The organism is Paenibacillus sp. FSL R10-2736, assembly GCF_038000245.1.
Classification (GTDB): Bacteria; Bacillota; Bacilli; order Paenibacillales; family Paenibacillaceae; genus Paenibacillus_AQ; species Paenibacillus_AQ phytohabitans.
In genome coordinates this window covers 2,537,547-2,652,889 of the sequence record NZ_JBBOBN010000001.1, presented here as the reverse complement: position 1 = coordinate 2,652,889, position 115,343 = coordinate 2,537,547, and the positions used below count along the sequence as shown (strand labels likewise).

Here is a 115,343-nt window from a genome sequence, read left to right as displayed (position 1 = left end):
AATCCTTCTTGGTCATATCATAGAAGGAGCAGTACCGGTCCCCCTGCACCCCGTAAGATTCTATCTTACACACTTCCAGCTCTTCTCCCGCAAAGGATTTCACCGGATAGCGGTTAATCGCCGTAATTTCACCAACTGTAATGGACACTAATTCCGCACCTCTTCTGTCTATAATGTAATGTTCCATCCATTCCCCGAATCTTCAATTATCCTTCTGCTCTTATCCGACAATGCCTTCTGCAGTAAGGTTTCATTGTAGCCCTGATCCTTGAACACACGGAGTATGGCTTCTGCCCGGTCCATCCTGTTTCTCCGGATATTCGACTCCAGCTGAATCTCCAGCGGGACTACAGGAACGGTATATCCGGCAAAAGGCAGCAGCTTAGCATAGCTCCAGATCGCCTGCCCGCCTTCCCAGATTCCCGCCCCATCTTCGGAGTCAGGAATGCCCGCTGAATCAGAAATATGTACTGCTTCCACATCAAAACCTTCAATGATCCATTTCCCTTTGGTCCAGGTGAACCCTGAAGCAAACGACTGCGTGAACAACGGTTCCTCGATTGACGATAACCAGCCCGGTTGTTCCCAGGACAAGAGAGGTTTAACCTTTAAGCTAAAGGGTTCAAGGACAGAAGCGATAACCGCCGCATCCCCTGCGTTCTGTGCATACAGATCGAGATCCCCCGGAGTCATCTCCGCTCCTTGCAGTACCGAAGCGACTGAGCCTACGATGATCCATTTGCAGTCTGCGCCTGATTTGGCGTAACGCTCACATACCGCTTTTAACGCTTCACTATAACTCATAGATGCCTCCTGCAATATAAACAGTATAGACCATACACTTTACCGTTTCGGCAAACACCTGTCCAGTTCCTTCCACTGCACAAAGTTTCGCAAAATAGCCCCACAAAGTGGGGCCTTGGCTTCGGGTGATGACTTATAGTGATTCCCGGATCACACGCTTGTAATACAGTACGGAGAGCAGTCCGAAGATCGAATACAGCACAGTGTAAACCGCCATTACCACGAACATCGGAGTAAGCATTTCGGTGCCGAAGAAGAACCAGCCGGACTTCACCGCGAAGTAGCTGTGGCACAGGCCGATGACCAGCGGAATGCCGAAATTGAACAGCTGCTTGAACTGGATACCGCGCAGCAGGTCTCCCTGAGTGAAGCCCAGCTTGCGCAGAATCGTGTATCCGCCCTTCTCCTCCTCGCCTTCATCCATCTGCTTGAAATAGAGAATACAGCCGGAGGTAATAAGGAAGGTCAAGCCCAGGAAACCGACGATAAACATAATGAGCCCCATATTCGTACGCTGGTTCAATTCAAATTCATATTGGGCGAAGCTTGGTGCTGCCGGACGCTGGTCCACATAGATTTGATATGCTGCTTCTCTCTGCGTGCGGTCAAGCAGTTCAATACCGTAATAGTTATCCGCTTCTTTCTTCATCTGCAGCTTCGGGTCCAGCGATTTAGCCAATTCCTGATACACAGTTTCATCGACTACAAACACACCGGCGCCGCCGCTATAATAGTAGGGAAGGATCGCATCCGCAGATAAGCTGATTAACTGCTGCTTAATGCTGCCGTTAGCAGTTATTAGCCCGACTTCTCCGGGATCAAGGCCCATGAATTTGTCCAGCGTGCTGTCATAACCCATAATCCGGACTTCCCCGGGTAATACGTCGATACCTTCCACACTGCTGTCGCTGACAACAGAGGTGCTAAGGATGCGGTCATCGGGATTGTCGAAATTATTTTTGCTCATGATATGCTGTGCGTCCACTTCGATCTGAAGCAGGTGCATTTCAATCTCTGTGTACTTAATGTGCTGCTCATCCAGGGCCTGGACAAACCGCTCCTTCACGGCCGCTCTGGCGAAGCCGAAATCATCCGGGGAGCTCTGCTTGGCTGTGGCCTCCGCCGAATAGTACGAAATATAGCTGAGGGACAGCAAACCGATGGCAAGCGCAGAGACCGTTGTGATGATTGTCAGCAGCAGCGAATTCGACTTCATCCGGAACATAATGGACGAGAGCGACAAGACCTCGTTGATGGATAAGTAGCCTTTTTTGCTATTGCGGATCGTATTAAATATGAAGCTGACTGAGCCCTTATAGAACAGATAAGTGCCGGCAATCACCAGAGCGAGGATGACAATCATAGCGGCCATCAGACCAGTCATAGTGATAAATTTGCCGCTGAACAGCTGTGTGGATACATAATAACCGCCAGTAATGAATCCGATGCCGAGCAGTCCGAGAATAATCTCCCACACCGGCATTTTACGGATACGCTGCTGGGTGGTGGATGTCGCCTTGAAGAGGGACAGGATGCTTTGCGCTTTAATGAAGGTGTAGTTCATGATCATAATCAGCACGTACACGGCAGCAAAGACCAGAATCGTCCGCACAAGCGCCTCCGGAGAGAAGCGGAGCTTCGCCTGGGCTTCTACGGCAAGAATTTTGTACAGGATCATCAGAATCAGCCGTGACATCACAAAGCCCGCACCCATGCCTAGAATCATAGACCCGAAATACAGAATCAGGTTCTCCGCACTCAGCAGCCGGAAGATCTTCCCCTTCGTCAGCCCGATCAGCTGGAACAGCCCGATCTCCTTGCTGCGCCGCTTGATGAAGATCGTATTGGCATACAGCAGGAAGATCGCGACAATGGCAATCAGCAGTATGGAGGAAGCGCCAATGGCTGCACCGCCTTTGATTGAACCGCTGACGGCATCCATAGCCGGATCGAATTGCAGCGTCACGAATGAGAAATAGAGGGCAACACTGAACACAAGAGCGAAGACATACAGATAATAGTTTTTGATATTCTTCTTCAAATTACGGAAGATAATATAGTTCAGACTCATTGCGCAGCACCGCCAAGCACGCCCTGGGTATTGATAATATCGTTGAAGAAGGACTGCCGTGATTCATCGCCTTTGTTCAGCTGCGTGTAGATTTGCCCGTCGCGGATGAATACTACCCGGCTGCAATAGCTCGCGGCAACGGCATCATGGGTGACCATGACAATAGTAGCCTGGCGTTTCAGGTTCATATCGGCGAGCTTGTTCAGCAGATCGGAAGCCGACTTGGAATCCAGAGCCCCTGTAGGCTCATCAGCAAAAATAATACTCGGATCATGCACAAACGCCCGCGCCGCCGAGGTACGCTGCTTCTGCCCGCCCGAGATTTCGGCCGGATATTTGTCCTTCAGCTCATATATTCCCAGTTCGCCCGCCACTTGCTCGAACTTCTGGTGAGCCTCCTTCTTCGGGATCCCGGTGATTGAGAGCGGCAGCAGCACATTTTCTTTAACAGTCAGCGTATCCAGCAGATTATAATCCTGAAAAATAAATCCGAGATGTTGCTTGCGGAATTCCGCCAGCTGTTTCTCCTTCATTCCCGTGAATTCCTTGCCCTCTATTTCAATGGTCCCCTGGCTCACCCGGTCGATGGAGGACAGGACATTCAGCAGAGTCGTTTTACCGGAACCGGAAGGACCCATGATTCCCACGAACTCCCCTTTATTCACCTGAAGATCGATCCCCTTCAAGACCTCCTGCTTGTTAAATTTATTGCCATAGGTTTTATAGATTTTGTTAGCCTGCATAATAACCATTATTCACCCACTCCTTTTCTATAGATCTATCATAAGCGGGCTGATATACATTATCCTGCGCTTCGCCGAACAAAGTGAAGAAGCATGTGACATTATTGTCACACGCCTGTAATTCTCTGAAAGTCGTTCTCCCGGGGAAAGGTAAGCGTAAATATACTCCCTTCTCCGGGTACAGATGCCGCATGAATGCTGATCAGCAGCGGCTCTGCCACCTGCCGGGTCAGATAGAGTCCCATTCCGGTGGCTGCACCATCCTGGCGCCCGCGCGATGACGTGAAGCCTTTGTCATAGATCCGCGGCAGATCCCTAGGGTCAATCCCCTGCCCGCTGTCTTCTATGGTAAGCACGGTATGGCCGTCCTTTTCACCACTCCTGATGAGGATATCGGAGACTTCGCTGTATTTCACAGCATTCGTGAGCAGCTGTCTGAGCATGAAGGCCAGCCATTTGCCGTCAGTCAGCACCTCTTCCACCTCAAGTTCCACATCAAAACCGATTCCCTTGGAGATACACCATGACTTCAGCGCCCGGATTTCCTTATTAAGAACCGGCTCCAGACTGATATTCTCTATGAACAGATCATTGCGCATAAAAGGAATCCGTTTCTGATGAAGCTGCTGGTCAAGCAGATGATGAATCCGCAGCCATTCGTACATGAGCTGTCTTTGCAGGGTTTCATCCGGCAGCCGCTCTATCATTAGCTGCATGGCAGTGAGCGGCGTCTTAACCTCATGAATCCAGGACAGCAGGTCATCCTTCTCAGACTCCAGCAGCTGGTAATTGACGGAGGATTCCCGCTTGTACCTGTCGGTCTGGGCGATAACCGCCTCATGGACGATCCGCTCCAGCGGACTGCCGGGCTCAATCACAGCATGAAGGTCATAGATCTGATCCCAGGCTTCCAGGCTCCTGTAGAATCTGGTTTCTTTGGAATATCTCAGGAATACGAACGCGAGACATAGCAGCACATTCAGCAGCACAATGTACAGTACCGGCAGCAACGGGATAGCAGCATCAACATAGGCCACGAATATAATAATGAGCTGCAGGACGGCAAGCAGCAGCAGCCAGCTCCGCTTCTCGGTTATGTATTTCCTTATCATTCTGCCGCCTCTTCGGTCGCCATATACCCCTGCCCGACCTTGGTCTCAATGAAAGAATCCAGTCCCAGCGGTTCAAGCTTTTTGCGCAGCCGGTTTACATTTACGGTCAGGGTATTGTCACTCACGAAATGCTCATTGTCCCATAAGCTCTTAATCATCTCTTCACGGTCAACGATGCTGTCCTTGCGCTCCACTAATATTTTGAGAATCAGCATCTCATTCTTCGTCAGCAGAGCTGCCCCCTGATTGTTAGTGACCGTATTCTTCACGAATTCAATCGCTGCCCCGCGCCAGGTCTTCAGCTCTGTACGTTCGGTGCTATAATTGTAGACCCGGCGGAGCGTGGCCTGAATTTTGGCAATCAGCACTTCGAAGTGAAACGGCTTCTGGATGAAGTCATCCGCTCCCAGCTGCATGGACATGACCATATCACTCGGATGATCGCGGGAGGAGAGGAAGATAATCGGCACATTGGAGTGAGCCCGCAGAATCCGGCACCAGTGGAATCCGTCGAACTGCGGCAGCTGAATATCAATCACCACCAGATCCGGCTTCACCTCCGTAAATTCCTGCAGAACCTTGCCGAAATTCGTGATCCCGTATACCTCATACGACCACTGGGACAGTCTTTCCTTGATCTCCCCGAACAGGGTGATGTCGTCTTCAATAAGCATGATTTTGAACAAAATGAACGCTCCTTCTGCAGATATTTCGTTATTCAAAGATCATTCTGACAACCCGGTGTGGAGCAATGCTGTTAATTACTGCGGTATCGCTCGAAATCATTGACTTCCAAATATCCTCAAACGTCAGATTGCTGTCATCCGTCAGCACAATAAACCTGCTGTCCTTCAGCGGGTTTCCCACCTGACCGGTAAGGCTCAACAAATGGGCGAAGGGCTCTTGCTTCTGAGACTCTGCGGTATTATCAAACAAATAATACTTCTTATCCTGAACGAACAGATCACAATAAAAAGGGCTCTCCGTTTCATCATCAAAAAAATTGGCAATGCGAATCCCGTTGTTACTGCCTTGAACTGCCGAATTCATAAACTTATCCCATACTTCCTGGCCTTCAGCCAGCTCACTGTTATGCAGTACTACATACCCAGCCGCAGCTGCCTCTTCCATTGTATAATCCCCGGGCAGTCCGGTGAAGCCTGTATAGAAACCTCTCATGTCCAGCGTCAGGGCAACTGTATGACCGGCAGCTTCACCTGCGGTATTATTTGTAATATCATCTGTTGCTTTACCCGTTGTATTCCCCGCTGCAGTAACCGCAGTAATATCAGCAGTCACACCAGCAGCATTATTAACGGTATTCCCCTCATTCTTGCAGCCTGCCAGCACACCCGCAGCACATATGACCACCAGTACACCTGTCATCATCTTAAGCCTCTTCATCCCCATTACTCCCCGCCGGAAATTGTAATTATTGGATAATTATACTTCACATTGATGAATTGACAAAGGCTTGGGCAAGTCTTAGAATACTAAATATATCTTGATTATCAAGATAATTGAATTCGAAGATATTTTTCGGACCGGGAGGGCTCATGAATGGCATCACTAATCTTATACGCTACCAAATCTGGAGCTTCAGAGCAATGCGCGTTCCTGCTGGCAGAATATATTCCCGGGAGCACGTTATGCAATCTGGAGTCAGAGAAGCCGGACATTGAGAAGTATGACCACATCATTCTGGGCGCGGGTGTACGCGACGGCAAGCTCTACAAGCCAGTCCGGGATTTCATCAAAAAAAACAAACCCGCCCTGCTGGACAAGCAGATGGGCTACTATATCTGCAATGAGAAGCCCAAGAAAACCGAAGAGATTATCACGGATAATATTCCTGAGGATCTAAGGCAGGCCTCTCTCTGTATTGAGTCTTTTGGCGGATATAAAGCCTATGCCGCTCCCGCAAAGGATGCGGATCAGCTCAAAGGAATTTTCGTGGAGAGAATCCGCACTTTTTCAGAACATTTCAAATAACCCGCTATGTCCCTCACTCATACTGTCTGCCGCTCAATCATGTTCAAATGAATCTCTTCATGGGCCCGGCCTCCGTCCACCGCCTGCAGGAAAGCCCTCCGGCCGATCTCCACCAGCGGAATCTCGAAGGTCGTGATATGCATCATCCGGGCGATCGGCTGATTGTCGAACCCTACAATGGCAAGCTGTCCCGGAACCTCAATCCCATTCTCCCGGCAAAAGGCCAGAATTCCCGCCGCCACCTGATCACTGGTAACCAGCAGTGCAGTTGGAGGGTCGTCCATCTTCAGAATCCGCTGCATAATCCATTCCCCGTCTTCCAACTGCACACAATCATAGAACATATAGTCATGGTTATAGGCTTCATTCCGGTTCATATAGAAGTCCCGGTAAGCTGCCTCCCTTAAATTGCTGTTGGGACTGGACTGCCTGGCCAGGCAATAGCCGATTTTGTGATGGCCTTTGCTCCGCAGATAGGTAAGCGCACGGGTGAAGCTCTGATAATGATCCATAAATATAGAAGAAACCTGATGTCCCCTGCCGTCCTCCAGGACAATAATAGGGCCGTACTGCGTATACTCCTCCACCGTCTCCCAGCTGCACGTCCGCGAACAGATAATCAGCGCATCAATCTGCTTCAGCTTCAGCATCATCAGTGCATCCAGCTCCCGCTCCGCTTCATAGTTGGACTGAATCAGCACCAGCTTGTAATTATCCTTGATAGCCTCATCCGCTATTCCTTCAACAACCATCCCGAAATACGGCCGCGTGATATAGGGAACGACCACCCCAATCAGATTCGTCCTTCCCCTGCTTAGATGTACTGCATTTATATTACGTTCATAATCGGCCGTCTCCATGGCCCGCAGAACGGCTTCCCGCTTCTCCGTGCTTACATAAGGATGACCGTTAAGAACCCGGGATACGGTTGTAACCGAGACACCGGCCAGCTTCGCAATATCTTTGATATTCGCCATAAATTCCACCTTCCCATGCTTGCTGCATACAGCCTGTACTTCTCTTAATCTTACCTCAAACCGCCGGAATGCGTTACATTCAGACCACAAATAAAGCATTTGACATGGAAGGCGTTTCATAGATTACAGTGGTTCTGTAATAGGGCGGAATCAGGGCTAAGTATTGTAAAAGAGGTGAGTAGAAGATGTACAACGAGGATACCGGGGCTGATCCAAAGAATCACCACCGGGACTTATGGGATACGTATGAGGCTCTGGCCGGATTCATGGGTGCTCAGCTGATTGAACACCCTTTTCCGCAGACTATGGGGTCTCTTGTTTCGCTTGAGCTGATGACCAAATTCCATACGTCATTGCTGGCAGAACGCCTGCTGCTGAATTCAGGCTTCTGCCATGAGGCTTATTGTATACTGCGCCTGATGCTTGAATACACGATTACCTTAAAATTCATTCTGCTCCTGCCTGAAGAAAGGGCCATGCGCTATTTGGATGACAACTCCGCAGCTTCCCGGCCGTTTGATTTCGACATTCCGCTGATGGCAGACGAAACCCATATGCAGGAGTGGCTACGAATCATTGAACACCCTCTTTCCGGCTGCTCCAGCCCGCTTGAAGCTGGAGATCTGCTGGCGAAATCCTGTGAGCTGACATCCCTTATGCTGGAAACCTGCCGGAATAAAGAAGATGAAAAAATAGATTGTTGATGTTCACATTCCCCTTCGTATGTCCGTACAAGAAGGGTAGTCAGCTTTGAACAGTCTCTTTCATCCATCTGGCGACCAGAGCGGCCAATTTCGCCCGCTTGAGCTCCAAATCCGTATTATCCGTAATCTTCACAACGGCCCTATCCCCCGTGATCCACTCCAGCAGTCCGGAAGTATCCGTGAACAAGGGTTCCGTGGCAGCTGCTTCCTTCACTTTCACACCGGTATGGAAGATCAGCCGGAAGCAGCCTTTCCCCTGCAAGTTCATGGTTACACGGTCTTGTCGGTTGAAGCAAAAACTCGGCGCATTCCACTTTATCTGCTCCGTGATGTCATCAGCTGCACTCAGGATTATCTTCCGTACTTCTTCAATCTCATCTTTAAGCGGATGCTCCAGCTCCTTCAGAAATAGGGCTACCTGTTCCGGTCCGGTCAGTTTCACAGTCTTGCTGCGACCAGCTGCGGGTTCTTTAGAGCTTGAGGCCATGGTTAGGCTCACCCTTTCATTATGGTTATCCTGAAACCATTCGCTTCACACCCTATAATTCCTTTATAGAACTCACCCTGCAAATATAGCAAAAAGCAGCGCCTCCCGCTAACAGGAGCTGCGCTGCTTGTATCATTCCCCCGCTGGCCAGCTACTACTGATTGTCTCTGCGCAGCCTTAAGGCAGGATCGTCGGTCTAATCACAAGCTCATTCACACTGGTATTCTCAGGTTCATTAATCGCATATACGATCGCTCTGGCAATACTGTAAGGAGATATTGCCATGCTGTTCATCTGGCCTGCCATCGCCCGGATTTCCGGACTGCTGATCGTGTGGGTCAGCTCTGTATCCGTCATCCCCGGCGAGATAATGGTCGAACGGATATGGGAGGCGGCTGATTCTTCCTGGCGCAGCCCTTCAGAGATGGCCCGGACAGCATATTTGGTGGCGCTGTATACCGCTGATGACGGACTCACGCTATAACCTGCTACCGAGGACAGGTTGATGATATGCCCCGACTGCTGCTCCCTCATAACCGGCAGAACGGCAGCGATGCCATACAGCACGCCTTTGATATTGACATCGATCATCTGATCCCATTCATGTACCTTCAGCTCCTGCAGCATGGATGCGGGCATTACCCCGGCGTTATTCACCAGTACATCAATACGTCCGAATTGCTGCAGGGCGAATCTTGCCAGCTTCTCCATCTCCTCCGCAGAAGTTACATCGGTCTGCAGATACACGGCATCACCGCCTTCCTGCACAATTTCACTGACAATGGTCTGCAGGCGCTCTGTTCTTCTGGCTGCCAAGACGAGCTTTGCGCCTGTTTGAGCTAGCAGCCGGGCTGCAGCTTCGCCTATACCGCTTGAAGCTCCCGTAATAATGATGACTTTGGATTGTTTATTTTCCACTTGTGACCTCTCCTTTATTCAACTTGTGTTGATTATCTGACTGGTGTTGATTATTATTATATAGAGAAGAGATGGTAATTCAATCGCTAATGTAAGCGGAAATGTCCTATATGCAACAAGTGCAGGCTATGTGTTCATTAACTGAAGGAGGTTCATCATCATGGGTACAGGAATCAAGACAGACAGACGGATTCTGAGAACAAGAGAAGCGATTAACAGAGCTTTTCTGGAGCTTTTTGGGGAGAAGGAGCTGGAACAAATCACGATCAACGATATCGCGGAACGGGCGAATGTGAACAGGGGAACGGTCTATCTGCATTACACCGACAAATATGATCTGCTCAACAGATGCATCGAGGATCACCTGGGCACAATGTTCTTGTCCTGTAATATGACGGGCTCTCCGGACGGCGATGCTGGTCTGATCAGCGAAATGAAGCCGATATTCCAGTATTTCGAACAGAATTTCCTCTTCTTCTCTGCGATGCTTGCCAATCCGCGGACCACTATATTCCGCGAACGTCTGCTGGAGATTGTCTCGGCGAATGTAATTCATAAGCTGGAGATGGAGAAGTCTGTTCCTGAAGGAATGGATAAACAGCTCATTGCCCATTTCATGGCCTCGGCCTTCGTGGGCACTGTCGAGTGGTGGATTCAGAACCGGATGCCGCATGCTCCGGAAGAGATGGCGCAGCAGGTTCGGAGCTTGTTTGAGGGTAATACCATGTATAGGGGGCATCAATAATCCCGCACCTCTTCCACTTGGGAAAGATGCGGGATTCGCAGCCGGGGACCAGGGCCTCCGGGTTAATCAATATGTACGCTGAATTAGACTAACTTATTCAGTTCAGTCAATAATGCCTGTTTCAGTTCTGCCAGCCTTTCCTCACTTGGTTTGCAGCTGTCTGCGTACATCGTTTCTCTGGGTGTCCACCAGACGGGATGTGCCGGATTCGGTTCCGTTAGCTGTCTCGGGAAAATATGCCAGTGCATATGCGAATCGCCGTTTCCCAGCAGCTCATAATTTAATTTGTGCGGCTTGAATGCCTTATACACCGCTTCTGCTGCGATGCTCATTTCGACCAGAAATTTCTGTTTGTAGCCGCTGTCCAGTTCATGCAGTTCGCGTTTATGTTCCTTACCCAGAAATAAAGTGTAGCCTTCGAAATATTGATGGTCTCCAAGCACCACATACCCTGTCTCGAGCTCGGCTACAAAGTACTTATTTGTGCCTTCTTTGATCATATTAATGCGGCTGCAAATCAAACATTCTTCCATATTGTGAAACCTCCCATAAGATAAGTAACAGTCCATTATCACCACTTATATAAGCTGAACTTAAAATGATGGCCAGCCGATAGACACCCCTCTTCCTGAGCAGGGTTTCGTCCATGCAACCAGTCAGATTCTTAAGTGGACCCTATATAGCAATAATTATTTATAAAATATCCCTAAATAATAACATTACAGATGTCGATAATATTAAAGCAATATAAATTCCTTAGAAAGGAAAATAAATATATTATTGAGATTTTAATACATAGGTCAAATATCATATAGTGAGTAGGAGGAATTATTTAGTATGAATATTACAAAAAAAGTATTTATCTCTTCCATTTTGGCTACCGGATTGTTATGCGGGGCTGTAGGGGTTTACGCTGCAGACGGGGTTTCGTTAGTACAAGCTTACCTTAATAGTACTATTAAGTTTACTGTGAATGGCGTTTCGTGGACTCCTAAAGATGCTAGTGGAAATAAACTCTCCCCTCTAGTATACAATGGTTCAACCTACCTTCCCGCCAAGGCAGTCGGTGAAGCAATGAATGCATCCGTTCTTTGGAATGCCGGTACTAAAACCGTTGCCATTACAACTACAGGAAGTGCCAGCGCCGGAGAACCTTATAATGATTCATCATCAGCTACGACTACACCAGTCACCAACGTACCAGTAACAACTGCTCCAGCAGCTACCGCCCCTGCCTCTCAGTCAAGCAGCCTTCCAAGTGGACTGCTCACCCTGCCTTATAATCATGATCTCACTGCAGTAGGCGAAAATAACAAATCGGTAGCATTAGCTTTTATCCAAGCTTACGGAAATGCCTTAACTTCCGGATCCAACTCAAGCTATAATGCTTTAATCGATAAATATGTGATTGACGATTTAAATGACTACGACATGGGCTACAAAAAAACATCGAAGGACAATGCAGCTAAATCGATTTCCGGGGTAGTAAAATTGAATGATAGTGGAGTTATTACGAAATATGCGGGTATTTTAAAAAGTGCCACACTTAGTGATGTAAAATTAGACACAACCTGGTCTGAAAAATATTCAACCTCTACTACATTGTGCTACAAAGTAGAATTACCCGGCTTCTTCATATCTTCATTCAGTGTCTTTTTTGAATTTGATATGGATAAAGAAACGAACACTTATTATCTTGTAGCAGTCAATATCTAAACTTCCAAATGAATAGAAGGTGTGCGGGTCCATGATGGCTTGCACACCTTTTTTGGATATACCCAAAAGAAATAGATGCTTCTCAAAAGTTTGGAAGGATGCCGCACCAAATGAATGTCTAAATAGCTCGCTCTTATTCGCTGACAACGATGAACTGGCGTTTCTTCCATTCGAAATCCGGCTCCGCCTGGAACCCGGAGAGGCTGATTTGCCGGTTAAGCTCCTTGCGGGGCAGCTCCCCGAATCGTCCGCCATCATCTGCAAAGCAGGAATACAGCTCGAATTGCTCCCCAGGAAGCAGGTTATCCCGCAGATAACGGAATAGCTCCGCCACGCATTTCCTGCCTGTTACAGCAGCACCGGGATAGGGCTCAGCCACTTCCGGAAACATTTGGAAGCTTCCCCCCTCAGGATTCACCTGATAGACCAGAGGCTTCTTGAACAGATGCGACGAATCCTCCTGTGTCAGCGGTCCGTAAACATACAGACCGGCAGCATCCTCCGCCGTCTCAAAGACCTCAATCATTTTCCCTTCCAGAGTACCGCTCTCCCTCATACCCTTCACTGGAAATTTGTCCAGGGCAGCAGGATCATTCTGCATCAAGTAATCCTTGAGCTTCATCATGGTCCCCCGCTGTCCGAAGGAGCCGGTAGGAAGCTCACGGTCAGCGGCAATATAATAAAATAAAGTCATCCGTGTTCTCCCCCTCTTTAACGCAAGCCGCCAAGTTTGCTCTGACTAATATACCGGAGTTCCGGACTACAATGCCTCTCGCGCGGGCAGCTGCAATAATGTACTATAGCCATTTCCCTGCCGGGTGTATATTCATGTGACTACTTCACCTGGAGGTCATCATGAATATCGTTTCTTTTATCATCTATTGTATTGTGGTAACCTTCACACCCGGCCCTACCAATATTGTGATTCTATCTTCCGTGCAGCATCACGGGGCCAGAAAAACAATGGGATACGTCGGCGGAGCCACTCTGGCGTTTGGACTGCTGCTTGCCGCCTCCGCCCTGCTGAACCGCATGCTTGCAGACATCATCCCGCATATTCTCGGCGTCATGCAGATCATCGGCAGCCTGTACATGCTCTACCTGGCTTACCAGGTCTACACTATGGGCCGTACCGAGGAGAATCCCCGGCAATCCTCCGGATTTGTCTCCGGTCTGGTGACGCAATTCGCCAATCCGAAGGTGCTGCTGTTCACGCTGACCGTTATCCCGGGTTACGTTATGCCTTATTATAGTTCACCCGCAGCAGCCTTCATCTTCGTTATGGTAATTACTGTAATAGGTTTTCTCGCATTCACTACCTGGGTCGTATTCGGCTCCATATTCAAGAGCTTTCTGCAGCGGCATCAGCGGGTGATGAATAGTATCATGGCACTTTTTCTAGTATACTCTGCTGTAATGGTATCCGGAATTTTATAGAGGACGGTGATTAAGGTGGAACAATTCAATTATAGAAAGTCTGCAGAGATTCTCGCCTTATCGGCCAGCATGACGGATTTCACTTACAAAAAGCATTGTCACGAAGAATATGCCCTGGGCGTAACACTGCGCGGAATCCAGCAATACCATCTGGCCGGCAGCCTGCACTCCTCCCATCCGGGCGGTGTCATGTTGTTTAACCCCGAACAGTATCACGACGGCAATTCCTATGATAGAGAAGGTATTGATTATGTCATGCTCTATATCAAGCCGGCCATGTTTGCAGAGATTCTGGGCAAGCAGGAACTGCGGTTCACCTCGCCTATCGTCTATGACAAGGAGCTGGCGCAATCCATCTGTTCCTTGAATCAAGCGGTCCAGAATGGCGCTGACAGCGCACTTTGCAGTGAACTGCTGCTTCAGCTGGCCCATCTGGCCGCCCACACCGAAATCGAAGCCGCCATGCGGACCGATAGTGCCTTTGTTCAGCAGGCCAAGGAAATGATGTACTACAGCCTCGGCCAAGTGCTTAAGCTTGATCACATCTCACAGGAGTTAGGCCTGTCCAAATACCAGTTCATCCGCGAGTTCAAATCACATACAGGCATCTCCCCTTACCAATTCTTCCTGAACTGCAAGGTTGAGCATGCGAGACAATCGATCGAAAAGACCAAAGATGTCTATTTCGCAGTAGCGGAATGCGGCTTCACAGACCTGACTCACCTGAACCGGCATTTCAAAAGTGTCTTCGGCCTTACAGCCTATGAATACATGTCCCAGCTGGCTTAATCCATATTCTTCTGCGCCCGCATAGCACTGTACCCTTGTCCACTTCTTATGTTACGGAATCCGCTCTGTTACTCTGCCGCCAGCACCTTCTCAAGCTGCTCCAGCACCATCGGCCACGCCTGCTCATGCTGGTCCCTGGACTCCTCATCCGGGAAACCGGCATGCGTCAAGCGAAGCAGGGTATCAGTACCCCGAGTCTCTAATTCAACCCGTACCACGGTTTCCGCCCCCTTCGTCCCTCCTGCACCGGTAACCCAGGTCATTTCCACCAGGCGGTCCTGCTCCAGACTCAGGAATCGCCCGTAATGCGGATAACGCTGGCCTTCATGACGTGCCTCGAAGAAGAACGGAGTATTCACGCTTCCCTCCATGGACACCGTTCCCGGCGCTGCAAACCAGCGGTCAAACTGCTTTGTCCAAGCCTTGTACAGGTCTTCTGGTGAGGCTGACAACAGGCGTTCCACACTCAGGTTATACGGCCTGGATGAAAGATCAGGTGCATTTACGGCCATAGCCATTGTAATCATCCCTCCCTATTCGATGTCTAGTTCTACAAAACGGTTTGTTAAGGCATTCAAATAATACAGTTTATTATCCACGATGTGGATATATAAAGTCTTGTCATCACCCAGCTTCTCACTGGTATAATCGGTTAGATTGAGCCGGTACAGCTTCTTGCTGTACTCTGAGTAATTGCTGAAGTACAGATAGTTTCCGCTCAGATTAATCTCTTTGCCATTCAGACCGGAAATTCGGGTTAATCCGGTTCCATCCAAGTTCATAGTATATAAATTCTCTTTGAAATTGAAGTACATAATATCGTCTTTCATCACTATATTAGTGATGTATCCGCCATCCAGCAGCTTCTTTTTGTGGCTGCCGTTCAGATCCATAACAAACAGCTTACTGAAGTCAATCGTATAGTAGATCTTTCCGCCATACACCGCCAGGCTGGATACCCCGTACTGTTCAAGCACCGTTCTGGAGCTGCCGTCGGTCTTCATCCGGTAGAGCGGCTTGTTCATCGAAGAGTTTCCCTGCGTGAAGTAGATCCAATCATCAGCAACCGTCACCAGGTTCTTCCCGATGGCAAAATCTCTAAGCATCGTCCGGTCCGAGCCGTCCGTATTCATGCTGAACAGCTTGTTGTTGTCGCCCGTATAATACAGCTTTCCGTCTACAAGATTAATATAAGCCGCATATTCGTCATCGCTGAGCTTCTGAAGTTCAGTACCCTCCTTCTTCTGTTTATAGAGCCTCCCCGAGTCTTGCGGATTATTGAAATATACCCATTCATTGTCTGTAGCGTACAAGCCCCCATTGTTCAGATTGCCCACCGAATTCCCGGTTATACCAGGACCTGCGGGTTGTACGGATTCTTCCTGCTTGATTGCTACCTGCCCGTTGGCATAGGTGACCGTTGCATCAAAAACCTCAGAAAGCACCCGGAGCGGCACCAGCATTCTTCCATTCACCAGTCTCGGAGCCGCGGCCAGCGTGAACGGCTGCTGATTCTTATAGGCTGCGGTCGAGCCCGCCGTTAGACTCAGCGTAATGGTTCCTTTGGAGATTATGATTGCTTTATTATTCCCCGGAACAATCATCCCGCCCAGCTCATCCGCCACGAAGCGGAGGGGAACATACACCGTACCCTGATCATTCACTGGCTGCACATCAAAATTCACCAGCTTCCCATTGACTGTAACCGTAACCCCCGGCTGATCCGCCGGAGCTGCGAAGCCTGTCCCCGCCCCCGTTAAACTCAGCAGCAGAGGGGCAATAACGAACCATTTTCTCAATGAACACACCTCTTTGAACTCAATTTCTGAACAAACAACTCTTATGTATTCTACACCCTTCTTCTTCATTCTTCCATAATATCAAAGGATCACCATCCCGAAGGTCAGCTTCCGCACACAATCTTCACTTTACAATTTCTTGTATATGGTTTATTTTAACATTAAGTATTCACTGAATGTTGTTGTATATTAGCCAATATTCAGTATTCAAATTAATTAACTGGAGGACATGATGAACCATTCTTTGCAGGAGACATTACTGAAGAATATCCGCTTTGCTTACAACGAAGCAGTCGAGCTTGTGATTTCCATGGGAATGCTTGCTTGTGAGGACCAGATCTCAGATTTGGCAGATGATTATAAAATCGAAGCAGATGAGCTGCTTGGAGCCTATCTTGATGATGCGCGCAAGCGGTTATCACCATTCTTTACCCGTGAGCTGCTGTTTTTTTTCCGTTATGACTTGCTTCATAATGCACTTGATTTCCCGTTGTATGAATCCATCTTCACTCATCGGGAAGTGCTAACTGCCGAGGCGTTGATTAACCGGCTGGATAACAGCCCTGCGGAGCATATCGTTGCAGAGATGGTCTACGGCGTCTACAACGATAACCTGGAAGCGCTACTCCAGGGCAACGACTGGGAGCTGGTCAAGAAGGATCTGAAGAAGCTCTCTGAACTGGTGACTGCAACAAAACCGCAGCCCGAGGTTGCTGAAGCCCATGCGCCGCTGCTTGAATGTCTCGCTAATCCGCAAGAGACCAAGCTGCGCTACCTGCAGCTATTGCGTCAATTCAATCAGGATGTCTTCATTCACTGGAAAGACCGGATCCGTGAGCTTTCTGAGCAGGCTTCCCGCAGGTATGAGGCTCAATTCCGCAGCAACCCTGAGGTTTTCATTCGTGAAATCCACAATAATGAACCTTCGCTGTTTGACTTCCCCGTCACCTTCCATGTCAGCTTTGTTTTCCAGGTGGCAAATGGCTTTTACAATTTCCACACCGATGCCGGGCAGGTCGGCTGGGTCATCTTCGGCATTAATAATGAACGGGTGCACGGACCCGCCGCTGACCGGGAGAAAACCGAACTGTTTCTCAAAGCCTTATCGGATAAGCGGCGGCTGGACTTCCTGCTGTTACTCAAGCAGCGTCCGCATTACGGCCAAGAGATTGCTGCAGCGCTAGGCATTACACCGGCTGCTGTGAAGTATCATTCCAACTTCCTGTTCTTTCTGGATCTGCTCGATGTCGAGCGGGTGGATCACCGGCTGTATTACGTGCTTAGAACCGATACTTTGCGCAATCTGCTGGCCTTGATGGCTAAAGTTATGCTGGACAAAGATCAATTCATGAGTTGATAACTGGAGGGGTCCACTTGAACAGGATCACGAATACCGCGGCAACGCCGCTGGATGAACCGCCCGCCGCTGCCCGGAGTACATTTATACGTTTGCTGCAGCTAGGCAAACCTTATACAGGCTGGTATATCATTCTGTGTGTTCTGGCAGCGGTCAGCTCACTCACAACTGTAGGTTTGGCTGAGTCCCTGCGGCGGATTATCAATGCGGCCACCTACCACAACACCACCGGTCTGACAGCCGGAATGACCTTTGCTGCTGTCATCGTAGTTACGGATGCCGGAGTCCACTTTCTGAATACATATCTCTCAGGTCTGCTTGAGATCAAATCTACCTCGAAACTCCAGATGTCCATGCTGACAAGAATGCTGAATGTCCGGATGAAGGATCTGGACCGTTATCATTCCGCCGATCTAATCAGCCGGATGAATGACTCGGCTCCAGCCGCACAGCAGGGAATAAACCGGAAGACGATTGAACTGATCAGCAATCTGCTGCAAATCATCTTTCTGCTCACTTATCTGCTGTCTCTGCAATTTGCTCTGACACTGGGGACAGTCATCATCTGTGCACTGGTTCCGCTGGTTATGCTCCCCTTCACCTCACGGCTCTGCACCATGAATGAGCAGCGCCAGAGCATTGAGAGCGCTCAACAGGCATTCGTTCAGGATTCGATACAGGGCGCTGAGGTGGTGCGCGCCTTCTCCCTTGCTCCCCGTCTACTCGGGCAATTCACGAGCAGAGTCCGGCAATTTAACGCAGTCCACCTGCCGGTCTCTCGGGTAGAGGCTGTAGGTTACAATATGCCTGTGGCTGTTATCCTGGGCGGATTACTGTATGTACTCTCCTATGGCGGCTATCTTGTAATTGGAGGGCGGATTGATGTAGGCGCCGTTGCTGCTTTTCTCATTTGCTTTGAACAAATTTCGAATCCGGTATCGCGGCTTGCCAACCTGTGGACTGAACTGCAGGCTTCGCTGGCACAGGGGAAGCGTTTATTTGAAATCATGGATTTAACCGAAGAAGGCATAAGCCCTGCTAATTCGGGTACCGCAGGGCATCTGGCTGAAGCATGGGATACCGTTAATCTGCCCGTTGCCGGACAGCAGCCGCTCATATTCAACAATGTCAGCTTCGGGTACGGACAAACGAAGGTATTAACTGAAACTCAGCTGCGGATCGAGCCAGGTAAGGTTACCGCTTTCGCCGGAGCCAGCGGGAGCGGCAAGAGCACGATTCTTCAGCTAATGCTTGCAGCTTATGTACCTGACGGAGGAAGCATTTATCACGGCAGCACGCCCCTACATACGATTCCTCCGCGCAGCTGGCGCAGCCGTATCGCCTATGTATCCCAGGAGCCTTATCTGTTCTCCGGAACTCTATACGAGAATATTGCCTGGGGACGGCCGGAAGCCTCCCGAGAAGAGGTGCTAGCTGCCGCACAGAATGCAGGTATCCACGAGTTCATTATGCGAATGCCGCAGGAATACAATACTCTCATCGGTGAGCGAGGGCTTACCTTATCTGGAGGTGAACGCCAGCGTCTATCGATTGCTCGCGCCTTCGTCCGTGAACCGGGGCTGCTGCTGCTTGATGAACCTACCGCTGCCCTTGACAGCCATAATGAAGAGATTGTCCAGCAGGCATTGAAGGCCCTGATGACGAACCGGACAACGGTTGTAGTCGCCCACCGGCTCTCAACTATTAAGTACGCTGATCATATCTACTTCATGGAGGCCGGAGCAATTGTTGAACAAGGGACCCATATAGAGCTGATGGCGCTGCAAGGTAAATATCACGCAATGGCCCAGGCGGGCATTCAGACAGAGGCTGCTGCCGGAGGAGGACTGCAAAATGAATACTAAATCATCTTCACCCGGCCGAATCCGGCTCCGGGAAGCCCTCCAGCGGCTGCTTCCTTATGTTAAGCCATACCGGCTCGGCTTTCTGGCAGCTATAGTGCTGCTAATGGCCAGGCTTGCACTGGATGTCGGGTTTGCTACGATTCAGCAGGTTTTCATTGATACGATCAACAGCACGAACATGCAGTCACTGACACGGATAACCTTAATTTGTTCACTGGCCTGCTTCCTGATTATTCTCTGTCTTATGCTGCAGCATTACTTCCGCTTCACCGTGCACAGCCGGATGGCCTGGGATTTCCGGGCGAAGCTGTTTGACGCCAGCCACCGGCTGCCTTACCGCCAGCTGGAAGCCATGCACTCCGGGGATCTGACCTCCCGGAATACCAAGGATGCCGGAGCGGCCATGGGGATGATTAGCAGTCTGGTCTACGATCTGGGGTATAATCTTCTGCTCTGCCTGGTTGCATTTCTGTATTTGGCCAGTATGGATGTCTGGCTTGCACTCCTTGCACTTGGAACGGGCCCCGTTGTCTTTCTGTCCGGCCGTTTCTTTGACCGCAGACTGCGTAAGCTGTTCACGGAAATCTATGCCCAGGAAGCCTTGCTGCGGGGAATCCTGCAGGAGACCCTCCAGGGGATGAAGGTTATCCGTTCGTTTTCACTGGAGAATACGCTGCTGGGCAGGTATGCAGCTGAACGCGAGCAGTTGAACCGGCTGCAGAAGCAAAAAACTCTGTTAAACGCACTGCTCTGGCATTCTTCAGCCTTCATCAACAATGCAGTAATGATCAGCTGTGCGGTACTAATTGCCCGGTCAGCGCTCCGTGGGGAGACTTCGGCAGGGGAAGTGCTTGCCTTCATCATCCTGATGGGACGTGTTCAGTGGCCATTCGTCCACATGTCGCAGACTTGGGGCGGGGTACAGGAATCACTAGGGGCGGCTGACCGTGTATTTGAGATTCTTGATGCTCCCCGGGAAGGGGCAGCATCTAGCGATGAACAGGATTCTGCTACCGTATCTGCAGCGGTAGCCGCCGCTGAAGCAACCGCCTTGGCGGAAGCTGCTGCACTAAGCATACAGGGGCTGCACTACAGCTTCGCGGGACCCCAGTCCAGGGAGGGAAGCTGTCTGAGCGGGATCCATCTGGAGCTGAAGCATGGCGAGACGGTTGCTGTTGTCGGCCCCAGCGGTTCGGGCAAGACGACACTTGTACGGTTGTGCTGCGGACTCTATGAACCGGAGGCCGGCAGTATTACCGTGTGCGGTTATGGTGTGCATGATCACCTGGAGGCGGCGCGCCGGAGGATCTCCTATGTGCCGCAGAATCCTTACCTGTTCTCCGGCAGCATCCGGGATAATATCGCGTTCAGCGATGAACATGCCAGCGATGAAGAAATCCGGGAAGCTGCCCGCCTGGCAGGTGCAGATGAATTTATTATGCGGATGCCTGAGGGATACGACACGCTGATCGGTGAACACGGCTCTACTTTATCGGGCGGTCAACGGCAGCGCCTCGCCATCGCCAGAGCTTTTCTGCGTAATGCCCCGCTCCTGCTGCTGGATGAAGCTACTTCAGCACTCGACAACGAGTCCGAACGGCTGGTTCAGCAATCGCTTGACCTATTGATGAAAGACCGGACCACCCTCGTGATTGCCCACAGGCTCTCAACGGTAAGGGAGGCTTCGCGGATCATTGTTCTGGATCATGGGAGAATTGTTGAAGAAGGCACACATGATGCGCTCATTGAACAGGATGGGCTCTATGCGGAGCTGTATCATTTACAGTTTAGAACAGCACCGGTTGAAGAATTGGAATCCGCATCCTATGCGAAATCCCTTACTTCAGTATTACCGGCATAACATCAGTTCTCCCGGGAAAACAAATCACAATTACAGACGAAGACCCCGAAAGTCCGTGTCATCACGGCTGCCGGAGTCTTCGTCTCTTTTCAGACTCAAATAAAAATGTCGTAAATTAACGGCTTGATCACGGAGGAATGCTGTATTGTGTACAACAATTTGCGATTAGGGCTGATATCACAAGGGAATTGTTGTATTTCGTGCAACACTTCCATCATTGAAGGTTGTGCGAAGCCCCTGCACTTTTATTTTGAAGCACCAAGCGGAATCGCCCCGCTGTCTCTGGCGTCTGTTATGATTTTGGAAGCGGCCACTTCCCCGTCCTCATCAAACCCTTCAATCTCAAACGGGACACCCGCCGTAACCGGCTGAAAAGCGAACCAAATCGTCCGGTCTGATCCGACTTTAATCAGCTTCGCTTCGGATGTATCCGTTCCTGCCTCCTTCTGCTCGACAGTAATATGCTGAATGGACGGGTTCAGAACATCTCCGATCACCATGGGAAATGGAGTCGAAATATGCTCCAGTTCAGGAAAACACATATAATTTATTGCAGAGCTCTCCGGACCTCCGCCCATTCCATAGCCGCCTCCCCATACCCACTTCCATCCGAGCCAGGTTTTGCGGACATACTCTACTTGAAGATTACTGCTGCCTTGCTGCCCCGCCCGGGTAAGAAATACCAGCTCCCCTCTGGCTGCAGGCTCCTGATGAATTACAGTCATCGTGTCAGAGGCGCGGAACAGCCGGACAGCTTCTTCCGGACTTTTGCCAAGTGGAATCTGGAGGGTCTGGTCCATTCCGAGTGAGCGGGACATCCGCTGGTCAGACCACCCGCCTGGTCTTTCATACATATACAAAAGTAAATAGAGTACGGCTACGGAAGCTAGAATCACTCCGGCAGCCATTCCCAATCTCCGGCTATTCTTCATGAATAATTGCATCCCCTGTCTCATGTGTTTGCGCTTACAATACCTTCCATAATACTATAGAATATTTCAGCGCAGAATACAAAAAAGCCCGTAGAGCAAGCCCCAAAGGGCCTGTCTACAGGCTGTTTGCAATCCATTCTAATATTGTAACTGCTATATTAGGTTCGAATTATTTAACTTCATTTGCTCCGGTTACTTTGCCTTCGATCACAGCAGTAGCCTTCACATCTTCACTTGCATAGTACAGGTTACCGTCGATAGTAGCATCTTTGTACAGGTTGAATCCGTTAGCTTCTACATATACGTCGCCTTTGATTGTACCGCCTTGAACGCGGAAGTTCTCGCTCTGTACAGTTACTTTAGGTGCTGTAAGTGTGTAGGTAGCTGTAACCTTGTGGTCAGCATCCTGTGCATACAGGGCAAGCTTACGGTAGATCGCTGCAGATGCATCGCCTTTGTCATGGAATTCACCGGCTACAACAACATCTTTGTCAACGGTCAGGTCGTTCAGGATGGCTACAATCCAGTTGCCGCTTTCGCTTACAGCAGCAGTGAAGGCATCTGCCTGGTTAACGATGGAAGCTGTTGTTACTGCATCAGTCTGCTCTGTGGCTGGAGCTGTTGTTGCTGCTGTACCTGCATTATTAGCTGCGTTATTATTATTCGATCCACAACCCGACAACAATGCTGCTGATACCCCTGCTACTACTAGAACTTTGAATAATTTCATTTTTAATTCCCCCTGTTTCTTTTAATTAACTTTATTATATATTAAAATTTTATGATAACAACGTGATAGTTTTCACAATATTGTGTCTTTTTTCACAAACAAGCATTATGATTGTTTCACATCTTGCAAAATGCAGGCATTTCATGCTTATTTGTCTAAATTTGTTCGCAAACCTTCTGCGGCTCCAACGGCTGATCCTTTCAATTCTAAAGCCTCCCACTCCTCTCTAAGCAGCCCCATTCGAATAGAATCGTAGAACTGCCCATCGTAGTAACGGCATTTCCGGAGTCTTGCTTCCATCGTCATGCCTAATTTCACCCCGGTTCTGATCATCCGCTCATTCCCGGACCATGTGGTATAGCCTACACGGACCAGCGGATACGCATTGAACAGATGACCGATCCACAGTCTGAGAGCTTTAGTCCCGTAACCACTGCTCCAATATGCCGGATCATAGATGATAATACCCATTTCCAGCCAAAGGGATGGCTCATGCTCCCAATAGTAACTGACGTCGCCTATAACCCCGCCCTCTACTTCTATTACCCAATTATTTCCGCATCCAACAATCTCCGCTCTGTTCCCATAATACTCTTCCCACGGAATCCGCTTGTGTTCGTAGTAAGGTGCATCCCATTTCTTCCACTCCGGTGCTTCCTCTTTGTGTGAGAGCTCCCACAGTCTGAATAGATCCCCTTCAGCTATCGGCCGAATCTGCAATTCATTATCCTGATACATAGATTTCCTCCGTTGCCGCTAATATTTTACATACTGATATTATATTAACTGAACTGCTGAAGCTGTTGCTGGTAGTGAACATTTATAATTAAGGAATACTGAATGTAACGGCTGCTGTAAACTTTTCACGGAGCTTAGCGTTGTATAGGGGAAGGGGGCAGGTCATGGCCAAAGAAACCATTCATCACTTTCTGCAGCAAGCCGGAACTTTGCTATACCGGTATTTGAGGAAACGCGGACTCGCCCGCGAGGATGCTGAAGATATCGTTCAGGACACCTGTTATAAATACTTAATCTATCAGGATGGTATCGGCCCGAAACAAGTCATGGGCTGGATGTTCCGTGTCGCCACCAATCAGTTCTATGATCTCAAGCGAAAAGACAAACGCCATCCGGCGGTCGATGTTGACGATATCCAGCTTCTTTCTTTAACCCATCTGCCGGAGATCCAGCTGCTGAGGCGGGAAACCGCACAGAATATCCGCGACACGCTGTCTATGCTCTCTGAGCAGCATCAGGAGCTGCTGATTCTCAAATATGAGCTGAACCTTACTTATAAGGAGCTCTCGTCCCTGTACGGTATGAATGAGAACACGCTCAAGACTCATGTTACACGCGCCAAAAACCAATTCATCAAACATTATGGGGAGGATTATTAAATGGAACAGAATCATGAGCAGGACCCGTTTATTTTCGGAGGGAAAGGGACTCAGCAGATGATCAAAAAAGCCAGACTCCGCTCCACCCTGAAGACCATTGGCATCATTGTTATCGTAACCCCGGTTATTCTCGCCGTTATCTGGTATGGCCTCTACCACTTGAGACTGAATCAGGGAGACAAGGTACAATCTGAGATTCTCTGGAAAAATGAGATCAGTGCACCTAATGTGCACATCAGCAACCAGTCGGTGAAATTAGACAGCTTTGGCGGCGAAACTTACAATCAGACTTACAAATGGCTGGGCAATAAACCTTATATCTGGCAGCCCATCGAGGAATCCTATAATCTGCTGGGCCACTCTACCGGCAGGTATGGCGCATTCGGAGCGATTTCTCTCCCGGAACAGCTGAGCGCAGCGTCCACACACCGTTACAACTCTGCCACCGGGGACCGGGAAATGATCTTTTATCATCCGGAGATTGATTATGATTCCTATGAGGACAGCATCAGCCAGCTGAAGCAGCTGGGAGACGATACACTTGTGGAGATGGCGTTATCTTTTGACCAGGCCTATACGCTGGATAAGACGCAGATGCTTCTGCCTGCCGGGATGAAGCCTGTCTGGTTATGGACGGATGCATATACTCCCTCTTATAAAAAATACCTGAAGGAAACGCGCCAGACCATCGCAGCTGATTCGATGATCATCTACGGATTTCATGGAGAGCAGTTTGCCCCCTACGGCGGTGTAAACTCCTTCATTAATAGTGTCGAACAGCTGCGGAAGCACGGCAAAAACTTCACCTGGGAAGCAGATCAGGTTCATCAGAGCCTGGCCGGGGATAATGATATTCTGGAACCGGATGATATCACAATCATTGGTGTAGTCGTAACCGGCACCGCTAAACAGCTGGAAGCTCTGCAGAATCAGGCTTATATCAAAGCCTCTACCTTCGGAGTGGTCTCTGATTCCATTACACTTCCTAATTAAGCTGTCATTCTAAGGTAGCTTCCCAGCCGGACGGTTGAATTGGACTTCTTCACTACAGCTTGAGATAATTAAGCCAATCTATCCAAAGATTACTGCAAATCCATAAAGCAAGGAAGCCAGCAGTATGGGCAGCATGATATAAGACTGCCCGGATGACATAACGAAAGGACACAACTATGAACCTGTCAGCACTTTCCGACTCCCTAAAGCCGCTGAATCTGCGGAGCTGTCTGATCCAGCAGCAGGGCCGTCTGATCTTTGAACATTATAGAGATCAGCGCACTTCTTCCGAGATTGCCAAGATCAACTCCTGCACCAAAAGCATACTCTCCGCGCTGGTCTGCATCGCGATGGATCAAGGCCAGCTTTCCGGTCCTTCGGCTCCTATCAGCGAATTCTTCCCGCAGCTCAGCCGTGACGCTGATACACGCAAGCAGCAAATTACAATCGGACAGCTGTTAACCATGTCGGCCGGCTTTCGCTGGACCGAATTCGGCGGAGCGAATTCCTTCCCCAAGATGACCCGTTCCTCCCATTGGGTGAACTATGTACTGGAGCAGCCGCTCGCGGATGAACCGGGAACCCGGATGGAGTATAACTCGGGGATCTCGCAACTGCTGTCGTCTATTGTGGTGCAGGCTTCAGGAATGAGCACAGCAAGATTCGCCGAGCAATATCTCTTCGGACCTCTCGGAATTACGGAGTATGAGTGGGAGACAGATCCCCAAGGCATCCATACGGGCGGCTACGGGCTGAAGCTGAGGCCCGCCGACCTGCTGAAATTCGGACAGCTCTATCTGCAGCAGGGAGTATGGGAGAATTCGCAGATTATATCCGGCGAACGGGTCGCATGTTCGGTTCAGCCGGCTCTGCCGGCTGAACCGCCCCGCCATGGCGGATACGGCTGGCACTGGTGGACAGATTCAATAACGGGTGATACCAGAACCGGGGGGTCTGCTGCTGTGGATTATTATTATTATGCACGCGGGTACGCCGGGCAATATGTATATGTACTGCCGGAGCTTAAGACGGTGGTCGTGCTGACCCGGGACAACATGCGGGGCCGTAACAACCCTCCGCCTGATGCATTCGGCGAGTATATCGCACCTCTGCTTGTTAATCCAGGCGGACTTTAGAAGCCTGCATATAAGCCGCCTCTCCGGTGAAACCAAGCAGCTTCCCGCCTTCTTCACGTACGCTGAAGAAATCCCGGCTTGCCTGCGGTGCCTGCCGGAAGTCGGCTTCTACGCGTTCCCGCTCCAGTTGCGTAAGACCGGCCCGTTCACACCAGGAGGCAAAATCAAACGGTTTGGCCAAGCATATTAACGCTTCCAGACGGAAGCCGGAATGCTCCAGCCTCTGAATCCATTCCGATTTGGGCAGGGCACGGACATGACTGGGATCTCTCAGCTTCTCCACCTCATTATAGAATCTGCCCAGCACTTCGTCCTCCGGCACAACATTATCGATCAGCTGGAGTCTTCCGCCCGTCTTCAGCACCCGGTAAGCTTCGGAGATAAAAGCCTGAACCACCGGGAAGTGGTGGACCTGCTTAGCTTTATTTAACTCTATTCCTTAATTTATGGGCAGCATAACACAAGAGCGGGCACAGGAGGTTAAAGAAGAATACGTTCAGATACCAGACTTCATTAAGCTCGGTAATCACGGAAGGATTATCCCAGACATTCATCGCCAGCGGAATACTGGCCAGGGCCAGTGGTATCAGGAGTCCGGTATGTTGCTTAAGCCCGAATAACTCCGCACAGCCGTGAGCAGCGATATAGAAGGTAAGTATCAGGCGGTAAAAGATAACGATGAACCAGATCACCGTAACCACGGTTTCACTCCGCTCATAGAATCCGCCGATGGTGACCGTTTTGGCCGCAAACTGGCTTACATAAGGCATATTTGGAGGAAGACTTTCTCCGAGCACCATGATAATGAGTGCCGTAAGTAATACTAAGGTGATGCCGGTAATCCACGTGCTGTGGATCAGTGCCTTTTTATAGGCTTGTTTATTCTTCATCAATGGGACCAGGAACAGACTTAACGCAACCTCACTGTTGGGATAAGCCATGAAATTTATTGTACCTTCAACAACAGGATGAACACCCTTCTCAAAAACAGGCAGAAAGTTGCTCCAGTCCGCCCCATATATAAGTGAGAGCAGCAGCATTACCAGCAGTACCAAAGCAATGGGAAAGGTAATCTCCGTGGATCTGCACACCGCGTTAAACCCTTTGTACAGGCAGTACACCAGTGCGAACAGGATCAGCGCGTAAATCGCTGATGGCGGCGTTTCTATAAACAGATCATTGCTGGTAAAGTCACCTAAACTGCGGAGCGTCAAAATAAAGATCAGAAAAGGCACAAAAAACAGGTATAACGCCAGCATGGTTTTTCCTGCTGTTTTACCCAAAGTACGTACTAAGTATTGCCCCATGGTGTCGCCGTTCATTTGACTGTATATGGCTACAAATAACGGGATGATCAGCATTTGAAACAGCATGCCGAGCAGGATGGGAGCCCAGGCGTCTTTTCCCGACAAACCGATCATCATCGAGGGAAGCCCGAGAAGCGCACTCCCCCAATAATGCAGCGCTAACAGCATAGTCAACTGGCGGGAGCTCATCTGCTCTTCCCCTCCTCTTTACAGTCAGATTCCCTGGGTCAGCCAGTTCCGAATAACCGGTTCACTTGCCCAAGCAAGCTAATGAACGGCCTTAGTAAATCCGGGATGATCCAGTTCTCCGCTAACATAATACCTAATCCGAGTGCGATAGCATACAGGCTGTAGACAATCACTTTATCCCGGACATTTGCCCGCTTCCCCCGGAACCGGCGGATCTGCCATGCCCACAGCAGCACATTAGCTGAGATCAGAAAAATACTCATGGCTCCTCTTCCTTCAATGGAGGATTCACGATTCTTCCTCTGCCCTTAATGGTATAATCCATAACCACCTTCACATCCATCTTGCTGAATTCCTCATTCCACTGATTATGCTTGCTGGCCCAATACGCGGGATACTTCTTATGAAACTTAGTGCCGAAGCCGAAAATATCCACACCAAAATCGCTCTGCACTTTGCGGATACCGCCGGCAATCAGTTCCTGTGTGCGTTTCGCAGCCTGTGTCTTCATCATGTCCAGTACTTCACGGCTGTTCAAATCGAGACTGCATTCCACCTCTGCAATATTGGCTTCAATCGTTATCTTTACCGTGGCAGAGGGTTGTCCATTATGAAGCTCAGGGATAATCCTGGATTTAGCCTGCAGGACCTCCATCACAAAAGTCCCCGCTTTATCCGGACAATCTACCTTGCCCACCGTGGATTTTACTTTTCCGGTCACATAGTTATAGGCTTTGCTGTCACTCTCATTCAGCCAGCCGAGCAGCACATCATCCTTCATCACCCCGATGCCCCGGTACTCGAATTTCAGCGGACTGTTGATAGATTCCACATTTTCTTTGGTTTTGCCCTTTTCCAGGTTGCCTACCAGATGAAGACCGGTTAACACCGCCTCCTGCCCGTCCAGATCAAACCACTTCATCAGGTCAAGCAGACGCACTGCGGAGGTGGGTGCCCAATTCTTCTGGGAACCGTTCAGAGAATCATACAGATCCCTGGCCGGGAGACGTTCAAGAGGAGTCATAATAGACAAGGCATCGTAGGCACTGCCGTCCCGGACGATGGCAACATCAAAGTCCGGCCGTACTTCATGATCCCTGAACAGGAAATCGAGCGGTTTACGGATGCCGTCTTTAGCCATAGCTTCATCGAGTAAAAGCATGCTTAAATGCGATAAATAAATTTTACGCGGCAGCTTGGTCGTTAATTTGCGTAAAGCCTCCATAATCGTAGCTGCTTCAGTATCAACCACAAGGGCTGGAGGACCTCCGCTGCCTCCGCTGCTGGCAGCGGCCAGACTGGGTGCGACAATCTGCACTGTCACCCGGTACCCCTTGTCCGTCCGGTCAATGCCAAGACCGATGGCTACAGCCAAATCCCCCAGTTCCTTGCGGCTCCAGCAGCCGGACAGCGCCGTTACCATCACGGCCAGCGCACAGATCAGCATTACCGGTCTTCTCATCATTAGACTCCATCCTTGCTGCGTTTATTCCGCGGGCTTGACCAGTAGGGGCTGCGAAAGACGCCATCTGCCTGTTCTTTTCTCAGATAAGGGGCATAGGGGCGCATATAAGGGATTCCCACAGACTGCAGGCTGCATAAATGCACGACAAGAATGAGGAATCCGACGGTTATCCCGTAAATGCCGAAGGAAGCAGACGCACCCATAAACAGGAAACGGATCATCCGGATGGAAATAGACATATTGTAGGCGGGAATGACAAAGCTTGATATCCCGGTAATCGCAACTACAATAACCATCCCTGCCGAGACAATGCCGGCATCCACCGCAGCCTGTCCTACGATCAGCGTCCCCACAATGGATACAGCCTGGCCGATGTTGCGGGGCATGCGGATTCCCGCTTCCCGTATAATTTCGAAAGTGATCTCCATCAGAGTTGCTTCAACAAAGGCCGGAAACGGTACCCCCTCGCGCTGAAACATGATACTCAGCAGCAGCCGTGTGGGCAGCAGATCCTGATGGAAGGTTGTGATGGCGATGTATAGACCGGGAGCAAAAACACTGATGATTACAGCGGCAAGGCGCAGGACCCGAACCAGACTGGAAAATAGATAAGGCTGATAGCTGTCCTCCGCAGACTGGATAAAATCTATAAACAAGGAAGGAACAATCATTGCAAACGGGGTTCCGTCAACTATAATAGCTACTCTTCCTTCAGCCAGCCCTGCGGTAATGCTGTCCGGCCTTTCCGTGTTAAGAATGGTAGGAAATACGGTGTATTTGTTTCCCTGCAGATATTCCTCGATATATTCGCCTTCGAGTACCATTTTCAGTCCGATCTCATCGAACATCTCCGCTATTCTATCCAGGACCGGCTCATCTGCCAGACCTTCTATGTACAATATGGAGACATCGGTTTGAGTGACTTGCCCCACGGAGCGGGTAACAATTCTAAGCCGCTCATCCTTCATTTTTCTGCGGATCATGGTAATATTGGTCCGGAGGTCATCCGTGAAAGCCTCCTGCGGTCCCCGGATTACGGTCTCTGTTTTGGTTTCTCCGATGCTTCGTTTCTCATATCCCTGAATGGCAAGAGCGAGCGCTTCATCATAACCGTCAATAAGCATCAGCAGGCAACCGGACAAAATATCTTTAACCGCACCTGTCAAATCCCCGGTGGTTCTAACCTGCCCTGCGGTCAGGATCTGATCGCTGAAGTACCGGGGCAGGCTGTATCCCTCCGGGACGGGCGGAGCTGACTGAATGGCCGGAATAATCGATTCCTGCAGCACTTGACTGTTCACCATACCATCCAGAAATATTAATTGAATTACACATTCCCTCTCCAGGCTGCTCCAGTCCAGACGAATGGACCGCACGCTGACATCTGAGCTGGCGCCTAATCTATGGCAGATCAGTTCCGTATTGATGAAGGCCTCAAGGCTGAGACGCTGGAGGTGGGGGTCATGCGGCTTACGGGACTCCTGATCATGGAATTTCATGCTGATGTCTCCCTGCTGCTGATATCTCTTCCTTATGGAGTCTAGTGTTGCCTAACAGGGTTTATTTCTAAACAAAAAACTCCATTTCAGCCGCACTGGCGAAATGGAGTAGCTTATGTATATACGCATAAATCCCCGCTGCCTGATTACTTGAGGCACGGGGATTTATGTGTTTATTCCTGTATTCAATTCAATCATTTCCTCCTGCTAACAAAGCCATATCCCTGACATGGTGATTGTTCAAATTTCATGTTACCGTGTTGCCCGTTCGCTCCTCTTCGGAGTGTTGCTCCATGTCCTGCATATGGGGTGGATTCCCGCGTACACGATTTCACGAAAAACGTTTTCACGGACGTTTTCCCTGCTGTGAAGAATCGTTTTAGTACGCTTCGCTAACCTTTTTCAACGGAATCACGCTCTTTCTTCCGCAAGATTACTCTTGCTTGAATGAATAGCTTTGGTTCATCTTCAAAGATTTGCTCTTGGGTTCCCGCATACCCACGATCTGCCAGAAGATGTTATCATCCACCTTCCTCATCAGCAGCCGATTCCGGCACGCTTCGCTAACGCTAGTACATCGGGATTCTCTCCTTTCCTTCATTCATTGCTAAATTTAGGAATGAGGCAATCACCTGTAGTTACCACCTGTGGATTGTTGCTGTGGCTCCTTTGGTGATGTCTACATTATAACCCAGAAACAATAAAATTTAAAACTTCAAAAACCTGCATATCCCGGCATAATCCCTGAAATTCCCTGCTATTTATAAGCAGAATGCCCATGCCTAACGATTACTCTTTTTAGGGATAATTTGCTCCTGCTTGCTGATTTCATGTCATGTATGCGTTATCATTGCAGGTTGTTTAATGATTCCTGGGACCACAAAGAAAGCCGGAAAGCCGCACTGCTGCCTGCTTACCGGCCTACTTTTACATGGACAGACTGTGATTGTTCTTCCTGCGGTTCAACACAATCAGCAAATAGATGCCAAATATCAGATAGAGAATATTCAGAATGGACACCAGCAGAAGCTCATGCTCCACATTCTCATTGCTGACCATCGCCAGTGCATCATAGATGAAATGGAAGCCGATCAGCGGAATAATATTGTTGCCTGCCTCAATCAGCAGCGCGAGGACGAAGCCCAGCAGCAGCGCATTGGCTACCTGGAGAAGTGTGCTTATGATATCTTTTCCGCCAAGCGCGTTGGCCATATGTAGAACACCAAAGAATACAGACGAGAAAACAATATAAAAGACAGGCCCCTTATGCTTCAGCTTATCTCTGATAATTCCTCTGAAAATTGATTCCTCCGTGTATCCCACCAGCAACGTCATGATCACGATACTGATCACCTCAGCTGCAGTCAGCTCCACATTGATTCCACTCATAAGCGGCTGGGCCACTGCAAGAAGCAGCATGGGGATGTAGAACAGCACAGGCCTGGCCTGCTTGGCCTCAAGCTTGCGGAAGCCGAAGCTTACCAGCGAGGAATCCTTTCTTTTCATATATACCGTAACGATAATAGCCATAACCAGGAAGGCGCAGGCCTGGGCATTCCTGACCCCCATATCCCCGAACTCCTGAATGCTAGCTACTGCGGATGCTACGGATACGAGCAGGGTCAGGACAACCCCAAGCATCAGCGAGAATATAACCGGATGTCCTTTTGCAGCGGTGTTCTTCATTTGTTAGCTCCTTTATGTAGTTGGTTTCATCATTGCCATTCAAGGACAATAATGGATTTATTGTAAACGATCGCTTGGAAATATACTACAGTTTTCACTGCGGTTACCACCCCTTCCATTCAGGAGCACAGAGACAGATTCATCCGCTGACTTGCCGTCCTCTACAACAATCTATCTTTAATCTGCAGAACAACTTCATCCAGTCCGATCTCACTTGTATCCACTGAATGTGAAGGCATTCCTGCATAAGTGCTTATCCGTTCCAGACTCCGATTGATCTGCTCCTCCGTTCTATGATCTTCCTGCATCCGCTGCCTGAGTGCTGATTCCGAACAGGTCAGTGTAATTACCTGATGTTCAAATTCCAGATCTGACAGCCTAGCGAGCAAACGGTCAATCATCTCTTTACGGTGAAGAACCCAACTGAAGATTACGTAATCGAACGACGTATTCGTTAAGAAGCTGTGCAGCAAGTAGTTAATGTTATTCTCAACCATAATGATATTCTCGTCATTCACAGTCCAAGGCTGCATCATCCAGCACCAGTCCCCATCCAACCATACGGAGCGGTCCAGCGACTTGAATAGCTGTTTACATACTGAACTCTTGCCAACGCCCATTGTACCGTTTACGATGATGAGCTTTTTCATTACAATCTCTCCCTCCTTAAAATAACCGTATTGTCATATCCTACATTGTAATAGCTAATGCAATATATCACATCACTTTACCTAATATTCCAGTGGGAAATACGGCTGACGCATGCTATAATCTCTGAGTCCTATAGTGAGAATTGAACATAAGTATGGGGGTTGCAGGAGGTTTCGCTCAACATGAACAGTCCTATTAAAATTTTTAAAGTGACCGTACAGCTGGAGAAGGATGAATACGATGTCGAGGCCAGTCATTGGAGACTGCTGACGGAAACGAACCGCTACTATGAGATCAAACCCGAAAGCGGCCCTGTAAAGCGGATTTACAAAGAGAAATTGAATACGGTAGTGGATGATACCAAATCCTATACAGATGGATATCTGGCTTGTTCGGCATTCTGTATCGAAGACCGTATTCATGATATGCATATCGAAATGCTGCACAAGCTGCGGATGAAGGTCAATGCTTATATGGATGAGCTGCAGCTGAACCAGCAGGCCATCGAGCTGCAGATCAAGAGCCCCAAGGCTGTTCCGCACAAGAAGTAACCCTATTTCTGCTGGCGGCACGCAAAAAACCGGAAGAATCGCAGTGTGCTGCGGATCTTCCGGTTTTTTGTGTATCTGATTCAATTACAGCAATCCGGCGTTCTTCACGGCATGTTCCCAGCTCGGAAAATAATGCAGCGCACTGCGCATTAACTCCGGATCCTGCTGCTTAACCTGCTTCTTGTTTACGGTACCTCCACCAGACTGAAGCTGCTTGATCCGACTGATTACTTCATCTGAAGCCAGCGTAATATCCAACTCTCCACCCCTTTCTGGTACGTCTTTCCATATTTTTCACAACTCCTGCGTGTTCTATACAAAACCTGCAGCAATGAAATTAATGGCTGACCAGATAGGAGGCATCCAGAATCAGTGCAACCCGCCCGTTCCCCAGAATTGTTGCCCCGGAGAGATGGTTCATCGTCCCCAAATACGCACCCAGCGACTTAATGACCACCTCCTGATTACCAATGATCTCATCAACGGCAAAGGCGGCGATCCGGTCCACAGACCGGACAATCACCAGCGGGATAGTCTTGGAGCTGCGCTCGGTCCGCGGGTAATGCAGCTTGTCTCTAAGCCAGGAGAGCGGCACAATCCGCCCGTGGTTAATAATCGCCTGTTCGCCTTGAACGATCTGAATGTCTTCGGGGGAGATCCGCACTATTTCCGCTACATTATACATAGGAAGGATCAGCACCCGGCCGGATACATTCACCAGCAGCCCCTTAATGATGGCGAGTGTAAGCGGCAGACGGATAATGAACACAGTCCCTTGGCCTGGTACCGTTTCAATATCAATGATACCGTTAAGCCGTCCAATCTGGCTGCGTACGATATCCATCCCCACCCCCCGGCCCGATACCTCACTTACTTCAGCAGCCGTTGAGAAGCCGGGCTCAAAGATCAGGTGGATGGCTTCTTGAGCGGTTAAGAACCCGGCCTGTTCTTCAGTGATGATGCCTTTGCTAAGTGCAGAAGCTTTGATTCTGGCAGCATCTATGCCCTGCCCGTCGTCCTCCAGGCGGATAACCACCTGATTCTCCTCGTGGAAGGAGGTGAGCGTAATCATACCCTTGGGAGATTTCCCGCGCTCTGCCCGGACCTCCGGGCTTTCAATCCCGTGATCGGTGCTGTTGCGGATCAAATGGATCAACGGATCACTCAGCTCTTCGATAATCATCCGGTCGAGCTCGGTCTCGCCGCCCTGGATCACGAGTTCAATCTCCTTCCCCAGCTTGTGGGCGAGATCCCGCACCAGGCGCGGAAAACGGTTGAACAATTGATCCATCGGCAGCATCCGGGTCTTCATTACACCTTCCTGCAGCTCTTTAATAATAGTCCCCATGTGATCCGACACTCCGCCTATACCCGGCAATACCTTAGCCGGATCATTCCGCTGGCCGGCTGCGCTCAGATCGGCCAGGGAGGTCTGCTCGATCAGCAGCTCGCCTACCAGATTCATCAGATGATCCAGGCGTTCCACGCTGACCCGGACTGTCGGCTGGGCGCTGTTCCCCCGTTGTTCCTTGTTCGGAGATGACGGCGGCCCCGCCAGTAACGGTTCAACCGCCGCCGCTGCGCCAGTAACCGTTGCCGGACCGGGCACAAAGGGAGTGATGACAATACCCTGGACATCTGAATCACCTGCTAGCTGTTCTGATATCTGCTGAATTTCTTTGCCGGCAGCGGCCACTACAGCAAACCGTATATAACGCGAGTCTTCATCTGCTCCGGCGGCCGCAGCTGCCGGCAGCGCGACAGCAATGACCTTTCCGCATACATCTTCCATACGCTGCAGCAGCATATAATACCGTGCCGCCTTCATCAGGCACTCCTCTTTGAGTGTTACCGCGAGGGACAGCAGCGAGTACCCGGCAGCCACGGCTTCTTCGGCCAGGAGCATCTCCGCCGGACTTAAGACGGGCAACCGGACCGGCAGTGGTTCAGCCGGCTGATTAATCAATGCCTTGATCTCCGCAACGACGGCGCTGCAGTCGGCGTAATCCCCGCCGCTGATATATTGGGTGCGCAGCAGCTTCATGGCGTCCAGCGCCCGGAAGAGCGTATCAATCAGCTTTCCGGTAATCTCCGGTTTCTTCTCCCGGACCCATTCAAGGGCATATTCAACCTCATGCGTCAGATCGCTCATTTCACGGAAGCCCATGGTTGAGGCTGAGCCCTTGATCGTATGGGCTGCGCGGAATATCGTCTGGACCAGCTCAGGTGCCGGTGCATGCTCCAGCGTGAGCAGGGATTGGTCGATCCGCTCCAATTGCTCATTCAGCTCTTCTATGAAAATATCGCGGTAGGCAGACAATTCCATCATCATTACTTGTTCCCCTTCCTAACCGCCCAATATTTCCTCGAGCTTGAGAATGCCAATCAGCTGATCATCCCGTTGCCCAATCCCGTGGAAGACCGCTTCGCGGCTGCGGTTATGCCCGCCTGCCGGAGGGTGTATCTCAGCATACGTAGTCACTTTATTGACCTTATCCACAATGAGTCCCACGAATTCCTCCCGGTAGTTGACCACAATAATCCTTGTATTCCGGGTGTACGGCTCATCCGCCATCCCCAGCAAATTGCGCAGGCTCATTACACAGACCACTTTACCGCGCAGATTGACCACACCCTTCACTTCATTCCGGGTGAACGGGATGTCTGTAATGCTGAGCATTTTGATAATTTCATGAATTTCTTCGATACGGATTGCACAGGTTTCGGCTCCTACAGCAAGCTCGATATACTGTTCCTTCTGTAAGGATGACATGGCTTCACCTTCAGTCTGTAGAATTAATGAGTCTTGAACGCGGCAGCGGACTGGGCTAAATCCTCGGATAACAGGGCCAGCGCCTGGCAGGTAGCTGCCGTTTCCTCTGAAGCCGCTGCGGATTCCTCGCTGGAGGCGGCAATGGACTGGACCGAGCTCATCACTTCGGCTGCCTGGGCGGATTCCTCTTCACAGGCGGCAGCAATTTCATTCACTTTGAGTGAAGACGTATTAACCATACTGATAATCTGTTCAAAGGCCTGGCTGGTCATCGAAGACTGCTCAACGCTTTCCGCTACTGCCCGGACGCTTTGCTTCGTATTCTCCTGCATGGCCTTGATGATCTTCGTGATTTCCTTCGTGGCATCACTGCTGCGCTCGGCAAGCTTGCGGACCTCATCCGCCACCACTGCGAAGCCGCGGCCCTGCTCTCCGGCGCGAGCAGCTTCAATCGCCGCATTCAAGGCCAGCAGATTGGTCTGCTCGGCAATATCATCAATTACTTCGATGATATCTCCGATTTTGCCGGAATCCTCTTCGAGCTGTTTCATCTGGTGATTGACAGTCTGCATTCCCTGCAGCGAGGTCTCAACCACATATCCGCCTTCCCGGGCCGTGCGCACCGTCTCATTCGACAGCTCCGCCGCTTCCTCTGCACTGGAGGCTACGGAATCAATAGCCAGCGACAGCTCCTTGAACAATTCGGTAATGTTCGTTGCCGCTGCAGACTGGTTCGTGCTGGTGCCAGCGATTTCCTGGGTACTTGCCGAGATTTGCTCGGAAGACGCAGCCACACTCTGTGAATTCATAACAATCCCGTTGATCAGATCCTTCAGGTTATGAACCATCCGGTTCAGGGCAGCAGCCAGCTGGCCTACTTCATCCTTGGTGGAAATATCAGATTGCTGGGTCAGATCACCGTTCGCCACCTCTGAGGCCAGCCGCAGCATCTGCATAAGCGGTTTGGAGATGGATCTGGCGATCAGGTAACCTATAAGAATGCTGATGATAACAGCAGCCGAGACAACTGAGATGGTGAGCACCAGCGAGGAGGAATATGCTGATTGGGAGTGGCGGTTCGCTTCCTCGGCCAGCTCCACGTTAAATTCGATCAGACCATCCAGGTTCGCAAGCACTTTCTCTCCCTGCGCAGTCAATTGGGTGGTCAGGAATGTATTAAATTGAGCCGGATCATCCAGTTCAGCCAGAACAAGCGCTTCCTCAAACAGCTTCAGATAAAGCTCATACTCTTTGTCAAAATCGTTCAGCAGCTCTTTCTCCGTGCCGGTCGTGGCCAGCGGACGGTAATTGTCCACCTTCTGGATCAGATCCTGCCGGGTGGATGCAATCTTGTCCTGATAACCGGCAATTTGGGTTGCATCCGTGGTGTTGCTCATATCGCGCATATATACCCGGATGACCTGATAATTGATTTTGGCAGCAGACAGATCTCTGACCGAAATCAGATTGTTGTTATACATGGCCTTCATATTCTGATTACTGCTGCTCAGCGAGAAAATGGAATACACCCCGAGTCCCGCCAGAATTAATGAGACCACCATAAAAGCTGAGATAATTTTTGTTGCTGTCTTCATGTTTCCGAACCATTTCATGTGATTTCCCCCTGTGGTTAACTTCTTAGTGTCCATCCTGCCGTAATCCTGTTGTATTCTCCCATAACACTCTCCCATCAGCCGGACACATCAGCTATATTTCGACATTTTTCGTTAAATAGTTAATATAATTATTTTGCATTAATAATTTTTTAATTATTTTCCTGTAATGCGCTTCCACATTGTCTATATGTAACGGTTATCCAGCCGGCTGCGTTAGACATATTCAGCTTGACAGAACATCTAAAAAAGTTATAAATAAACATAATTAGCAAATGGTACAACCCTACATATACACAACGAAAAGAGGACTGCTCATTGACAACAAAAGTACCTTTGGCTGAGAAAATGGTGTTCTCCGGCGGCCTGCTGGGCCAGAATATGCTGTACAGCTTCATGTCGATGTATATTCTGTTCTTCTACACGGATCTGCTGGGCATTCCGGCGACTACCGCCAGTGTCATACTGGTAGCAGCGAGCATCTTCGATGCTTGCCTTGATCCGCTGATGGGCATGATTACCGACAAAACACGCTCCAGGTGGGGCAAATTCAGGCCTTATCTGCTGTTCGCCCCCTTCCTGATTGCACTGGCAACCATCGTCTGCTTCTGGGACTTCGGCGGCTCCTCTACGACAACGCTGGTGATCGCCACCGTATCGTATCTGCTCTGGGGTATGCTGTATACCGTCTGTGATACGCCGCTTTGGGCCTTGTCGTCCGTCATCTCTACAGATCCGGGTGAACGGACATTGTTCGTCACTTTAGGCAAAATCGGCGGGACCCTCGGTGCGGTCGTGATCACAGTCGGCGGCATCCAGCTGCTGCTGGCCTTCGGCGGTGAACGGAGCACGCAAGCCTATCTGTATTCTGCAATTATTATAGGAATCATTGCTGCGTTATCTATTTTGCTGACGGGAATTCTTACCAGGGAAAGGGTCGCCCCTTCACCCGTGAAGATCTCGTTCCGGCAAAATCTGCAAACGGTGTATAAAAACAAACCGCTGCTCACCCTGCTTGCCTCGCTGCTGATTATCAACCTGGTCAACGGCATCCGGCAGAGCATTCAGCTGTATTATGTGGTCTATGTCTGGGGAGATGCCGGTTATGCAACCCAGGTCGGGATTAGCCTTGTTGTAGGCATGCTGCTGGGAATGACGGCTACGCCGCCGCTTTTGCGCCGCTTCTCCAAGAAGAAGGTATTCATCCTATCCTGCATTCTGGGGAGCTTGTCCTGCATCCTGCCTTACCTTCTCGGTGACCACAATGTTATGACCACTCTGGTGTTCTTCGCGGTCAGCTTCTTCTTCTCGGGCATGACAACCATTGTGAGCACGTCCATGCTGCTGGATACCATTGATTATTCGGAGTGGAAGCTGGGCTTCCGGGGCGAGGGGATTGTGTTCTCCACGAACACCTTTGTCACTAAATTCAGCGGGGCATTGTCACGGCTCATTATCGGTGCAAGTCTGGGCCTGCTCAGCTACGTTGAGAATCAGCCGTCGACTCCAAGGCTCCAGCAGGGGCTCAGCTTCGTGATGTTTCTCCTGCCTGCCCTCTGTTTCCTGGCCGCAATCCTGCCGATTCTGTTCTACAATATCAGTGATAAGCAGCGGCTGCAGACTCTGAGTGATTTGGAGAATACCCGGTCCGTATAGAAGGGAACTCAAGCATTTATCTGATATAAGGAGTGATCATGAACATGGATATATCCACAATGGCAGCACTGATGTCCCCTCCCGATCTGACAGGCTGCCGCAGAATATTATGCGTACAGCCGCACCCGGATGATAATGAGGTGGGTATCGGCGGGACAATCGCCTCTTTGGCGGAGCGGGGCTGCGAGATTCATTATTTGACCGTGACGAACGGGGATCTTGGTGCGGTGGACGAGCATATGTCTTCTGCCGAGATTGCAGCCGTCCGCGCACGTGAGCTGGAAGCCGCAGGGCGGTCGCTGGGTGCCACAGTGTTCCACCAGCTGGCCCACGGCGACGGCACCCTGGAGCATATTCCGGCGCTGGCAGAAGAGATTGCCGGGATCATCCGCACCGTGCAGCCGGATGTTATCCTCTGTCCTGATCCGTGGCTGAGCTATGAGGCACATTATGATCATATCGTTACTGGCAGAGCCGCAGCCCAGGCCTTCCTGTCGTCCGGACTTCCGCTGTATCCCCGAGGGACAAGCACCCGCCCCTGGCAGCCGAAGGCCATTGGTTTCTATTTCACCTCGGAGCCTAATACGGTGATCGACATTACAGACCACTTCGAGCGGAAGTTCGCGGCCTTAGCCCTGCACAGCAGCCAATTCAGTGAAGAGACTCTGGCGATGTACCGGATCTATTTCCGTGAAAAAGGCCGCCAGCTCGCTGAAGGCAAAGACTTCGAGCTTGGTGAAGGCCTGAAGGTGCTGTCCCCGCTGCATCTGCATTGCTTCGTGGATGCCCGGCTGATCTAAAGTGTATTAACATATAGAAGAGCAGCACTTCTCACCTAAACGGGAGATTTGCTGCTCTTCTTTACGTGGAATCTATGAACTTTAGGCTTGTTCTAGGATCTCATTCCTTCTCCAAGGCGAATCTCAGCAGACGGCTCAGCGCCGCAGGCAGTACGCTGACATGGCTCTCACCGGCGAATTCATTAAGACTCGTCTGCAGGCCATGCTCTGCCAGAGATGCCAGCCGTCCGGGAAGCTTCCCGGCATCCTCGACCATATGCTCCAGCTCGTCGGCACCGACCGTAATGAGCAGCTTACGCTGCAGAGCCTTAGCAGGATATGCTGCCAAGAACTGCTCCAGTTCAGCCAGCAGGGCATAATCATTCCACCATACTGAAGGACTGCCAGCCGTATAACGGGTTACCAGCTCCGGACGCGTGAACAGTGCGTGCAGTACAAGTAAACCGCCGAGGGAGTGGCCGAACAGCGCCTGACGCTTTGTGTCTACCCGGAACAGGCTGGCGATCATCGGCATAATCTCCAGCTGCAGCAGATCGAGGAATTCGTCTGCCCCGCCGCTCTCCGGCCATTGGCTGCCATCCGGCCGCTTGGGCAGCTGCTGCTCCTCAGCCGGCATGGTGAAATCATAGCAGCGGCGCTTCATATCGAAGGGCTCACCGGAAGGATAGCCGATCCCCACCACTACTACCGGATCATAACCATGCGGTTTGCGGGTCTGCAGACGTGCAGATTCGGCCAGAGTATGGAATACGGCATGGCCGTCCAGTGCGTAGATGACCGGATACCCCTCCGGCGGGGCTTCTCCAATTGGATGCGAGATCAGAATCCGGTACTCCCGGCGTCTTGCCCCGGCATAAATGACATGTTCCTCACAGCCAAGATGCGGGTAGCTCCGTTCATTCGTTATAGTCATGGCGCGAGGATCTCCAGAACATCGTCAATGACATTGCTGTAGGCAACGATACCGCCGCCCAGCCAGTAACGGTCGTCCACATCATAGACCTTGCCGGCCTGGACGGCAGGGATGCTTTTCCAGAGTGCACTCTCTGTGAGCTCCTTATAAAAGGTTTCTCCGGTATTAGCTGTATCGTTAGCCAGGAAGATATAATCGGCATCGATCTGCGGCAAAACCTCAAGCGATAACTCCACACTGTTCTCTGTAGCAACAAGATCGCTCTTGGTAATTCCCAGCTCTTCCGCCAGTACAAACCCGCCGTAAACACCGCCCATCAGGAACATCCCCCGCGAATTGAACCGGATAATCAACGCCTTTTTGTCTTGGATATGCGGAGCCAGGGTTGTCTTGGCCTCCTCTACCTTTTTGAGGTAATCTGCAAGGCCTTTAGCCGCTTCCTCCTGCTTGCCGAGGAGATCACCCAGTATCGTTACGGAGCTGTCCAGGTCACCTGCCGCCTGCTGGAAGACATAGGTCGGGGCAATTTTGGAGTATTGCTCATAGACACCATTCTCCGCATAGTAGGAGTTATGCAGCACAATGAGATCAGGCTGCATCGCCATCACAACCTCAGGTGAGGGCAAGCCGCTGGTGAAATCAACAAGCGGAACACCGGCAAGCTGATCCTGAAGATACTGCTGTCCCTGGCCTTTATTGGACCACTGTCCCACCGGCTTGACGCCGAGCACTACCAGAGAGTCTTCCATATATGGAGCAAATACTTTCGTTGGAGCAGCGTTTAATGTAACCACATGTCCCAGTTCGTCCTGAACCACTAGCGGATAGCCGGTTGCCTCTGCAGCTTCAGCCACTGCCGGCTCCACTTCAGGAGACGTTGACGGTGTCGCTTCTGCGGCGTTTGTCTGAGCGGCTCCATTCCCGGCCCCTCTGTCAGCCGCCGAATTGTTGCCGCAGCCCGCCAGCAGCATAGTCACGAAGATTAGCGCTAACAGGGCCGGGATTCCTGACTTCTTTCTCTTGGCTGAATTGACCTTATGATCTTGCATGTTTTATCTCCCCCTAGTGATAATCATTCTCATTACTAGGGATTATAGAGGATAAACAGAAGGGTAACCATGGACTGTATCCTGTTCCGGGCTTGGACTATTTCCTGTAAACATCAGAACAGCCTCCTCCAGCATCCGGTCCAGCGCTACCGCCGAATATTCAAACCAGGGATCTGACGGCAACAGGTCCAGTTTACCTGACTGTACTGCCGGCAGATTACGCCAGCTCTCACTGTGCTGCAGGGACAGCCAATGGCGCCTTGTGGCAAAATCAGGACAGATGATCAGCATTAACCGCTGCGGATTCAGCAATCTGACTTCCGCAAGCGAAATCGGCTCATTATACAGCGTACCGGAGCCGGTATATGCCGGCTTCAAGACAAGTTCGCCATAGATCACATCACGGATTCCCCTGTTGCAGTAAGCATGCAATTGATCTTCGTATAGGCGGAGCACCATACAGCTCTCTTCACCCGCGGCGGCGGCCACCTGCTCTCTGGCATGGCGGGCTTTGTGTTCAAACCGCTGCAGCCACTGGCTGCACTGCTGTTCCCTGCCCAGAAAAGCAGCGATCTCCCGGAGCTGGACATCCCAGCGGTCCTGTTCGCGGGGGATGAAGAGGTTCTGGCTATTGCGCAGCAGATGCTCCTCCCATGCTGAATCCCAGGCATCGTGGCCGATAATTGCCTCCGTCCGGGCATTGATCAGCTTAGCCCGCTCAAGCTCCTGGTCCATCAGGTCTACCCTAAGATGTGTTTCAATCCGGTCGTAATACTTGTTGAAATAATAGGAAGTCCATTTGGAATCCAGCGGAGCGGCCACCGGGATAATATCCAGGGCCAGCAGTTGCCCGACCGCAGCTGCAGAGCAGGCGGCAACCCTCCGTTTATGTTGACGGATGAACGACGAAGGAGGGACTCCGGTTTCCTTTTTGAATTTGCGGCTGAAATAGAATTCATCGCTGTAGCCGACTTTATGAGCGATCTCACGGAGCAGATAATCCGATTCCTGCAAGTATTGCTTGGCCCGGCTGATTCTCAGCTCTGTCAGATAGTCCAGCGTGCTCTGTCCGAACGTTTTTTTGAACAATTCGCCAAAATACTTCGGCTTCAGTCCGGCCATACCTGCAAGCTTATCAATGGACAGCGGTTCATGATAATGCTCCGCTATGTATTCCCGGACGGCCGCCAGGTTAAACCGCCCGCCTTCCGGATGAAGACTACCCTCCAGCAGCTGTTCCCACTCCATACGTACTCCTCCGTTCTTATATTTCTTATATAGTGTCATATTGTTATGCAGACCGCAGCAAATGCGGCCGGCTGCAGAATATCAGCTATACAGCGATAATGATAATCATTATCTGTTAAAAACTCAATAAAAAAGAACGCCAACGGGCACTCTTCTCTGGATTGATGTTAAAAATCAATAAAGTTCTAGACTGAAAAATAAAGTGTTAGATTCACAAGGCTTCATTAAACTAACTGGCAGTTTAGCGTAACTAAAATCCTATTCGATTTGTATTTTATAGTGTTATTTTTGTATAATATACTAAACGTAAGGGGGTTATTTCTTGGATGCTATTCACATCAGGATAGGACACAACTTGCAACGTGTGAGAAAGCAAAGGCAGTTAAGCTTGGATAAAGTGGCAAATTTAACTGGGGTTAGCAAAGGTATGCTACATCAAATCGAGCGAGGGGACACACAGCCAACAGTGACCACCGTTTGGAAAATTGCAACGGGACTTAATATTTCTTTTTCATCCCTAATTAAAGACGACAAATCTACAATATCAATCGTTAATCGAAAAGAAGTACCAGATATAACGGAGGATAACGGTAATTGTCTAGTCTATTTATTATTTCCATTCCATCCGCAAACTCAAATAGAAATTTTCACGATTGTATTAAAGCCTAAAGGGAATTATGTTTCCACACCCCACAATGAGGGTGTCCAAGAGTACATTACTGTTGTTACAGGGGAATTTAAAATCATGATTAGGGATGATGAGTATACCCTTCCTACAGGAGGCGCTATACGGTTTGCAGGAAACGTTACACACAAATATATAAATGACACGGATGAAGATGTCATCCTACAAGTTGTCATGCATTATCCTGAATCGTAAAACTGGTATGTAATTCATGATGTGATAAGGAAGTGCTGATATGGTTGAAAAAGTATTTTGGACAACCCCATACTTAACAAAACTAGATACTCACATAGCCAGTGTAAATGGCAATGACATTACAGTGGAACGAACCATCTTTTATGCTTTCTCTGGTGGACAAGAAAGTGATACAGGATTGATTGGTGGATATTCCGTACATCAAGCAAAGAAAGATGGTCATGAAATCATTTATACAGTTGAAGAAGGGCATGATTTAAAAGTTGGTGATCAAGTGACGATGACCATAGATTGGGATCGTCGTTACAGACTTATGAGACTACATTTTGCTGCGGAGGTTGTATTAGAATTAGCTTACAAACATTTGAAAAGTATAGAGAAGACAGGCGCTCATATCGCTCAAGATAAAGCCCGAATAGATTTCGTATGGCACGAGAACATTTCAAAATCATTTTCTTTGATCGAGAAAGAATCTCGTGAGATCATTGTGGCAAACCTCGACATCATTAGTGATTTCAGTGACGAAGGAAATGGAAGAAGATATTGGGAAGTTAAAGGTTTTTCAAAGGTTCCCTGCGGTGGAACTCACTTGAAGAAAACAGGCGAAGTTGGAGAAATTAAGTTGAAGCGTAACAATATTGGGCGAGGGAAAGAAAGAATCGAAATCTATGTAAGTGAATAAAAGCTAATTATTTCTTATTTAACGGGAAACGCTAGGCAGATTAAAACGAACAATTCATTTTCGAAAGCAGGTGAATAACTTGACAGTGCCACCATTGCTGGATGGAGCAAATGTTTTGATTTATACAGCAAACGAGCATTGCAATAATTACGGATATGTTTTGTTCGAACATGATAACAAAAAAGTGGGTATCACTGCTTTCGCAGTAGCTAAATATGACGGTGACATAGGGTACTGTTTATTTTCTTGCGACTTGGATTGGAATGTTATTGGTGGCACTCTGCACGATTCACTACAGGAAGCTAAAGAATGCGCAAAAAATTCAAGCGATATACCGGTAAATTGGATACCAATAGGCATTCATCATTACGAAATCTTAGTCGAACGTTTTAAGAATAAAGAATACGGCATTGAAGAATTACAGAGCAGATTAAACACCGCTTTAATGCCTGATCCTCCAATAACTGAAATTTCGAATAGACTCTTAGACTTGGAGAATGATTTAGAGAGTATCCTTTATACCCAGTCAGATTCAGAACAATATCGATTAGCGGTTAACGTTTTGGATGCCTTCATTGATTTTTTACGGAGAGGTCATTAAACTAACGGGTAACGTTAGCTCAATAACAACCAGAAGGCAGCCGATCAACATGCTCAGCTGCCTTTGTTCAACGAATGGGCAGTTTGACTCTGGTCTAGTAACAATAAACCACACCTGCATTGAAATAGTCATACCGTGGTTCTAGTAAATTCGCTAATATAATGCCAAGATTATGGTGCACCTATAAAATGGGAAATCAGTGGAGATGAAATTTATGATTAGAGTTGCAAAACTGGAGGATAGGAAAGATATATCCAAACTTTTGACGCAATTAGGCTACCCGGATACCGAATTTTTTATTAAAGAGAACATGGAAAGACTTCTAGCTGACCCCAACGAAGAATTAATGGTATATGAAAATGAAGGACGTGTTATTGCCTGTATTTCCATTCATTATATCCCTCAGTTGGGAATTAGAGGTGATATCGCTTCTATTAGTTACCTTGTTGTAGACTCCTCAATAAGAAGTAAAGGAATTGGAAAGGAATTAGAGGAATTTGCCTCTGCCTCTGCCAGAAAAAGGGGATGTGACCGTATCCAAGTTCATTGTCATTCCAGAAGAATAGATGCTCATAAATTTTATGAGAGACAAGGCTTTAAGGAGGCTCCTAAGTACTTTTCAAAAATGTTAAACAAATGACGGACTAAACTCTCACTAGCCTTTATTGAAACGAAAGCAAGCATATTAATATTTAACTAACGGGAAATGTTTATTTAACAACAACAGCGGCAGTCTAAGACTTTATTTATCAAGTCTTAAACTGCCGCTGCTTCTTTTGATTGATCGGTTTAAAACTTAAACAATTAATATGTTATTCTGCTGAATCTGTTATTCACTCGGCCAACCGGTAATAGGGGATGTACAGCGATGGCTTGAAGCCCAGCTTCTGAGCCAGTCTGTAAGAACCCTCATTCTCCCGGCGGCAGCCCCATACCGGCTCCAGCCCTTGCTCCAGGCAGTAATCAATCAGCGCAGAACATACGGAGAAGGCAAAATGCTTCCCCCGGTGGCCCGCTGCCGATTCAATCCCAATCTCCAGCTGATCCGCTGTACGGTACGCCGAGAACGCACTCGAGGCGCTTTCCCCCTCCCAGAGCAGGGTGTATCCTATGCCTGTACTTAGGAAATGCTCTGCATCTCTCCAGAAATAGCGCGGAATCACAGCACCTGATTGCCCGTCAAACAGCCCGGCAGTCATCTGAATAATTACTGCATCCTGCCGGAACCATTGCTCCTTCGCACTGTGGTAGACTTCCGGATCAAAGGTGAAATTCACTCTGGTATGGGTGTACATCCTCCGTGTATCAGCCGATTCAGGACCTGCCTCAACCACATTTAGCAGTGCGTTATGCTCAGTAATCATAGACTCAATCAACGGAGACCAGCCTCCTGCCGGATCCCCCTGCAGCCATTCCGGAGACTGCCTGTCCCCTATCTTGTTGGTAATATAATCATATAAGCTCCGGTTAAACGCCTCATTGCCTGAATCCCCATAGACCAGTGACATTCCATAATCATGGGCCACATAAAAGGTACGGGGGTTCTGCACATTATCCACATAAACAGTGCCGGTAGTCTGTCCCTTGAGCACTGCTTCGGCAAACAAGGTGTTGATCTTCACTTGACTTAACAGCGGCAGAGCCAGGGCATAGTCCCGGCTATCCAGCTTCAGCATCATTTTCTCCTCTTTTCTCAGGATTGATTATATGTATTGTACAGCCAGCGGAAATTCCACTCAAAAATATGGGAGCCCTCCCATGTATCGAATGGTGCCGGAATTCCCTTGGCGAGCCAGAAATCCGCGTTCTCCCCGCTCCGGGCAGCCACTGCGGCATAGGCCTGGATCTCTTGAAGATAACTTAACATTTCAGCGGTGCTCTCACGTCCGGCAACCCCTCCATGACCAGGAATCAGCCGGGTGAAGTCCATCTCGCGGCCAATCCGTTCCACGATTACTGCCCAGGCTTCAGGGAAACCATGCAGCATAGCCGGATGGGATTTGCTCAGCACCAGATCCCCGGCGATCAGCACCTTCACGTCAGCAATATATACCATCGCATCGCTGCAGGTATGCCCGCCGCCATAAGTGAACAGCTGTATGGACCGCTCTGACCCGTGGATATCAAGCGTATCCTTGAATGTCACAGCAGCTGTTACTCTGCGGATCGCAGGCGTTGCCTCCAGCAGGGCCTGCTTTTCCGATATTTCATATCCCAGCGCTGCCTGCAGGCGGGTGTCCACAGCAGTAATATGAGCCTCCTGAAGCCCTTCAATCTGCTTCTGCAGCCCTTCCTGCCATTCCCCAAGCTCAGGCGGACCATTCGTTGTCAGCACTTCACGGGTAAGCTCCGTGGAAATGATGACACAGTCGGCAAACTCCATATTCCCGTAATGATGATCCCCGTGATAGTGGGTATTCACTATGTATTTGACCGGCTTCCCCGTCAGCTGCTCAGCCGTCTCCCGCAGGAGCTTCGCTGCCCCGGGCAGGCTGAAGGTATCCACCACGACTGTGGTATCCCCAAGATCTATAATGGACGCATTGCCTACCGCGCCCCGGCCCGGAATAACAATCGCTGCCCACACTCCCTGTGCTACTTCCTCTACCGTGAACATACATATCCTCCCATTTATATTCTTACTTATTATACCTTAATATGGCATGCACTTATTGACTAATTATTTGCAGGGAAAAACAGGAGTAAAAACAGATCATTGTCCCCTGAAATCGTATGTTATAATACATTCAATGTAATTCCATAGCCTTCATTCTGATTCGACCTGAAAGGAAACGATCTATGATTATTCCAGCACCTGAATTGAACTTCACAGCATCCCCATTTTATAATCCCAGCCTCAAAAATGTAGTTATTCTGGCTACCGGCGGCACCATTGCCGGCAGCGGCGAAGCGCATAAAACCTTGAACTACGAACCCGGTGCCCTGCCCGTGCAGGATCTGCTGGATAGTGTGCCCCATCTGGAACGGCTTGCCAATTGTGCAGGCGTGCAGGTCAGCAATCTCTGCAGTGCAGATATCACCAGCGAACACTGGCTTACACTGGCAGCGTACATCAATACACTTGCTCTCCGGGAGGATGTGCACGGCTTCGTAATTACCCACGGCACCGACACCCTGGATGAGACCTCCTATTTCCTGAACCTGGTGATCAAGACTGACAAACCTGTGATCATTACCGGCTCCATGCGTCCGGCTACTGCCATCAGTGCGGATGGACCGCTGAATCTGTATCAGTCTGTTGCACTGGCGGCGAATCCGGATGCGTCCGGACAGGGCGTGATGGTTGTCTTCGCCGAAGGCATCTACAGCGGGCGGGATGTGCAGAAGGTGAATACCTTCAAGGCTAATGCCTTCGATGAGCGTGATTTCGGCTGCCTGGGCTACATGCGCGACAGTCATGCCTTTTTCTATACCCGGACGCTCAAAAGACATACGACTGCTTCACAATTCGATGTATCGGCCATGACCGGACTGCCGGAAGTATCCGTAGCCTACTTCCATGTCGACGCCGATCCCGGCATCCTGGATTATCTCGCCACGATCTCCAAGGGCATTGTGATTGCCGGAGCAGGCGGAGGCATCTACAGCAAGCCGTGGATTGATAAAGTCGGCGAGCTTAAGAACAATAACATCCCTGTGGTCCGCTGCTCGCGGATCTCAAGCGGAATCACACTCAAGGACTCCTACATTGACCTGTCCGCCAATTCCATTCCCTGCAACAGTCTGGTGCCGCAAAAAGCACGGATTCTGCTCTCCCTGGCGCTGACCCAAACCACCGGATACGACGAAATTGCCGCAATGTTCAACGAATATTAAAACACTAAATATCACTCTAAGAGGGTGTCCCGTAAGCCTTATAATGGCTACCGGGACACCCTCTTTTTTGAATGAAATCAACATGTGCACTTGAGAGGAAGCTGCGTGAACGGACCGTTGTTCCAATCGCTTTGCTCTTCAGCTTAGAAAATCAGTAGACTAAGGCGAGTATTAAAACAAGCTGCAAATGACCAAAAACGCAAAGCGGCGATCTTCCAATAACAAGAGATATGCTCTGACTCTACTTATAGAATCTATTTATAGACTCTACTTATAAGACGCCACTTTTTTGTCTGCAGGCAGCTATTACCCGGCTGCGGATGGAAATTCAAACATGAGGACGGCACCGCCTTCCGGGCAGTTCAGGGCGGTAATCTTACCGCCGCAGCGCTCCACGATGGCGCGCGAGATAGCCAGACCCAGCCCGGAATCACCATTTTTTCCTTTGACGAACCTGTGAAACAGACTGGGCAGCAGCTCCTGCGGAATGCCGGAGCCGTCATCCGAAACTGTTAATGTGATCAGTCCCTTGCTTACATAGCCATGGACATCAATCTTCCTGTCTGCATAACGCGCAGCATTGGATAATACGTTCAGCAGTGCCTGAAGCAGCTTATCACGGTCAGCCCTCAGCATCAGCCCGGTGTCTCCGGAGATTTCAGTCTTGAGCGACAGCTTTCTTGCAGCCAGCTGCGGATTGATCCGTTCTACCGCCTCAAAGAGCAGTTCTTCGAGATCGCAATCTACCGCCCGGAATATATCCTCTTCGCTGTCCAGCTTGGCCAGTAGCGTCATTTCACCCACCAGGTCACGCAGCCGTCCGCTCTCACCCAGAATAATATCCAGCCCTCTACGGACATCCTCACCTTCAAATATCCCGTCCCTGATGCCCTCCGCATAACCGGATATCGACATCAGCGGTGATTTCAGCTCATTCGAGGCATTCTGGAAGAATTGCTTCTGTACCCGGTTGAACCTGTGCAATTCTCCGGCCATTTCGTATACGGTCCGGGCCACAGAACCGATCTCCCCACCCGCCCGGATCAGATTCACTTCGGCAAACCGGCGGTTTTTCACTTTTTTGAGTTCCTCGCGCAGGCTGATCAGCGGATCAATCAGCTTCCTTGTGATAAACAGGCTGAACAGGAACATCACGGCTGCACCGGCGGCAAAGACAAGAATCAGACGTTTGAGCAGTGCCTGCTCGATCGCTTTGATTCTGCTGACAGGGGTCAGCAGAGTCAGCTTGCCTTGGGGAAGCGCATTTACCTGCACCAGATAACGCGGGTCGCTGCCGTCCCATAAGCTCTGCAGGCTGCCTGTCTCTAATGCCGTTATGCCGGTAACCGCCTGCGCCTGTTTGGGCGCCTGTCCGGGTACAGCCGGAAGGGTTCCCGAGACCACATTCCCCTGCTGATCCGTCACAATAGCCTGTACTCCGCTGGATAGCGTAGCGTATTGAACAGGAAACAACTCATTTTCTTCAATTGGGACTGCACTTATTGCTGCGGCGGGCAGCTGCTGCATGCTGGCGGTCAGTGTTGCGCCTAGCGTCCGCAATCCCTCCTGTTCCTTACCGATGAAATGATCCATCAGTACCAAATGAATCATCACTCCCGTGATGGACAAGACAAGCAACAGAGATAATCCGAAGGCGAAGTTGATCTGATGCACCAGCTCCAGCTTCTTCATCTGCCCGTTTAGCTTCATCCGCATATTCATCATTCCTGTCCTTCTCTCATCCGGTAGCCGTGTCCCCAGACCGATTCCAGCGGTAAGCCGTCCATTTTTTTGCGGATGCGTTTGATCAGATGGTCCACTGCGCGGTCACTGCCGAAATAATCATCACCCCAGACATAACCCAGCAGCTCTTCCCGCGTAAATGCCCGGTTCGGATGTCCGGCAAACACCTTCAGCATCAGGAACTCCTTACTAGTCAGCTCCACCTCTGAACCGTGCCAGAAGGACCTCCTTTCTTCAGGAAGCAACAGCAGTCCGCCCAGCTCTATGCCTGTAGGGGAAGGCAACGCAGCTGAGGGCTGAGGCTGATGGAGCCGTTCCCACCTTTCCAGCTGCCGTTTGATTCGGGCAACCAGCTCTCGGGGACTGAACGGCTTGACCAGATAATCGTCGCTGCCCAGCTCAAGACCCAGGATTTTATCGACTTCATTATCTTTGGCTGAGATCATAATGATCGGCACCTCTGCTTGATCACGGATGCGCCTGCATAGTTCATACCCGTCCATCCCCGGAAGCATGATATCGAGCACCCACATGCCGGGAGGATCGCTTGTCCACAGGGCCCAGGCTTCTTCGGCACTTCCCAGGCCAATGGTGCAGAAATTCTCCTTATGTAAATAAGCCTCGACCAGCTTGCGTATATTCTCATCATCGTCCACAACGGCAATGACCGTTTGATTGTTCATCGTAACCCTCCACAGTTTTGTCTGCTCCATTATAACAAGCTGCGGGAGGCGTTAGAGCCCTGCCATTGTTTTTCCACAAAGCCACCAATTTCCTGCCACAGTAGAACGCTATATTGAGAGCTGTAAGACAAACCTCACCCATAAGGGGTGTTAGTTCATGAACCGTTTAATCTTGAGAAGAATGGCCCTCTCCACCCTGTTGCTGTCCTCCATCGCAACCCCTGTGTTCGCCGATGCAGACCGCACGCCGCCACAGGCCCGGAACGCCGCCGTCACCTTAAGTGCAGCCTCAGCCCCGTTGCCGGGAAGTATCCTGATTACTGCACGTATTCCAGACTTGCTGGACCTTGCAGAACGCTACGCGCCGGAAACCGTTCAGGACTGGACCGACACGCTCAGCAGATACAATAAGGCCCTCCGCCTTAATGTACAGGTGCTAACCCTGGATACAACAGGAGAAGTTACCGCTCCAGCCGTGCAATTGGCCACACCTGTAGCCTTGACAGCAGCAGCACTACCTTCCCTTGCCGGTTCAGCACCGGCAGCCGATCTTCAGCTTGCCGGAACAGACGGGACCCTTCGTGCCTTCGCAACAGGAACAGCGGCTTCATCCACTGCAGATTTCACCGTGTTTGCAGCACCCGACAGCCTCTCTTCCGATGGACTCACAGATTCCATAGCAATAACAGCTGCTGCAGCCCCGGCTCTGCTCCCGATGACAGAAGATAACGGATTCTTGAATGCACAGGCTGCACTGGCTGAAGCCGTAGAATCCAAAGATGCCACAGCGGTCAAGCACGCGCTGGGCGGGCTGCTGGAACAGTACAAGGACCTTACCAAAAAGCTTGAAGAAGCGAAGTAAGCACGGAATAACGCCTCTATAGCAGCAGTAGATACAAAAAGCAGGCCAATGGCGGGTACCTTTGGCCTGCTTTTCGTTTAGACAATCTATCATCAGGAGAGCGCAGCTACCGATTCAGGGGTAAATGCCTGAAGCTCACTCAGCCGGCCGTCACGGATTTTGACCGCCCAGGCGGGATCTCCGAGCAGCGCCCGTCCCACAGCCACCAGATCAAACTCATTGTTGTTCAGCCGCTCCACTAGTCCCTCCAGTCCCGGATGAGTCTGGCCTTCCCCTTCGGCGGGATCACTGTCCATGCCAACCGCCCCGACCGTAATGGTCGTCTTGCCTGTCAGCTTCTTCACCCAGCCGGCAAAGCTAAGATCCGAGCCGGCAAATTCGGGCTCCCAGAAACGGCGTACTGAGCAGTGGAAGATATCTACTCCGGCGTCCACAAGAACGTTCAGCAGTTCCTTCAGCTGTTCCTGTGTGTCCGCCAGTCTGGCAGTGTAATCGCCCATTTTCCATTGGGACAGACGCATGGCTACCGGATAATCCGGACCTACCGCAGCACGTACAGCTTCAACTATCTGAGCAGCAAACCGGGCGCGCTTCACCAGGTCGCCGCCGTAACGGTCTGTCCGCTGATTGGTTTTCGCCCACAAGAACTGGTCAATCAGAAAGCCATGGGCTCCGTGAAGCTCTATGCCATCGAACCCGGCTTCTTTGGCATGAAGCGCTGCAGCCGCGTAAGCCTGAATCACATCTGCTATTTCGTCCTCTGACATCGGCTCGCCTGCCTTGTTCCCCTCCAGATCCAGTCCGGACGGACCGATGGACAAGGCTTCCGGGTTAGGCTGGGAACCATTCGGGCGGATCATGCCCATATGCACGATTTGCGGGAAAATTTTGCCCCCTGCTTCATGCACCTGTTTGACCACTTCCGCCCAGCCGTTCAATGCTGCTTCCCCATAAAGCCTAGGCAATCTGGACTCACTGGTTGCTGAAGGATGGTCAATTATGGCTCCTTCGGTTATCACAAGACCGACACCGTTCTCGGCACGGCGGCGGTAATAAGCGGCTACATCCGGTCCCGGCACACCTTCAGGCGAGAAGGCACGGGCCATCGGCGACATGACAATTCGTGTCGGCAAGGTCAGCTGATGGATCGTATAAGGCTGAAACAAGGCTTGGATGGAATGATTGTTGTTCTGCGGATGACTCATGAACCGCACCTCCAATATTATTTTGGCACCCGCAGTTAAGGGGTACGAATGCAATATTAGCAATGCCACCTGCCCCATTCAACCAACAATCCGCACCATCTGTTGCTTAAGCGAAATGAAAAATGTATTGTTGGTTATCCAGGGATACCTTGGTTGGCGCAGCCGCAGATGTTTATAATAGATAAAGCATTAGTTACCGAAGGGAGCATGGATAGAGGATGCCCAGTATACTTTCACCGAACCCGAACGACCCGCGCGTCATCCGGACACGCCAGTTAATTCTGGACTCATTCGCCGAGCAGTTAAATACCATGGACTTCAATGCAATTACCGTACAGGATATCACGCGAAAAGCCACGATTAACCGGGCCACATTCTATGCTCATTTCCCTGATAAATACGCACTGCTTGAATCGTTCTTATCAGATGCCTTCACGGAGCTTGTCCTCCGCAAAATCGATGACCAGGCAGCCTTGACCGAGGAAACGCTCTATACACTGGTTGCCGCTCTTTGCGATTATCACGAATCCAGCCATCACTGCCTGAAGAAATATGATTCCCTGGCGCTGATTATTGAAGAGAATATTAAGCTGCAGCTGGAGCAGCTGCTGCAAAGGCTGCTGTCAGGAGTAGACAGCACAGCGGATAGCCGCACACTGCAAACGGCTGCAACCCTGCTCAGCTGGTCAATCTATGGGGTGACCTATCGCTGGAATAAGGAGGGCCGTCATGAATCCGCTGCTGCGCTGGCCGGCAGACTAGTGCCATTGATGAACAACGGAGTATCGTTGCTGACTCCCGCTGGCGGAGAGTGAGAAGCACGGTTCCGCTAAACAGCTTCGGATGATTGTCCCCCGCCCGGCAGGCAGCATATTCTTTCCGGACCCAGGCAGTCCCGGTGAAATCAAGTGCACTTATTTTGCTCTTCATTCCCTCCTTTTGGCAGCATTTGGCGGAATTAGTGGGATTTATCCCTTTGATTTTCGTACACAGCCCACTTTCGGCGGAATTAGTGGGATTTATCCCTTTGATTTCCGCGTACAGCCCACTTTCGGCGGAATTAGTGGGATTTTTCCCTTTGATTTTCGTACACAGCCCACTTTCAGCGGAATTAGTGGGATTTATCCCTTTGATTTTCGTACACAGCCCACTTTCAGCGGAATTAGAGGGATTTATCCCTTTGATTTCCGCATACTGCCCACTTTCGGCGGAATTAGTGGGATTTTTCCCTTTGATTTTCGCATACAGCCCACTTTCGGCGGAATTAGAGGGATTTTTCCCTTTGATTTTCGTACACAGTCCACTTTCGGCAGATGCAGTGGGACCCCTGATACAAGGACAAGTTCTTCCTTCAGCGGAAACGGATCTGCTCCAATTTTCAAAGAAAAGCATCCAGGGCATTATGCATGTTATATCCACAACAGACGAATATCATAATTTCCTGCATAACCAAAAAGGAGAGCAGCCGTTCTGCGCTCCGCACCTCCGCCGCTACTTCCGCTTCCGCTTCTTCCGCTTGCCTCCACCCTTTGTCCCGCCCTGGCTGGAATGCCTGCCGCTCTGATCCGGGCGGTTATGACGTTCCTGTAGCCGTCCCTGATGACGATCCGTCCATTCCTCCGCAGCCTCCATCTGTGCTCTGCCTCCAGGTACTTTAACCTGCAGGGAGGGCTGCCGTCTGCGCCCGGATTCTCTCCCCTTACGCAGTGCCCCCACCGCATAAATGCCCGAGAACACCAGAACAAACATAATTCCCGCGGCCAGGCCTCCCCCTTGTCCAGGAATCAGCGGCATGCTGGCAAGTATGGCGACCAGACTACCCATTGCAATCCATGAGCTGTACGGAAAGCCGCGTAACCCGCGCTGGCCCTTGAAGGGTCCTCCGTTGCGCCGGCGCAGCCGGTAGTGGCTGGCCATGATGATGAAGTAGGAGAAGAGCAGCGCGAAGCCGCCGGAGCTGACCAGAAACAGGTAGACTCCCTGCGGCAAAAGCATACCCAGTCCCAGCCCGGCCAGCATGGCACCGCCGGAAATGAGGATGCCCCGGTACGGGATATCCGTACGGTCCCGCATCCAGGCCGGAGTATGCCCTTCCTCCGCCAATGAGCGGAGCATCCGGCCCAGGCCGAATACGGAGGCCAGCATCGTCGACAAAATAGCAGACACCAGGACGATATTCATCACTGTCCCGGTCCAGCCGAGGCCATACAGGCTGAGAGCTGATACGAACGGGCTGATCTGCTCAGAGACCAGAGCCCGGGGCAGCAGCAGAAACAATGCGGTCATCGCCGCCAGATAGAGGCTGACCAGCAGCAGGATCGTCCGCCGGATCGCTCTGGGGATGGTGACTCCGGGATTGCCTGTCTCCGAGGCCGCTAGTCCCAGCACCTCAAATCCCGCATAGGTAAACATCACCATGAGCATGCTGCCTGCAATTCCGGCAATTCCCCCGGGGAACAAGCTCTGGCCGCGAACAACTTGAATACCGGCCGCGCCTTCGCCCCTGGTTCCAAAACCGGCTACTATAGCCACCGCAATCACAATGAAAGCAACAATGGCCAGCAGCTTGAAGGCTGCCAGTCCGCTCTCCAGCTTGCCCAGCCGTTCTGCCCCGAGCAGATTAAGCAGCGTTACCAGAACAATGATCCCCGAGCCCGCCAGCGCAAGCGGCAGCACAGGAAACCAGCCCCGCAGTAGAATGGATACTGCCGTCGCTTCACTGGACATCGCGAGCACAAGGCCTGTCCAGTATACCCAGCCGACCGTGAATCCCGCTCCCCGGCCGAACGCCTGCTCGGTGTACGTGCGGAATGAGCCGGGTGCCGGATTCGCTACCGTCATTTCCGACAGCGCGGAGAGGATGAGATAGACCAGAACCCCTCCGATTACATAAGCCAGCAGCACAGACGGGCCAGCCGCCCGGATCGCCACGGAAGACCCCAGGAAGAAAGAGCCGCCAACCACGGTCCCCAGGGCGAGCATCGTCAACTGCCATACAGATAATCCTTTTTTGCCCGGGTTCCCGGACTTCCGCGGCTTCTCCAGCTTCTGCAGCTTATCCAGCCTCGCCAGCTTCTCCACCTTCTCACGCTTCACCTGACTACCTTGTTTTCCTTCCTCCATAATCCTGCCTCCCGGTTTGAGATAACAGAAGTATCTGCATATTCCGGGGAAATTAGCCAGGCTGCCTGAGGGAGAATGATAATTGGTGAGATTCTGCGGGGCTCCCGGTATCCCTTGTTAGTACGTTTAGCGGCGCGGATACATCGGATAGGGATAAAAAGCTGCCGCCGGCTGCTGGGCTGTGTATGAAGGCATGCCCTTGGCGGCTTTGCCCGCATTCATACCTTCCGTCATACCGTTATATGGCATCGCCTGTGCATTGGAATGGAAGGTATTCTCTGTGGCACCGGAAATAAAACATCCCGGAGGCGGACCAAGAATAACCGATTCCTTCAGCGGCGCAACCGCCTTGGCATACTCCTCCTCATTGATACAATAAGCCCGCTGGATCACTTCTTTGGGAACTGCTCGCAGAAAGTCTGAACCATACACGATATCAGGTGTTGGCGCATCGAAGATAGTCAGGAAATGGACCTGGTCGCTCTCAGCCAGAATCCAGTGGAACCAGCCTTTGGGTAAGATGGAGACCTGTCCGGGCTTCAGATGATAGGTCATCAGCTTCTGGGTAAACGGATCGAACACTGAGGTAATCAGCTCGCCGCTGATGACGAACACCATCTCCGTCACATTCGTGTGCCAATGCGGCTGTACAATAAACCCTTTGCTCATATGCGCATTGAAGAACCCGTTCCGGATCGCCGGAAGCTGCTCGCCAAAAAGCTGTGTAATATAGTTATTGGCATCCCGTTTATAGTTAAGTACCTGGTTCGAATCGGCTGCGAGCTTCAGGTCCGGCGCCTGCAATACTGGATCCAGCATTTAATATTCCTCCTGTAAGCTTAAGTTTTGTGAGCCTGTAACTCAGCTGGGCAATCGTCCAGATACTTTATGCCGGGGAGGAATCTTTTGACACAGCAGCTTCTATAGCCCAGCAGCATAATCACTCTGACAGGTGAATCAAACGGTGGCTTACGTACGAATCAGATCACACTGGGCCGGCGGCTCAGAACCGCTTTTAAAAAAAATCCGAAGCGTCTCAATTCAGTTTTTGGACATACCGGTCACCGAGTGACAGCCTGCCTTTAGCGTCTATAATAAGATCATTTTCCATTGTAGATAAAACAAGAAACAAGGCTGAAACCCTGAATTCCGAACACAACAAAGGCTGACCCAGGCAGCCATATCATGGCCTACCAGGTCAGCCCACACTTCATTTCATTACCTCTCGAACAGCGTGACGCAGTTGCGGCCTTCCGCTTTGGATTGATAGAGCGCATCATCGCCCAGCTTGTAGATATCCTCCTCGCGGAGCCCGTCGACAAGAACGGCCGCTACGCCGATGGATACGGTAATTCTTCCGTATTCCGGGCTAAGCTCATGCAGAATCCGCAGCTCCGCGATGCTTCTTCTGATCGCTTCGGCATATTCCCGCGACTGCTGAGGGGTGAACCCGGCCACCACAATGCCGAACTCTTCTCCGCCCAGACGGAACGCAACACCGTCCGCCCGTTCAGCAAGCTCATTCAGCAGCTGGCCGACTCTCCGCAATACGGTATCGCCCTCGTAATGGCCGTAGGTATCATTGTATTTTTTGAAATAGTCTATGTCGAGCATCAGGTAGGTCAAATGCCGTTTGTCTGCAGCTGCCTTCTCTACCTCATCCAGGAACAGCTTATTGAAGTATCTGCGGTTATACAGCCCTGTCAGCTCGTCGGTAATCGAGATTTGCTCGATCAGTCCGATATATTTGTTCAATTCCTCGTTGTTAAACTCCAATTCCTTGGTCCGTTCCGCCACGAGCTCCTCCAGATGCTCCTTATGCCGCCGCAGCTCCTCTTCCGCCTTCTTGCGCTCGGTAATATCCTTCACGGTCCCCTGAATGGCCGGTTTGTCCATATACATGATCCGGATGACCTTGTGGATCACGATGACTTCACGGGTCTTGTCCTTGTGAACTAGCCGGGTCTCATATTCATCAGGCACCTGCTTGCCTTCAACTCTTCTTGCATAATAATGCGATACCTTCTCCTTCTCGGAGGGGCTGAGGAAGTTCTCGAAGGGCTGATCCAGCATCTCATCCATCTCATACCCCAGCATCTGCGCCAGGGCTTCGTTGACATATTTACAACGCTTGTCCTGGGTAATGAATACCCCGTCCTGCAGATTGTTCACCAGTTCACGGTATTTCTCTTCCGACCGCTCCAGCTCTGTATAGAGGCTGGCATTCTCCAGCGAGAATACCATTTCTCTGGATAACAGATTAATGATCTTCATCCGTTCCTTGGTGAACACGCCGGTAACCAGGTTATTCTCCAGATAGATAATCGCAATCGTCTTATTCTGGTTGATCAGCGGCATACATACCATGGATTTCGGCTGGTGCTTCACAATATACGGATCGTTCACAAACGGTGTCTCCGAAAAAGCATCATTGTAAATCAGGCTCTCCCGGCTCTCCTCCACCTGTCTAATAATCGAGACCGGCAGGTTATCCAGCCTTGACGATTCATGAACAGCCACTGAGATTCTATCAGCATCGGCTTTATATTCACCCTCCACCAGAAGATTCGCCTGGGAGGTCATCAGAATGCAGCCCCGCTGGGCACCGGCATTCTTGATGACAATCTCCATGAGCGCTTCCAGCAGATTGTTCAGCTCAATCTCCTTGGAGATTGCCTGGGAAGCGAGGATCATTGAATTCAGATCAATGCTCTCGGTGTAGTCCGTAACCGTCCGGCCATGGAGGAATTCCTTCGTATTAATTTTTTTGACAATGGAAGAGTAACGCTCGTTAATGAACCTGATCTTCTCCTTGGCGCCCCAGACCGAATAATAGTATACGGATTGTCTGAGCAAATAAGCGGCGAACTCATTGAACTCCTTATGATAATAGAACCGGGCTGCCAGCTCATTGCTGAGCGCTTTATAGCGTACAAAGCTTCCTTGCTCACTGGTCTCAATCGCCAAATCATAATAGCGGCTTGCCTGATTATCGTTCCCGCTGATTCTGGCCCATTCGGCCTTCATCAGATATTCATGCTGGCGGAAGGTTCCCGGCGCATTCCTGGCCCATTTACGGACCCGCCCGTACTCTTTGCGCATTCTGGATTTGGCTTTGCGTTTGCCGTTCACACTTAAATCCTTATAGGCGTAAGCCAGATTCAGGAAAGTATACAGGGCGAATTCCTCCATAAAAGCAGAACCGGCCAGCGTTCCGATGATCGGGTAGGCCTTATCGATATACTCCAGTACTTCATGGTGTTTCTCATAAGTGAACAGCAGCTTCATTTTATAAATATAATAGATCGCAATTCCTGAATAATACCGCGCTTCTTCCAGCTGGATCAAATAGGCCTCTTCACTAAATGACTCACTGTTGAAGGATGTCCGGTCCGGCAGCTCGCCTGCGAGACTGCGGAAATACTGGCGGGCCAGCTGCGCTGTGGCAAGCGATTCCTTATATTTCGTATTCTCAATCATAGAAATTGTACGCGTACTCTCCTGAAGCGTGGTCGCGATGTCCATCGACGGGTTCCAGAGATTCACATAGAATGCGGAATGGGCGAGATAGAGCAGATCCCCTGTCCGCAGACTGGCTTCAATCGAGGTGCCGAACCAGTCCTGCAGCGTATCCCAGGGCTCGGTCCAGGAATGGCTGAACAGCGTATATAATACATGTGCCGCGCCTTTCCACTGCAAATCATTGAACTTGTCATTAATCCTGATCCCGAGCCGCCCGAATTCAAAGGCCCCTCTGGTATCTCCGAAGCCGGACAATAGCATGGCGTATCCGATAAAAGCAAGCGCCGACTCGGGGGAGTTGCCGTATTTCAGGGTCAGGCCGACCTTTTTGAGCACCACCAGTCCAAACAGCGAAGTCTCTCCTGAAATAAAAGATGGCGGGATAAAATTAATCAGCAGCCGCATGACCAGCTTCATCTCCGGATCTTTCATTTCCGGCGATGTAAAAATCCCCTCCGGTGTTCTTCCCCGCAGCGATGCCTTGATCACCAGCAGCTCCTTCAGTACGGAGGCCATTCCCACCTTGGCGGGAATCCGGATTCCCAGCGCCTGCAACCCTTGTCTGCCTGCAGCGATCGATTCCGGCATCATACCCAGATACATATAATGATTGGCCTGCATTTCGTATATTTCCGCGAGTGCGATTCGGTCTGTAGTATGTTTCTGCAAAAGGCTGCAGGCCTGATCCGCCTGTTCTACATGGTGGGTGAGATAGCCGCATTCCGCATACAGTCTGTTGATCTCCGCAGTCTGCTCCCTGTCCGCCAGCCAAGAATTCTCCGGCAGCAGCAGCATTGCAGCCTCCAGCAGGATGAATGCCGAATCATACCCGTAACCAGCCTTCGCTTTTTGCGCTGCACGGAGATTAAGAGCAATCACATCCTCAATTTCAGAGCGCTCGCTGATAAATTCCAGGCCTTTGTTCATGTGTGCTGCAATATCTACGATCTTGTCCTCGGCATCCCCGTTGCCATAATTCTTCAGCAGAAGACGCCCGATGCTAAGATGCAGCCTTTTCCCCCGCTCAGCGTCAAGCATCTGGTAGAAGGCCTGCTGAATCCGGTCATGGGCAAATTTCAGCCGGATTTCCGTCTGCAGCGGTGCCGCCCCTGCTTCACTCAGCGTCCCGGAGAATATGGCATAGCGGTGGTCCGCAGGAAGAATATACTCCTCGTGTACGGCCCGGCTGATGGCAGCTGCAATCACCTCCGGCGGTTCTTCACCGATCAGGGTAAGCATGCCGTAATCGAATACATTGCCGACGGCCGAGCTTAACATTAAGATCCTGCGTACATCTTCCGGCAAATTCTGCAGCTGACCCACCAGGAAATCAACGACATTCTCATTGACCGGCAGCGCCTCAATCCGCTCCAGATCCCAGTTCCATTCCCCGCTCAGCTTATCAAAAACAAAAAATCCGCGTTTATGCAGATCCTTCAGAATTTCCGTCAGGAAAAAGGAATTGCCTTTGGACCGCTTGAAGATCAGTCCGGTAAGCTTCTGCACTCTCTCCTTACTGCTGTACAATGTGTCAGCGATAAGACTCTGCACATCCTCCTCGTTCAGAGGCTTCAGGTGGATGCGTGAAACCTCACGGCTCTTCTCTATTCTGGCGATGGAGGCAAACAGGGGATGCCCTTCGTGAATTTCATTCTGCCGGTAGGAACAGATTACAAACAGCCTCTGCAGATGGTTATCCAGCACCAGCTTCTCCACCAGCTGCAGGCTGGAGTAATCCGCCCACTGGACATCGTCCAGGAACAGGACGAGCGGTTTGTCATTATGGGTGATCCCTTCCACGAACTTGGCAAAGGTCAGGAAGAAGCGGTTCGTCTCCTCGGCAGGATTCAGCGGCTCAACCTCCGGCTGAACACCGATCCAGGCAGTAAGCTCAGGGATTAGCCCGGTAATTACACTGCCATTTCCGCCCAGCGCCTTGTTCAGCGAACGGCCGATATAACTCTTGTAATCCTCATCCGGGCTCTCCAGCAGCTGGCTGATCAATCTCCGGAAGGCCTGGATCAGCGCACTGTACGGAATGTTCTTGTTATACTGGTCGAATTTCCCTTCCGCGAACAGCCCTTTCTCCTGGCTGATGGTCTGGTGCAGCTCATGGACGAGTGCCGTTTTGCCGACACCGGCATCGCCGGATACCAGCATCAGCTGCGAGCTTGTTTTGAGGCTGCTGCGGAAAGCATCCTCCAGGCGGGACAGCTCCTGCTGCCTGCCTACAATCTTTTGCGGAATGCGGAAGGTATTCAAGAGGTCCTCTGTACCTATCACGAAATCCTCATGCCCGGCCAGACATTTCTTCAAATCCGCCTTGATTCCGTGAGCGCTGCGGTACCGGTCTTCCGAGGACTTCTCCATAAGCTTCATAATTATAGCCGACAAGCCGCTGGATACACGGCCCCCGCTTGCCTTATAGGGAGGAATAGCCTCTTTGGCAATTATGGAATAGATCTGCTCAAGCATTTCCTGTGAATTAAAGGGCTTAATGCCGGTCATCATCTCATAGAGTACGACGCCCAGCGAATAATAATCGCTCCGGTAATCAATATTGCGGTTCATCCGTCCCGTCTGTTCAGGAGAGATGTACAGCAGGCTGCCTTCAAGCACTCCGCTGTTCTGGAATTCCCGTTTCTCCTTGGACAGCTTCACCGCAAGATCGAAATCAATCACCTGCACAATATCCTGTTCTCGGTTCCAGATAATATTGGACGGCTTGATATCCTTATGGATCACATTCTGCTCATGAATGGAAGCCAGTATATCCACAACCTTGACGGCGAGCTTCAGCAGCGCCTCCTGCCCGGGTTTCTCCTCCGCCAGAACCTTCTTGAGCGAACGCCCGTGGATATCCTCCAGCACCATGACATACAAGCCGTTCCGCTCTTCCAGCTTAATGGGCCGGATGACCCCCTGTACGGTGTGGCTAAGCTCTGTAAGCAGCTTATATTCCTGCTTGAAGCGCATGACCGCCTCGGCTCCGGTAAATTCCGATTTTAATACTTTTAGAATGACTGTTGCTCCGGTTGTAGCTTCGCTGCATCTGTAAACCGCTTTTATATTATTATCTGAAATGGTTTCCAGTATCTGATAGTTGTCGTTAACAATCATTCCTACTCCACCTTTAGCTCTGTTCTCCCGTGACTTCGATATCGGCGTCGAATTTAAACACGTACGCGGCAATCAGCCAAATAATCCAGCAATTCAGCCCAAAGAATAAATAACCGAAGTATCCGAGAAGCGGCATCTCGGAGAAAATATGAAACTTGTCCAGATAAGGCACGGAATATTTCCAATAATTCGGATTGGTAGGGGCATCGTCATGGAACCACTCACTGCCAAAGTTCCAGAACTCCCAGAAGAAGCCGTTGAATACGGTAGCCAGACCAATCAGCATGACCTTGGACCAGTCCCCGTTCTTAATCGGTGTAAAAGGCGTCCAATAGCCAGCAAGCGCCATTGCTGCAGACAGCATGGGAACAAGCGCGACCCATAGCACCCAGAACAGCAGGTATGGATAATAACCCATCCCAAATGCCAGGATCAGTCCGAGGATATAATAAATGATCAGGAAGGCTCCGGATACCTTCAGTTTAGGGCCGTTATTATACCGGGTACGGAAAAAGCGGAAGGTCTTCAGCAGTAGATACCATTCGAAGATGGCCGGAAGAACAGTCGTATAGGATAAGGAGAACCAGAACACATTGCCGAAATTGGAGAACACTTCATTATTGGGATAATACCAGTTCTCGAGTACGAAGAAATTGAGATATTCGAAGGCAAACCAGCTGAAGCAGGAGACCACAGCCAGCAGCTGCATTACCTTGGGCTTGCGCGAGATAATCGAGGCCCCGTTATTTCTTTTATACACCAGTCCGTCCAGAATCAGAATGAATGACCACCAAAGCGGAACAAACGTGTAATACTCCAAGGAAACATGCAGCTTAAGCCGTGCCCACATCAGAAACCAGCTGACCGCGAGGACCGGCAGACTCCACCAGAACCAGACTGGAAAAGGTGTAGCTGCTCCCTTCTGCCGTGGGGCCTCCGGGGTTTTCTTGAAGCCAAACAGCCGGGGGAATACAAAAACCAGCGTAATGATCAGCGCAACAACACAGGCCAGGGAGAAATAAAGCAGGCTGAATCCGGGGTCCGCTTCCACCTTTTGGGCAGGAAAGTCGCCGTAGCCGGGGGGCAATCCGTGCCATTTCGCCAGACTCCCGAATAACGGAAGCAAGAAGATCAATCCAAAAGTAACGATCAGAAACAATGTTTTTTTCCATGTTTTCATTGTGCAATACCCCGCTTATGTATGTAGTTGAAAAGTCGAAATTTGTTGATATTCGCTACTATTCGATAACCCTCCAGATTATTCCTGCTGACGGCACACAAAAAGATGCCCCAACGTCCACTTCCATGACGTATGGAGCATCCCGTGTGAGGTTTCTATACAATTACCCCTCCAGATCGAGCTTCATGCTTAGCGAACGTATCCCGCGCTCTTCTTCCTCTTCACCAACCGGCACAAAGCCTTGGGAAGCATAGAACCCAATTGAATTCGGGGATGAATTCACGGTAATTTGCCGGACCCCGTCTGCCTTCATCTTGTCAACCGCATGCTGCAGCAGGATTCGGCCGATCCCGGTTCCTTTGTACACATTCTTCACGAACAGCAGCGAGATGTGATTGTTGTTGCGCAGTTCTATAATTCCTGTAACTCCCTGATCGGAGGTGGTGATGAATATCTCGTGATCCTGCTGCATGCGCTTCCGGATGGCGGCAAGTTCAATATACCTGTAGAATTCAATAACCCCCTGCGCCGAATAGTTAACGGAAATATGTATATCAAACGCCTCGCGGATTAATGGAGTGATCAGCTTCTCCTCACCGGGCATCAACTGTCTGATTGCTATAGCTGTCATACGGCAAGTCTCCTTTATTCTTACTGGTTGCTGGGAAATCCGCCCAGTAATTAAGCAATAGAAAAGACAGTCCGCTTCTTCCTGCGGAAACTGCCCATCATACACCATTTCCTCCATGATCTAAGCGATAATTCAAATTGTTGTGCGGGTTAGCTGGCTTGCGGCTTAATGATCTGCTCCAGCACGGCAACGATCATCTCATGATCCTCTTCACCGGAAAGTCCGGACACAGATATGGTTCCGACTGCTCCGGCACCCCGGATCAGAAGCGGGAAGCACCCGCCTTCGGCTGCGTATTCCATCGGATCTACAAAAGCATTATCCTGAATTGTAGTATTCCATGATTTATACAGCACATTCATATAATAAGAGCTGTGTCCGAAATGATTCACTACGTTGATTTTGCGGGTGATCCAGCGGTCATTGCCGGGGCCGTTCTCATCCATTTTGGCGTGAAACAGCACGGTTCCGTTCTTCCGGATATCCACCGTAATCTGCTTGTCCATACTCTGCGCTCTGGCCAGAATTGCACTGCCCACCTGGATGGCTGTCTGATTGCTGAACGCGCTGAACTGCAGCTCCTGTTCCTGCTTAAGTATCTGCTCCAATATTGGGGTGTAGTCTTCCATAATTAACACTTCCTTAGTCCGGTTATAGTTGTTGTAGTAGATGGATCTGCTGCAGTTAATCGGGTCATTTGAGATAATCAAGTTTGGTTAAGGGCAGACCCAGGAACAGCGCATAACGCTCAGCGGCCTGCTGCACTCCTTCTATTCCCTTGTGATCCAAGGGGGCGAAAGGGGTTATAAACAGCTCGACACCTTTTTTCTTAATCGTCCGCTTCCAGGTTCCGGCTACCCGCCCGTCAGCTACCACCGTCGCCAGGAAGATGCCGTTATTGCCCGGCACGATCAGCGGGAACGACTCCGGCTCCAGCACGGCACTCCGGTCTTTATAGCCGAGAATATATTCATCGAACCCGGCCAGCAGATGAACACCGGCAGGCTCAGCTGCCGTTACTGCCGCAGGATCAGGCCTCCAGTATTCGTTGCCGTCAATCACTTCCGGTTGCAGACTGCTCCGCACTGCCTCAAGACCTGCTCTTGCATCCGTTAACGTCAGCCCTGCCCACCAGGCAAAGTCCTGCACAGTTGCAGGCCCATGCGCTGTGAAATACAGCGAGGCCAGTTCATTCAATGATTCCTCAAAAGAAAGTTCACGCGAGTATTCCACCCATTCATCCAGCAGAACGAATGTCTGCTGCTTGCCGCTACGCGGACCAAAGCAGATCAGGCCGTTATACGCACTATGCCATAGAATGTGATAGCCGCGCTGGCCGGAGATGCTGATGCCCTGTTCCTCCAGCAGCTTCAGCAGCTCGGGACGCGGGAGCTGGCGTCCGCCCTTCAGTGCGTTATAGATGATCTTCCGGCAGCGCTCCAGGATCTTGTCGTCAAGTTCAAGCTGGGTCAGTCTGGCTGCCGCCTGACGCAGAATGCGCGGGGCACAGAGCTGAAGCATCCACTTCGCATTCTCCGGCGGCACGAAGTGAAGCGTCCCGCGCAGCGTCCAGGTCAGCAGCAGCTCCCTGTCCGCGATGGCCTGCTCAACCTCTATTAACCCTGCTGATGGTGTTCGCAGCCCTATAGCCCAGACGGCCTGCATATAATCCTGAGCCTGCATCGCACCGAACGCACGCACCACTTCTCCGGGCTGAAGGGATGGAGGCTGCTGAATCCGCTGATGCATCAGCCGCTGATCGGCAATACGCTTGCTCATCACAATCATTCTCCTCTGCTGTCCCTGGTACTTTCCTCCAGTATAGGTATCTGCCTATCTGCTGTCCATCTCCAATAAGTAAGCTGATGGTAGAGCGGCCGGCAATTTGCATCCGCAAGTATAACTCTTTTGCAGGTAAAAACTGTATTATGGCGAATTATACATTCTAAATAAACCTCACTGTAGACAACAATGTTGTACGTTTTACAACTTTGAATCACTGGTAGCCGGGTGTCGGGAAGATTGTTGTATGAAATACAAGAATAATCCTGCTAAGCCGCTTGGAGACGGTGAAATCCTGCTTTTTATACAACAATTTTGGATTTTGAACGATAGGATGAGGAAAATGTTGTACTATGTGCAGGATTCTATAAACAACCTCCTGATCTCTGCCACAGAAAGTCAATGAATCTAGGAGTTCCTGCGGCCTCAGCAGCCGCCCGGAAGTCCGGATATTTCGCTAGGTGAAGGTTAATAATCACGAAGACATACGGGGTGAATCGTTTGCAGCAATTTATGATTGGTCAGTACGGAGGATTCGATTACAGCAAATTTCACAAGGATTTCAAAGCCGGATTATATGGTCACCCTGCGTCCCGGATATGTATTGTTTCATTATCCGAAGCCGGTCATTCTGGATGACCGCGTGGACTGGCAGCAATGGCGATTCAGTGACCGCCGGGAGTACATCTATGAGAGTGAAACCTCTCTGGAAGAGCTGATCCGGTACAGTGAGTATCTGTTCGACTGGCTCAGCCGGACAGGACGAGAGTATCATTTCCAGCCTATTTTGGAATTCGACGGACTGAACAGCTATGTCTATAATCAGGATTTTTTGGAACGTCTATTAGTGAGGTATCCTGATATTAAGCTGTGTCTGGATACAGCCCGGCTGTATCAGCAGGATAGGTTTGACCCCAATTTCGATGCCCGGGCGCTCCTGAGGAGATACACCAAATACGCAGCACTAATCCATCTGTCGACCGTTCAGGTCAAGGACACCGTCCGGCACAGCCATTACCCGGCACTCCCGGAACTGAGTCCCGCAGACGGCTGGGCACCTATTGAAGACTATCTCCGCATCATCCGCGAGGAGAACAGCGGAGTGAGGATCATGTTCGAGCACCGCTCAGACCTCATCACAACAGAGCAGCTGGAGCGTTGTTATGCATGGGTGGATGGGATTCTATCCGGAGTTTGATTTTGATTTAAAAGAGTCTGACTGCTAGTCCCTCCCGCTCCCTGCTCGCCCATTCCCCTTCCGTGGCGAATGGCGGCCGGACAGGCCAGTGTTTCTCCAGATCGTATTTATAAATACAATACGCGAGCGGTATGCAGGCCATCATAGAATCTCTGGCGTGCGGACTAGCCTTCCCTGCCGCATCCAGTGTTCCAAGCGCAGCCTGCGCCGTGACCGTTATCGCGAATGTTTCATCCACAAGCGCCTTGAAGCGGGGGCCGATCTCCGCAGGCGCTGCCGGATCACTGCTTTTCAGCTGCAGGGTCTTCCAGCCATGACTCGGGTATACCTCATACAACCGCGAAGCATGATCCCGTACTTCATCGAAGGGGTAAACGGATACCGCCTCCCGCAGATTAAACAGCAGCTTCCGTCCGCCATACAGCATTCCGTGCATGGCAATCGGTGTCGAAGAGACCGGGCTTTTGGCCTGCAGCGCAATGTCTGTCACCCGCATATCCCGGCTGTTCCTGCCGCTGTGTATCACCCCAAACCGCTGCCTGAAGGACTCGCGGGTATCGTCATAAGCCCCCTTCAGGAAATTGTCCCATGATGAATGATATTGTTCCTGCAAGTAATAGTCCGGTATGGAAAAAGGAAAGTCGAGGCCCCAGGGGGCCTGGCTTGAGCGGATATAATACGCCAGATCCAGCCTGTCCTCACAGCTGAACACCCGCTCTACCGTTAATTCCCCCGCCTCCAGGTTCCCTTCAGTCACGTAAATTTTGCCCTCCGGATTCTTCGCTCCGCTGAAATCACAGCCATATATTTTCACAGCATAGTCCTCCTGTAATTCTTGTCTCCGCTTGTTTCCCTATCTTAGAGTCTGCCAAGTATATTTGTAAATAGACAGGCACATGATACAATATGACAGAACCGTGCCTGCCTTAATTTAACACTAGAGGAGTGACGCATGTGGCAATTGATATTTACTTGAATTTCAACGGAAATACCCGGGAAGCTGTTGAATATTATGCTGAAGTATTCGGGACCGAACCTCCGCATATTATGACTTTCGGCGAAGCTCCGTCTGATCCTTCCCACCCTCTGCCGGAAGAGGCCAAGCACCTGGTGATGCATGCCAATCTGAGAATTGCCGGCAGCACGGTAATGTTCTCGGATGTATTTCCCGGAATGCCTTTTGTGGAAGGCAATAATATTAACCTGACGCTGATGGATACGGATGAAGATAAGATCAAAGACTGGTTCCATAAGCTCAAGGAAGGCGGCACAGTCAGCATGGAGCTGCAGGAGACGTTCTGGAGCAAATGTTACGGCAGCCTGAAGGACAAATTCGGCATCTATTGGCAGCTCAGCCACGATAACGGCCAGAACGGCTAACAATTCCAGCATTAACATATCTTTTATATACAAAAAAACCGGTAAGGATATGTTGAATCTTCCCCTTGGGAGGGCGGCATATCCTTTTATTATTTGCTCTCAGCCCTTTCCCTTACGAAGTTGTAACCCAATTGTTAATGCGCTTACATCATGTTATGTGTTTTAATTGAACTAACGTTTATGTACACATCCTACTGTAAAGGAGACTAACCTATGGAAATATCCTCTTTTTTGCTGCCCAAAGATCAGGTGGCGTTTATCACTTCCTCGATCTCAATGCGGGAAGCGCTGGAGCAGCTGGAGAATCATTATTACTCGGCCATTCCGATTATTGACGAAGAAGGCAAATATGTTGGGACCTTGTCGGAGGGCGATCTGCTATGGAAACTGAAGAACACCGAGGGTCTTAGCTTTGAGAATATGACCGGGGTGACTGTGGGCACCATTCAGCGTCATGTGCATAACGAGAGTGTAGAGATTCACGCACAGATGGAGGATATGCTGACGCTGGCCGCAGACCAGAATTTCGTCCCTGTGGTGGACGGAAGCGGGATCTTCCTCGGCATCATCCGCCGCAAGGATATCATCGAGTATTACACCCGGAATATTACCGATTAACCTCATAACGAGGCATTAAGTGATCCATTGTTCATCCGCAGCAAAGGCAGGACTGTCCTCCGAAGGACGGCCCTGCCTTTGTTCAAGTCAGCAAGTCTATATAATCTCAAACACATGAGTCAGCCGGGTCAGCTCAAAAATCTTGCGGACATTGTCATTCATCCCCGTCAGCCTAATGGTACCGCCAGTCTCTACACATTTCTTGTAGGAGCTGACAATCACGCCAAGTCCGGTGCTGTCAATGAAACGGCAGGTCCCGAAATCAAGCAGGAAGCTTGAATGGCCGCCAAGAATATAATTCCGTACTTCTTCTCTGAACTGTCCGGCTTCCTCAACCGAGAACAGCTCCGGCATCTCAATAATAATCTCGCTCAAGCTACTCACCCCTGATTATAAATTTCTCAACAAGAATCTCCAGTTCATTAGCCATAGCACTGATCTCTTGCGCGGAAGCCGCGAAATTATTGACCGTTGCCGCCTGCTCTTCCGTTGCACTGGATACATTCTCTGTATTCGCTGCCGCAAGCTCCGAGATCGTGCCCATGGAATCAATCAGCTTAATAATCTGATCAGAGGTTGCTACTTCATCTCTGGTAATATCCAGAATCTCCTGCACATTCTCTGTAATCCTCTCAACAGACTGAATGATATGCACGAACGCGCGGTCCGTCTCATTCACAATGCTTACGCCGCTCTCTACCGCCTCTGCAGCGCCTCTCATGGAATCTACGGCCTGGGTAATCCGCGTGACCATCTCACTAACCAGACCTGTAATCTCGCCGGCCTGGGTATGCGTCTCATCCGACAGCTTCCGTACTTCACCGGCCACTACACTGAAGCCGCGGCCATGCTCACCGGCACGCGCTGCTTCGATGGCAGCATTCAGGGCCAGCAGATTGGTCTGCTGGGCGATCTTGTTAATTGTTCCGATCATTGTGGATACCTTCTCTGACAACCCGCTGACCGTCAGCAATAGCTCTTCCGTCTCTTGGGTGCTGCTGTGAATCGTATCCATCGCCTGCACTGTACTGATAACTCTGGCTCTGCCTTCCTGCGCTGCCTGATTCGTGTTATCGGCATTACCGGAGGTAGCCGACGCTTTACTCTGCGCCAGCTGCACCAGACTGGATAGCTGCACAAGCACCTGGGAAGCATTGATTACCGACTGGTTATTGTTCTCGGCTCCGGAAGCAATCTCCTGGGTACTGGAGCTAATCTCTTGAATCGATGCGCTGATCTCCTCTGAAGAGGCTGCCATTTCCTCGGACATGGAGGTTAAGGATACCGAGCCTGCTCTTACCTTCTCGATAATGGCCTCCTGCTTGTCAATCATGGTGTTGAATGATTCACTCAGCGTCTGCAGCTCATCTCCGGAGCGGATTGAGGTATGAACGGTCAGATCCCCGTCACCAGCCCGGCCCATGGCTCTCTCCAGCTTCTTGATCGGATTCACAATATTACGTGTGGTAAAGTAATATGCAGCCAGCATGGCAACGACGATAAAGCCCAGAATAATGATTAGTGTAGTAGTACGGATTTCGTCCGCCGGAGCCATATAATCCTGTACATTGGCCGTTGTAGCTACTACCCAATTGCCTGCGGGCTGAAAGGAAACATATTTATGCACGCCTTCATAGGTGTAGAAGCCGTGTGCGGTTTCTCCGGCCTTCATCAGCCGGACCAGCTCATTCAGTTCAGCATTGCTGTTGACGTCCAGATTCTCCTTCAGGACCTTGTCCTGCTCAGGATGCGAGACGATCAGGCCGGTACGGTCAATCATATATCCGTAGCCATGCTCTCCAATCTTCACCCCGGTTACCGGGGAAGTGATATTCTCAAACAAGGCGGTACCGATTAATACGCCTGTAATCTGATCATTTACCCGCAGCGGTCTGGCGATCGCTACGATGTATTGATTCGTCTCCCGCGACAGAATAACTTCACTGACGGCGTCCTTGCCTTGCAGCGCTTCCTGGAAGTATGCACGGTCCGATACATCAAGCCCGGGTGATTCGGAGCTGCTGGTAATCAGCGCCTTACCGTGTGTATCGGCGATGATCAGCGATTCCAATAGCTTGGCGTTGTCTTTTTGTACACCGGATATGTAATTAAATGCTGTGTTTCTTAAGGATGCAGCAGAAGGATTCCCGGCGAAATCGGCCAGCGCGCTGTTCCTGCTGGTGATGCCCAGATCATTGCCTACCGCTTCCAGCTCGGCATCCACCGCTCTGGCTGTAGAATTAGTAGTCCCCCTTAATTCCTCTTCAATCGTCTTCTGCAAGGCTCCCGAAGCCAGCTGATAGGATACAGCCCCGGATATGCCCAGCGGTACGCTGATAATCAGAAATAACAGGATACTCATTTTGACTTTCAAACTTAATTTCACCGAATTCTCCCCTTTGTAATTCTATGAGGGACAGATACTCTTGCTGATGTACATCGTATTATGTATCATCTCTGCACTGTCCGAGAAACAGCGGATCAGGTATAATCCCCTTCCCCCTTCTTCCAGTAACTCATCGCTCCCGATAGCCTCCGGGAACACCAATCCGCTGTCCCCGGCCCCCGAATCCTCTATCTGCAGCTTAAGCAGCTGATCCATCAGCAGATAACGGATGGTAATCGGTTTGCTGCAATCGCTGAGGTTCCCATGGTAATAAGCATTGGTTACCGCTTCGATCAGAATCAGGCGGATATCAAACGCATAGGCTTCTAAGTCAAGCTCCTGAATGATTCCGTCAATGATCATCTGATGACGCTCCAGACCGTGAAGCATCACTTCCTTATGAATAGCTCCCATGACTCACTCCTTATAAGTTCTGAAATCATCGTCCTGCGCATGTACACGCCATGAATCCGCCCTGCAGGCAGCACCCCGTCCGTTACTGGATGTTCAGGCCGAGCCAGGTGCAGTCATCCTGCAGCGCTGCTCCGGCAAATCTCTCGAGCAGATACCCGTACTCCCGCCCCAGCTCATCACTGTTAAACAGCAGCTCCATCCCGTCGCTATAAAAACAAAACCGGTCCCCGGATTCAAACGGGATGGTCTTCTCCTCAAATTCACTGCTCTCAAACATGCCGAGCGGTGCACCCTTAACGGTAATTCTCTCGCAGTCCCTGCCGCGGGGAACATAGAGAAACTCATTAATTCCGGCTCCGGCTGCCTTGAGCAGTCCTGTCCCGAAGTCGAGCAGGAAGCAGCAGCCCGCGATATAATCCTCACCCAGATGCTGCAGCGCTTTGTAATTCAGATCGCGCAGTACCTGTACGGGGTCCTGTGTACATGACAGGCTGTCCATGAACAGCACCCGTAGGGCCGAGATATTCAGCGCTGCAGTAATCCCCTTACCGGTCACATCACCGATAATGCCAATGACCTGTTCTTCGTTGACCTTATGGAAGATGAAGAAATCGCCGCTTAAGGTTCGGGCCGGGATGTAGAGCTTCTCCAGAACCGCCTTGCTGTCCAGCGGGAAGGACACCGCATGCCGGTGCTCCTGAAGCCGGACCGCCCGCTCCACTTCCCTTTTACTCTCGGTAATATCCCTGAACACCAGCTGCAGCGCCTTCGCTTCTTCATATATGACCGGCACCCCGGAAATTTCAAGATCAAAGCTACGGTTGTCCTGCCGCCTGATCAGCCGCTGTTCAATGCAGAAGCGTTCTTTCAGTAGACCTGTTGTCTTGAGCTTGTTATGCTCTGCACTCTGGAAGTACACCTCATTGAAGAAATCCTCAATTCTTTTGCCGGTCAGCTCCTGCTTCTTGGCGCCGAACATCCGCTCTGTCTGCTTATTGGCGAACAGGATAGTGCCGCTGCTATAGACCAGAATAGCCTCGGGGCACAGCTCGACCAGATCTCTGTACCGTTCTTCACTTTCTCGAAGCCGCTGCTCGGAACGGACCCGTTCGCTGATGTCGTGAATTACGGTGTATACACAGTTTTTGCCCAGCATCGTCATCATGCCGGTATGAACCTCCACATCAATGGGCTCTCCGGTGGCCAGAACATGCCGGTCGATGAACACACGGTTCTTCTGGTCACCGCCCTCAGGCAGCGCCTTCTCTACAAATTCCTGAACCCCTGATTTCGGGTCAGCCGCCAGATCGCAGATCAGAAGCTGCCTGAATTGCCGGATGCTGTAGCCGTAGAACTCGCATGCTGCCCGGTTGGCATCAGCAATTCCGCCGTTCTCCGGGTCCACCAGCAACGTAATGAGATGATTATTCTCATAGATGCAGCCATAATGCTCCATGCACTGTGCCGGACTGGGGGAGCGATGCAGATTCTTACACGGTTTATCTGTTGCCATTTCACAAGCCTCTATTCTATTCAGCTTTAAAGTCTCCCCATTATATTCAATAAAATGGAGATAAGCCGTGAATTCCGACACAGTTAGACAAAAAAAACCGGCCTGCGGCATAAAAACATGACCACAGTCCGGGTTTTAACCTAACATCCTTCATTAAAATAGCAGGCAGCAGCTGATTCTTACAGCTCTGTCAAAATAATGGTTCCCTGCGGAGTTACCGCCAGCGTATGCTCATATTGTGCCGACAATCCGCCGTCAAAGGTACGCGCTGTCCACCCGTCCGCATCAACCTTGGTCCGGTAGCTGCCGGTGTTCAGCATGGGTTCAATGGTGAACACCATACCTTCCTTGATGCGCGGGCCTTTGCCTGCCGGGCCATAGTGAGGCACATCAGGCTTTTCATGCATTTCAGAGCCGATGCCATGCCCGATGAAATCACGGACTACGGAGAAGCCGTTAGCTTCCGCGTATACCTGGATGGCATGAGCGACATCACCAATCCGGTTGCCGGCCACAGCCTGCTCAATGCCTTTGAACATAGCCTCTTTGGTGGTAGCCAGCAATTTGTCCGCCTGCTCGCTAATTGTGCCAACGCCATAGGACCAGGCTGAATCTGCCAGCCACCCGTTCAAGTTGACTACCATATCAATTGTTACAATATCTCCATCCTTCAGCTCCTCGTGCTTGGGGAAGCCGTGGCAGATGACATCATTCACAGATGCGCAGGTCGCATATGGATAGCCATGATAGCCTTTTTGTTCAGGGGTAGCCCCCTGGGAGAGAATGAACTTCTCAGCAAACTGGTCAATCTCCCAGGTCGTAATTCCGGGCTTCAGCATCTGAGCGATTTGCCGGTGGCATTCGGCCAATATTTTGCCGGCTGCACGCATTTTTTCGATCTCTTCCATCGTTTTCATGATGATCATTAAATTCGCCTCTTCTGTACAGAAGCCACTGCTCGCAGCTATGGCTCTTGGTTATGATTTTGTAGTGCTACTCTATATTATGTAAGAAAACCGCCGGAAATCCAAATTCATTCTGTGAATTGTAGCAAATTTACTGCTTTCTCATAAAATAAAACAGTGCAGGGTTGTGTAAGGAGGGATTCCGGCAGCGCATGAACAAGAAAACGAAACACCGTATCAGAACCACCGGCAAAACCATTCGGCTGCATCCCAGATCCAGAAAGCTTATTGCTCATACGGTAATCCGGGCACTCAAAAACATAAATATAAATCAACAGAAATTATCCGCTAATCTTCCGCAGCCTGCCAGGGCTGTTGAGTTCAAAAAACTGCGGGTTCTACTCGTATCTGCCATGCCGGGAGAAGAGCTGTGGCAGACCGAACAGCTGATTGCCGACCAGTTCAGGCTGCTTACCAAAGAAGTTGTAGCCATTAAGGCATTCCAGAGCTTCTCTACAGCGCTGGTCCAGCTCAATCCGGATCTGCTGTTGGTCGTCGGAGGCGATACAGACTTCTCGGACAATGATCTGGAGGTGATCCGCAGAGCCACTCTCCAAAAGGCAATCTGGCTCACCGACAGCTCCGGCACGAGCAGCTCAACCGGGCGTCTGGCAGCTCTGTTTAACTATGTCTTTACGCAAAATATGTACCATATCCCATTTTATCAGCACTCCGGCAGCAGTTCTGTAATGTATCTGCCTTTTGCTGCAGACCGGAACCTGTTCAGTCCAAAATATGTGGATGATGCCTGCCGCTGCGATCTGCTGCTGCTTGGCGACGCACTTCCAGCCGGTATAGCCTACCTTCATGAACTCTCTCCGCTGCTCAGCGGTTGTAAGGTATATGCCGCCGGCAAAGGCTGGGAGGAATATCCCGGAATTACCCCGGTGTCTCCTGATACAGGGCTGCAGGATTATTACAATGGTGCCGAGATTATTATCCACTGGGGCCAGCCGCCGCTTCGGGCTTTTCAAATCGCTTCCTGCGGGGCTGTCCAGCTGGTAGAGGATCATCCCAATCTGTATGCATTTATGAATCCCGGTGAAGACATCATCACATTTCACACCGGCCAGGAATTGAGCGAGAAGCTCAGCTACTACCGAAGCCACCCGGAGTCCGCAAGGGCGGTGGCTACCCGTGCCTTATGGAAGAGCACCTACGATTACTCATTTATGCAAATGGCGGCGAAGCTGCTGCATACTGTTTTTAACAGCTAAACGGGGAGCCTGCAACAATAACCAGTGATTACCTGCAGCAGAATTGGGAGGTAAGTGGATTGAAGCTCATCGCTTTTTTATTGCCGCAATTTCATGTGATTCCCGAGAACAGCCTGTGGTGGGGTGAAGGCTTCACGGAATGGACCAACACCAGGAAAGCTGTTCCGCTCTACTCAGGACATCAACAGCCCAAGGAACCGCTTGAACATTATTATTATGACCTGACGGACGCTGCAGCGAGAAACTGGCAGGCAGAAGTAGCCAAAGCCTACGGTATCTATGGGTTCTGCTACTACCATTACTGGTTCAGAGGCAAGCCGCTTCTGGAGCAGCCCTTGAAGCAGATTATGAAATCCGGCGAGCCGGACTTTCCGTTCTGCCTCTCCTGGGCTAATGAATCCTGGACCCGCAAATGGGACGGCGGAGAGCATGAGGTGCTGATCCGCCAGGATTATGGAGATGAACAGGATTGGGAGAATCACTTTCATGAGCTGCTGGGCGCCTTTAGGGATAAGCGTTATATCCGCATCGGCAACAAACCGTTATTCATCATATACAGACCGGGAAATATTCCCCGCTGCGAAGAGATGCTGCATTTCTGGAATACACTCGCGTTGCAGAATGGCCTGGACGGCATTTATTTTGTCCGCACATTGGGCGGCTTCGAAATTCCGGGACAGGGCGGCTTCGATGCCAATGTGGAATTCGAGCCGCATTACACCTTTGCCCACGGCAATACAGAACGTCTGTGGAATTACATGATTATCGACGGTCAGGAGCATCTCGTCTTCGACTATGACCAGGTCTGGCTGTCAATCCTAAGCCGGTCACCCCACCGGAACGGAGGTAAAATATTTCCGGGAGCCTACGTGAACTGGGATAACACCCCGCGGCTTGGCAAAAGGGGACAGAGCTGTATAGGGGCTTCGCCGCACAAGTTCGGATGGTATCTGGCGAAGCAGATCGAGAGAGCCAGAACCCTGTATCAGAGTGAATTCCTCTTCATTAATGCATGGAATGAATGGGCTGAAGGCGCGTTTCTGGAACCGGACCAGCAGCATCGCTTCCGTTATCTAGAAGAGGTCAAGAAAGCGCTGGAGCAGACGGGGAGCCTTCCTTCTATAAATTCCCGCAGCTAGGCAGTCTGCATTACACTACGCCAGATGAATAGCCAGGCTCGGTGTCCCGCTGCTGACATCGATAAAAACAACATAATCCAGACCATCTGTGCCCTTTAGCACCAGACCCGGCTGATTCGGCACAGGCAAGAAATAATGTCTGACCTGCTGGATTACTGCCACGCCTGCTGGTAAGGAGGGCTGGTTACTGGCTGACAGCCGGCCTACCGCCAGCACATTTCCGCCTGCATCGACATCTCCGCCGGTTGCCAGGCTGTTGACAATGGACTGGTTGCCGTTGATCTGCATATCTCCCGAAACTGTTTCATTGCCTACAATGTTTAAGGCTCCCATTATTGTTTGATTTCCATTGACCTGCAGGTCCTGTTGAATTGTCTGATTCCCTGTGACAAGTATGCTGTCGAAGGTTGGCAAGGCTATCATCCCTTTCAATTGGTGATACTATACTATATGTGATAATCAGTAGATGGGTATGGTACAACCATACATTTCATAGAAATAATAAAAGAACCTGTCCCTATGTCATTAGGGAACAGGTTCTTTTATATATGGAGAATTAGTCGTGGAAGTTAAGCCCCGAAGTAACGGCTTTGACATATCCGCTGCGGATCACAAAGTCTCCGAAATGCTCACCGGTACTGCGTTCTTTGGCATAACGGTGAATGATCGGACCGAGAGTGTCCAGAATCTCCTTCTCGTCAATGTTCTCCTTGTACAGCTTGTTCAGCCGGTCTCCGGTAAAGCCGGCACCCAGATACAGATTGTATCTGCCCGGGCCTTTGCCGATGAACGAAATCTCGCCAAGCGCAGGACGGGCGCAGCCATTCGGGCAGCCGGTCATGCGGATGATGATCTCTTCATTACGCAGGCCGGCTTCATCAATGATGACTTCCAGCTTATCGAGCAGAAGCGGCAGATATCGCTCAGCCTCCGCCATCGCAAGACCGCAGGTCGGCAGCGCCACGCAGGACATAGCGCTTCTGCGCAGCGCGGAATGATGAGCTCCGTCGGTCAGCCCGTATTGCTTGGCAAGCTCGGCTACCTTGCGTTTCTTCGCATGGCTGACACCGGCAATGATCAGATTCTGATTCGGCGTCAGGCGGAAATCCCCGCCGTGAATCTTGGCGATCTCCCGCAGGCCTGTCATCAGCGGATACCCCGGGACATCCTGAATCCGTCCGCTCTGGATATACAGCGTCAAATTCCATTTGCCGTCGAAGCCTTTCACCCAGCCGTAGCGGTCACCGTTGTGGTCGAAATGATATTCACGTGCCGGCTCAAGCGTCCAGCCCAGCCGCTCATGCAGCTCGCCCGTGAACCAGTCCAGACCGTGGCGGTCGATCGTGTACTTAAAGCGGGCGTTCTTGCGGACCGAACGGTTGCCGTAGTCGCGCTGAATGGTGACGGTCTTCTCCGCCAGATCAATCATCTGCTCCGGACGGCAGAAGCCGATAATCCGTCCCAGCTGCGGATATGTGCTGGTATCACCATGCGTCATCCCCATACCGCCGCCGACCGAGACATTGAAGCCGGCCAGCTTCCCGTCTTCCAGAATAGCAATGAAGCCCAGGTCCTGGGAGAACACATCTACATCATTGGAAGGCGGAACAGCCAGGCCGATCTTGAACTTGCGGGGCAGGTACACAGGCCCATAGATCGGTTCAACCACCTTGCTGTCCACTACCTTCTCGCCATCCAGCCAGATTTCATGGTAAGCCGCGGTGCGCGGGGCTAAGTGGTCACTGATTTTTCTGGCCCACTCGTTTACCTCGGCATGCACCTCTGACTGATACGGATTGGGTCCGCTCATGACATTGCGGTTGACGTCACCGCAGGCTGCAAGCGTAGTCATCAGCGTATCATTAATTCCCTTGATCGTCTTTTTCAGATTCCACTTGAGTACACCGTGCATTTGAAAAGCCTGTCTTGTTGTAATTCGCAGTGTGCCGTTGCCGTATTTCTGGGCCAGATCGTCCATTACGAGCCATTGCGCCGGTGTCGCCACTCCGCCTGGCGCTACAACACGCAGCATGAACTGGTAAGCAGGCTCCAGCTTGGAGCGTTCACGCTCACTGCGCAAATCCCGGTCATCCTGCATATAACTGCCGTGGAATTTCAGCAGGCGGTTGTCATCCTCCGGCAGCCCTCCGGTGATCGGGTTGCTGAGGGTTTCCACAAGCGCACCGCGCAGATAATTGCTCTCCAGCTTAATATGTTCAACATCACTCGGGGGTCCGCCAATCGGCTTCACCGCTGGTTCATTGTTTGCCACTATTGATCCTCTCCTTCCGCATTGCCTCGCGCTCTTCAAGAATTGTATCGTAAGCCCAGCGGAGGTTCCTCCGCTGAATATCATTTAATATACATCACGCTGATAACGCTGCTCCTGCTGCAGATTCTCCAGATAAGCGGCTGCCCCTTCCGGGCTTAGTCCGCCTTCCTGCTGAATTACTGTAATCAGCGCAGCGTGTACATCATGGGCCATATGCTTCTCGTCTCCGCATACATAGACATGTGCACCCTCCTGCAGCCAGGTGTACAGCTCCCGGCTCTTCTCCAGAATGCGGTGCTGTACGTAAACTTTCTCATCCGTATCGCGTGAGAAGGCAACGTCCAGCCGGCTAAGCACACCGTCCTTCAGCATTCTCTGCCAATCCGTCTGGTAGAGGAAGTCTGTGACGAAATGCCGGTCGCCGTAGAACAGCCATGACTTGCCCTGTGCCCCCTGCTCTTCCCGTTCCTCCAGGAAGGAGCGGAACGGGGCGACACCAGTACCCGGTCCGATCATGATCACCGGCGTATCCGGATTTGCCGGAAGCTTGAAGTTCGGATTGTTCTGGATGTAGACCGGCAGTGTAGCGCCCGGCTCTGCACGTTCCGCACAATGTACGGAGCAGACTCCGTAGCGTTCACGTCCATGCGACTCATAGCGTACAGCCCGTACCGTGAAGTGTACTTCATCCGGGTTGGCATTATAGCTGCTGGCAATGGAATACAATCTTGCCGGCAGCTTGCGCAGAATCGTCACGAAGCTGCGGGCCGGAACTTCCCACGGTGCGAAATCCTGAATCAAATCCAGCAGATCACGCCCATGGATGTAATTCTTCAGCTCCTGCTGCCGGTCCGGGGACAGCAGCTCCTGCAGGGCAGGTGCAGAGTTCAGCTTGGCTGCCTGCTCCAGCAGCGGTTTCGTCAGTACGGTAATTTCGTAATGCCGCAGCAGTGCTTCATGCAGTGTGCCCTCTTCCCCCTTCTTGTTCAGGGGAACGGATTCACCCGCCTCCCAGCCCATGGCAGCAATGATATCCTGCACAAGCTGCGGGTGGTTCTCCGGATAGACTCCGAGCGAATCACCCGGCTCAAACGTAATATTCGAACCGGCCAGCGACAGCTCCAGATGGCGGGTCTCACGGTCTGAGCCGCGTCCGTTCAGATTCAGATTCTCCAGCACCTCGGCATGGAACGGATGGTTCCGTGAGTATGCCGATTCCAGCGATTCTGCGCTCTCGGCTGCCAGCACAGCCTCATCCGCGATCCCCGCAGCCTGCTGCGAACCGGAACCGCTTAGCGAGCGGATTACATGCTCGAACCATTCCGCTACAGGCTCATCATAATCGAGATCGCAGTCCGCACGCGGTGTTAAGCGCTGTGCGCCCAGCTCTTCCAGCTTCTGATCGAAATCTTTCCCGGTCTGGCAGAAGAATTCATAGGAAGTGTCGCCGAGTGCAAGTACCGAGTAACGCAGCTGCGGAAGCTGCGGGGCTCTTTTACTGTAGAGAAATTCATGGAAGGCACGGGCATTATCCGGCGGTTCGCCTTCACCATGGGTGCTGACCAGCAGCAGCAGATTCTCAATCTTCTTCAGTCCATTCGGCTTGAAGCTGTTCATCGCGGCAACCGTAACCTTGAAGCCCTGCTCTTCCAGCTTACGCGCAAGACTCGCCGCCAGCCGCTGGCAGTTGCCGGTCTGGGAGCCGAACAATACTGTCACCTCTCGGGATACCTCCGGCTGTGGCATTGCGTTGGTGGATGTTGACACTCCGGCTGCCGCCTCAGCAGCAAGGGGAAGCGCCGGGCCTGCTTGACCGGTGTCTCCCAGCAGAGACAACGCGGATAAATAACCGCTTAACCATACCTGCTGCGAATGGGTCAGCGTCGGCAGCAGCCGGTTCAGAAGCTCAGCCTGGCTCTCATTAAAGGGACTGTTCGTAACTTGTAATTGCAACAATATCGACCTCTCCTTAACGTGCAATCTTCTATCCTCTTAACATCATGAATTCAGGCTAACACATTAACAAGAAACGATCAACGAAGCAGATAACAGACATTTTATGGTCACAAAGCATAATAAAGGTATAAAACACACAAAACCCGCCTAAATCACAGTAAAAAGCTCTGATTTAGGCGGGTTCATTACAAATAATGATAACTTGTATTAGATAAAATGATAAACCGGAATAGCTTTAGGACCGCTTTTCTTCCCCTGACCGGGCAGCTTTGTGTCCGAAGTGGTCGACCAGCAGGTAGACTGCAATCAGAATTGCCCCGGCATTAATCGCCAGATCCGCCAGATTGAGAATCCCCCCGCGGTTACCGAACACTAGAAAATCCGTTACCTGATGGTAGATCACACGGTCAATCGCATTGCCGAGCGCTCCGCCGACCAGAAAACCGCTGGCTGCCTCAAGCAAAGGCCCGCGAATCTTGCCCTGCCGCCGGTAATAGAACACTGCCGCTACAAAAACAACAGCGATTATGGAGAAATACTTTCCGTAGCCCTGAAAGGAGCTGAAGGCTGCCCCGCTATTCTCATAATAGACGAACTGCAGGTGCGGACTCCAGAAGGGAATCCTCTCCCCAAGCTCCATATGAGTGCGGACCAGCCATTTGGCGGCTTGGTCAACCAGCACTACCAATATGGAAATCAGATAAAAAAGCATTTGCCGCCACCTCATCCCCCTGTGATATCATCAGAATGATTTCACTTCTCGCCTTCTAGTCTATCACAGGTAAGAGCCGGGATTCATCCTGCCAGCTCCAGCGGACAGGCCGCTGTCCCGGCCAGAAGCTGCTTGTTACATGATATGGGGCATTGGTTAAACACTCTTAGATTCATTCATATCTGGAGGGTGGTAGCCAATGGAGTACGGATCGATATTGGTTAAGCTGATCGCCGGTTTTATCGGATTATGGGCAATGACCCGATTGCTGGGCAAGAAAGAGATTTCCGCCCTGACGCCATTTGACTTCATTTCTGCAGTTATTCTAGGCGATCTGGTCGGTGACACAATTTACGAGAAAGAAAATTCTGTGCAGATGCTGCTGTTCACTCTGGCTGTCTGGACGGTGCTGTCCATCACCTTCGAGAAGATTACCCAGCATGTCAGCAAGCTGCGCAAGCCGCTGGAGGGGGAGCCGGAAATTCTCATCCGGGATGGTGCCATTGATCTCCATAAGCTGCGCAAGAACAATCTGGACTTCGAGCAGCTCCGGATGATGCTGCGGGCGAAGGACACCTTTTCTATCCATGAGGTTGCTTATGCGATCTATGAAACGAACGGCTCGCTCAGCATTCTGAAGAAGCCGCAATATGAACCGGTAACCCGGGAAGATCTGGATATTGACGCGAAGGGAGTTAGTCTTCCGCAATGCATCGTTGAGTCCGGCATCATTCAGCGTCCGGCGCTTGAGAGTCTCGGCAAGCACGAAAGCTGGCTGCTGCAGGAGCTGCGGAAGAAGGGTTATCCTGAGCTAACGTCAGTGGCTTATGCCGAACTGAATGAAGAGGGGGAGCTGTGCGTCATCGAAGCCGCCACGCATCAGGCAAAACCCGGTGAATTCTGAGCAGCTTAGTCCCAAACAGTGGAAGGACTTTAACAAAAAACGGGCCTGACTACCTCCCAAAGGATAGTCAGGCCCGTTTTGCTATAAGAACTTGAATTTGTATTGAATTATGGCAATTACAATCTTACCAGGCATAAGCTTCCGGTGCCGGCTTGCCCGGTCCGGGGAAAATCTCGTCCAGCTTCTTCAGCACAGCTTCTTCCAGTACAATCTCCGTAACACGCAGCGAATCCTCGAACTGCTCTATCGTACGCGGCCCGATAATCGGCGCTGTTACAGCCGGATTGGCGAGTACCCAGGCCAGAGCAACCTGATCCTCATGCTCGCCAAGCTCCTTGCAGAGCGCGGAGAATTGCTCCAGCTGGCTGCGGTGCTGCTCCAGCTTGGCCGAGCGGGCGCTGCGCACACCCGTCTTGGACAAGGCGTTGCGGCCGAGCAAGCCTCCGGCCAGCGGACTCCATGGAATGACGCCCAGCCCCAGCTCCTTGGATGCCGGCAGCACTTCAAGCTCCGGTGTCCGTTCCAGCAGGTTATACAAATGCTGCTCGGACACAAGGCCGAGGAAATGGCGTTCTTTGGCCTTAGCCTGCGCAGCGGCGATATGCCAGCCGGCGAAATTGCTGGAGCCGATATAATCAGCTTTGCCCTGGGAGACAAGAATTTCAAATGCGCCCCACAGCTCTTCCCAGGATACATTCCGGTCAATATGATGCATCTGGTAAAGCTCAATATGATCCGTCTGCAGACGTTTCAATGAGCCTTCGAAATGCCGTCTGATCTTATAAGCGGACAAGCCGGAGCCGGAATTGGGTCCGTCCTGCTCGTCGAACATGTCATTGTACACCTTGGTGGCCAGCACAACCTTCTCGCGCCGTCCGCCCCCCTGCTGAAACCAGCGGCCGATAATTTCCTCGGTCCAGCCGCGGCGGTCCTGACCGCCGTACACATTGGCCGTATCGAAGAAATTGATTCCCGCATCCAGTGCGGCATCCATAATCCTGAACGCTTCCTTCTCCTCGGTTTCCGGCCCGAAATTCATCGTGCCCAGACATAATTGACTGACCTTCAAACCGGATTTACCCAAATAGCTGTACTTCATCGCATTTCCTCCCATTCATTTCGGTTAGGTTGTCTGCATCGGGTCTAATATAATCCTTAGAGTAGGCTCTAAGGCAAGCTTTTTGTTGAACAAACTTCAAAATGCAGTATGACTGGGCCGGACAAAAAACAAGCCCTCCGCGAAGAAGGACTTGTTCAATGAATTTATATAATCAGCTTAAGATTGCATTCACTCTATATAACTATGTTCTCTATTATACGCCTACTGCTCAGTTCCCCCGCTGTCCGGGAAAAGAACCTCACCCGTCTTCAACTCGATTTGCACAATATCCTGCAAGGTATTCGACAGCTCGCCCGGCGGATACGGTTTGGTCAGATATTTCTGCACTTTATCCATCATGCTCTTATCTTCCTTATCCAGCGCCGAGGAGATGACAATCGGCACATTCTCCGTGCGTGGATCATTCTTCAGCATACGGATCAGATCCCAGCCGTCCAGCTCTTCGCCGAGCATAAGATCCACAACGATAGCTACAAAAGGCGTCTTCAATGCCTGATCAAATGCTTTTTGCGGATGATAGTGGTGAGTCACTCTGAAGCCTTTGCCCTTAAGCTCCTCAGAGAGCAGCAGGGACAGGCTGTAATCGTCCTCGACGATCATCACATTCGGCTTCTGCTCCTTGTCGGCACTCCATTTATGCGGCTCCTCTTCATGACGGCTGCTCTCCGCATGGAGGACCGGCAGGCTGAACCACACCGTGGTGCCTTCGCCTTCAACCGAATCAATTCCGATCATCCCCTTCTGCTTCTCAATGATCTCCTTGCAGATCGCAAGTCCGAGACCCGTTCCGCCAATCCGCTTGGATGCACTGTTATCCACCCGGCGGAATTTCTGGAACAGCTGTCCGATCTGATTCTTCGGAATCCCCAGTCCATGATCCTGAACCCGGACCATCACCGAATCCCGCTCATTATGCAGCGTTACCTTAATCTCATTGCTGCCTGGAGAGAACTTGATGGCGTTGCTCAGCAGGTTGGTCAGCACCTGGATAATCTTGTCCTTATCCACCTCGACCTCGGCGTTCAGCGCCTCATCCTCCAGAAGGATATGGTGGGTACCGCTAAGCTTGTACTGGTCAATTACACTTAGAACGGTCTCGCTGAGATTGACCGGCTCTGCATTGTACAGCTGTGTGCCGGATTCCATGCGCTGCAGGTCAAGGAAATCGTTGATCAGCTCGGTCAGACGTTTGGCTTCCTTATGAATCGTTTCCAGATATTTCAGCTGCTTCTCCGGCTTCATTGTCTTGGATAACAGCAGCTCGGTGAAGCCCAGAACACTGGACAGCGGTGTCCGCAGCTCATGGCTGACGGTACTGACCAGCTCCGACTTCATCAGATCCAGCTCGTATTCACGGGTGATATCCCGGTGCACAAACAATGTTCCTACCCGCGCTTCGCGGCGGAACACCGGAATCGCATAGACGTCGACATGCTTCATCGCTTCCTTGCCCAGGGAATACTTCATCGTGCTGGAATCCACGGAATACAAGGACATCGCTTTCTGGTAGAACTGCCCCATCTCTTCCGATTCATTCACGCGAAGGGTGAAGTGATCCATCCATTGCTCTTTGGGGATCAGCATCCCCTCTGCCCACACATCATAGTCGAACAATTGGCTGAGCGACTTGTTGATATGCTGAATGACGCCTTCCGTGTTGACGAACTGGATGCCTTCATTGACATTGTTGACAATATCCCGGTTCAGCTTACGGCCATTCTCGATTTCCTCATACATGAACAAACGCTCGATGGCCAGCGCCACCCGGTTCATCATCCCTTGAATTTCGCTGATTTCCTCTTCGGTGAAGGAATGCCCGATTCGTGTACCGCAGAAGATCGCCAGGATCTCATCCTCGGCATTGACTACAGTTGTATAGAAATCATAGCAGTAAACCTCTTTGGCGGAGATCCCCTGCTCTCTCGGGACTCCGGTCCGTTTCACAATATAGGACTTCTCCGTGCTCATCCGGTATAACATATCTTTGTTGTTTGCATCAATATAGCGCTCCACATTCTCCTGCGGAACCCCTTTGACCACTGATATCTTATCTTTGACCAGCAGAAAAAGACTGCTGTCAAACGAGTACAGCCGGTTCATGAACCTGCTGAATTTCTCGGCAAATTCCTGCTTGTCCAGCGTGTAGGTAATTTCATGGTTGAGCTGGTTGTTAAGCTCCAGCATGATGGTGGTCTGCTCCGTGCTTTTCAGCGTCTCGGCCAGCTCCTGCTGGACACTCTTCATGGAGGTAATGTTGTTGGCAATCAGAATGTACTGGTAAATCTGACCCTCATCATTCAGATACGGCATGACCGTCAGCTGGAGCCAGACAGCAGAACCATCTTTTGCCACAATCTGTGACTCATCGCTCCATACACCGCCAGTCGACAGCTTGCGTATAATCTGCTCCATCGAAGTGTCCGAAATATTATGCAGCTCAAACAAACGGAAGGTATATCCGATAATCTCGGCGTTCTTGTAGCCGGTGTAGACGCTAATGTTATCATTGGCATACGTGAATACGCCCTTGTTCGATAGAATGGCTACAGCGGAGGTCTGGTTCAGCGCCTTCATCATACTTTCGATTTCGCTGAGTGAACGCTCCAGCTTGAACTGCTGATCCTGCAGCTCATCCTGCTGGGCATGCAGCTCTTCATTCTGCATCATCAGCTCTTCTTCTTTATCCTGGATACTCCGGGCCATATTAAGGAAGGCCTCATAAAGGCGGCCGATTTCATCCTGCTTATGCAGCTTACCGAGCAGAACAGCCTCGCCTGCCGCCAGCGAATTCGTTGCTTCTTCCAGCTTAACAATCGGATCAAGCACCACTCTGAGCATCCGCCAGATCATCAGGGTGAAGAATAACAGCAGTACAGCGCTGAGCCCGAAGGCAATAAATGTGAAGGTATCCGCCTGCCTGATGGACTGAGAAGCCATGGCGTTCAGCTTGCTGTCCGAGCTTGTTTTGAACTCTTGGGTATAGGCCAGAAATTCATTCAGAGCCTGGGTGCTGCCGCCTTGAGAGAGATTGCGGATGCCCGTATAATCATCATTCTCCACCAGCCGGATCGCTTCAGGAAGGGTCTCGGTTTTGTACTGCTCATAGAATAACTTCAGATCATCCCGGTATTGCGCTTCTTCAGGCGACAGATTCAGAGCCGAATATTGCTCCAGAATTCCGTCAAGGCCCGTGAGTGCAGCATTCAGCAGCTTAAGCTCACCGTCGCTTTTGAGGGCAACATAACCTCTGGCCCGGAAAAAGACATCATTCAGCGTCGCCGCCAGCTCATTGATGGTCTCAGTCTTATGCTGCAGTACACCGCGGTCATGCTTCAGCTTGTCCTGCTGGTTATTGATGTAGAAGAACAGGCCGATACCAGATAACATAATTGCAATAAACAGGATAAAGATAATCCGGAAATACTTGGTTTTGATGCTCACATCCGCAAGCTTATGGTTTCTCACTAAGAATGCCCTCCACGATCTGCAGCAGCTCCATCGGGCTGAACGGTTTAGGCATGAAATAACGTGCTCCGGCTTCCCTCGCCCTGTTACGGTCCATTTCCTGTGCTTTGGCTGTCAGCATCATAATAGGGGTCTTGTTCTTCAGCTCTTCATTCAGCTCACCGAGCACTTCAATTCCGGTCATTTCCGGCATCATATAGTCCAGAATCACGAGATCATAGGGGTCTGAAGTAAGCCGCGTTAGTGCCTCAACCCCATTCTCGGCGGTATGAATCTCTACGTCCTCCAGATCCTCCAGCGTATCTTCAATCAGCATGCGCAGTACATCTTCGTCGTCCACAATCAGTATTTTTTGCATAAACACTCACTCTCACTTTCAGTTCATCCACGGCTGGATACATTGCTATTAGAACAAGAATCTGTGGGCCAGGCGCTCAATCCGGGACAGCAGCTCCGGCACATGAAACGGCTTAATCACATAATCGTCCGCCCCCAGCTGCAGGGCATGGATAATATCGCGCTGATTATTGCGGCCTGTCAGCATAATCACCAGGATGTTCACTTCAGGATAGCCGCTGCGGATCTTCTCCAGAACCTCAAGCCCGTCGAGGCCGGGCATCACCCCGTCCAGCAGAATAATGTACTTCTCCTCCGGAACATACCAGTCCGATTTCAGAAAAAGCTCGCCGTCGGCATAACTGTTCACTTTCATTCCGGCGATATTCCCCGGCTCCCAGGAGGCGAAATTGCCGGTAATAATTCTGCGGATCAGCGGATCATCATCAACAATTATTACATTGAGTACCGTTTCCCTCTGGCCCGTTAACATTCCCTCGCTGTACAAGGTTGTCTGGTTTCGTCCGCTATACTTGCTGGAATACAAAGCCTGGTCTGCCTCATCAATTAGTTTATCGGTATCCTGCTGCCGTTCGCTTATCTCTGTAATGCCGCAGGAGAAGGTAACATGGAAGTTTTCCCGTTTGGCACAGAATTCCCTGGAGGCGAATTTCTCCTGAATCCGTTCAATGACAAGCAGCGCTGAGTCCGCAGAGGTATTTGGCATGAACAGGGCGAATTCCTCTCCCCCGTAGCGGCACAGTGTATCCTCCGTACGAATTGAATCTCTGACCAGCTCCGAAAAAGTCTGCAGGACCTCGTCTCCCACAAGATGACCATACGTATCGTTGACATGCTTAAAGTAATCCAGATCCAGCAGCGCGAGCGAGAACGTCCGGCCCGTCCGTCTGAAGTCAGATGAGAGCATCTTCAGGGTCTGATTGAAATATTTCCGGTTAAAAGCACCCGTCAGCTCATCTACAATGATGGACTTCTGCCATTCTTTTTTCAGTTCAAACCGGTTCTTGATCAGCACCAGGAACAGGTCGATATCCACCGGCTTCCGGATGTAATCCATCACACCGAGCGAATAGGCATATTTCTGGACTTCCTTGGAGTGTTCACCGCTGATGATAATGATCGGAATCCGCTCTTTTTTGGCTTTGCCGATAATCTGATTGAGCACATCAATTCCGCTGCGGTCTGGCAGCAGAATATCCAGCAGAATTAAATCCGGCTTGGTCTCATAAAAAATCTTAAGTCCGCGTTCAGCAGACAGGGCAATGCTTACATAGTAGGACTGCTTCTCCAGTGACTCGCGCAAAAAAGCCACCAGCTCCACATCATCGTCAATGACCAGAATTTCGTACTGCTGGTGGGTGCTGCCATGGGACAACGCAATTCCCGGAATCTGGGGAGGCACTGCACCTGTACTTTCAGGCTCATCAAACAGCTCCAGCAGCGGATATAAATAATCCCCCCACTCGGCTTCCGTCCAGCTTCTATGGTTATCATCCGAGAAATAGAGCAGAGAGTTGCCGGAGAACGCCTCCACCGCGTCAAGGCCCACTGTACCGGAAGTGCCTTTTAAATTATGCAGAAAGCGATAGATATCCCTTTCCTCAACTGCCGGCTGCTGCGACCACTTCTGCAAGGTTTGTCTGGTGCGCTGTTCAACCAGCTCTTTATATTTTCTCGTTGTCATAATAGCTCCTTCAGTTCGTTCCTTCAGTTCAATAGGTCATTCAAACCTTCAATTAATCATATTTTTAAGGCGGTGTCAATTTTAATCTGTTTTTGTCGAATTGCAAGCTCAAATCTCTGATCAGCCCTACAAAAAAGCTTTGGTTGATAACCTTCTGTTCATTTGACATAATAATTGAAACCGTTCATTCCGTTAAAGCGGCAGTGGGCGGAGAAAACAGAGGAATCTATAATAGGAGGCTTTCAATTGAAGGGGATTATTACGGTACTGGGAAAAGACAAAGTAGGAATTATTGCCAAAGTATGTACATACCTCGCAGAACACAATCTGAATATTCTTGATATTTCCCAGACGATTGTGCAGGACTATTTCAATATGATGATGATTGTGGACATTTCCGCCCCAAGCAAATCCTTTGAAGAAATCGTAGAGGATCTGCAGCATGTCGGTGAAGACATCGGCGTGGAAATCAAGCTTCAGCATGAAGATATCTTCAATATTATGCACCGGATCTAGCCGGGCGGCAAAGAGAGGAACAACCATACTATGATCTCAATTGGAGAAGTGCAGGAAACCAATAAAATGATCCGGGAAATGAATCTGGACGTGCGCACGATTACCATGGGCATCAGTCTGATGGACTGCGCGCATACGGATATGAAGATCTTTAACCGCAATATATATGACAAAATTACCCGCTCCGCCGAAAAGCTCGTGAAGACGGGTGAGGATCTGGAGCGTCAATTCGGCGTGCCGATTGTGAACAAGCGTATTTCCGTAACTCCGATCTCAATTGCTGCCGGTGCCGTACATACCGATACTTATGTTCCTGTAGCACAGATTCTCGACAAGGCGGCCAAGGAGGTTGGCGTCAACTTTATCGGCGGTTACTCCGCACTGGTTCAGAAAGGCTGCACCAAAGGTGACCGGATTCTGATCGACAGCATTCCGGAGGCGCTGGCGGTGACGGAACGTGTCTGCTCCTCCGTGAATGTCGGCTCCTCGCGCAGCGGCATCAACATGGACGCCGTGAAGCTGATGGGCGATATCATCATCCAGACTGCACTGCGCACCAAAGACCGCGATTCCATCGGTTGCGCCAAGCTGGTCGTCTTCTGTAACGCCGTTGAGGATAACCCGTTCATGGCCGGAGCCTTCCACGGTGTCGGCGAACGGGAATGTGTCATTAATGTAGGCGTCAGCGGTCCCGGCGTAATCAAGCGGGCGCTGGAAGAGGTGAAGGGACAGGACTTCGAAACGCTGTGCGAGACCATTAAGCGTACCGCCTTCAAGGTTACCCGTGTCGGACAGCTCGTTGCCCAGGAAGCCTCCAAGCGGCTGAATGTGCCTTTCGGCATCATCGATCTGTCGCTGGCCCCTACACCTGAAATTGGCGACTCCATCGCCGAGATCTTCCAGGTCATGGGTCTTGAAGAAGCTGGAGCTCCCGGCACCACGGCTGCGCTGGCCATCCTCAACGACAATGTCAAAAAAGGCGGGGTCATGGCCTCCTCCTATGTCGGCGGCTTAAGCGGCGCGTTCATCCCGGTCAGCGAAGACCACGGCATGATCCAGGCTGTTCAGCGCGGCGCACTGACGCTGGAGAAGCTCGAAGCAATGACTTGCGTGTGCTCCGTCGGCCTCGACATGATTGCCATTCCGGGCAGCACCAGCAAGGAGACCATCTCGGGTATCATCGCCGATGAAGCGGCGATCGGCATGGTCAATAACAAGACAACCGCGGTCCGCGTCATTCCGGTTATCGGCAAGGAAGTCGGCGAAATGGTTGAGTTCGGCGGCCTGCTGGGTTATGCACCGGTCATGGCGGTCAACCCGTTCAATTGTGCCGGATTTGTTAACCGCGGCGGACGTATCCCTGCTCCGATCCACAGCTTCAAGAACTAGGCCATCCTGATACAGACAGGATGGCCGGTTGAGCACCGCCCTTAAGAACATTAAGACCCGTTACCTCTCCCGGAAGGGATGGATAGCGGGTCTTTATGTTATGCCCCGGGATTAACTCCGCGGCGTCTCCGGATGAACTGTAATACGGCTCATTTTGGCCGGGTCCATCATTAGGTAGATGTTCTGGATCTGCTCGCCGCTCCGGTCGGGAATCAGACAGATCACTCCTTTGATCTCCCCCTGATGGGTGAAGATCAGGCCTGGCTCGCCATTGACCATTCCATAATGCTGCTCCCATTCCCGCAGATAATGCATCACCCTGCGTGAGGTCAGCAGCGCCAGCACGCCTTTGCGGCCGGTCATCGGCCGGAGAATCGTATGCACTTCCTGTCCGCCGCCGTCAGCAACCAGCACAGGATGTTCCCCCAGCAGCTTCAGCATGCCGCCGACATCATAAGAGATGAACGCGGCAGTGAAGCGCCGCAGCAGATTCTCTTTGACAGCTCCGTAACCGGGAGAAGGGGAAGGCGATGTAGCCGCACGCTCCGCCTGCAGTGTGCGCTTGGCCCGGCTGAAGATTTGCCGGCAGTTGCTCTCCGTCTTGCCCACCATCCCGGCAATTTCCTCGTAGTCGTACTGGAATGCCTCACGCAGTACAAATACGGCCCGCTCCGTTGGCGCCAGACGTTCCAGCAGCACCAGAAAAGCATACGATAGGCTATCCTTCCGCTCCGCCTCCGCTTCCGGACCGTCATACCCTGTGCTGACCGGCTCCGGCAGCCACTCTCCGATATAGGTCTCTCTCCGGCTCCGCGCAGAATTCAGCATATTCAGGCAGCGGTTGGTTACGCCTTTGGCCACATAGGCTTTGATATTCTGGATTCCGCTCCGGTCCCGGCGCTGAAGCTCAGCGAATGTATCCTGAACAGCATCCTCCGCATCCGCAACCACACCTAACATCCGGTAGGCAATGGAGAATGCATAACCTTTATAGTTCTGATACAGCTCCTCCATACCTAAACTCCCTGCAGACGAACTCTCAGCCTCTAAGCCTTCTTTATCCCGGACCTCCACGCGCTGCCCCTCCTTCACCCTTGCGGCTATCTTAATTCAAGCTCAGTTGAAGCATCCGGGAAACATCCCCGTGGTAATGGCAATCCGGTTCCAGCTGTTGATCGTATTGATCGCCATAATCCAGTCTACCAGTTCCTCTTCGCTGAAATGCTCCAGTACCTTGTGATACAGCTCCGGCGGAACACCTGCCTGGCTGATCAGGGTTACATGCTCGGCGAATTCCAGCAGCACCCGTTCTTTATCAGTGAATATCGGCGCTTCACGCCAGACACTCAGCAGCAGAATATGATCGGCATAGTTGCCCAGCTTCATCAGATCCTTGGCATGCATATCCAGACAGAACGCACAGCCGTTAATTTGGGAGACCCGTATTTTGACCAGTTCATACAGTACTTTATCCTTGCTGCGGCTTCCTGCATGCTGCTCCAGTGTCATCATTGCCCGGAAAGCCGGCGCGTTAACCTCACGATAATTCATTCTCAGACTCATATCCAATCGCCTCCATTAATGTTCTACATTACTGTAGACAAGACGGGGCTGTGGTTTGTGACAGATATCTAGCATTAATGTTGTACGTACTGCAACTTAGACACATAGAAATCTGTGTGTTTGGTAGGATTGTTGCAGAAAATACAGGAATTTTCGCGCTAAGCAGTTTGGAAGAAGAAAATTGCTGCCATTTGTACAACAATTATGGATTATGGCCGAGATTATGAGGAAAATGTTGTATTTTGTGCAGGATTCTAAAAAGGAGTCGTCAGCTTCACGCGTTCAATCTCTTAGCCCTGCGGGACGAGAACAGCCGCCAGCCGGTCAGCAGCGCCGATAACAGACAGATGGAAGACGAGGTCATGAAGACAACATGCATCCCCGAGAGGAAAATATCCGGTCGTCCTTCAATCAGTCCGGTCACCCGGTAGCCTGCCCTGCTGCTCATCACGTTGAACAGGATGGACGTAGCAACAGTGATTCCCACGACCATCCCTACATTGCGGACCAGCGAATTCACACTGCCTGCGGAGCCAAGCTGGGTACGCGGCACGGTCGACATCACCAGTGAATTGTTCGGCGAGCCGAACAAACCGCTGCCGATTCCGAGCATGGCAATCCATACGCCGACCAGCAGAACCGGACTGCCTTCATGCAGCCGGGCCAGCCCGAACTGGGCAATGACCATAACAATCAGCCCGGCAAAGGTCAGCAGCTCTGAACCAATCTTATCGGACAACGCCCCGCTAAGCGGCGCAATAATGACCATGGAGATTGGGAAGAGCATCAGCAGAAAGCCTGCACTAAAGGGCGACATATTCAGCATATTCTGCGCATAGAACGGCGCGATAATGTTGAAGCAGAAGTTGGAGACAAATACCAGAAATGCACAGAAAATACTCAGTGAGAACAGCGGATTCTTAAACAGCGACAGCTGGAGCAGCGGCTGCTTGCGGCGCAGCTCCACCATCACAAAAGCAATAAAGGTTATAGCAGCCGCGATCAGGGAGGCCAGAATCCGGTTATCCCTATACCCAAGCTGCTGGCCAAGCAGCAGTCCGGCGAATAAAGTAACAATAAAGACAGCAAACAGCATGCTGCCGGGAAGATCGATTCTGGACTTCACCCGGACCAGATCCTTCGGCAGCACCTTCCAGCCGAGCACAATCGCAATCAGTCCAATCGGAACATTTACCCAGAAAATATATTCCCAGCCCATAGTGGAAACAATGATCCCCCCGAGACTTGGCCCGGCTATACTGCCCAGTGATACGAAGGTTCCGATCAGTCCCAATGCCTTGCCCCGTTCGGTGGACGGGAAAATATCCGTAACAATCCCCTGGCTGTTCGCCATAGTCATCGAAGCGCCGACCGCCTGAACCACGCGCGCCGCAATCAGCAGCGACAGACTATGGCTTAGACCGCAGAGCAGGGAGCCGGCGGTGAATATAATCATGCCTAATTTAAAAATCCTGATCTTCCCGGCAATATCGCCCAGCTTCCCGAAGAACAGGATGACAGTGCAGATGGCCATCAAATATCCGGTAGTCACCCATTCTACTTGAGCAACCGGCAGCTGCAGCTCCTTCACCAGCACCGGCAGCGCAATATTCACAATACTTCCGTCCAGCGTAGACATAAATGTAAATAAATTCAGGACGATTAGAATAATCCAGCGTTTCTTCTGAATCACTGCATCCTCCTGGTATGTAGCACCTATACTGCTCATTTGCAAACACCCTCTTGCGTCATATTTCAAAACTAGTTGCATGCGCAACAAAACAGCCAATCCCAGTGTACTGCAAATTAGTTGCGCACGCAACCATATTGTTGTAGTATTTGAGGCAGACGGTATTCCAGGTACCCGGAAGACGTCATTATCCCCTGAAGAGGTGTCCGCCTGTGACTTCAAACAAAGAACCGATCGGCAAGCTGATCTCCCATCTGCACCGCCAGAATCAAAAAATCCTGGCCAAAGAGCTGTTGCCCTATGGTATCGGCAGCGGAGGGCAGCATAGCTTCCTTAAGCTGATTCTGAGCCACCCGGGGATTACACAGGATCAGATGACCAGTGAAATAAAATGTGATAAAGCCACCACCGCCCGCTCCGTGAAACATCTGGAGGCCTCGGGATATATCGAACGCCGGACCGATCCCAAGGACCGCCGCTCCTCCCTGCTGTACCCGACGGCCAAAGCGCTCGAATTCGCCCCGGTATTCCAGTCACTGTTAAATGATTTCAACCGCAAGCTGTCTGCAGATCTAACCGGGGAAGAAATCGACACTCTGATTACTTTGCTCCATAAGGTCACGCGGAATTCAGAGCTGCTGAACGGGCAGAATTGACAGCAGCTTCTCCAGCGGCTGTGCAAGTTATCCAGCTCAGGTTAAATAGGATGTTATTATCCGTAAAACACAGCAGAGCAGCGGTTCTCCCGTCTTCCAGGGAGCCGCTGCTCTGTTGTTCGCTTATATTACAGTCTGCTTATAATCCCTACAGCAGATATATACCGTCCAGAATATAATCCCAGCTCTCCGCATCCCCCGCACGGTTCGGAATTCCCAGAGACGCAATACCGGGCAGCGGCCAGTCACGGTCGAGCACGGACTCCAGTCCATCGACACCGTTTACAATCAGAATATGGAAATCCCCGCCGGTTAAGGTGCGCAGCACTGTCTGAAGCTCACAGGCTTCCTCATACGTACTGCCCCAGCGGATAAACAGCGCCTTCCGGCTCATCAGCAGGGTGTCCAGCAGGCGCTGGGAACGCATATTGATTTTTTGCTTGAAATCCGGGTAAACGTGGCTCCACTCCAGCCCCTCCAGCACCGGAAAGTCATGCACTGAAATTACATTATAATGAAAGTCCTTCACAAAATAGGATTTGACCGGCTGGACGACTTCATTGTCCACAAACACATCATTGCCATCGATCACACCCATATTCGGGAGCTCCATATACCCCGAGAAACGCTGGCCCAGCAGCCGGTTCACATCCGTAAGCGATAACGACACCACCCAGTCCAGCGGCGATGAAAATACCCGGAGGCCTCTGCGGCGCAAATGGGCCGCAGGCTCGCATGAGCTTCCCAGACTGACAATGCAATCATATCCTCCCCTGATTTCCTCAAATTTCATCCGCGCTCACCTCTCACCCTTATTTCTATATTAAATGCCGCCGGTAATTGAAACGTTTGGATCATAGATGAGGAATGTTTTGCAGAGTCTGGTGAAACAGGTTAGAATGTAACCCAATATGAAAACCATGTAATTTCAGAAAGGATGCCAAGATCATGTCGATTGCCAATGTTAAAGAACATTTTCGTAAATTCTCCCGCGAGCAGGATGTACAGGAGTTTGCTGCCTCCAGCGCTACTGTAGAGATGGCAGCCGCTGTGATTGGCGTCATTCCGGCCAGAATTGCCAAAACCCTCTCCTTCCGCGGTGCACAGGAAGATGCCATACTCATCGTTGCGGCTGGAGATGCCAAGATTGACAACAAGAAATTCCGCGAGACCTTTGGATTCAAGGCACGGATGCTAAGTCCGGATGAAGTCCTCGAACAGACCGGACATGAGATCGGCGGGGTTTGTCCCTTCGGGCTGGCCCGTCCGCTGGATGTATATCTGGATGAATCCATGAAGCGGTTCAGCACGCTTTTCCCGGCCTGCGGCAGCACCAATTCCGCCATTGAACTAACCTGCGGTGAACTTGCCGAATACTCCGGAAGCCGGGCATGGGTCGATGTCTGCAAAGGCTGGAAGGAAGAACCTACACCATCTCAGATCGGAGACAACACCTGATTATGAAACACGCTGCAACTAAATCTGTACCTTCACCCGGCAAGGAACGTTTCCCGTTATCCCTGCTGGTCCTTACACTTGGCGCCTTCGCCATCGGCATGACCGAATTCATCATTATGGGGCTGCTGCCCAATGTCGCCAGTGATCTCGGCGTAACCATCTCCCAGGCCGGCCAGCTGATTACAAGCTATGCGCTGGGCGTAGCCATCGGAGCTCCTGTACTGACTGTATTCACCCACCGGCTGCCGCAGAAAAAGCTGCTCGTCATCCTCATGGGTATTTTCATCTTCGGCAATGCCGTATCCGTTATAGCGCCTACCTATCCGCTGCTGATTATTGCCCGGGTATTGACCGCCTTCGCCCACGGAACCTTCCTGGGGGTCGGGACGATTATCGCTTCCCGGCTGGTCCGGCCGGAGAAACGGGCAGGCGCCGTGTCTATTGTACTGGCCGGGCTTACGGTCGCCAATATCATTGGTGTACCGTTCGGAACCTTCATCGGACAGCAGCTTGGCTGGAGGGCTTCCTTCGGCGCCATCACCGTGCTGGGCATTATCTCCCTCTTTGGGATTATCCGCTTCATTCCTGTTATTGTTCAGGAGCAGACAGCCAATCTTGCCGAGCAGGTGCGCGGGCTGATGAATCCCAAGGTATTGCTGATTCTGCTTACGGGAGCGCTGGGCTGCGGAAGCCTGTTCGCTTTGTTCACCTATATCACGCCAATTCTTGAAGACATCACCGGCTTCGCCGAGCATAGTGTCACCTGGATTCTGGTATTGTTCGGAGTTGGCGTTACCCTTGGCAATATCGCCGGCGGCAAGCTGGCCGACTGGAAGCTGATGCCTTCCCTGATCGTCAACTTCGCCGTGCTGGCCGGCATTATCGCATTATTCCCGCTGACGCTGCATCACCCGGTCCTTGCCGTTGCCAACGTCTTTCTCTGGGGAATCGCCTCATTCGGAATTATGCCCGGCATTCAGCTGCGGATCATGAATCTGGCACATAAAGCACCGCTGCTGGCCACCACCTCCAGCCACTCGGCGCTGAATTTGGGCAATGCCGCCGGAGCTTATCTCGGCGGGGTGACCATTAACACACTTGGAATCGCCTCGATTCCGTGGCTGGCCTCGGGCCTTGCCGTTCTGGCCCTGTGCGGAGCATGGCTCAGCTATCGCTCCACCCGGGCGAATCGGGCGGAGCATGGACTCGCTGCTGAGATCGGCAAATCTGCCTGATGCATCCACAGGCTTATACATGATATAGCCATTCTAGACATCGATAAGGCCGAAACCCGGTAAAGGGCTTCGGCCTTATTTTTGCTGGCTGCATCTTTTGCGGATACGCTGATCCCTGTTCACCGTTTCCTCTTTACGATTCCTGTTCACTGGCTGTTGCTGTCATCCTGCTTACTCTCTGCCTCCCGGATGTTCACAATTTGCGTGACCTCCCGCGTGATTTGTCCGCCGCCCATGTTCATCCATTTCACGGTGAATTGATCAAAAGAGCTCAGCGGCGCATCGCCGACGATAATGTTAAGGAACGTCTCACTCTCCAGCTTCTGCAGCGCCGGCCACTTCGCCGCCATATGCAGCGTACTTCCGTAATACACACTGCGCACTCCCTCAACGGCTGTTGTGGACAATACGGCTACCCCGTATTTGTAGGCGTTGGCCGCCTTCCAGCCCTCCAGATTCTTCTTCGGCTGCTCTTCCTCCGCCAGCCAGCGGTCATAGATCAGCCGGGTATCGGGGTCGAGCGCATCCGGGTCGATCTTTCCGTGCAGCGCCTGCTGGATATCCGCATAATGCTTCTCGATGGCATCACTATAATCAATCAGCAGATCGAACGGATAATAGGCCCGCGGCTGAATACCGGTCTGCGCTGCGAAATCATCCAGCTTCCCGACCTCCTCCACGTTCGGATCACGTCTTCTTTCCAGCCGGGTGAACACATTCAGCAGCTTCACTACAGCCTCGGGATGCGCGTATCCTTTGCGGACAACCAGATAACGGTCCGTGACCGGAGCTATATGGGCTACGAATTTGCCGGACTCATCCAGCGGTGCGGCGTAGGCCCGCCATTCGGCTTTGGTATCCTGGGCAACCGCTTCCGACAACGGATAGAAGGGCATCCACCAGGGCCCGAAGAAGATTCCGGCTTTGCCGGCAATAATCGGCTCCTGGGTTTCTTTGTACAGCGCAAACTCAGGATCAATTAATCCCTGTTTGTACCATGCGGCGAGCTGGCCCAGCGCTTTGCGTGTCTCGGGGGTAACCGAGCCATAGACTACGTTACCGCTGCTGTCCTTAATCCAGTTGGTCGGGAAGGAATGAAAGGCGCTGAACACTGCGTCCAGACCGTTCACATACGGTTTGGTCCCGTACACAATATTCTTGTAGGCGCTAATGCCCACGGTATCACGCTTGCCGTTGCCGTCCGGGTCCTTGTCGATAAAAGCTCTGGCGATCGCCTCGATATCCCCAAGCGTTCGCGGAGCCGGCAGCTCCAGCCGGTCCAGCCAGTCCTGGCGGACCCACAGCAGGGAGGTCGAATCTGCATGAATGGCTACATTCGGCAGTCCATACAATCTTCCGCCCCGCTGCGCGTCGGCGAGGGCTTCGCCATGCGTAGAATCGTACATATCCTTGATCAGTTCGGAGCCGTACTGCTCATACGTATCGGTCAGATCCTCAATCATATCGCTTGATATCAGCTTGCTGAGCTGATCCCGGTCCACCACCATCGCATCCGGCAGATCATTGCTGTCTATGGCCAGCTGCACCTTTTGTGTAAACGGCTCTTCGCCTTTCGCTTCCCATGAATGAATGACTCTGATGTTCGTCAGGCTCTCCAGATAGCGGGAGATCGGATTATTATCATTGCTGTCGCCTGTAGTCAGCCGGGAATCCGGCACCTTGAAGCCGATCCGCATCACGACCGGCTCCTCATACCGGCCGTAAGCAGCGGCATCGGCGGCATTAGCGGCTGGCACTGTCCGTTCCGCAGGCTCCCCTGCACCGCTGCTGCGGCAGGCGGACAGACTGAGCAGCAGCAATACAGGCAGGGAATATCTCAAGAACCGGTTCACCGCTCCCCCATCCCTTCTGCACGGTATTCACTGGGCAGCTTGCCTACATGCTCACGGAACAGCCTGCTGAAATAGCGGTCATCCTCAAAGCCGGACCGGCAGGCAATTTCGCAGACCGGCGCATGGGTATCGCGCAGCAGGGATTTGGCCAGCTCCAGCCGCATGCTCCGCAGACTGTCCCCGAAGGTCTCCCCGGCAAAGCGGGCAAAGCACTGGCTGAAATAACCGCGGCTCATATTAATGGCGGCGGCTACATCGCCCTGATTGATTTTATCCCCGGCATGGCTCTTCATATAGTTCACAGCGCTAATCAGGCAGAACATCACTTCTTTGCTCATGCCCAGCTCAATCATCCGCTGCTGAACCTGACCGGAGAACTGGCGCAGCCAGCTTTTCCACTGGCACCAGTTCCGGTTGCGGTGTGCCGATAGTGCAAGCTCCTCCGCCTCCTCCGGCTTCATCAGCAGCCCGCTCCAGCTCTGCAGCAGCACCCTTCCAAACTCAGCAACCGCCTCCTGGCGCGGCTGCCGGGACAGAACGGCTGCATTGAAGTCTTCCCAGGCTCCCCGCTCAAGCGTCCACCGGAGATTCAGTGCACGCACCAGCGGCTCCGGTTCCTCTGCAGCGGCAGCAGGACGATGCCTTCCGGCAACCGTTTCGAGTTCGCCGTAGATCAGCTTCGGCAGCTCATATTCACCGGTATAATAGAACAGCGCCTGCGGAACCGTCCGTTCCAGAACCTCCTCCAGCTCCTTCAGCGGCTGATCACGCACGCCTTCCACAAGTACAGCTGCCCAGCCTGCTCCAAGCACGGCCTCCAGCTCACGGCGGATTTCTTCCACGGCCACACGGCAGGGAAGCGGGGTCATCCACAGGTTCTGGAATGAGATCAGCGGATGGTTCTTGACCAGTGACAGTTCAAACAGCTCCGCTTCCTTCCCTTCAGGCTCCAGGGGCAGATAGAGCAGAGCCTTGTCTGCAGACATCACCTTCAGTTCGCCGGATACCAGGGCGCCCCGGTTGCCGTCCTCCCACCTGATCCGCTCCACCAGCCTGCGGATGGTTTCGTCGGCATTCTCCACCTCCAGCAGCGTTTTCACAATATAATCGACTGCTCCCAGCCGCAGTGCCTCCTGCACATAATCGAATTCATGATGGCAGGTGAGCACCACACAGCGGACAGCCGGAAACCGCAGCCTGACCTGACGGATCAGCTCGAACCCGGTCATGCCCGGCATTGTAAGATCCACGAACAGCAGATCCGTCTCCTGCTGGCGGAGCAGCTCCAGTGCAGCATTGCCGTCCCCGGCTTCACCGGTAATCACCACCCCGAAGGACGGCCAGTCAATCAGCGAGATGAAGCCTTTGCGCACCAGCCGCTCGTCATCCACGACCACAGCTTTAATCATTGAAGTCCTCCTTGCTCATAATGGGTATGATGATGGATACCGTTGTCCCGCCGCTCTCCCCGCTGAGAATATCCAGGCTCATCTGCTCCCCGTAATACACGCGCAGCATCCGCATCACATAAGCGAAGCCGATGCCAAGCCCCCGTCTCCGTACGGTCTCCTCCGCAAGCAGCTCCTCAATCTTCGCCTGATCCATGCCCGCACCGTTGTCCTGCACAATGAGCTGCACTTCACTCGTACCCTGCGCGGTAATGATTACATCGACCTTGCCGTTGTCACTCAGTCCGTGATAGATGGAGTTCTCGACCAGCGGCTGCAGCAGGAACCGGGGAACCGCAGCGGACAGCACCTCCGGATCGGCCTCTACATTGAACTCGAATTCATAATCGTAACGGATGCGCTGCAGCTCCATGTAATTACGGATCGCTTCAATCTCCTCCCCGATGGTGACGATGATGCTCTGCTTGCCGAGGTTATAATGCAGCACCTTTACCAGCAGGGTAACCAGCTTGTCAATCTCCTTCTGTCCGTTCAGCCGGGCGAGCCACTGCACCGTATTGAGCGTATTATGCAGGAAATGCGGATTGATCTGGCTGAGCAGCTTCTCAATCTCGAACTGGCTTTTCTGCTTCTCATTGCGGGCCACAGCCAGAATCAGCTCATTCACCTGATCCTTCATCTGCTGGAAATTGCTCAGGACAGAATCGAATTCCTCCACATTCGTGAATGCTACCGGCGTGGTGACATTCTCCGCCATGCGGATAATTTCGAGATTGACCTTGCGCAGCGGACCATAGACCCTTCTCCAGATCAGCCAGGCCAGAAATCCTGCGAACAGGAGGGTGAGCAGCGCCAGCAGAATCATTTTGTATATCCAGGTGTAAATCTCGCTGTTGAACACCGACCGTTTGACCACGGCTACAAGCTTCCAGCCCTGCGGACTCTCATAGCGGAACAAATGATAGCCATTCAGCACCTCATGCGCAGATCCGCCGCTCCGGCCGGCCTGTTGCACGATCCTTTCCGGCACTTCACCGTCAATGACATGAGTAAGGGTGCCGCTCTGATTCACCAGGAGATGATTAACCTTCATTCCGTAGGCTTCCTGATTGAAAATTTTGCGCAGCAGACTGTAATTCGTCTCCAGATAGATATACAGCTCATGCTGCCCGCTCACCCGTACGATCCGCCGCTCCGAGAAGACGACATTATCACCGACAGCATACATCGTGCCATGCGGACCATAATAATCAGCCCCGTTATAGCGCATGAACGAAGGCAGGCTGCTGAGATCGAAGCCCCTTCGCGTACTCATGTTGGTGAACAGCACCGGATCATCACTGTCAGGCATGATATAGGCGGTCAGCCCGATATAGGGATTGGTGAAGTTGACCAGGTTGATCTTCTGATTGATCGAATTCATCAATTGCGACTTGCGGTAGATCTGCTTCTCCTGCAGAAAAGAAGACATCTCCTCCACAATCTGTCCGTCCAGCGCAAACTGCTTGGAGGCGAAATCCAGATTGTCGATGGCATTCTCCAGGCTCAGCGCTTCCTGGCGCAGACTGGCACTGATGCCGCTGCCGATTTTGCCGGACAGAATGGAATAGATGGAAGTGTAGGATATGAAGCCGACAATCAGCAGCGGCAGCAGCGTACCGATCAGCAAATAAATTACCAAAGTAGTCCGCAGGGACTTCCCCTTCGGCGGATGGCCTGCTTGCTTCTTTCCAGGCATGGGCCGGACCTCATCTCTTAATGAAAGCGTTTCAATATATAGAATCAGAATACCAGATTTTTCTTGTTCTGAAAATAAGAAGGCAGAACAGCCCGGTCGCTGCCCTGCCTATTCCCTATCCGCTGCTGCTTACTTCACACTTTTGCGGGCTTCGAACAGCTCTTCCGCTTTCTTCACCGAGAAGTCCATCACGTCCTGATAGCCGAGACCGTTAACTTTGTCATGCAATTCTTTGTTCAGCTTATCGAATTCCGCCTGATTTTTGGCGAAGACCATCTTCCAGGAGATCTGCTGGATCACAGTACCAATCTGCTTGTTTTTCTGCTCCAGCGTTTTGTCCATGGTCAGCGGCTCTTTGCCGGTGAAGCCCTGAGGAGCTACGGCGAGCAGATTATTTTTCTCAAAATATTCCTTGGCCGTAAGCACGCCCATCTTCGCTCTCCAGTCACTGTCGAGCTTCGACGGATTGCGTTCCAGTGTGGTCTGCCACAGATTGTGGTCATACGGCTCATTCGTAGCCGGATTCACCATCGCCGGAACCACGAAGGAGAAGTTCATCTGATTCGAGCCGTAATAGTAGTCGCCGCCGCCGTATTCCTCGGGAACCTGCGTGTTCTGCTGATCGGTATAAGCCTTCCAGCCGAAGTCGGTCACGACCGGCTTGCCGCTGCTGTCAATATCCCAGGCCAGTCCCTGCGGTCCATTGGAGACTGCCGTTCCGCTGCCTGCCGAGATCATTGCGCCTTCCGGTGTGTACATCCAGTTGATGAACTCCATGATACGGGCCGGCTCTTTGGCCTTGGCACCGATGGCGATAATTCCGTTGCCGCCGTATACGTTGAAGCCTGTGGAGTACATCAGCTCATCCTTGAACGGTACAAGCGCGAACCCTTTGCCTTCTGCGGTTCTCTCCGGTGTATTGTAGTTGGCTGCGCCCAGCCACGGGAACCAGGAGAAGAGCAGCCGCCCGTCCTTGTATTTCGCTACCACATCATCGAACTTCTGGGTAAGCGAGTCCGGGTCAAGCAGGCCCATCTGATTCGCTTCGAAGTAGAGCTTCAGTGATTTCATATACCAGCTGTCCTCGGAGAGGAAATCATAGTACTTCTCTTCATCCGCTTTGACATACAGCGCGGTATCCGCGATTTCGTCATAGCCCATCATGTTGGCGAACTGCTTTGCCAGCGTCATTTTATAGTTGCCGTCCCAGTCGGACCACAGTGAGAACGCATAGGTTTTCTTTCCCTGCTCATTCTTCGGCTCCAGCTCCTGCATCTGCTTCAGCACCGGGAGATAGTCCTCGATCTTGCTGATTTCAGGCGCACCTAGCTGTTGATACAGGTCCCAGCGCAGGTCGGGTCCCCAGGTCATGTCCTTGCCCTCGGAAGGTCCCGACGGGTTGGTTGCCACGTTATTGCCGATACCGAAGACGGAGCTTCCGCCGCCAAAGGCCACTTTAGCCTTCTCGACCGCTTTGGGGAACTGCTTCACAATATCCGCGCCGTATTTGTCCAGCAGGCCGTCCTGCGTCCAATCCAGCAGCAGCTTGCCTTTGATTGCGTTCGGATAATGATTCTTATCATCCCCGAAGATAATGACATCGCCGAGGTCACCCGAAGCCATCATGGCTGAGATTTTGGTGTCCCCGCCTGTCAGGTTGGAGGCGACAATATCCAGCTCAATGTTGAATTTGTCCTTGATGACTTTGGCGAACCAGCCGATTTGCGGGCCGGCGTAATTGGCCGTTGTCGAGAATACGGTCAGCTTGAGCGGCTTGGAATGGTCCAGCGCCCCGTCTGCCGGAGCCGCTGTCGCCTCTGTGCCGGCGGCTGGCGTGGCTTCGCCCGCCGGCTTATCCGTACTGGCCGCCGTGCCCGAATTGCCTGAATTTCCGTTGCCTCCGCCGCAGGCTGCCAGAACCAGCACCATTATCATGCTTAGCAGAAGTAGCGATACTTGTCTAAATCTGAATCTCATTGCTTCATACCCCCTGATATATTAGTTCGGTCAGCCTTTGACGGCCCCGATCATGATGCCTTTGACGAAGAAACGCTGAAAGAACGGATACACAATCAGAATCGGCAGGACTACGATCATCGTTACCGTCATCCGCACCGACGTCGGAGTCTGCATATTCTGGATGCTGGCCGCCATATCCGGTGAATTGCGGATCAGCGCGGCGAGCGAGCTGGATTCGTTCAAATACCGCCAGAGCAGGAACTGCAGCGTGTAATATTTCGTGTCGGTCATCAGGAACGCCGTATCAATGAAGGAGTTCCACTGGTTCACCGCCGAGAAAATCGTAATCGTCGCCAGAATCGGCGTGGTCAGCGGCACAATGATGCTCCAGAATACCCGCAGGTATCCTGCACCGTCCATCGCTGCCGATTCCTCCAGGGAAGGCGGAATTGCCTCCACGAAGGTTTTGACCAGAATAATGTTGAACGGGGTAATAATCGTCGGCAGAATATAGGCCAGATAATTGTTGGTCAGATGCAGATTGTGCATCGTGATGTACCAGGGGATCAGCCCCGCGCTGAAATACATCGTGACCACAATGCTGCGGTACCAGACCTGCCGGCCCCACATCTCTTTCTTGGTAAACAGATAGCCGAGAAAAGCCGATGCCCCAACCGTCAGAAACGTGCCGACTACTGTTCTGTAGACCGAGACCAGTGCCGCGTGGCTTAGCCCGCTGATCTTCAGCACCTTGAAGTAGTTGTCGAAATGAATCTGCCGCGGATAGAACTTGATATACCCTCCGGCGCTTAGATCATTGGAGCTAATCGTGTTAATGAACAGATAATAGAACGGATAAATACAGCTCAGGGTGAATAATCCGAAAAGCAGATAGATGATTCCCTGAAAGAGGGCATTGCCCGGTTTAAGCTTGTTCCGCATGTGGAATCACCGCCCTTAAATAATGGATTCGTCACGCACAATCTTCGAGAGTGTATTGGCCGCGAACAGCAGGATAACGCTGACCACCGACTTCAGCATGCTGACCGCCGTTGCGAACGGGAAGTTGTTGGCAAAAGCGATATTGTACACGTAGAGGTCCAGCACCTCGATCGTGTCCTTGTTCATCGCATTCTGGAAGGCGAAATACTGCTCCATTCCGTTATTCACAAAGTTGCCGATCGAGAGCAACAGCAGGACGAAGAAGGTAGGAATGATGCCGGGTACCGTGATATGCCAGATCTTGCGGAAACGGCTGGCTCCATCCACTTCCGCCGCTTCATACAGCTCCTGGTCAATTCCGGCAATGGCCGCAAGGTACAGGATTGCTCCCCAGCCCAGCGACTTCCACCAGTACCAGGCAATCATCGTGATCCAGACATGAGAGCTGGAGGCCAGGAAGTTGAAGCCTTCATCTGCGAAGCCGAACTGGACCAGCAGGTGATTCACCACGCCGCTGTCTACGGAGAACAGCGAGAAGGCCAGCGCATAGACGAGAATCCAGCTGATGAAATTCGGAATCGTGGTCAGCGTCTGCACCAGCTTGCGGTACCAGCCTGACCGGACCTCGGTCAGCAGAATGGCAAAGATTACGGGAAACACTGAGGTCACCAGCCCGAGTGAGCTCATCGCAACCGTATTCTTCAGCACCCGCAGCACCTCAGCTGTCTGAGTCGGATTAGCAACAATGGTCCTGAACCATTTCAGGCCGACAAAGGGCGTGTCCGACAGGGGAATGCCGGGAATGAAATCATAGAAGGCATAAATCCATCCGCTTATCGGCAAATAGTAGAAAATAAAAGTTACCGCCAGAAACGGAAGCGCCATGAAAAACAGCTTGTATTTGTTCTGCAGCTTCCTGCGGGGCGGCGGGGCCGGCTCCACACCATGCAGCAGTTCACCAGAGGGTACTCCCATATCGAAATCTCCTATATCCAGATTTTGTTTGCGCTTTCAGTCTAGCAGAAAGCAGCCTGCTATCAGGAGAGAGGAACGGCGCCCGGCGCGTGACAGCGGTAGGAGGCTATCGGACCATTTTCACAGCGCAGATGACCATTTTCACAGCGCAGCGGACCATTTTCACAAACCTGCAGCCAAAAAAGATGTTGCCCATCAGCAGCACTCCTGCCGATAGACAACACCTGATCTTACCTGAATTGAATGGAGATATTCATGGTATCCATATCCAACTAGCACAATATCAGAACTGGAGATGTGAGTTGATGTTGATCCAGTATCGCAGCATGTAATAGTTGTAAAATGTGCAATTAAAAACAGCGAAAAAGCTTGCTGGCATCCTTTAACTGTATTCTGTACAACTAAATCTCCCGAATAGGTGAGAACCGCTCTATATATGGCAGTTTAATTGCACGAAATACAACTAAACCGATAATCGGTTGTAAATCAGATGTTTTAGTTGTACAAAGTACAGTTAAGCCTACCGGAGGAACTACCGTAATCAGGGTCACTGCAACCTCTCAGCAAGCGATTTACCTAAGTGTTCTCACAAGTTTAAATCTGATGTTATACTATCCGGCCAGCCTTCCCCTTCGGCGAACCGGATCACCGGTCTGCGGCAGCTTATCCGAGCCATCCTGAAGCGAATAGTCCATCGCATCGACCGTGAAGGTCAGTGTATCTATGTAATACATTGGTCAGGTAATACTGCCCCTACTCTTTGATCAAAGTAATGGATGTCTTCCGTACCCGCAGCGGGGTCATATACCCGCAATTCCCTGCCGTCAATATCCACCCAATACAGCTTGCCCTCTACCTGATCCCAATGCGGCCCTTCACCAAGCACAGACTTGTCATCGGTAACTAATTCAATTTGTCCGGTCAACGGAAACCCTCCCAGTTCTTGCCTTCGCAGCACTATTTATACTGCCGGCTGCCTGCCAACATGACATACACCTGTCCAGTTCAGCATGGTATTCTTCATATAGCAGAATAATAATGATGAGGTGATCCGGTTGAAAGTTGAGTGGAGAAAACAAGACAAGTCTCTTTACCTGCCCGCTGCCGAACCCGTGCTGATTCAAGTGCCCGCCTATAATTATTTCATACTGCGGGGTGAAGGCAATCCGAATGCTGCGCCTTTCGCTGAAGCCGTCGGCGTATTGTACTCCCTCTCTTATGCCATTAAAATGCTGCCCAAAAAAGGGCCGGAACCGGATGGGTATTACGACTATACGGTCTTCCCGCTGGAAGGTGTGTGGGATCTCAGCGAAGCCGGCCGTAAGAAAACGGTTCTTGATAAAGACGAATTGGTGTACACCCTGATGATCCGTCAGCCGGATTTTGTAACCCCGGAGCTTGCCGCTGAAGTGCTGGAGAAGGTCAAGCACAGCAAGCCGCATCCGCTGTTGCACAAAGCCGCCTTCGATAGCTTCGAAGACGGCCTCAGTGTACAAATGATGCATACCGGCCCCTACGATGATGAGCCGCACAGCTTCGCAAGAATGGAGCAATATTGCGCAGACCGGGAGCTGCGGCGGATATCTCATCTTCACCGGGAAATCTATATTTCGGATGCCCGCCGGGTCCAGCCGGAGAAGCTGAGAACGGTGCTGAGGTTCAAGGTATCACGCCAGAATTAACGCAGTAATTTCACCGGATTCCGTACCGTTGCGCTCTTATGAATCTCTAGAGTATCACGGTATTCCACTGTATCGATCTCGCAGCCTGTGCCGATGATAACCCTTCCGCCCCGCACAGTCTGCGCCTGCGTACTCTGCAGCTCAATCTGGTCCCCTTCAATCAGCCGGGCCTGAAAGCTCATTTTCTTGCCTTGTCCGGGCCTCAGCAAGGCTCCGGTCCGGCTGCGTTTGATAGAAATGCTGCTGCCGCCGACCGCATCCGCTCTGCAGGGGCCAAACAATCCCAATTCGAGTTTCCCCGCATTAAGCAGTCCGCTTACCTCAATGATTCCGGTAAGCTGCAGTTCCTCTGCCTCGCAATCTCCGGTAACCATAATCCCGCCGGTTAGTTTGATTTCTTCTATACGCAGCCCGCCGCCTGCCGTAAGCTGACCTTGTCCGCGCAGACTGGCTCCGTCGATCCGCCCCTTAACCTCACACTCTCCGGTAATCTTCATATGCTGCAGCCGCAGATTGCCGTCCACTTTGATCTCTCCGGTCTGGCTGAACTTCAGGCAATCCACATCCCCGGTAAATTTACATTCTCCGGTCACTTTGACATCCTTGAAATGCCCGCCAACAGAACTGGAGGTCCCCAATATCTTCAGATCATTGCGCGTTACGGAATCATGCACCATTCTTCTCCTCCTTCTCCACACGGGCTCCGGGATGTACTGTCAGTCCCGTTCTATATTCGACCCGGCCGATGCTGCAGCCTTCCCCGATAATGACGGTGCCGCCCCGGACCACATCCGCCGTTGTATATTCCAGATCTATATAATCGCCTTCAATGAGCTTGGCCCGCAGCTCCAGTTTGAACTTGGGAATGATCCCTCCTAACAGCCTGCCCCACGCTGCGGAGCCGGTTTTGCGGATAATCAGGCTCTCCACCCCAATTTCGCCCGCCTCTGCCAAACCATGAAGCCCGAATTCTATCCGACCAGCACTGAGCAGCCCGCCTACAGTAAATACCCCTTCACCAATCAGCTCCTCAACCTCACAATTGCCTTTCAGCTTCAGCATGCCATCCAGCTCACAGCGCTCTCCCCGCAGACTGCCGTCACCGGTCAGCACACCGTTCAGCTTCATTACACCAGCCTGGAGGTTGCCCTTCAGTCTGAAGTTACCGTTAATCTCCATCTCTTCCGCAGTAAGATCACCGTTCATCTTCATTACGCCGTCACATTTATAGGTATGCGCGCTCAGCGCTCCGTTAATCTTGCTTACGCCGTTGATATTCACCTTGTTATATTTGCCTCCGGCGGCTGTATTGACCCCATCCATCTGCAAATCCGGCAGCTCATTCTTCTCCATTGCCAGTCCTCCCATTAGCATAATCTTACTTTCAATTGTTCTGTCAGGTCGGCAAGACTAAGCCTGCTGACTACCCGGACTCCTTCATCGAAGGCCAGCTCTGCCCCGGACAGCGCCATCAGATAGAAACTGACCCCCATCTTCCGTACAAAAAACAGCTCCCAATTCTTTCCCGCAAATCCCGGGGTATGCACTCCAAGTGTCAGATAGAGCCGGTCTGCTTCCTCCAGATTCAGCTCCCCCTTACTCAGCAGCAGATCTACAGTGAACAGATTCAGAATCTGCTCAAAGGTTAGCTGCATCCCTTCACTGTCCGGCCTGCCGAACCGCTCCAGGCTACTGTTCGAAACAATGTTACGTTCCCTTAGCTGTGCTACTGTTAATATAAGCTGGTGCTGAGACAACGGCTCTGACAGCTTTCCAGCGAGTTCATCAAGAGAAAGATCATCTTTCTTCTGCAAAATATGCTGCACCCGCCCCAGTATTCGTTCCCGCGGGAAAAAAGTCTCTTGTCCGGTAAACGTGGACTTGCGGATGAACCATTCCTCAGGAATCAATTGTTTCCTCTTCCAGCGGTATAACTGGCCGTATGAGATGCCGGTTTCATCCAGCAGGTCCTTCTTGGATATTAGCTCCTCTTCCATACGATCACTCCTTGCGACCATCGTAACATAACACTGTTACGTTGTAAATAAACAAGCATCGCTTTCGCTTTATATACTTTCTTAAATTCATATTGAGGTTCACAGTGGAATTCGGCAGACAAGGACTGACACCCCACTCCTCCAGTTCCATAATTCTCCACCACTTTTCCCTGTCAGTACAAGTTGCCGGTTAGCCGCTATGGGACTGGCGGAATACGTCAATTTCAATTTCTTACACTTGATTGGTTACCAGCAACTTGGGACTTCTTAGAGTCAGGAAGAACTGTAGACGTGTAGACATAAATGTTGTACGTTTTGCAACATTGATTCCTGGATAGCCGGGTGTTCGGGAGGATTGTTGTATGAAATACAACAATCCTCCCGCCAAGCCGCTTGAATCAGGGGAAATCCTGCATTTTGTACAACAATGTTGGATTTGGGCCGGCATATGGAGGGAAATGTTGTGTTATGTGCAGGATTTCAGGAAAAGTCAGCTAGAAACATCCGGCTAGGAGAAGCTGCCAGCTCCCTGCCCCGGAAAGCGGATAAACCGGAAATTCCTGCGGCAACAGCACCCGCCCGGAAGCGCAATTATTTGCAGGCATTAAGGATTGGTATCATATGATAACCCTTAAATATAGCCCATATAGAGAAGACGCACATAAGATTTGAGCATGAAGCTTAGTCGTCACTGCGGTGAACATTTGGACTTCCGGCCGCTGCCCGCCCCCGGATTTCTTTATGATTACCGCTGTTCGCGGTGGAAATCCGGTGACAAAGGCATCAAAAAAACCAGGCAACCCATTGGCTGCCTGGCTCCTCCTGCTTACATCATGACAATAGTTCTATTCCGCGCCTCAATACGCTGCTTACTGCACATAAGTGTAATGCGGCGAATCGTACTGCGGGCCGGATTTCTCGTAGGTGAACCAATATTCAATGCTGCTGCCTGTGCTGAGGCCGCTTACGGTCTGGCGCCAGGTTCCCGAAGACAGCGTCATGCGGTAATTCAGCTGTGCGCCGCCGTTCACCTTATAGTGGACATCAACGTACAAGGCTGATGTCACTGGTGTGATGAAGATGCTGGCCTCAGAAGCCGATACCTTGGTTACGCCTGCCGTATAATCCGCTGTCACGTGATTCCCGTTGCCGCCGGAAGCATTCGTGGTTACAGTCACGGCATTACTAGCAGCGGAGAGGTTGCCTGCGGCATCGGCCGCTTTTACCGTGAAGGTGTATGCCGTTGAAGCTGTCAGTCCGCTGACGGTTGCAGTAGTTCCGGTAACAGAAGCCGCCTGGGTGCCGCCGCGGTACACGTAATAGCCGGTTACTCCCGTGTTATCGGTGGATGGCGACCAACTTAGGCTGACCGTCGTGTCTGTTTTACCTGTTGAGGCCAGATTCCCTGGTACCGTAGGTGCTGTAGTATCTCCAGGATTGCTGCCTCCGGTCAGATACTGGCCGGTGAACGGGTTGAACCGGTGCAGTGAGAGGATCAGCCACCCGGTGCTCGATACACAGTTCTGCTGGGCCATCACCCAGTAGCTGTTGCTTGTCCCCTTGAGGGAATAAGGGATTCCGCCGAGCGACGGGCCGCTGGTTCCCTGTTTTTTGATAATCTCCGTGTTGATGGCATTCGCCTTCGTTGTATTTCCCTGCATGTAGTAGGCAAGCGACATAAAAGCCGTTCCCTCCAGCCACACATCCGCCCCCGTATTGCCAATCTGATTGCCGTTGTCGTCATACGCCGGGAGCACTTCATCCGTCCAGTCAAAATCATACCCGGACAGTGTATTTCCGGCATCGTTATAGGTCAGGGTCTGCTTATAGCGCGGATTAGCCAGTGTTCCCGGTGTACCGGCCGCGTTCTCCACATAGGTCAGGCTTGCCCCGTAGTTGCGCGTTCCGTTCAGCCCGAGGGCGAGCACTCCCCAGGGATTCACATCCAGCGGGATTTTGGGATCGATCAGGTTCGTATCATTCTTCCAGCCGCCCTTGAAGCGCTTAGCCGCATCATCCCAGACCACATTGTCCAGGAAGCTCTTCACACCCGTTGCCGCTGCTGTATAGGATGCCGTTTTGCTGGAATCAACAGAAGCATAGTACTGCAGCACGCGGTACAGATCGATATTATGCTCCGTCGAGCTCCAGGGCTCATCCGAATTGCTCCATGCGCTCCAGCCACCGGCGATCCCGCCGTTTGCTTTGGAGTATGTCAGGCACCAGTCCAGCGCCTTCAGCGCCATCGGACGATAGCGGGTATCATTATACTGCTTCTCATAAGCCATAGCCGCCATGGCCATCCAGGATACAGGTCCGACATGCTTGCGGATTTCTTCGCCATAGCCGTTGTTATACCAGTAGGAGTTCAGCCAATAGCCGGACGGGTCTTGAATGTCACGCATTTTGTTCAGCACCTTCTCCGCCCGGGTACGTTCCCCTTTGACGATGAAAGCGATGGCTGCGACGGCCTGATCATACGTATAGACGATTTGCTTGGGATTGTTCGGACCCCAGAAATCCTCGAAGCTGTCAACCAATCCGTCAAAAGCATATCCGGCCGTTGCATCCTGCTGCACCTGCAGCCAGGTCAGTGCCCGGTTTGAAGCATCACTTACCGCATCCGCGCGGGCAATACCGGCAGCGGGCAGCGAAGCGCCCAGAATCAGCACGGCGGTCATCAGGAAGAGAATCAGCTTTTTTTTCATCCATATTCCTCCTTGGTCGATCTATTACTAAAGCGTTTTCAAAGGGCGAATAAGCGGGTGATGCTATGCCATACCATGGTATTTATCCTCATTCTCAGCTCTGATAGCGCTTTCGTCAATCTAAAACTGGGACATTTTTACTAAATGAGGCGAAACACCCGTTCGCCCCTTTTTTCGACAAAGCGAAAGTCCTGAATAGGTTTCTGCGGAATTCGTTAATATGCATTTTTTGACAGCAAGGCATGCAAAAAAAGCTCCGGAATGTTGATTAACGCTCCGGAGCCTTACTCTTATTTCAGCTGAGTTCTATGAGCGCAGGACACCCTTCTCCCGGGCTTCACGAAGCCACTTGGGATACTCATTAAACAGGCGGTCATACAAATCCTCATCACTGACTTCATCCAGATCGTCCAGCGCAAAGAAATCGGCATTATCGACATAACGGCCCTGAAGATCA

110 protein-coding genes (2 of these 110 cut by a window edge) are annotated in these 115,343 nt (G+C 51.3%); 36 read left to right on the top strand and 74 right to left on the bottom strand.

The features are described 5' to 3' along the window. The 7 genes from NSQ73_RS11250 to NSQ73_RS11220 all read right to left on the bottom strand — a co-directional run. A protein-coding gene (locus tag NSQ73_RS11250; RefSeq protein WP_340986472.1) for an MOSC domain-containing protein crosses the window boundary here: on the bottom strand, positions 1-148 show its start. The gene continues 593 nt to the left of window position 1, outside the view; only the first 148 of its 741 coding nucleotides appear in the window; its start codon is at positions 146-148; its stop codon lies off the left edge, out of view. Between the two features lie 20 nt (positions 149-168). Further along, entirely contained in the window at positions 169-804 is a 636-nt protein-coding gene (locus NSQ73_RS11245) for a hypothetical protein (RefSeq protein WP_340986471.1), read from the bottom strand. Positions 805-937: 133 nt separating this feature from the next. Then, a complete protein-coding gene (locus NSQ73_RS11240) occupies positions 938-2,875 on the bottom strand; it encodes an ABC transporter permease (RefSeq protein WP_340986470.1) in 1,938 nt (645 codons plus the stop codon). Beyond that, the gene (locus NSQ73_RS11235) at positions 2,872-3,627 is read right to left on the bottom strand and encodes an ABC transporter ATP-binding protein (protein ID WP_042138379.1); all 756 of its coding nucleotides are present in this window, start codon (positions 3,625-3,627) and stop codon (positions 2,872-2,874) included. Before NSQ73_RS11235 ends, NSQ73_RS11240 begins: the two co-directional genes overlap by 4 nt. A gap of 98 nt (positions 3,628-3,725) precedes the next feature. After that, positions 3,726-4,730 (bottom strand): sensor histidine kinase, encoded by a 1,005-nt coding sequence (locus NSQ73_RS11230; RefSeq protein ID WP_340986469.1) that lies wholly within the window; start codon positions 4,728-4,730, stop codon positions 3,726-3,728. Further along, a complete protein-coding gene (locus NSQ73_RS11225) occupies positions 4,727-5,416 on the bottom strand; it encodes a response regulator transcription factor (protein ID WP_076243259.1) in 690 nt (229 codons plus the stop codon). The genes NSQ73_RS11230 and NSQ73_RS11225 overlap by 4 nt, the downstream gene beginning before the upstream one ends. Positions 5,417-5,444: 28 nt before the next feature. After that, the gene (locus NSQ73_RS11220) at positions 5,445-6,134 is read right to left on the bottom strand and encodes a hypothetical protein (protein WP_340986468.1); all 690 of its coding nucleotides are present in this window, start codon (positions 6,132-6,134) and stop codon (positions 5,445-5,447) included. A 156-nt stretch (positions 6,135-6,290) separates the two neighbouring features. Between NSQ73_RS11220 and NSQ73_RS11215 the strand changes: the two genes are divergently transcribed. Beyond that, the gene (locus NSQ73_RS11215; protein ID WP_171716219.1) at positions 6,291-6,722 is read left to right on the top strand and encodes a flavodoxin domain-containing protein; all 432 of its coding nucleotides are present in this window, start codon (positions 6,291-6,293) and stop codon (positions 6,720-6,722) included. Positions 6,723-6,739: 17 nt separating this feature from the next. Here the strand turns inward: NSQ73_RS11215 and NSQ73_RS11210 are convergent, their stop codons facing one another. Further along, positions 6,740-7,699, bottom strand: a complete 960-nt coding sequence (locus tag NSQ73_RS11210; RefSeq protein WP_340986467.1) for a LacI family DNA-binding transcriptional regulator — start codon at positions 7,697-7,699, stop codon at positions 6,740-6,742. Between the two features lie 185 nt (positions 7,700-7,884). On the opposite strand from NSQ73_RS11210, the gene NSQ73_RS11205 reads away from it, so the two are divergent. Continuing rightward, entirely contained in the window at positions 7,885-8,403 is a 519-nt protein-coding gene (locus NSQ73_RS11205; protein WP_340986466.1) for a hypothetical protein, read from the top strand. A gap of 40 nt (positions 8,404-8,443) precedes the next feature. Here the strand turns inward: NSQ73_RS11205 and NSQ73_RS11200 are convergent, their stop codons facing one another. After that, the gene (locus tag NSQ73_RS11200) at positions 8,444-8,890 is read right to left on the bottom strand and encodes a DUF1801 domain-containing protein (RefSeq protein WP_340986465.1); all 447 of its coding nucleotides are present in this window, start codon (positions 8,888-8,890) and stop codon (positions 8,444-8,446) included. Positions 8,891-9,067: 177 nt separating this feature from the next. Then, entirely contained in the window at positions 9,068-9,808 is a 741-nt protein-coding gene (locus NSQ73_RS11195) for an SDR family oxidoreductase (RefSeq protein WP_340986464.1), read from the bottom strand. Between the two features lie 160 nt (positions 9,809-9,968). Here NSQ73_RS11195 and NSQ73_RS11190 point away from each other — a divergent pair, with 160 nt between their 5' ends. Then, entirely contained in the window at positions 9,969-10,553 is a 585-nt protein-coding gene (locus tag NSQ73_RS11190; RefSeq protein WP_340986463.1) for a TetR/AcrR family transcriptional regulator, read from the top strand. An 83-nt stretch (positions 10,554-10,636) separates the two neighbouring features. Here the strand turns inward: NSQ73_RS11190 and NSQ73_RS11185 are convergent, their stop codons facing one another. Further along, positions 10,637-11,086: an HIT family protein gene (locus tag NSQ73_RS11185; protein ID WP_340986462.1), complete on the bottom strand. Its 450-nt coding sequence runs from the start codon at positions 11,084-11,086 to the stop codon at positions 10,637-10,639. A 304-nt stretch (positions 11,087-11,390) separates the two neighbouring features. Between NSQ73_RS11185 and NSQ73_RS11180 the strand changes: the two genes are divergently transcribed. Further along, on the top strand, positions 11,391-12,269 hold the full coding sequence (locus NSQ73_RS11180) for a stalk domain-containing protein (protein ID WP_076243264.1): 879 nt from the start codon (positions 11,391-11,393) through the stop codon (positions 12,267-12,269). A 133-nt stretch (positions 12,270-12,402) separates the two neighbouring features. Here NSQ73_RS11180 and NSQ73_RS11175 read toward each other — a convergent pair whose 3' ends face one another. Further along, positions 12,403-12,963 (bottom strand): hypothetical protein, encoded by a 561-nt coding sequence (locus NSQ73_RS11175; RefSeq protein ID WP_340986461.1) that lies wholly within the window; start codon positions 12,961-12,963, stop codon positions 12,403-12,405. A 161-nt stretch (positions 12,964-13,124) separates the two neighbouring features. On the opposite strand from NSQ73_RS11175, the gene NSQ73_RS11170 reads away from it, so the two are divergent. Continuing rightward, positions 13,125-13,706 (top strand): LysE family translocator, encoded by a 582-nt coding sequence (locus NSQ73_RS11170; RefSeq protein ID WP_340986460.1) that lies wholly within the window; start codon positions 13,125-13,127, stop codon positions 13,704-13,706. 15 nt (positions 13,707-13,721) lie between these two features. Then, positions 13,722-14,495, top strand: coding sequence for an AraC family transcriptional regulator (locus NSQ73_RS11165; protein WP_042141316.1), 774 nt, complete (start codon positions 13,722-13,724; stop codon positions 14,493-14,495). Between the two features lie 68 nt (positions 14,496-14,563). Here the strand turns inward: NSQ73_RS11165 and NSQ73_RS11160 are convergent, their stop codons facing one another. Then, on the bottom strand, positions 14,564-15,013 hold the full coding sequence (locus tag NSQ73_RS11160) for an SRPBCC family protein (RefSeq protein ID WP_340986459.1): 450 nt from the start codon (positions 15,011-15,013) through the stop codon (positions 14,564-14,566). 15 nt (positions 15,014-15,028) lie between these two features. Next, entirely contained in the window at positions 15,029-16,294 is a 1,266-nt protein-coding gene (locus tag NSQ73_RS11155; protein WP_340986458.1) for a DUF5050 domain-containing protein, read from the bottom strand. Positions 16,295-16,526: 232 nt separating this feature from the next. On the opposite strand from NSQ73_RS11155, the gene NSQ73_RS11150 reads away from it, so the two are divergent. Genes NSQ73_RS11150 through NSQ73_RS11140 form a run of 3 tightly spaced genes read left to right on the top strand, consistent with a single transcriptional unit; the run spans position 16,527 to position 21,377 of the window. Beyond that, positions 16,527-17,651 (top strand): ArsR/SmtB family transcription factor, encoded by a 1,125-nt coding sequence (locus tag NSQ73_RS11150; RefSeq protein ID WP_340986457.1) that lies wholly within the window; start codon positions 16,527-16,529, stop codon positions 17,649-17,651. Positions 17,652-17,668: 17 nt separating this feature from the next. Continuing rightward, positions 17,669-19,516 carry an ABC transporter ATP-binding protein gene (locus tag NSQ73_RS11145; RefSeq protein WP_340986455.1) on the top strand — a complete coding sequence of 616 codons (1,848 nt, stop codon included), beginning with the start codon at positions 17,669-17,671 and terminating at the stop codon, positions 19,514-19,516. Continuing rightward, positions 19,506-21,377, top strand: coding sequence for an ABC transporter ATP-binding protein (locus tag NSQ73_RS11140; RefSeq protein ID WP_340986453.1), 1,872 nt, complete (start codon positions 19,506-19,508; stop codon positions 21,375-21,377). Before NSQ73_RS11145 ends, NSQ73_RS11140 begins: the two co-directional genes overlap by 11 nt. 245 nt (positions 21,378-21,622) lie before the next feature. On the opposite strand, the gene NSQ73_RS11135 is transcribed toward NSQ73_RS11140, so the two are convergent. The 3 genes from NSQ73_RS11135 to NSQ73_RS11125 form a co-directional block, all read right to left on the bottom strand. Then, positions 21,623-22,309: a hypothetical protein gene (locus NSQ73_RS11135; protein WP_340986452.1), complete on the bottom strand. Its 687-nt coding sequence runs from the start codon at positions 22,307-22,309 to the stop codon at positions 21,623-21,625. 169 nt (positions 22,310-22,478) lie between these two features. Beyond that, positions 22,479-23,039, bottom strand: coding sequence for a polymer-forming cytoskeletal protein (locus NSQ73_RS11130; RefSeq protein ID WP_171716236.1), 561 nt, complete (start codon positions 23,037-23,039; stop codon positions 22,479-22,481). A gap of 147 nt (positions 23,040-23,186) precedes the next feature. After that, on the bottom strand, positions 23,187-23,777 hold the full coding sequence (locus NSQ73_RS11125; RefSeq protein ID WP_340986451.1) for a GNAT family N-acetyltransferase: 591 nt from the start codon (positions 23,775-23,777) through the stop codon (positions 23,187-23,189). A 164-nt stretch (positions 23,778-23,941) separates the two neighbouring features. On the opposite strand from NSQ73_RS11125, the gene NSQ73_RS11120 reads away from it, so the two are divergent. The 3 genes from NSQ73_RS11120 (at position 23,942) to NSQ73_RS11110 (ending at position 26,565) form a co-directional block, all read left to right on the top strand. Then, positions 23,942-24,436: an RNA polymerase sigma factor gene (locus tag NSQ73_RS11120; RefSeq protein WP_340986450.1), complete on the top strand. Its 495-nt coding sequence runs from the start codon at positions 23,942-23,944 to the stop codon at positions 24,434-24,436. Next, positions 24,437-25,429 (top strand): anti sigma factor C-terminal domain-containing protein, encoded by a 993-nt coding sequence (locus NSQ73_RS11115; protein ID WP_340986449.1) that lies wholly within the window; start codon positions 24,437-24,439, stop codon positions 25,427-25,429. 176 nt (positions 25,430-25,605) lie between these two features. Then, complete coding sequence (locus tag NSQ73_RS11110) at positions 25,606-26,565, top strand: serine hydrolase domain-containing protein (protein WP_340986447.1); 960 nt, start codon at positions 25,606-25,608, stop codon at positions 26,563-26,565. On the opposite strand, the gene NSQ73_RS11105 is transcribed toward NSQ73_RS11110, so the two are convergent. The 7 genes from NSQ73_RS11105 to NSQ73_RS11075 form a co-directional block, all read right to left on the bottom strand. Continuing rightward, entirely contained in the window at positions 26,546-26,962 is a 417-nt protein-coding gene (locus NSQ73_RS11105) for a hypothetical protein (RefSeq protein ID WP_340986446.1), read from the bottom strand. The two genes, NSQ73_RS11110 and NSQ73_RS11105, sit on opposite strands and share 20 nt — an antisense overlap. 25 nt (positions 26,963-26,987) lie before the next feature. Next, positions 26,988-28,061, bottom strand: a complete 1,074-nt coding sequence (locus tag NSQ73_RS11100; protein WP_340986444.1) for a GerAB/ArcD/ProY family transporter — start codon at positions 28,059-28,061, stop codon at positions 26,988-26,990. 38 nt (positions 28,062-28,099) lie between these two features. Next, complete coding sequence (locus NSQ73_RS11095) at positions 28,100-28,324, bottom strand: hypothetical protein (RefSeq protein WP_340986442.1); 225 nt, start codon at positions 28,322-28,324, stop codon at positions 28,100-28,102. Beyond that, positions 28,321-29,526, bottom strand: coding sequence for a Ger(x)C family spore germination protein (locus NSQ73_RS11090; RefSeq protein ID WP_340986441.1), 1,206 nt, complete (start codon positions 29,524-29,526; stop codon positions 28,321-28,323). The genes NSQ73_RS11095 and NSQ73_RS11090 overlap by 4 nt, the downstream gene beginning before the upstream one ends. Beyond that, on the bottom strand, positions 29,526-31,025 hold the full coding sequence (locus tag NSQ73_RS11085; RefSeq protein WP_340986439.1) for a spore germination protein: 1,500 nt from the start codon (positions 31,023-31,025) through the stop codon (positions 29,526-29,528). Before NSQ73_RS11085 ends, NSQ73_RS11090 begins: the two co-directional genes overlap by 1 nt. 927 nt (positions 31,026-31,952) lie before the next feature. Beyond that, positions 31,953-32,711, bottom strand: a complete 759-nt coding sequence (locus NSQ73_RS11080) for a CPBP family intramembrane glutamic endopeptidase (protein ID WP_340986438.1) — start codon at positions 32,709-32,711, stop codon at positions 31,953-31,955. Positions 32,712-32,872: 161 nt separating this feature from the next. After that, positions 32,873-33,361: an AAA family ATPase gene (locus tag NSQ73_RS11075; protein WP_042138417.1), complete on the bottom strand. Its 489-nt coding sequence runs from the start codon at positions 33,359-33,361 to the stop codon at positions 32,873-32,875. 183 nt (positions 33,362-33,544) lie between these two features. Between NSQ73_RS11075 and NSQ73_RS11070 the strand changes: the two genes are divergently transcribed. Then, positions 33,545-33,913: a hypothetical protein gene (locus tag NSQ73_RS11070; protein ID WP_042138419.1), complete on the top strand. Its 369-nt coding sequence runs from the start codon at positions 33,545-33,547 to the stop codon at positions 33,911-33,913. An 84-nt stretch (positions 33,914-33,997) separates the two neighbouring features. On the opposite strand, the gene NSQ73_RS11065 is transcribed toward NSQ73_RS11070, so the two are convergent. From NSQ73_RS11065 to NSQ73_RS11050, 4 genes are all read right to left on the bottom strand, one after another. Further along, complete coding sequence (locus NSQ73_RS11065) at positions 33,998-34,171, bottom strand: hypothetical protein (protein WP_171716245.1); 174 nt, start codon at positions 34,169-34,171, stop codon at positions 33,998-34,000. 79 nt (positions 34,172-34,250) lie between these two features. After that, a complete protein-coding gene (locus tag NSQ73_RS11060; RefSeq protein WP_340986436.1) occupies positions 34,251-36,245 on the bottom strand; it encodes a chemotaxis protein CheA in 1,995 nt (664 codons plus the stop codon). Between the two features lie 15 nt (positions 36,246-36,260). Further along, the gene (locus NSQ73_RS11055) at positions 36,261-36,686 is read right to left on the bottom strand and encodes a chemotaxis protein CheW (RefSeq protein WP_042138421.1); all 426 of its coding nucleotides are present in this window, start codon (positions 36,684-36,686) and stop codon (positions 36,261-36,263) included. 23 nt (positions 36,687-36,709) lie between these two features. Beyond that, positions 36,710-38,299, bottom strand: coding sequence for a methyl-accepting chemotaxis protein (locus tag NSQ73_RS11050; RefSeq protein WP_340986434.1), 1,590 nt, complete (start codon positions 38,297-38,299; stop codon positions 36,710-36,712). 318 nt (positions 38,300-38,617) lie between these two features. Between NSQ73_RS11050 and NSQ73_RS11045 the strand changes: the two genes are divergently transcribed. Continuing rightward, the gene (locus tag NSQ73_RS11045) at positions 38,618-39,955 is read left to right on the top strand and encodes an MFS transporter (RefSeq protein WP_340986433.1); all 1,338 of its coding nucleotides are present in this window, start codon (positions 38,618-38,620) and stop codon (positions 39,953-39,955) included. Positions 39,956-39,999: 44 nt separating this feature from the next. Then, positions 40,000-40,755: a PIG-L deacetylase family protein gene (locus NSQ73_RS11040; RefSeq protein ID WP_340986430.1), complete on the top strand. Its 756-nt coding sequence runs from the start codon at positions 40,000-40,002 to the stop codon at positions 40,753-40,755. A gap of 100 nt (positions 40,756-40,855) precedes the next feature. Here NSQ73_RS11040 and NSQ73_RS11035 read toward each other — a convergent pair whose 3' ends face one another. From NSQ73_RS11035 to NSQ73_RS11025, 3 genes are read right to left on the bottom strand one after another with little or no spacing between them, the layout of a single operon-like run. After that, on the bottom strand, positions 40,856-41,668 hold the full coding sequence (locus NSQ73_RS11035; protein WP_340986429.1) for an alpha/beta hydrolase: 813 nt from the start codon (positions 41,666-41,668) through the stop codon (positions 40,856-40,858). Beyond that, entirely contained in the window at positions 41,665-42,717 is a 1,053-nt protein-coding gene (locus NSQ73_RS11030; RefSeq protein WP_340986427.1) for an ABC transporter substrate-binding protein, read from the bottom strand. The genes NSQ73_RS11035 and NSQ73_RS11030 overlap by 4 nt, the downstream gene beginning before the upstream one ends. Before the next feature lie 42 nt (positions 42,718-42,759). After that, positions 42,760-43,965 (bottom strand): helix-turn-helix domain-containing protein, encoded by a 1,206-nt coding sequence (locus NSQ73_RS11025; RefSeq protein ID WP_340986426.1) that lies wholly within the window; start codon positions 43,963-43,965, stop codon positions 42,760-42,762. Positions 43,966-44,287: 322 nt separating this feature from the next. Here NSQ73_RS11025 and NSQ73_RS11020 point away from each other — a divergent pair, with 322 nt between their 5' ends. The 4 genes from NSQ73_RS11020 to NSQ73_RS11005 all read left to right on the top strand — a co-directional run bounded on the left by NSQ73_RS11020 (position 44,288) and on the right by NSQ73_RS11005 (position 46,768). Continuing rightward, a complete protein-coding gene (locus tag NSQ73_RS11020; RefSeq protein WP_340986425.1) occupies positions 44,288-44,845 on the top strand; it encodes a helix-turn-helix domain-containing protein in 558 nt (185 codons plus the stop codon). A gap of 40 nt (positions 44,846-44,885) precedes the next feature. Continuing rightward, positions 44,886-45,527, top strand: a complete 642-nt coding sequence (locus NSQ73_RS11015) for an alanyl-tRNA editing protein (RefSeq protein WP_340986424.1) — start codon at positions 44,886-44,888, stop codon at positions 45,525-45,527. A 79-nt stretch (positions 45,528-45,606) separates the two neighbouring features. Further along, positions 45,607-46,128 carry a hypothetical protein gene (locus tag NSQ73_RS11010; protein WP_340986422.1) on the top strand — a complete coding sequence of 174 codons (522 nt, stop codon included), beginning with the start codon at positions 45,607-45,609 and terminating at the stop codon, positions 46,126-46,128. 214 nt (positions 46,129-46,342) lie between these two features. Beyond that, on the top strand, positions 46,343-46,768 hold the full coding sequence (locus NSQ73_RS11005; RefSeq protein ID WP_042138437.1) for a GNAT family N-acetyltransferase: 426 nt from the start codon (positions 46,343-46,345) through the stop codon (positions 46,766-46,768). Between the two features lie 193 nt (positions 46,769-46,961). Here the strand turns inward: NSQ73_RS11005 and NSQ73_RS11000 are convergent, their stop codons facing one another. Continuing rightward, the gene (locus tag NSQ73_RS11000; RefSeq protein WP_340986420.1) at positions 46,962-47,807 is read right to left on the bottom strand and encodes a GNAT family N-acetyltransferase; all 846 of its coding nucleotides are present in this window, start codon (positions 47,805-47,807) and stop codon (positions 46,962-46,964) included. A 14-nt stretch (positions 47,808-47,821) separates the two neighbouring features. Next, positions 47,822-48,745, bottom strand: a complete 924-nt coding sequence (locus tag NSQ73_RS10995) for an MBL fold metallo-hydrolase (RefSeq protein ID WP_340986419.1) — start codon at positions 48,743-48,745, stop codon at positions 47,822-47,824. Between the two features lie 182 nt (positions 48,746-48,927). Here NSQ73_RS10995 and NSQ73_RS10990 point away from each other — a divergent pair, with 182 nt between their 5' ends. Further along, complete coding sequence (locus NSQ73_RS10990) at positions 48,928-49,965, top strand: asparaginase (protein ID WP_076243282.1); 1,038 nt, start codon at positions 48,928-48,930, stop codon at positions 49,963-49,965. 306 nt (positions 49,966-50,271) lie between these two features. Here NSQ73_RS10990 and NSQ73_RS10985 read toward each other — a convergent pair whose 3' ends face one another. After that, a complete protein-coding gene (locus NSQ73_RS10985) occupies positions 50,272-51,690 on the bottom strand; it encodes a sensor histidine kinase (RefSeq protein ID WP_340986418.1) in 1,419 nt (472 codons plus the stop codon). After that, complete coding sequence (locus NSQ73_RS10980) at positions 51,687-52,391, bottom strand: response regulator transcription factor (RefSeq protein WP_340986417.1); 705 nt, start codon at positions 52,389-52,391, stop codon at positions 51,687-51,689. The genes NSQ73_RS10985 and NSQ73_RS10980 overlap by 4 nt, the downstream gene beginning before the upstream one ends. Before the next feature lie 157 nt (positions 52,392-52,548). On the opposite strand from NSQ73_RS10980, the gene NSQ73_RS10975 reads away from it, so the two are divergent. Further along, positions 52,549-53,253 carry a hypothetical protein gene (locus tag NSQ73_RS10975; protein ID WP_340986416.1) on the top strand — a complete coding sequence of 235 codons (705 nt, stop codon included), beginning with the start codon at positions 52,549-52,551 and terminating at the stop codon, positions 53,251-53,253. Between the two features lie 92 nt (positions 53,254-53,345). Here the strand turns inward: NSQ73_RS10975 and NSQ73_RS10970 are convergent, their stop codons facing one another. Beyond that, a complete protein-coding gene (locus NSQ73_RS10970; protein WP_340986415.1) occupies positions 53,346-54,458 on the bottom strand; it encodes an NADH:flavin oxidoreductase in 1,113 nt (370 codons plus the stop codon). A 218-nt stretch (positions 54,459-54,676) separates the two neighbouring features. Here NSQ73_RS10970 and NSQ73_RS10965 point away from each other — a divergent pair, with 218 nt between their 5' ends. Together NSQ73_RS10965 and NSQ73_RS10960 are read left to right on the top strand one after the other, a co-directional pair. Then, positions 54,677-55,273: a TetR/AcrR family transcriptional regulator gene (locus NSQ73_RS10965; RefSeq protein WP_039293935.1), complete on the top strand. Its 597-nt coding sequence runs from the start codon at positions 54,677-54,679 to the stop codon at positions 55,271-55,273. An 83-nt stretch (positions 55,274-55,356) separates the two neighbouring features. Beyond that, on the top strand, positions 55,357-56,022 hold the full coding sequence (locus NSQ73_RS10960) for a hypothetical protein (protein WP_340986413.1): 666 nt from the start codon (positions 55,357-55,359) through the stop codon (positions 56,020-56,022). Here the strand turns inward: NSQ73_RS10960 and NSQ73_RS10955 are convergent. The 7 genes from NSQ73_RS10955 to NSQ73_RS10925 all read right to left on the bottom strand — a co-directional run bounded on the left by NSQ73_RS10955 (position 55,950) and on the right by NSQ73_RS10925 (position 67,813). Next, a complete protein-coding gene (locus tag NSQ73_RS10955; RefSeq protein WP_340986412.1) occupies positions 55,950-57,581 on the bottom strand; it encodes an amino acid permease in 1,632 nt (543 codons plus the stop codon). The genes NSQ73_RS10960 and NSQ73_RS10955 overlap by 73 nt on opposite strands. Before the next feature lie 126 nt (positions 57,582-57,707). Continuing rightward, entirely contained in the window at positions 57,708-58,400 is a 693-nt protein-coding gene (locus NSQ73_RS10950; RefSeq protein ID WP_340986411.1) for a cupin domain-containing protein, read from the bottom strand. A 399-nt stretch (positions 58,401-58,799) separates the two neighbouring features. Continuing rightward, positions 58,800-64,223 carry a diguanylate cyclase gene (locus NSQ73_RS10945; protein WP_340986410.1) on the bottom strand — a complete coding sequence of 1,808 codons (5,424 nt, stop codon included), beginning with the start codon at positions 64,221-64,223 and terminating at the stop codon, positions 58,800-58,802. Positions 64,224-64,236: 13 nt separating this feature from the next. Continuing rightward, positions 64,237-65,403 (bottom strand): small-conductance mechanosensitive channel, encoded by a 1,167-nt coding sequence (locus tag NSQ73_RS10940; RefSeq protein ID WP_340986409.1) that lies wholly within the window; start codon positions 65,401-65,403, stop codon positions 64,237-64,239. A 163-nt stretch (positions 65,404-65,566) separates the two neighbouring features. Then, positions 65,567-66,034, bottom strand: coding sequence for a GNAT family N-acetyltransferase (locus NSQ73_RS10935; protein WP_052421936.1), 468 nt, complete (start codon positions 66,032-66,034; stop codon positions 65,567-65,569). Positions 66,035-66,183: 149 nt separating this feature from the next. Further along, the gene (locus NSQ73_RS10930; protein ID WP_076243289.1) at positions 66,184-66,663 is read right to left on the bottom strand and encodes a heme-degrading domain-containing protein; all 480 of its coding nucleotides are present in this window, start codon (positions 66,661-66,663) and stop codon (positions 66,184-66,186) included. A 64-nt stretch (positions 66,664-66,727) separates the two neighbouring features. Continuing rightward, positions 66,728-67,813 carry a winged helix DNA-binding domain-containing protein gene (locus NSQ73_RS10925; RefSeq protein WP_340986407.1) on the bottom strand — a complete coding sequence of 362 codons (1,086 nt, stop codon included), beginning with the start codon at positions 67,811-67,813 and terminating at the stop codon, positions 66,728-66,730. A 520-nt stretch (positions 67,814-68,333) separates the two neighbouring features. Here NSQ73_RS10925 and NSQ73_RS10920 point away from each other — a divergent pair. Beyond that, positions 68,334-69,014 carry a sugar phosphate isomerase/epimerase gene (locus NSQ73_RS10920; RefSeq protein WP_340986406.1) on the top strand — a complete coding sequence of 227 codons (681 nt, stop codon included), beginning with the start codon at positions 68,334-68,336 and terminating at the stop codon, positions 69,012-69,014. A 7-nt stretch (positions 69,015-69,021) separates the two neighbouring features. Here NSQ73_RS10920 and NSQ73_RS10915 read toward each other — a convergent pair whose 3' ends face one another. Beyond that, positions 69,022-69,828 (bottom strand): hypothetical protein, encoded by an 807-nt coding sequence (locus tag NSQ73_RS10915; protein WP_340986405.1) that lies wholly within the window; start codon positions 69,826-69,828, stop codon positions 69,022-69,024. A 140-nt stretch (positions 69,829-69,968) separates the two neighbouring features. Here NSQ73_RS10915 and NSQ73_RS10910 point away from each other — a divergent pair, with 140 nt between their 5' ends. Both NSQ73_RS10910 and NSQ73_RS10905 read left to right on the top strand, forming a co-directional pair. Then, complete coding sequence (locus tag NSQ73_RS10910) at positions 69,969-70,394, top strand: VOC family protein (protein WP_340986403.1); 426 nt, start codon at positions 69,969-69,971, stop codon at positions 70,392-70,394. Between the two features lie 213 nt (positions 70,395-70,607). Next, the gene (locus tag NSQ73_RS10905) at positions 70,608-71,012 is read left to right on the top strand and encodes a CBS domain-containing protein (protein ID WP_039293958.1); all 405 of its coding nucleotides are present in this window, start codon (positions 70,608-70,610) and stop codon (positions 71,010-71,012) included. Between the two features lie 96 nt (positions 71,013-71,108). Here the strand turns inward: NSQ73_RS10905 and NSQ73_RS10900 are convergent, their stop codons facing one another. The 5 genes from NSQ73_RS10900 to map all read right to left on the bottom strand — a co-directional run bounded on the left by NSQ73_RS10900 (position 71,109) and on the right by map (position 76,251). Then, positions 71,109-71,396: an STAS domain-containing protein gene (locus NSQ73_RS10900; RefSeq protein ID WP_340986402.1), complete on the bottom strand. Its 288-nt coding sequence runs from the start codon at positions 71,394-71,396 to the stop codon at positions 71,109-71,111. Continuing rightward, positions 71,389-73,398, bottom strand: a complete 2,010-nt coding sequence (locus NSQ73_RS10895; RefSeq protein ID WP_340986401.1) for a methyl-accepting chemotaxis protein — start codon at positions 73,396-73,398, stop codon at positions 71,389-71,391. The genes NSQ73_RS10900 and NSQ73_RS10895 overlap by 8 nt, the downstream gene beginning before the upstream one ends. A 21-nt stretch (positions 73,399-73,419) precedes the next feature. Further along, entirely contained in the window at positions 73,420-73,812 is a 393-nt protein-coding gene (locus NSQ73_RS10890; RefSeq protein ID WP_042138462.1) for an ATP-binding protein, read from the bottom strand. A gap of 82 nt (positions 73,813-73,894) precedes the next feature. Then, positions 73,895-75,325, bottom strand: a complete 1,431-nt coding sequence (locus tag NSQ73_RS10885) for a SpoIIE family protein phosphatase (RefSeq protein ID WP_340986400.1) — start codon at positions 75,323-75,325, stop codon at positions 73,895-73,897. A 179-nt stretch (positions 75,326-75,504) separates the two neighbouring features. Next, positions 75,505-76,251 (bottom strand): type I methionyl aminopeptidase, encoded by a 747-nt coding sequence (map, locus tag NSQ73_RS10880; protein ID WP_039293962.1) that lies wholly within the window; start codon positions 76,249-76,251, stop codon positions 75,505-75,507. Positions 76,252-76,442: 191 nt separating this feature from the next. On the opposite strand from map, the gene NSQ73_RS10875 reads away from it, so the two are divergent. Continuing rightward, entirely contained in the window at positions 76,443-77,507 is a 1,065-nt protein-coding gene (locus NSQ73_RS10875; RefSeq protein WP_340986398.1) for a glycosyltransferase family protein, read from the top strand. A gap of 59 nt (positions 77,508-77,566) precedes the next feature. Next, positions 77,567-78,646 carry a glycosyltransferase WbsX family protein gene (locus NSQ73_RS10870; RefSeq protein WP_340986397.1) on the top strand — a complete coding sequence of 360 codons (1,080 nt, stop codon included), beginning with the start codon at positions 77,567-77,569 and terminating at the stop codon, positions 78,644-78,646. Between the two features lie 15 nt (positions 78,647-78,661). Here NSQ73_RS10870 and NSQ73_RS10865 read toward each other — a convergent pair whose 3' ends face one another. The 4 genes from NSQ73_RS10865 to lspA all read right to left on the bottom strand — a co-directional run bounded on the left by NSQ73_RS10865 (position 78,662) and on the right by lspA (position 83,586). Beyond that, positions 78,662-78,979 carry a hypothetical protein gene (locus NSQ73_RS10865; protein WP_231575170.1) on the bottom strand — a complete coding sequence of 106 codons (318 nt, stop codon included), beginning with the start codon at positions 78,977-78,979 and terminating at the stop codon, positions 78,662-78,664. A gap of 223 nt (positions 78,980-79,202) precedes the next feature. Then, a complete protein-coding gene (gene cysI / locus NSQ73_RS10860) occupies positions 79,203-80,918 on the bottom strand; it encodes an assimilatory sulfite reductase (NADPH) hemoprotein subunit (protein WP_336101885.1) in 1,716 nt (571 codons plus the stop codon). An 84-nt stretch (positions 80,919-81,002) separates the two neighbouring features. Next, complete coding sequence (locus NSQ73_RS10855; protein ID WP_340989252.1) at positions 81,003-82,871, bottom strand: assimilatory sulfite reductase (NADPH) flavoprotein subunit; 1,869 nt, start codon at positions 82,869-82,871, stop codon at positions 81,003-81,005. 238 nt (positions 82,872-83,109) lie between these two features. After that, complete coding sequence (gene lspA / locus NSQ73_RS10850; RefSeq protein WP_076243296.1) at positions 83,110-83,586, bottom strand: signal peptidase II; 477 nt, start codon at positions 83,584-83,586, stop codon at positions 83,110-83,112. A 199-nt stretch (positions 83,587-83,785) separates the two neighbouring features. Between lspA and NSQ73_RS10845 the strand changes: the two genes are divergently transcribed. After that, the gene (locus NSQ73_RS10845; protein WP_340986396.1) at positions 83,786-84,490 is read left to right on the top strand and encodes a DUF421 domain-containing protein; all 705 of its coding nucleotides are present in this window, start codon (positions 83,786-83,788) and stop codon (positions 84,488-84,490) included. A 124-nt stretch (positions 84,491-84,614) separates the two neighbouring features. Here the strand turns inward: NSQ73_RS10845 and NSQ73_RS10840 are convergent, their stop codons facing one another. From NSQ73_RS10840 to NSQ73_RS10825, 4 genes are all read right to left on the bottom strand, one after another. Continuing rightward, positions 84,615-85,589, bottom strand: a complete 975-nt coding sequence (locus tag NSQ73_RS10840; RefSeq protein ID WP_340986395.1) for an aldo/keto reductase — start codon at positions 85,587-85,589, stop codon at positions 84,615-84,617. 222 nt (positions 85,590-85,811) lie between these two features. Continuing rightward, the gene (locus NSQ73_RS10835) at positions 85,812-89,075 is read right to left on the bottom strand and encodes an ATP-binding protein (protein WP_340986393.1); all 3,264 of its coding nucleotides are present in this window, start codon (positions 89,073-89,075) and stop codon (positions 85,812-85,814) included. After that, positions 89,062-89,433 (bottom strand): response regulator, encoded by a 372-nt coding sequence (locus tag NSQ73_RS10830; RefSeq protein ID WP_042138476.1) that lies wholly within the window; start codon positions 89,431-89,433, stop codon positions 89,062-89,064. Before NSQ73_RS10830 ends, NSQ73_RS10835 begins: the two co-directional genes overlap by 14 nt. 48 nt (positions 89,434-89,481) lie before the next feature. Next, a complete protein-coding gene (locus NSQ73_RS10825) occupies positions 89,482-91,116 on the bottom strand; it encodes a GGDEF domain-containing response regulator (protein ID WP_340986392.1) in 1,635 nt (544 codons plus the stop codon). Between the two features lie 246 nt (positions 91,117-91,362). Here NSQ73_RS10825 and NSQ73_RS10820 point away from each other — a divergent pair, with 246 nt between their 5' ends. Both NSQ73_RS10820 and NSQ73_RS10815 read left to right on the top strand, forming a co-directional pair. Further along, complete coding sequence (locus NSQ73_RS10820; RefSeq protein WP_042237473.1) at positions 91,363-91,632, top strand: ACT domain-containing protein; 270 nt, start codon at positions 91,363-91,365, stop codon at positions 91,630-91,632. A 33-nt stretch (positions 91,633-91,665) separates the two neighbouring features. Then, a complete protein-coding gene (locus NSQ73_RS10815) occupies positions 91,666-93,021 on the top strand; it encodes a PFL family protein (protein WP_340989251.1) in 1,356 nt (451 codons plus the stop codon). A 111-nt stretch (positions 93,022-93,132) separates the two neighbouring features. Here the strand turns inward: NSQ73_RS10815 and NSQ73_RS10810 are convergent, their stop codons facing one another. The 3 genes from NSQ73_RS10810 to NSQ73_RS10800 all read right to left on the bottom strand — a co-directional run bounded on the left by NSQ73_RS10810 (position 93,133) and on the right by NSQ73_RS10800 (position 96,313). Continuing rightward, positions 93,133-94,035: a sigma-70 family RNA polymerase sigma factor gene (locus tag NSQ73_RS10810; RefSeq protein ID WP_340989250.1), complete on the bottom strand. Its 903-nt coding sequence runs from the start codon at positions 94,033-94,035 to the stop codon at positions 93,133-93,135. 102 nt (positions 94,036-94,137) lie between these two features. Then, positions 94,138-94,584 carry a carboxymuconolactone decarboxylase family protein gene (locus NSQ73_RS10805; RefSeq protein WP_340986390.1) on the bottom strand — a complete coding sequence of 149 codons (447 nt, stop codon included), beginning with the start codon at positions 94,582-94,584 and terminating at the stop codon, positions 94,138-94,140. Between the two features lie 274 nt (positions 94,585-94,858). After that, positions 94,859-96,313, bottom strand: coding sequence for an MFS transporter (locus tag NSQ73_RS10800; protein WP_340986388.1), 1,455 nt, complete (start codon positions 96,311-96,313; stop codon positions 94,859-94,861). Positions 96,314-96,486: 173 nt separating this feature from the next. Between NSQ73_RS10800 and NSQ73_RS10795 the strand changes: the two genes are divergently transcribed. Further along, the gene (locus tag NSQ73_RS10795) at positions 96,487-96,930 is read left to right on the top strand and encodes a MarR family winged helix-turn-helix transcriptional regulator (protein WP_039293985.1); all 444 of its coding nucleotides are present in this window, start codon (positions 96,487-96,489) and stop codon (positions 96,928-96,930) included. A 148-nt stretch (positions 96,931-97,078) separates the two neighbouring features. Here the strand turns inward: NSQ73_RS10795 and NSQ73_RS10790 are convergent, their stop codons facing one another. Continuing rightward, positions 97,079-97,723 (bottom strand): DUF1796 family putative cysteine peptidase, encoded by a 645-nt coding sequence (locus tag NSQ73_RS10790; RefSeq protein WP_340986387.1) that lies wholly within the window; start codon positions 97,721-97,723, stop codon positions 97,079-97,081. 155 nt (positions 97,724-97,878) lie between these two features. On the opposite strand from NSQ73_RS10790, the gene NSQ73_RS10785 reads away from it, so the two are divergent. Continuing rightward, entirely contained in the window at positions 97,879-98,388 is a 510-nt protein-coding gene (locus NSQ73_RS10785) for a YbaK/EbsC family protein (RefSeq protein ID WP_340986386.1), read from the top strand. 2 nt (positions 98,389-98,390) lie between these two features. After that, complete coding sequence (locus NSQ73_RS10780) at positions 98,391-99,623, top strand: MFS transporter (protein WP_340986385.1); 1,233 nt, start codon at positions 98,391-98,393, stop codon at positions 99,621-99,623. A gap of 146 nt (positions 99,624-99,769) precedes the next feature. Here NSQ73_RS10780 and NSQ73_RS10775 read toward each other — a convergent pair whose 3' ends face one another. The 8 genes from NSQ73_RS10775 to NSQ73_RS10740 form a co-directional block, all read right to left on the bottom strand. Continuing rightward, on the bottom strand, positions 99,770-101,476 hold the full coding sequence (locus NSQ73_RS10775; protein ID WP_340986384.1) for an extracellular solute-binding protein: 1,707 nt from the start codon (positions 101,474-101,476) through the stop codon (positions 99,770-99,772). Next, positions 101,473-102,885, bottom strand: coding sequence for a response regulator transcription factor (locus NSQ73_RS10770; RefSeq protein WP_340986383.1), 1,413 nt, complete (start codon positions 102,883-102,885; stop codon positions 101,473-101,475). Before NSQ73_RS10770 ends, NSQ73_RS10775 begins: the two co-directional genes overlap by 4 nt. Continuing rightward, the gene (locus NSQ73_RS10765) at positions 102,878-104,623 is read right to left on the bottom strand and encodes a sensor histidine kinase (protein WP_340986382.1); all 1,746 of its coding nucleotides are present in this window, start codon (positions 104,621-104,623) and stop codon (positions 102,878-102,880) included. The genes NSQ73_RS10770 and NSQ73_RS10765 overlap by 8 nt, the downstream gene beginning before the upstream one ends. A gap of 129 nt (positions 104,624-104,752) precedes the next feature. After that, positions 104,753-106,600: an ABC transporter substrate-binding protein gene (locus tag NSQ73_RS10760; RefSeq protein ID WP_340986381.1), complete on the bottom strand. Its 1,848-nt coding sequence runs from the start codon at positions 106,598-106,600 to the stop codon at positions 104,753-104,755. Between the two features lie 30 nt (positions 106,601-106,630). After that, positions 106,631-107,524, bottom strand: a complete 894-nt coding sequence (locus NSQ73_RS10755) for a carbohydrate ABC transporter permease (protein ID WP_340986380.1) — start codon at positions 107,522-107,524, stop codon at positions 106,631-106,633. 15 nt (positions 107,525-107,539) lie between these two features. Then, entirely contained in the window at positions 107,540-108,499 is a 960-nt protein-coding gene (locus tag NSQ73_RS10750) for an ABC transporter permease (protein ID WP_042138501.1), read from the bottom strand. Positions 108,500-109,110: 611 nt separating this feature from the next. Beyond that, a complete protein-coding gene (locus tag NSQ73_RS10745) occupies positions 109,111-109,233 on the bottom strand; it encodes a hypothetical protein (protein WP_340986379.1) in 123 nt (40 codons plus the stop codon). After that, positions 109,221-109,424: an SMP-30/gluconolactonase/LRE family protein gene (locus NSQ73_RS10740; protein ID WP_340986378.1), complete on the bottom strand. Its 204-nt coding sequence runs from the start codon at positions 109,422-109,424 to the stop codon at positions 109,221-109,223. The genes NSQ73_RS10745 and NSQ73_RS10740 overlap by 13 nt, the downstream gene beginning before the upstream one ends. 121 nt (positions 109,425-109,545) lie before the next feature. Between NSQ73_RS10740 and NSQ73_RS10735 the strand changes: the two genes are divergently transcribed. Then, the gene (locus tag NSQ73_RS10735; RefSeq protein ID WP_340986377.1) at positions 109,546-110,181 is read left to right on the top strand and encodes a GyrI-like domain-containing protein; all 636 of its coding nucleotides are present in this window, start codon (positions 109,546-109,548) and stop codon (positions 110,179-110,181) included. Here NSQ73_RS10735 and NSQ73_RS10730 read toward each other — a convergent pair. Genes NSQ73_RS10730 through NSQ73_RS10720 form a run of 3 tightly spaced genes read right to left on the bottom strand, consistent with a single transcriptional unit; the run spans position 110,178 to position 112,178 of the window. Continuing rightward, the gene (locus NSQ73_RS10730) at positions 110,178-110,858 is read right to left on the bottom strand and encodes a hypothetical protein (RefSeq protein WP_076243313.1); all 681 of its coding nucleotides are present in this window, start codon (positions 110,856-110,858) and stop codon (positions 110,178-110,180) included. The two genes, NSQ73_RS10735 and NSQ73_RS10730, sit on opposite strands and share 4 nt — an antisense overlap. Then, positions 110,848-111,534 (bottom strand): hypothetical protein, encoded by a 687-nt coding sequence (locus NSQ73_RS10725; RefSeq protein WP_076243314.1) that lies wholly within the window; start codon positions 111,532-111,534, stop codon positions 110,848-110,850. The genes NSQ73_RS10730 and NSQ73_RS10725 overlap by 11 nt, the downstream gene beginning before the upstream one ends. Positions 111,535-111,548: 14 nt before the next feature. Further along, on the bottom strand, positions 111,549-112,178 hold the full coding sequence (locus NSQ73_RS10720; RefSeq protein ID WP_340986376.1) for a YhbD family protein: 630 nt from the start codon (positions 112,176-112,178) through the stop codon (positions 111,549-111,551). 362 nt (positions 112,179-112,540) lie between these two features. Here NSQ73_RS10720 and NSQ73_RS10715 point away from each other — a divergent pair, with 362 nt between their 5' ends. Next, complete coding sequence (locus NSQ73_RS10715) at positions 112,541-112,690, top strand: hypothetical protein (protein WP_340986375.1); 150 nt, start codon at positions 112,541-112,543, stop codon at positions 112,688-112,690. A 357-nt stretch (positions 112,691-113,047) separates the two neighbouring features. Here NSQ73_RS10715 and NSQ73_RS10710 read toward each other — a convergent pair whose 3' ends face one another. Continuing rightward, on the bottom strand, positions 113,048-114,886 hold the full coding sequence (locus tag NSQ73_RS10710; protein ID WP_340986374.1) for a fibronectin type III domain-containing protein: 1,839 nt from the start codon (positions 114,884-114,886) through the stop codon (positions 113,048-113,050). Positions 114,887-115,192: 306 nt separating this feature from the next. Next, positions 115,193-115,343 carry the final stretch of a vWA domain-containing protein gene (locus NSQ73_RS10705; RefSeq protein WP_340986373.1) on the bottom strand. 1,181 nt of this gene lie beyond the right edge of the window, so only the last 151 of its 1,332 coding nucleotides appear in the window; the start codon falls outside the window, past its right edge; its stop codon occupies positions 115,193-115,195.

Excerpts from the sequence above, each read along its gene's own strand:
- NSQ73_RS11245 (WP_340986471.1), bottom strand. The coding sequence starts at position 804 with ATGAGTTATAGTGAAGCGTTAAAAGCGGTATGTGAGCGTTACGCCAAA.
- NSQ73_RS11240 (WP_340986470.1), bottom strand. The coding sequence starts at position 2,875 with ATGAGTCTGAACTATATTATCTTCCGTAATTTGAAGAAGAATATCAAA.
- NSQ73_RS11235 (WP_042138379.1), bottom strand. The coding sequence starts at position 3,627 with ATGGTTATTATGCAGGCTAACAAAATCTATAAAACCTATGGCAATAAA.
- NSQ73_RS11230 (WP_340986469.1), bottom strand. The coding sequence starts at position 4,730 with ATGATAAGGAAATACATAACCGAGAAGCGGAGCTGGCTGCTGCTGCTT.
- NSQ73_RS11220 (WP_340986468.1), bottom strand. The coding sequence starts at position 6,134 with ATGAAGAGGCTTAAGATGATGACAGGTGTACTGGTGGTCATATGTGCT.
- NSQ73_RS11215 (WP_171716219.1), top strand. The coding sequence starts at position 6,291 with ATGGCATCACTAATCTTATACGCTACCAAATCTGGAGCTTCAGAGCAA.
- NSQ73_RS11210 (WP_340986467.1), bottom strand. The coding sequence starts at position 7,699 with ATGGCGAATATCAAAGATATTGCGAAGCTGGCCGGTGTCTCGGTTACA.
- NSQ73_RS11205 (WP_340986466.1), top strand. The coding sequence starts at position 7,885 with ATGTACAACGAGGATACCGGGGCTGATCCAAAGAATCACCACCGGGAC.
- NSQ73_RS11200 (WP_340986465.1), bottom strand. The coding sequence starts at position 8,890 with ATGGCCTCAAGCTCTAAAGAACCCGCAGCTGGTCGCAGCAAGACTGTG.
- NSQ73_RS11190 (WP_340986463.1), top strand. The coding sequence starts at position 9,969 with ATGGGTACAGGAATCAAGACAGACAGACGGATTCTGAGAACAAGAGAA.
- NSQ73_RS11185 (WP_340986462.1), bottom strand. The coding sequence starts at position 11,086 with ATGGAAGAATGTTTGATTTGCAGCCGCATTAATATGATCAAAGAAGGC.
- NSQ73_RS11180 (WP_076243264.1), top strand. The coding sequence starts at position 11,391 with ATGAATATTACAAAAAAAGTATTTATCTCTTCCATTTTGGCTACCGGA.
- NSQ73_RS11175 (WP_340986461.1), bottom strand. The coding sequence starts at position 12,963 with ATGACTTTATTTTATTATATTGCCGCTGACCGTGAGCTTCCTACCGGC.
- NSQ73_RS11170 (WP_340986460.1), top strand. The coding sequence starts at position 13,125 with ATGAATATCGTTTCTTTTATCATCTATTGTATTGTGGTAACCTTCACA.
- NSQ73_RS11160 (WP_340986459.1), bottom strand. The coding sequence starts at position 15,013 with ATGGCTATGGCCGTAAATGCACCTGATCTTTCATCCAGGCCGTATAAC.
- NSQ73_RS11150 (WP_340986457.1), top strand. The coding sequence starts at position 16,527 with ATGAACCATTCTTTGCAGGAGACATTACTGAAGAATATCCGCTTTGCT.
- NSQ73_RS11140 (WP_340986453.1), top strand. The coding sequence starts at position 19,506 with ATGAATACTAAATCATCTTCACCCGGCCGAATCCGGCTCCGGGAAGCC.
- NSQ73_RS11135 (WP_340986452.1), bottom strand. The coding sequence starts at position 22,309 with ATGAAGAATAGCCGGAGATTGGGAATGGCTGCCGGAGTGATTCTAGCT.
- NSQ73_RS11130 (WP_171716236.1), bottom strand. The coding sequence starts at position 23,039 with ATGAAATTATTCAAAGTTCTAGTAGTAGCAGGGGTATCAGCAGCATTG.
- NSQ73_RS11125 (WP_340986451.1), bottom strand. The coding sequence starts at position 23,777 with ATGTATCAGGATAATGAATTGCAGATTCGGCCGATAGCTGAAGGGGAT.
- NSQ73_RS11120 (WP_340986450.1), top strand. The coding sequence starts at position 23,942 with ATGGCCAAAGAAACCATTCATCACTTTCTGCAGCAAGCCGGAACTTTG.
- NSQ73_RS11115 (WP_340986449.1), top strand. The coding sequence starts at position 24,437 with ATGGAACAGAATCATGAGCAGGACCCGTTTATTTTCGGAGGGAAAGGG.
- NSQ73_RS11110 (WP_340986447.1), top strand. The coding sequence starts at position 25,606 with ATGAACCTGTCAGCACTTTCCGACTCCCTAAAGCCGCTGAATCTGCGG.
- NSQ73_RS11100 (WP_340986444.1), bottom strand. The coding sequence starts at position 28,061 with ATGAGCTCCCGCCAGTTGACTATGCTGTTAGCGCTGCATTATTGGGGG.
- NSQ73_RS11095 (WP_340986442.1), bottom strand. The coding sequence starts at position 28,324 with ATGAGTATTTTTCTGATCTCAGCTAATGTGCTGCTGTGGGCATGGCAG.
- NSQ73_RS11090 (WP_340986441.1), bottom strand. The coding sequence starts at position 29,526 with ATGATGAGAAGACCGGTAATGCTGATCTGTGCGCTGGCCGTGATGGTA.
- NSQ73_RS11085 (WP_340986439.1), bottom strand. The coding sequence starts at position 31,025 with ATGAAATTCCATGATCAGGAGTCCCGTAAGCCGCATGACCCCCACCTC.
- NSQ73_RS11080 (WP_340986438.1), bottom strand. The coding sequence starts at position 32,711 with ATGAAGAACACCGCTGCAAAAGGACATCCGGTTATATTCTCGCTGATG.
- NSQ73_RS11075 (WP_042138417.1), bottom strand. The coding sequence starts at position 33,361 with ATGAAAAAGCTCATCATCGTAAACGGTACAATGGGCGTTGGCAAGAGT.
- NSQ73_RS11070 (WP_042138419.1), top strand. The coding sequence starts at position 33,545 with ATGAACAGTCCTATTAAAATTTTTAAAGTGACCGTACAGCTGGAGAAG.
- NSQ73_RS11060 (WP_340986436.1), bottom strand. The coding sequence starts at position 36,245 with ATGATGATGGAATTGTCTGCCTACCGCGATATTTTCATAGAAGAGCTG.
- NSQ73_RS11055 (WP_042138421.1), bottom strand. The coding sequence starts at position 36,686 with ATGTCATCCTTACAGAAGGAACAGTATATCGAGCTTGCTGTAGGAGCC.
- NSQ73_RS11050 (WP_340986434.1), bottom strand. The coding sequence starts at position 38,299 with ATGAAATGGTTCGGAAACATGAAGACAGCAACAAAAATTATCTCAGCT.
- NSQ73_RS11040 (WP_340986430.1), top strand. The coding sequence starts at position 40,000 with ATGGATATATCCACAATGGCAGCACTGATGTCCCCTCCCGATCTGACA.
- NSQ73_RS11035 (WP_340986429.1), bottom strand. The coding sequence starts at position 41,668 with ATGACTATAACGAATGAACGGAGCTACCCGCATCTTGGCTGTGAGGAA.
- NSQ73_RS11030 (WP_340986427.1), bottom strand. The coding sequence starts at position 42,717 with ATGCAAGATCATAAGGTCAATTCAGCCAAGAGAAAGAAGTCAGGAATC.
- NSQ73_RS11025 (WP_340986426.1), bottom strand. The coding sequence starts at position 43,965 with ATGGAGTGGGAACAGCTGCTGGAGGGTAGTCTTCATCCGGAAGGCGGG.
- NSQ73_RS11015 (WP_340986424.1), top strand. The coding sequence starts at position 44,886 with ATGGTTGAAAAAGTATTTTGGACAACCCCATACTTAACAAAACTAGAT.
- NSQ73_RS11005 (WP_042138437.1), top strand. The coding sequence starts at position 46,343 with ATGATTAGAGTTGCAAAACTGGAGGATAGGAAAGATATATCCAAACTT.
- NSQ73_RS11000 (WP_340986420.1), bottom strand. The coding sequence starts at position 47,807 with ATGATGCTGAAGCTGGATAGCCGGGACTATGCCCTGGCTCTGCCGCTG.
- NSQ73_RS10995 (WP_340986419.1), bottom strand. The coding sequence starts at position 48,745 with ATGTTCACGGTAGAGGAAGTAGCACAGGGAGTGTGGGCAGCGATTGTT.
- NSQ73_RS10990 (WP_076243282.1), top strand. The coding sequence starts at position 48,928 with ATGATTATTCCAGCACCTGAATTGAACTTCACAGCATCCCCATTTTAT.
- NSQ73_RS10985 (WP_340986418.1), bottom strand. The coding sequence starts at position 51,690 with ATGATGAATATGCGGATGAAGCTAAACGGGCAGATGAAGAAGCTGGAG.
- NSQ73_RS10980 (WP_340986417.1), bottom strand. The coding sequence starts at position 52,391 with ATGAACAATCAAACGGTCATTGCCGTTGTGGACGATGATGAGAATATA.
- NSQ73_RS10975 (WP_340986416.1), top strand. The coding sequence starts at position 52,549 with ATGAACCGTTTAATCTTGAGAAGAATGGCCCTCTCCACCCTGTTGCTG.
- NSQ73_RS10970 (WP_340986415.1), bottom strand. The coding sequence starts at position 54,458 with ATGAGTCATCCGCAGAACAACAATCATTCCATCCAAGCCTTGTTTCAG.
- NSQ73_RS10965 (WP_039293935.1), top strand. The coding sequence starts at position 54,677 with ATGCCCAGTATACTTTCACCGAACCCGAACGACCCGCGCGTCATCCGG.
- NSQ73_RS10955 (WP_340986412.1), bottom strand. The coding sequence starts at position 57,581 with ATGGAGGAAGGAAAACAAGGTAGTCAGGTGAAGCGTGAGAAGGTGGAG.
- NSQ73_RS10950 (WP_340986411.1), bottom strand. The coding sequence starts at position 58,400 with ATGCTGGATCCAGTATTGCAGGCGCCGGACCTGAAGCTCGCAGCCGAT.
- NSQ73_RS10945 (WP_340986410.1), bottom strand. The coding sequence starts at position 64,223 with ATGATTGTTAACGACAACTATCAGATACTGGAAACCATTTCAGATAAT.
- NSQ73_RS10940 (WP_340986409.1), bottom strand. The coding sequence starts at position 65,403 with ATGAAAACATGGAAAAAAACATTGTTTCTGATCGTTACTTTTGGATTG.
- NSQ73_RS10935 (WP_052421936.1), bottom strand. The coding sequence starts at position 66,034 with ATGACAGCTATAGCAATCAGACAGTTGATGCCCGGTGAGGAGAAGCTG.
- NSQ73_RS10930 (WP_076243289.1), bottom strand. The coding sequence starts at position 66,663 with ATGGAAGACTACACCCCAATATTGGAGCAGATACTTAAGCAGGAACAG.
- NSQ73_RS10925 (WP_340986407.1), bottom strand. The coding sequence starts at position 67,813 with ATGAGCAAGCGTATTGCCGATCAGCGGCTGATGCATCAGCGGATTCAG.
- NSQ73_RS10905 (WP_039293958.1), top strand. The coding sequence starts at position 70,608 with ATGGAAATATCCTCTTTTTTGCTGCCCAAAGATCAGGTGGCGTTTATC.
- NSQ73_RS10890 (WP_042138462.1), bottom strand. The coding sequence starts at position 73,812 with ATGGGAGCTATTCATAAGGAAGTGATGCTTCACGGTCTGGAGCGTCAT.
- NSQ73_RS10885 (WP_340986400.1), bottom strand. The coding sequence starts at position 75,325 with ATGGCAACAGATAAACCGTGTAAGAATCTGCATCGCTCCCCCAGTCCG.
- map (WP_039293962.1), bottom strand. The coding sequence starts at position 76,251 with ATGATCATCATGAAAACGATGGAAGAGATCGAAAAAATGCGTGCAGCC.
- NSQ73_RS10875 (WP_340986398.1), top strand. The coding sequence starts at position 76,443 with ATGAACAAGAAAACGAAACACCGTATCAGAACCACCGGCAAAACCATT.
- NSQ73_RS10865 (WP_231575170.1), bottom strand. The coding sequence starts at position 78,979 with ATGGGAGCCTTAAACATTGTAGGCAATGAAACAGTTTCGGGAGATATG.
- lspA (WP_076243296.1), bottom strand. The coding sequence starts at position 83,586 with ATGCTTTTTTATCTGATTTCCATATTGGTAGTGCTGGTTGACCAAGCC.
- NSQ73_RS10845 (WP_340986396.1), top strand. The coding sequence starts at position 83,786 with ATGGAGTACGGATCGATATTGGTTAAGCTGATCGCCGGTTTTATCGGA.
- NSQ73_RS10840 (WP_340986395.1), bottom strand. The coding sequence starts at position 85,589 with ATGAAGTACAGCTATTTGGGTAAATCCGGTTTGAAGGTCAGTCAATTA.
- NSQ73_RS10830 (WP_042138476.1), bottom strand. The coding sequence starts at position 89,433 with ATGCAAAAAATACTGATTGTGGACGACGAAGATGTACTGCGCATGCTG.
- NSQ73_RS10825 (WP_340986392.1), bottom strand. The coding sequence starts at position 91,116 with ATGACAACGAGAAAATATAAAGAGCTGGTTGAACAGCGCACCAGACAA.
- NSQ73_RS10810 (WP_340989250.1), bottom strand. The coding sequence starts at position 94,035 with ATGGAGGAGCTGTATCAGAACTATAAAGGTTATGCATTCTCCATTGCC.
- NSQ73_RS10805 (WP_340986390.1), bottom strand. The coding sequence starts at position 94,584 with ATGAGTCTGAGAATGAATTATCGTGAGGTTAACGCGCCGGCTTTCCGG.
- NSQ73_RS10800 (WP_340986388.1), bottom strand. The coding sequence starts at position 96,313 with ATGAGCAGTATAGGTGCTACATACCAGGAGGATGCAGTGATTCAGAAG.
- NSQ73_RS10790 (WP_340986387.1), bottom strand. The coding sequence starts at position 97,723 with ATGAAATTTGAGGAAATCAGGGGAGGATATGATTGCATTGTCAGTCTG.
- NSQ73_RS10785 (WP_340986386.1), top strand. The coding sequence starts at position 97,879 with ATGTCGATTGCCAATGTTAAAGAACATTTTCGTAAATTCTCCCGCGAG.
- NSQ73_RS10780 (WP_340986385.1), top strand. The coding sequence starts at position 98,391 with ATGAAACACGCTGCAACTAAATCTGTACCTTCACCCGGCAAGGAACGT.
- NSQ73_RS10770 (WP_340986383.1), bottom strand. The coding sequence starts at position 102,885 with ATGATTAAAGCTGTGGTCGTGGATGACGAGCGGCTGGTGCGCAAAGGC.
- NSQ73_RS10765 (WP_340986382.1), bottom strand. The coding sequence starts at position 104,623 with ATGCCTGGAAAGAAGCAAGCAGGCCATCCGCCGAAGGGGAAGTCCCTG.
- NSQ73_RS10760 (WP_340986381.1), bottom strand. The coding sequence starts at position 106,600 with ATGAGATTCAGATTTAGACAAGTATCGCTACTTCTGCTAAGCATGATA.
- NSQ73_RS10755 (WP_340986380.1), bottom strand. The coding sequence starts at position 107,524 with ATGCGGAACAAGCTTAAACCGGGCAATGCCCTCTTTCAGGGAATCATC.
- NSQ73_RS10750 (WP_042138501.1), bottom strand. The coding sequence starts at position 108,499 with ATGGGAGTACCCTCTGGTGAACTGCTGCATGGTGTGGAGCCGGCCCCG.
- NSQ73_RS10745 (WP_340986379.1), bottom strand. The coding sequence starts at position 109,233 with ATGTATTACATAGATACACTGACCTTCACGGTCGATGCGATGGACTAT.
- NSQ73_RS10730 (WP_076243313.1), bottom strand. The coding sequence starts at position 110,858 with ATGGTGCATGATTCCGTAACGCGCAATGATCTGAAGATATTGGGGACC.
- NSQ73_RS10725 (WP_076243314.1), bottom strand. The coding sequence starts at position 111,534 with ATGGAGAAGAATGAGCTGCCGGATTTGCAGATGGATGGGGTCAATACA.
- NSQ73_RS10720 (WP_340986376.1), bottom strand. The coding sequence starts at position 112,178 with ATGGAAGAGGAGCTAATATCCAAGAAGGACCTGCTGGATGAAACCGGC.
- NSQ73_RS10715 (WP_340986375.1), top strand. The coding sequence starts at position 112,541 with ATGAAATACAACAATCCTCCCGCCAAGCCGCTTGAATCAGGGGAAATC.
- NSQ73_RS10710 (WP_340986374.1), bottom strand. The coding sequence starts at position 114,886 with ATGAAAAAAAAGCTGATTCTCTTCCTGATGACCGCCGTGCTGATTCTG.